Genomic DNA, 115,343 nt, shown 5'->3' on the forward strand with positions numbered 1-115,343 from the left:
CTTTTGGTAATAGGATTATATGCGCAAGAACGGCCTAATATTATCATCATATATGCCGATGATATGGGCTATGGCGACCTGGGTATCAATGGTCATCCCAATATCCGGACACCTCATTTGGATAGGATGACAATGGAAGGTGTGCGGTTTACGAATTATTATTCAGCATCCCCCGCATGCACGGCAAGCCGATATGCCCTTTTAACGGGTAAATATCCGTCGCGAGCGGGTTTTCGATGGGTACTAAGTCCCAAGGCTACTCGAGGTATACATGCTAAAGAACATCTGTTGCCCGAATACCTGAAAGAGGCCGGTTATCGAACAGCGATATTCGGAAAGTGGCATTTGGGATCGACAAAACAATCTTATTTTCCAACGGCAAATGGGTTTGACGAATACGTCGGTCTACCTTATAGTAACGATATGATACCGCCGAAATACCCTGATATTGCTTTATTACACGGTGTAGATACGTTGGAGACGAATCCGGATCAATCAAAATTAACGAAGCTTTATACCGATAAAGCAATAGCCTATATCAAATCGAACAAAAAACAGCCTTTTTTTGTGTATATACCCTATGCTATGCCGCACACACCCTTATTTCCGGGTGCTGCATTTGCCGGTAAATCCAAAAGAGGAACATATGGTGATGTCGTGGAAGAACTGGACCACTATGTAGGGCAATTGATGTCGTTTTTGAAGAAGGAAAAACTGGACAAGAAAACCTATGTTATTTTTACCTCCGATAATGGTCCATGGCTTACCCAAAATGTCCGGGGCGGATCTGCGGGCCTGTTCCGCGATGGTAAAGGTAGCACCTGGGAAGGTGGTATGCGTGAACCGTTTATCGTATGGGGGCATCGTTCTTTGCCGAAAGGATCCGTTGTCCATGAGGTTTTTACCGCATTAGATATCTTACCCACGATGTTAGAAAAAGCAGGAATAGATACATTTGTAAATCCAATTGATGGTCAGAATTTGGGGAACCTGCTTACAAACAGTGGGAAAGGGAGGGATGTGTTCTTCTATTTCGGCCTTAACCACGAGCTGTTTGCTGTTCGAAAGGGAAAATGGAAATTGCATGTAAAAACCTATAGCCAGCTGGGAAAAGATTATTTTCAAGGTACTTTGCCTCTTTTGTTTAATCTGGATGAAGACCCTTCTGAGAAGTATAATGTTGCTTCTGAACACACAACTATTGTAGAAGAACTAACGCAATTGATTCAGGAGAAGAAAGACGAAATAAAATCCACCGGCACGTTTTGGGATCAGTAACTATGTATATTAAAATTATTACTTTTTTTTGTTTATTCGCCTTTTTCTATTCATTCCCACAGGTACATGGTCAGGGAAAAGACAAGATGGAATGGTGGCATGATGCTAAATTTGGCATGTTTATCCATTTTGGTGTATACGCACAGTATGGTGGTGTCTATCAAGGCCATAGACAGGCAAATAAAAATGCTGAGTGGATATTGAACCGATGTAAAATTCCTATTCAAGAATATAAAGCCACGGCAGGCCAATTCAATCCTTCACATTTTGATGCCGATGCTTGGGTACGTATGGCAAAGGATGCGGGGATGAAATATCTCATTATCACGGCGAAACATCATGATGGCTTCGCACTATTCGACAGCCAATACAGTGATTGGGATATTATGGATGCTACACCTTATAAAAAGGATATTATTGCGGCTTTATCCCAAGCTTGTAAAGAACAGGGTTTGCGGTTTGGTGTTTATTATTCGCAGTCACAGGATTGGGTAAACCCAGGTGGGTTGGTTGCCCGCAAGCTGATGAAGGAAGGCTGGCCCAATCCTGATTCGACGGCTATCGACGCCTTCACCAGAGCGCATCAGGGGAAATGGGATTCTCTACAGCTCCAGAGTGATTTTGCTACGTATGCAAGGGAGATTGCAGCGCCTCAGGTCAAGGAATTGATCACAAAATACGATAATATTGATGTATTGTGGTGGGACACACACATGGGAATAAAAAGGGAACAAGCTGATCTCTTTCATCATATCATTGCGTCAAAGCCCCATATTATTACGAACGATCGGCTGAGCTCTTATCATAAGGGAGATACAAAGACACCTGAGCAACATATACCGGATCGTAAGCAATTGGATGGGACAAATTGGGAAGTGTGCATGACGATGAATGGCTCATGGGGTTATCATGCGCAAGATAACGATTGGAAAAGTTCAGCACAGATGCTGTATAATTTGGTCGATATTGTTTCAAAAGGAGGAAACTATCTCTTAAATGTTGGTCCTGATCCTACCGGGGTATTTCCATCGGAAAGCGTGACCCGTCTCCGTGAAATCGGCCAATGGATGGAGCAAAATGGCGAGGCAATCTACGGAGCTGAAGCTAACCCATTGGGCGAATTACCGTGGGAAGGGCGGATAACGTCGAAAGTCGAAAATGGTAAAACTATCCTTTACGTTCATATCCTAAAACCACAAGTTAACGACGTATATGACATTCCGGACGTACCATTTAAAGTGAGAAATGCCCGACTTTTAGGTAGAAATAAAAAAGTAAAAGTATCTCAGACGAATGATAATATCGTACTCCGTGTGGCTAAAATCGACTTAATACAACCGATCACAGTGGTAAAACTTGAATTAGAAGGCTATATAACACCGATATCTTACAAAGGGAAAGGGATGAATTCAGGTGCTTTGGATTAAGGTGTTTTTTTATTTTTATCCCAACAATTAGTATATTCGTCGGATAAGAATAGTTATGCAGGAAATACCAAAGAATGATAAAAAGCTGATTCGTTCATGGGCCATGTTTGATTGGGCGAATTCAGTATACAATCTCGTCATCACTTCCACTATTTTCCCCGCTTATTATCTGATTGTTACCTTTACCGAGGAGAAAGGGGATGTTGTCAGTTTTTTTGGACTGGACATTATCAACACCGTATTATCGAACTATGCTTTAGGATTTGCTTACCTTATCATGGCTGTGTGTCTTCCGTTCCTTTCTGCCTATGCGGATGCAAATGGTAAAAAGTTGTCCCTGATGAAGTTGTTTACTTATCTCGGCGCTTTTTCCTGTATGGGTCTGTTCTTTTTTAAATTGGATACGTTGGAGATAAGCATCTTGTTTTTTGCTTTAGCGGCCATGGGCTATATCGGTGGTGTGGCTATGAACAACTCGTATCTTCCCAGCATCGCTACGCCTGACCAACAAGATGAGGTCAGTGCGAAAGGCTTTGCCTACGGCTATGTAGGCTGCGTTCTCCTGCAATTGATCTGCTTTCTCGTAATTTTTAAAAAAGAATGGTTCGGCATCGAAGATGCATCACTCCCTGCTCGCATCTCGTTTCTTTTAGTTGGATTATGGTGGTTAGGCTTTTCGCAGATACCATTCCGGGCGTTGCCGGAAAACGACCCTTCCATTGGACAGGGGTTAACCTTGATGGGGCGTGTAAAAAAGGAATTCAATCATGTTCGCAACCGGATTAAGCATATTGAAAGTATCCAGAAGTTTCTTCCCGCTTTCTTTTTCAGTGCCGTAGGTGTACAGACCATCATGATTGTCGCATCGGCATTCGGCGAGAAAATTCTTCACTTGGGCACGACCAAATTGATAGCGACGATTATCTGTATTCAATTGGTGGCTATTGGAGGGGCCTATTTGATGTCTATTTTAACCCGTCAGTTGGGGAATATCGTCGTCTTGATGGCTGTAATTTTTCTATGGATATGTATCTGTATTTCGGCCTATTTCTTAAGTAATGAGATTCAGTTTTATATTCTGGCAGTGATGGTTGGTCTACTTATGGGAGGGATACAGTCGCTGTCACGCTCCACCTATTCCAAGCTGTTGCCTGAGGACCTCGAAGATACTACTTCATTTTTTAGTTTTTATGACGTGACGGAAAAGCTGGCTATTGTCCTGGGGCTGTTTAGCTTTGGTTTTATTGAACAGATTACACATAATATCAGGTTTTCAGCACTATCTTTATCTATTTTTTTTATATTGAGCCTGCTTTTGATGTTGCGTATGTTAAAATTCAATAGACATCTGAAATCGTGAGGTTGGAAATGAGTAAAGAAGTAGAGCTATTCGTCCCTTGTGCTGTGGATCAGCTTTGTCCCGAGACCGCCTTTAATACCATTAAATTATTGGAGAAAGCGGGCTGCAAAGTCATCTATAATCCGAAGCAAACCTGCTGTGGCCTTCCAGCTTATCATGCGGGGTTTTGGGACGAAGCAAAAAAAATAGGACTTCACTTCTTGAAATGTTTTGGTGAGGATAATTACATTGTCTCCCCCTCCGCGGCGTGCACGGGGATGATCCGAAATGGGTATAACGATTTGTTTACCAATTCTATTGAACATAATAGGTGCCGGAATATACAGCGCCATATATTCGAGTTGTCAGATTTCCTGGTGAATGTGCTGAAAAAAGAATATTTCGGAGCTGAATTAGTCGGAACAGCCGTCTATCATGACGCCTGCTCCGCGTCGCATGACTGTCATCTCAAAGAAGAACCGAGAAAATTGCTATCGCATGTCGGCGGTTTAGAAATCGTAGAAACAGCGGATCAGGAAACATGCTGTGGATTTGGTTATTCATTTTCTGTCCAGTTTGAGGGGCTCTCTGTAGCGATGGCGGCAGAAAAAGTTAAACAAGCACAAGCTGTACACGCAGACTACATCATTTCTACGGATACGACCTGCTTACTTCAATTACAGGCTTATATTAATAAACATCATATCCCTATTAAGACCATGCATCTTGCCGATGTACTGACAACTGGATGGGCTAATATTTAAACTAAACAAAAGAACATGAACACAAGAAGAGAATTTATCAAAACGTTGGGTCTGGTGACCGGAGGAGTTGTTTTAGCACCAAGCTTAGAAGCTTTTGCGGCGAAGAAGCCTTGGTTTGAAATCTCCTTAGCAGAATGGTCGTTGCACAGGACATTACGAAAAGGTGAGTTGGATAACCTGGATTTCCCGGCATTTGCGAAGAAAGAATTTGGTATCCATGCGGTGGAATACGTGAATCAGTTTTTTAAGGATAAAGCTCAGGACTTCACTTATTTGAAGGAATTGAAAAAACGTGCAAAAGACCAGGGGGTGAAGAATGTGTTGATTATGGTAGATGGAGAAGGACAGCTTGGGGATGCGAATACAGCGAATAGAACAAAAGCGGTAGAAAATCATTACAAATGGGTTGATGCAGCAAAATATTTAGGATGTCATGCTATCCGGGTCAATGCTGCAGGAAAAGGCGAGGCCGAAGAGGTGAAAAAGCGTGTCATAGACAGTATGGTTACATTAGCAGATTATGCGAAAAAAGCGAAGATCAATGTAATCATCGAAAATCATGGCGGCATGTCTTCCCACGGGGATTGGTTGGCAGATATATTAAAACAAGTGAACCGCAAGAATGCCGGAAGTTTGCCTGATTTTGGTAACTTCTACGAGTATGATCGCTACCAGGGTGTGACAGACTTGATGCCTTTCGCAAAAGGGGTAAGTGCAAAAACACATGATTTTGAGGCAAATGGTTTAGAGAAGAATATTGATTATGCGAAGATGCTGGATATTGTGAAATCTGCGGGGTATAAAGGCTATATCGGTATCGAGTATGAAGGGAAGAACCTAAGTGAGGTGGAAGGAATAAAAGCAACCAAGGCGTTATTAGAAAGATATAGATAGTTTGTATTGATGAGTCCCCGTGTCCTGTCGTTTATGCTTTTTGCTGTCGGTGTTTACCCGGTGAAGGCCCAGAATATTCAAAAGATGGATATATGGCAGGATAGCCTTTTTCGCGTGGGACAACAAATGTTTCAGCGTACGGCCGAAGCCGAGCGATTGGAGCGTAACTTTGTTTTTATCAAAACATTAGTGTCGGCATTGAAAGAACCGAATTCTTATCTTTACAACTTTGATAAGTTAGATATGATTTCCGTTCTTTCATCGCCTGATCATGATTTCCGTATATTTTCCTGGAATATACCATTACAAGATGGGTCATACCTGTATTATGGCACCATTCAATATCAGGTGTCTGGCGGCCAGCTTAAACTTACACCGCTCTTGGACCGGACGTTTGTCTTTGAAAAACCTACCGAGGAAATTACTTCATCAGAGCAATGGTATGGGGCACAGTATTACGAGATTATCCCTCTTTCAAAACGCCAATATGTATTACTCGGGTGGAAGGGGCATCAGGCGGAATATTCAAAAAAGGTCATTGAAATTCTAAGTGTTTCACCGACTGGCGATATCACACTGGGGGCACCTGTTTTTACGGATAATCCAAAGATGACGAGAAAGATATTCTCGTATGCCCGTACGGCAACCATGTATCTGCGTTATAATGAAAATTCAAGTCGTATTGAGTTTGATCATATCGTTGCTATTGCTCCGGAATATAAGGGAAAATTTCAATATTACGGACCTGATCTTACCCATGATGCATATCAAGTGAAGAGTGGGAAATTAGTTTTTAAAGAAAACATTACGTTACAGGCGGTAGAAGACGGAAAAGAAAACCTATATATCGATCCGTTGAAGCCTAAAAATAGCCAGAAGAGTGGCATTCGTTAATTGTATATTAAATAGTAAAACTTAAGTTATGGTAGAAGAAAAGGATGTTGCATTAGTCCAGCATTTAGCTAAACAAGGGGTAGATGATAAAATGGTCATGGGCCATCCTGCTAGCCTCTTTGTACTGTTTTTCACAGAAATGTGGGAACGTTTCAGTTATTACGGTATGCGCGCACTTTTAACGGTGTTTTTGATATCGGAACTGGCAAAAGGTGGATGGGGTTGGTCCAACGGCGATGCGATGCAGTTGTACGCCTGGTATACAGGATTGGTTTATCTTACACCTTTACTGGGGGGGATCCTGGCCGACAAACTTACGGGATATCGACAGGCGATTATCCTGGGCGCTCTTGTCATGACGTTGGGGCATTTATCGATGGCATTTGAAACCTTTCATGACAATTTCTTTTACCTCGGGTTAGTTTTGATGATTGCCGGGAATGGGTTGTTTAAGCCGAATATCTCATCGATGGTGGGCCAGCTGTACCCCGATACCAGCTCGAAAAAAGATGCCGGTTACACTATCTTTTACATGGGGATCAATGCCGGTGCTTTCTTAGGTATGTTGCTTTGCGGTTATATCGGCGAAAAAATAGGTTGGCACTACGGCTTTGGTTTAGCTGGTATTTTTATGTTTTTCGGTATGATGCAGTTTTATTTTGGTCAGCGCATTTTTGGTGTGATTGGTGAAAAGCCATCTGTTAAGCATACGCCTGAAGAACATATTGAGAAAGTAAATGACGAAGATACACCAGGTCATATTGTCCGGGACCGTTTGATTGTTGTCGCCGTATTGATGGTGGCAAGTTTGTTTTTCTTTTTTGCCTTTGAACAAGCTGGAGGATCAATGACAATCTTTGCCAAAAATTATACGCAACGGGTATTGGAGGGTAATGCAGGCGATATTTTCAAATGGGTAGACGCTGCATTAACGATATTTCCGATTGCAATTGTTACCTGGGTGTTATATAGCTTATCAAAAAAAATTGCAGCACGTTATCCATTGACCATCGTATTTACGGCTATTTCCTTTGCCATTATCTGGGCATTAGGTATTTGGAAAGTGTACAGAGAGTTTAATTTGGAACAAACTGAAGTAACCGTTTCCTGGTTTCAGATCTTGAATTCTTTCTTCATTATAACTTTGGCTTCCACCTTTTCTAAACTATGGGAAAAAGTATGGAATCCTTCCGGACCCATCAAATTTGCGATGGGCTTGCTGCTGGTGGGTGTCGGTTTCGTGGCTCTGGCTTATGGTGCAAATGAAATCCCTCAGGGAGCTGAAACGGCTTCTGTCAGCATGATCTGGCTAATTTTGGCTTACTTTTTTCATACAACAGGTGAGCTGTGCCTATCACCTGTGGGGTTATCATACGTTAGCAAGCTTTCTCCAAAGAAGTTAGCCGGGCTTTTGTTTGGCTTATGGTTTACTGCATCGGCTATCGCCAATTTTATAGCGGGTATGACTGGGTCTTATATCGATCAAATATCTGAAACGTATTCGATGTCTGTTTTCTTCTACATTATCGCATCCATTCCCATTGCTGCTGCCGTGTTACTGGTTTTATTTAATCCGATATTGAAGAAAATGATGCATGGAATAAACTAGTTTGGGCCATTTTATCTAAGTTTGAAAACTAAACAAATTGAAGGTGTCAGATAGTGTCGTAATTATTCCAACGTACAACGAGATCGAAAATATTGAGCGTATTCTGCATAAAGTGTTTTCCCTTCCCGTTGATTTTCATGTTCTCGTCGTCGACGATGGTTCACCGGATGGTACGGCGGATGCTGTAAAGCGGCTGGCGGATGATTTGTATGCGGGTAGATTGCATATCGAGGAAAGAAAGGGTAAGCTCGGTTTAGGAACGGCCTATATCCATGGTTTTAAATGGGCATTGGCAAAGTCTTATGACTATATCTTCGAGATGGATGCCGATTTTAGTCATAATCCAGAAGATTTGGTCAGACTGCGTGAAGCAGCAATCGGGGGTGGAGATATGGTCATCGGGTCACGGTATATTCAGGGTGTCAATGTCGTGAATTGGCCAATGAGTAGAGTATTGATGTCGTACTTCGCATCGGTATATGTACGTTCAATCATGCGAATAAACATACAGGATGCCACTGCTGGCTTTGTTTGTTTTCGCCGAAAGGTGCTGGAGGCGATAGCGTTAGAGAACGTGAGGTTTGTGGGCTATGCCTTCCAGATTGAAATGAAATTTAAAGCTATAGAATATGGCTTTCATGTTATCGAAATTCCTATTATATTTACGGACAGAACCTTGGGCGAGTCGAAAATGAGCCCAAAGATATTTAAAGAAGCTTTTTGGGGTGTGATACAGTTGAAGTTGGAGAGCTTATTTAAAAAACGTCGATAACATGAACGAAAACCTAGATCCGAATCCAGACCGTTTGAATCCAACCGACAAGGAATTGGAACGGGTGCTGCGGCCTCAGACTTTCGAAGATTTTACCGGACAGCAAAAGATATTGGAAAACTTATCCATATTTGTGAAAGCTGCTAGGTTGCGAAGAGAGGCCTTGGACCATGTCTTGTTACATGGACCTCCCGGACTTGGAAAGACAACATTATCCCATATTATTGCTAATGAAATGGGGGTGGGGATCAAAATCACGTCTGGTCCTGTATTGGATAAGCCAGGCGATCTGGCGGGCTTACTGACGAATCTGGAGGAGGGTGATATTTTGTTTATTGACGAGATACACCGTCTTTCGCCCGTTGTGGAAGAATACCTCTATTCGGCCATGGAAGATTTTAAAATCGATATCATGTTAGAGACAGGACCAAACGCCAGGTCTGTACAGATCACCTTAAATCCGTTTACCCTCGTCGGTGCTACGACCCGATCGGGTTTACTGACCGCTCCATTACGTGCTCGGTTTGGTATTAATGCACGACTTCAGTATTATGATTCGAAGCTGTTGACTACCATCGTATTACGTTCTGCTGATATTCTCCATACGACGATTACTGAAGAAGGTGCCTTTGAGATTGCACGCCGTAGTCGGGGAACGCCTCGGATTGCCAATGCTCTGTTGCGAAGGACACGTGATTTTGCACAGATCAAAGGGAATGGGCAGATAGACAAAGCTATCGCACAGTATGCGCTCCATGCTTTGAACGTCGATGAGCATGGTCTCGATGAAATGGATAATAAGATATTAAGCACCATCATTGATAAATTTAAAGGTGGACCTGTTGGTCTAAAGACTATTGCTACTGCCGTGGGAGAGGATGAAGGGACGATTGAAGAAGTTTACGAACCCTTTTTAATACAAGAAGGCTATATTATGCGGACTTCCAGGGGGCGTGAGTGCACAGAAAGTGCATTTAAACACTTGGGAAGAATTAATTATAATAAAGGAAATACATTATTCTAGCTTGATAAAATGATAAAGCTCTATTTTTCACTGTTATTTTTATTTTTGGTAACGGCCATGTCATACGGACAATTCAAGTGTCCCCCTATCTTTGGAAATAATACCGTCCGGGAGTTTCACCTTACCGGTGGTGGAGGGCTTACACATCTGTATGGGGATATTGATAAACCGGGTACGGTGGGTTTTGGCGTGTATGGTAGAGCTGATTTGACCATTATTAAAGGGCTAACTTTCGGAGGTGAGGGGCAGATCGGCTCGCTCGAGGCTGTGGCAAGTATTAAGGATCCCAGGCAATTGTATACGAACTATTTCAATATTGGTGCAGGTATTACCTTGTATCCCTTTGAAATGTTGGATCAACGGCGTTTGCACAAGCTTACTTTTAGCCAAAAAGTAGTGCGTGGATTGTACGCCGGAATTGGTGTTGGTTATATGCGGAATTACCATCGGGCAAACAATTATCGGGATTTAAATAATCCGGGAACTTTTGGGCCACCGGCGACCAACAATGTCCTCGTGGACAGGAAGTTTAAAGAGCGGACAAGTTCACTTCTTCTACCGGTGGTAAATGCTGGTCTAGCTTTGCCTTTTCGGAATAGCCAGTTCAAGAGAGGTGGCTATTGGAGTGCTATCCTGAATGCCCAATTAAATTTCTCGAATAACGATGATACGGACGGGTATGTGCCCTTGAAGCCAGATGGTACAAGCTTGGGTAAGTCAAATGACTATTACAGTTTTTATTCGTTGGGATTACGCTATTCCATTCCGTTTTAGTTGATTTAATATTTTGTAGCCACGGGCTTTGCTTGCAGGGGTAGGGTTTCTTTCCAGATGGAAAAGAATAAGTGTCTGTAGTTCGGTGTCCAATCCTTCATATTTTGGTGATAACAGGTATAAAATATCCCAACAGTTGACAAGCAAGGCTACAGGACAATCGTCCTTTTCGATCAGGAGATAGGTTGCGTTGATGATTCGCTCTTTCCTATCTTCCGTTAGTTGAATAGATGGCATTCTCAGAAGGTGCATGACCAATTTGCTTATACTTCGCAAGCTGCTTTCATTATCCGTTGAACAATAGAGGTCTATTACCTCGCTATGATGGATGCCTAACAATGCTGGGTTGTGTAACAGGATGTGCTCCAGTGTCCATGCTGCGCGGAAAGCTAACCGGTAATGCTCTTTTTGCTGACATAAGGCGAAGAGATCTTCGATAGCGTAGTCTTGTAAGATATGTTGATAGAGATCTAACGCACTGTTTTTCAGCAACAGCTGAACCAAAGCGTCATGATTCTTGGCTTTCATCTTTTTGTTCATAGAATTTGCTGTTGAAATTGACGAGAAACAGTTCTTTTGTAGCTCGTGTGATTGCTGTATATAACCACCTTAGAAACTCGGTGTTCAGCATTTCATCGGTCATATAGCCTTGATCGACAAACACCAATGGCCACTGCCCACCCTGCGCTTTGTGGCAGGTAATAGCATAAGCAAATTTTATTTGTAATGCATTATAATATGGATCTTTCTTTATAGCCTCCAACCTGTCTTTCTTTAACGGAATATCCTCGTAGTCCAACGCAATACTTTCGTAGAGTTTTGTTTGTTGTTCATAGGGGAGTTGTGGCGCATCGACATATAGGCTATCCAGCAATACCCTACAGGTAATTGTATGTTCTTCGTGATTATCCAGGAATTCAAGATCGATATCGCCAAAGCGAAAACCATGCATTTCATGGATATTACTCACTTTACGGACCCGTGCCATATCACCATTTGCAATAAAGCCCGTGTGCTTTTCATCGTGTCGCTGCAGCCAGTAATAATTATTCCGGACCACCATTAAAATATCGCCTCCTGTGATCTCTTCCTCTCGGAAGAGAATCTGGTTCCGGATGTGTCTATTATAAAGATTAGCTGATTTGTTGGAACGACAGATAACAATACATTGCTCTACGCCATATTTATCGTAAGCATAATGCAACCCCTCCAGTAACCGTTCGCCAGACATGTTATAAATATCTTTAAAACCGCTTGTTATGAATTTCGGATAAGCATAGGTTACGTTTTCGGTATCCAAACGGATCTCATTGCGTATTTTTGTTGCATTGAAAAGTATTCCCGACGATTTTGCTTGTCGGACAACTTCCGTGAGCTCATAGGCATAGGTGGATAACCCAAAGTCATGATGTAACACGTTGGTGTCCAGTGCAGGGCTGTTTGCTAAGCCTACCGGCGGGAGCTGCGCGGTGTCACCCACAAAAAGGAGGGCGCAATTTTCGCCCGATTGCACATAACGGATAAGGTCCTGCAGCAAGCCGTCCGAAAATAGATTAATCCCTTCATCGGAAATCATAGATGCCTCATCTACAATAAACAAGGTGTTGTCATGTAAATTCTCCGCTAATGTAAAATCCATCTGTAGACTAATTGCATTTTTTTTGCGATAGATTTTCTTATGGATGGTAAGTGCCTTTTTGGCCGAATAATTTCCCATCACTTTTGCAGCTCTTCCCGTCGGGGCCAGTAATACCGTATGTTTTTTGAGTAGCGGTAGCGTTTTCACTAGGGTGCTGATCAGCGTCGTCTTACCCGTTCCGGCATATCCTTTTAAAATGAAGCACGATTGCGGGTGAAAAGCATGCAGAAAGTCAGCCATCAAAGCCAAAGCTTCTTGTTGCTGCACCGTCGCTTGCCAGGGAAAATTAGATATTAACAGACTTTGTATGGACACGTGTAAAGTTATTCAAAAGGTTTGTCAATTCAATTGTAAAAGCTAATTTTGTTAACAGAAGACCCGCTTAATAATTAAATGTCGATGAACTATACCGCTAAAGAGTTTCGTATTCAATATGTGCCGACCTATACGTTGTATGTAAATACCGATCGTCGTGTAGACCAGCTGGTCATCGTGGATGAAGACAACCAGATCATGGCTTACATGTCCTACGATTCTGCCCACCCGTCGCAAGAAGCGGTGAAACTGCTCGGCTTGCCGTTTCGGACAGTATACATAACCTTATCCCATCAGCATTTGATATGGATCCCGAGCGAAATATTTGATCGGGAGGGCGTTGAAGCATTTACATCCTTTTTTGATGGTGTAGCAGCTGAGCACATCCGAGCTAAGTCTATGCCCAGTTTAGGAGTTACCGCACTGTATACGTATGATATTTTGCAGACTAAGCGATGGCGGAGTATATTTGAAGAAGCGAAGTTTATCCCTGTATTCGCGGGCTTATTGAATCAGGTATTCCCTCAAGTTCCCCTACAAGGCAAAATTTTAGGCGTTCATGTATATGATAACCGGGCCGATCTTCTTGTCTTTATCGACGGGCAGTTTAAGTTTTATAACAGCTTTGATATACATGCTATCGACGACCTGAACTATTATGTGCTACATGTGTTTAAAAGTTTCGGTATAGACAAACGCATGGATAAAATCGTGCTGAGTGGAGCAGACATCCCGTCCGATCAGGCGGAATGCTTAGCAGCCTACACCGATCATCTCGAAATACTTCATGCAAAAAACACATGGATATCTTCTTCGGCCGAGGTGAGTGCACAAACTGCTGGCTTAAATATATTAATAGATTCAGAGTTATGCGTATCATAGGGGGAAGATTGGGCGGTTTACGATTAAACCCTCCAAATAAACTACCGGTACGTCCAACCACAGATCTGGCCAAGGAAGCCCTATTTAATATCTTAGAGCATCAATTGGATTGGGAAGAGCTGGACTGTCTTGACCTGTGTTGTGGAACGGGGAATATTTCCTTCGAACTCGCATCCCGGGGTGTTCAGGCCGTCGATGCTATCGATATCCACATGAAATGCCTGCTGTATATCAAAGAGACCTGTCACAAGCATACGATAGAGAATATTCAGGTGAGAAAAGCTGATATATTTACCTATATTGGTTCGTGTAAAAAAAAATATGATTTCATTTTTGCCGACCCACCTTATGACCTGCCTAAGCTTCCGCAAATTCCACAGTTGATATCTGACAAGGGGCTTTTAAATGAAGGCGGATTACTGGTTGTGGAGCATCCTTCCACGCGGAAGATGGTGGTGCATCCCTCGTTTACCGATATCCGAAAATATGGTTATTCATCTTTTAGTTTTTATCAAAATTGATGGCTTATGAAAACAGCAGTTTTTCCCGGGTCTTTTGATCCATTTACGTTAGCCCATCAGGATCTGGTGGATCGGGCGTTGATATTATTTGATAAGATTATTGTTGCCATTGGTGTCAATACCACTAAAAAAGGTTTGATGGATTATGAGCAACGGCTGCAAGCTATCGCACAAATTTACGCGATCAATCCCAAGGTAGAAGTGCTAACGTTTACAGGCCTGACGGTCGATTTTTGTCGAAAAGTGGGCGCTAATTATATCCTTCGCGGATTGCGGAATGCGAAGGATCTGGACTATGAAAGCGCAATCGCACAAAATAATTTATTATTAGCCCCGCAGATCGAAACGTATTTTTTGCTAAGTCGAGGCGAAATGGCACATATATCCTCCACCATCGTTCGCGAAATATGGGCGAATAAAGGCAAGGTTGATCATTTAATTCCTATGGAGATACTTAAGGTGTTGAAGCAGATGGATTAAGTTCGGTAAAATTTTATTTTATTTCCCTTTATTTTACCGTCGCTATAAGTTTTTATGATTTTCGAGGCCACTTCCCGGCGTACCGCAATATAAGCCTCTTTATCCTTCACCTCGATCAATCCGATATCGTCTTTGTTGATATCCCCTGATCGTAAAAGGTATCCGACGATATCCACTTTGTTTACCTTATTTTTCCGTCCCACAGGGATATAGAGCGTCGAAAATGGTGTGTTCGGTGGTAATGCATACTCCTCTTCGAGAATAATTTCTGCTGTATTTTCCGGCAAATAAGGGAAGTTGTCATCTGGTTTAAGCAGTACGATGACCTCACCCGACTTGTTCATCCGGGCAGTACGGCCATTCCGGTGTACAAAAGATTCCTCTTTGGCAGGCAGTTGGTAATGAATGATCGTGTTTACCTCCGGAATATCCAATCCTCTTGCCGCCAGATCTGTTGTAATGAGTATACGGTTGCTATCGTTTCTAAACTTAAGCAAGGATAGCTCCCTGTCTCGTTGTTCCAATCCGCCATGGAAAATGTCATGTATCAGCCCCCTGTCGTCCAGAAGTTCGCTAATATGATCCACCGCCTCCCTATGGTTGCAAAAGATCAATATCTTCTTGCTTTCCAAGCTACATACCAACTTGAATAATGTCTTTAACTTATGCTGAGCTGGACAGATAACTTTTTTAAACGCGATATCCGGTTGACCGGTTCGGTTGTCTAGGAAATCGACCGTGACGGGTGTATTTAGCGAAAAGTAAGCCGGTATTTCTGCTAACTTTGTAGCGGAGGTCAGAATTTTTCGGTCAACTTGAGGCATAGCGTTGGTAATCAGCTCCAGTTGCTCCTGAAAACCCAATTCCAAACATTTGTCATATTCATCTAAAACCAAGGTATGAATGCCAGTGGTCTGTAGGTGCTTTTTTTCAATATGATAAATAATCCGTCCCGGTGTACCGATCAGAATATCAGGTATACCAGCCAATGATTTTTTTTCCGATCGGCTATCGTTTCCGCCATAACAGCAGACAATCTTTCGTCCTTTAGATACTTGCCGGACAACCGACTCGATCTGAAGCGCCAACTCCCGGGTCGGTATGACAATAAGGGCCTGGATTCCTTTCGTCTCATTTTCGTCGAGCAACTGTTCGATCAGTAGCGCAAAGGCAAGTGTTTTCCCCGATCCGGTGGGTGATAATAAAATAAAATCATTCTCCGGTTGAAAGGATGTAATGACGGCTTGCTGCATATCGTTCAGCTGCTCGATCTGTAACCGGGCTAAAATGGGCTGTATTGTCATGGAGCAAAGGTAGAAAATTTTAATAACTCAGGATCTTGTCGACAGTCCCATATTGTTACGATAATCACGGCTTGTTTCTCTTCGTCCACACGATAGATTACTTTGAAAAGCCTTCTTATTACCAAGGAACGATACGTGTTTGGAAACTCGTTCAACAGGGGTTCCGGAGAAGCAATAAAAGGTGTTTTTGAGAGGCGTAAAATGGAGTGGTAAATGTCTGCAATTATTTTATCAGCAGCGGTTTTGCTTTTTGGTAAATAAAAATTATAGATGGCATCCAATGATTTGGAAGCCTCTGATAACCATATTATCTTCACTTGCCATACTTTTTAAATACTTCCTCCATAGAGGAGAAAATCCCATCCTGGTAATCTTGTTCTGCCTTCAATACCGAAATTTTCAATTCCTCTTCCGTGTGCGGCAGGCTGGGGATATTTTCTGTTTCTTTTAAGCTATGGTAAAATGTTATCTGTTCTTTCACAATATTTTCATCCACCTCGTTTAGAAACGCTCTGATAAATTCCAGCTTTGTTGCGTTGAAATCCCTTGCGCCCTTCTTTATAGTTTCCATACTATTACTTTCTCTCAAATTTACATAAAATTACCTTTATATGCAATTGTAATTAGTCTCGCAGTAGGGTTAATTTTTTGTTTTTCCTTATAACGAGTTACGGATGATAACTTTTGCCGGATCCCTCAGCATAACCGGCGTACGATTCAATATGGCCCTTGCAGCCTCCTGACCCATTTTATAAAAATCTGTACTAATGACGGTGATTCCGTCCTCAAGGACTTCCTTGACGGCTGTATCGTTGTAAGAAAGCAAACCGATATCCTTCCCCAGCTTCCATTTCTTTTTCCGTGCTATTTTAATGATATCGACATCGTCCTGATCGTAGCGGCTAAAGGTGATGTAAGCATCTCCTTTTTTTGCAGAGGCCTCGTTTATAGTGTGGAGTACCTTATGCGGTTTTTCATATTGTTTAGCAAAAGTCGTAAATCCCTCAATCAGGTCTTGTGCATGAAAGGCTTCTAAAGGGGCTAGAAGAACCAAACGTTGGTACTTATCCAGGCGGGGAAGTAATTCTGTCAGCGATTCTATAATGTCGGACTTGTGATCCTGATAAATGCAGGTGTAGTCCCCATGAAGCCCCGGCTCACGATGATCGATAACAATCCTTTTATGAGACGGTATTTTATTGAGAATAGCCGAAGGATTTTCTTTGAAAAAGGTCACCACGACAAAATGCGTGTAATTATTCAAATTTTCCTCGATCAGCTTTTCAAATACTTTAAAATTATGGTGGTGAAAGAAAACCTCTACTTCCGCGTGATCTTTTATGGTTTCTAAAAAAGCCTGATAAACCGTATCACGCAATACATTCATTTTATCGAAGATCAAACATACGCGGTAGGACTGCAGTTGCCGGAGTCTTTTTACATAGTATCCTTTTCGGTATTCCGATTCAATAATTCCTTTTTCAGAGAGGTAAGTAAGCCCTTTGAGTGCTGTTTCCTTGCTGATTTTCAATTGGCTGGTCAATTGATTGAGTGTAGGTAAGCGGTCATTGATGCCCAGTTTGTCGTTTTCAATCTGCGAAATAATAAAATCGACCAATTGCATGTATTTCAAGCGCTGCGTCATACCGCCTGTAGGTGCTGTAGATTCTGGAGTCTCTTTCAATTTGGATAGCTGTTTATATACCAACAAGACAAAAGTAGAATGTTTATTCCTATAAAACAAGAAAATAGAGTAGACCAGACCGGACTTAAGGAATAAACGCCCTTGATTTGTTGCCAACAATTTGCAGAGTTAATGGGATGGTGCCGGACAAAAAATCGTCTCGGAAGCAATTGCTTCCGTTCCGGACAAATAGTAGTTTACGCTTGGCTAACGGTAGTTTACGAGAAACACGCAGGAGTTTATCACAAAAGCATTTGCATTTGTCCGAAAAGCATTATACATAGCGGCTAAGTGTAGTGTGGACGAGTCGAGTCAGTTGCATGGGAGACAAACACATTTTATTTTGCCACAAGCACACATGAGTTTGTGATAAACACACTATAGTTTACGACAAGGTATAAACACGCTACGGTTTGCTACAGTGCGTCTGGGTCAGACTATATTTTGTCCATGACAGAAGCAATTGTTTCTGGAACGGATTTTTTACCTATTCTGGTTTTGAAAAGTTTCCGTAAAAGGTTGTCCTCCTAATTTACAGTAACTACTTTTCTATGAGAAAATGATTTGATTTATGCTGATATATAGTGTATTGTGTTTGGAGTAGCCTCAATTGCATCTATTGTGGTGTTGTGCCAGATAGTCTCACTTTATCCTCCAGATCGGCCAGAGAGAATGGTGGAAAAATATTCGCAACGGATAAAAAGCGAACGTTTCGTAAACTTTTTTAAAAAATATTTGGTAATTCGATTGTATTCTTTTATGTTTGTTTCAATTATAGACCACACCAGACCAGACTAATTTGGTTTGATGGAAATTAAAAGAATCATGGTACAACAATTTTTAACATCAATCTCTTTCATCACAATTATTTCCGAGGATATCTTACCATCGCCGCGTGAAACACTTGGTCGCTGTCTGTTTATGTTATTACTATTCTTCAATTCAATCTGTTATGGTCAACATAGAACAAGCGATATTACAGGAATTGTAACAGATATAAATGATCAGCCATTATCAAATGTGTCCATAATCACGTCGCAGAGTAGGCTTTCTAGTATCACAAATGAAAAAGGAGTTTTTCATATCTCAAATGCAGTTTTAGGTGAATCAATAAGTTTTTCGATGATCGGATATGAACCTCAAACGATTATTGTTCGTGATACAGCGAGTATTAAAATCCAATTGGAACTTGGGCAAACAAAATTAGATGAGGTTGTGGTGATTGGATATGGTGAGGTAAATAAGGAGGATTTAACGGGAGCAGTAGGAGTGGTTGATGTCGAAGCTCTCCAAAAGGCACCCGTCGCCACTTTCGATGAAGCACTGGCGGGGCGCATTGCTGGGGTCCAAGTGTCTTCTAATGAGGGGCAACCCGGTTCAGATATTAATATCACTATACGAGGAGGTAACTCTTTGACACAAAGTAACTCACCTTTATATGTTATTGATGGCTTTCCAATAGAAGATTTTTCCAGTTCCGCAGTAAGTCCAGACGACATTAAGTCTATTAATGTATTGAAAGATGCATCTGCTACAGCTATATATGGATCCCGTGGTGCTAATGGGGTTATCATTATCGAAACGAAGACGGGAATACAAGGCGCTCCGGTGATTACATATAATGGGTTTTATGGGAAGCAATATACTACCAAGAAAATAGAGATGATGTCCGTTTATGATTTTTTAAATTATCAAATGGAAATTAATCCAGAACGTACGACTGAAACGTATTTTACACGACCAGGAAAAACTTTAGAAGATTATAGAAATGAAGATGGTGTTGATTGGCAGGGATTAATGTTTCGGCCCGCAACAATGCACAATCATAATCTTTCGGTTAGGGGTGGAAGTACAAATACCAAATATACTGTCTCGGGAAATGTTCTTGAACAGGATGGAATTATATTGAACTCCGGTTATCGGAGAAGACAGGTCAGAATTGGACTTGAACAAAGGTTGACCGATAAAATTAAAGGTGCAGTCAATTTTAATTATTCCGATAACAGAAACTATGGTTCTGTGTCGTCTAATCCACAGTCAGACTTAAATGCCTATGCATCGTATATGATGTATAGGGTATGGGGATATCGTCCGGTATCTTCTGGTTTCGATATTGTTGAAGAATTAGTGGATGAAGAGGATATTTCATCGGTGGTTCTGATAAATCCTGTAATTGCTGCGGAAAATGAAATTCGTCAGCATACAGAAACTAATTTTATGTTAAACGGTAAATTTGAATATTCCATTTTAAAAGGTTTGACGCTAAATATTAAAGGAGGTTATCGGGGAAGAATGGGAAAAAATGAATCATTCTTCAACTCGAAAACATATAGAGGCTTTCCTTCAACAATTAATTTCAGAGGAGTAAATGGCATTTATGATGAGCGAGGGACGTACAGTTGGGTAAACGAAAACACCTTGAACTACAAAAGGGTTTATAATAAAATACACCGTGTTGATGCTATAGTTGGTTTCACTATGCAGGAATCTTCAATCGCAAGATATGGTTTTGAAGCAATAAATATAGCTGACGAGACTGTAGGATTGCGAGCGCTTTCCTACGGCATACCGACCAATCCGATTTCGATGGCCTCAAAAAATGCTTTAGCGTCTTATTTGGGAAGGATAAATTATGGGCTAAAGTCGAAATATCTTTTTACAGCCTCCTTGCGAGCAGATGGATCATCAAAATTTTCCGCAAAAAATAGATGGGGGTGGTTTCCTTCAGGAGCTTTTGCTTGGCAATTGGGGAAAGAGGAGCTTTTAAAGGATGTTGACGCTGTCAGCGATGCAAAACTAAGATTGAGTTACGGTGTTACGGGTAACAACCGTATTGCAGATTTCGCTCGGTTTCAGAATATTGATATTAATGATTTCTATTCTTTTAATAATGAATTACCCGTATATGCTGCTATTATTGATAATATGGGAAATTCAGGCTTGAAATGGGAAAGGACTGCACAGCTGGATCTTGGTATAGATTTTTCCCTTTTCAATAATCGTATTAATTCTACAGTCGACTTATATAGGAAGACGACGGATGATTTGTTGTTGAATTCCAATCTGCCAGCGACTACTGGATTCACAACAGTGTTTAAAAACATTGGAAAAATTCGGAACGACGGACTGGAAATTACCGTAAATACGGTTAATCTAAAGAATAAAGACTTCGGATGGGAGAGTGGATTTAATATTGCTTTTAATAGAAACAAAGTACTGGCTTTGGCTGATAACCAAACTAGTATACCATCTCCTATACGCTTTACCGGCGACTTTAATAATACGTTTCTCTACTTAGCTCAGATTGGTGGGCCTGCTTCGGTATTTTATGGACTTGTTTGGGATGGAAATTATCAATATGAAGACTTTAATTTGATGCCGGATGGTACCCATGTTTTGAAGCCTTCTGTTCCAACCAATGGAAACGATGCGTCTACTATTCTTCCAGGAGATGTCAAATTTGTCGATCAAAATGGAGATGGTATCGTCAATGAGGAAGATATGGTTGTTTTAGGTCGAGCTATTCCTGTACACATTGGCGGGTTCAATAATAATTTCTTCTACAGGGGATTCAGTTTAAATGTATTCCTCCAATGGAGCTACGGGAATAAAATTATGAATGCCAATCGTATGTTGTTTGAGGGGGATTGGGTGGGAAGAGCAAATTTCAATCAGTTTGCGAGTTACAACAACCGATGGACTCCCGACAATCCAACCGAGGAATATCCGCGTGCCGGAGGATCCGGACCCAGAGGCGTTTATTCTGACAGAACGTTGGAGGACGGCTCCTATCTAAGATTAAAAACTGTTCAATTAAATTATGCCTTTCCACCGAAATCGATTAAAGGGATCAAAACCTTGGAAGTATATGCCGCTGGTCAGAACTTAATTACTTGGACAAATTATACAGGATATGATCCTGAAGTATCTGTAAGGAATACAGCGTTGACTCCTGGGTTTGATTTTTCAGCATATCCTAGGGCCTTGACCGTTACTGTTGGTGCTAAGGTTGGTTTTTGATTTTAAAATAAGATTCAATTTTGATTGACTCAGCTTTTGGCAAGCTGCAAACTTGGATCAATAGAGGTGACATTTATAATGAAAATAGATATGAAAAAGTTTAACTATATCTTGTTGTTTGTCTTGATTGCCGTGAGTACGGTTTCTTGTAATAAGCTACTTGAAATAAAACCTGAAGGTTATGTATTATCCACAGAATATTATTATAATAACGAAGACCAGCTGGACTTTGCTCTACGAGGTGTTTATGCAATTTTAGCGGAGGGATCACTCTATGGGAATAACTTAATTGCCAGAATGGGGCTTGGTGCAGACGAACAATATTGTGAGTATCCCAATGACATGGGAACGGTAACCTATTATTCGGTAAATGGCGCGGACTCCAAGGTATATGATTATTGGCGAATATTATATAATGGAATTAATAGAGCGAATGCTTTACTTTCTCATATAGATGATCCTGCAATAGAGATAGATACGGAAAAGAGAAACAGTATCAAAGGAGAAGCACTGTTTCTTCGTGGATACTTTTACTTTATGCTTGTCAATAGATTTGGTGGAGTGCCTTTAATTACTGCGCCAGTGGCGTCCCCCGAAAGTAAGGATACTCATGTGCCGAGATCTACAAGGCAGGGAACGTTTGAACTTATATTAAGTGATATGACCGAAGCGGCAGATTTGGTACGTAATGTGTCAGATGTTGAATCGGGTGGTAGAGTAAGTAAGTCGGTAGTTTGGGGTATGTTGGCACGGGTGTGCCTATATATGGCAGGGAATCCCCTGAATGATGAAACTAAATATAAGGAGGCAGAAAATTGGGCATATAAAGTAATTCAGACAGGGTATCACGCCCTCAATCCGTCCTACCAACAGGTTTTTATCAATTACGCTCAAGACCGATATGATGTCATGTACATCCCGGGAAGTGAGAAATTTGGAGAAAGTATTTGGGAAGTTGAATTTTACGGAAATGGCACAGGAGTATATACCAATACCGGGGGATATAATGGAATTCACAACGGTATAAAGTATCCATCCACAGGTACGGCCGGGTTTGGATATTCAAATGGTATCGCCCATCCATCAAAATGGTTATATGATCTTTACGATGAGGATGATGTACGGAGAGACTGGACTATAGCGCCTTATAGATATGTAGAGGACATTGAAACTGAATGGCCCTCTCACAGTAGCATCTTACAACGTTATTGTGGAAAGTTCAGAAGAGAAAATGAGATTATACTACCTAAAACTACTACAGCTACTCCTCAAAATTTTCCTTTGTTACGTTACGCGGATGTATTGCTCATATATGCGGAAGCTGTGAATGAATCGAATATGGCTCCCAATGAAGATGCGCTTAATGCGATAAATCAAGTGAGACGAAGAAGTCGAGGACTACCTATTGGTACACCAGCCCCTTCGGTTGACTTAAACCCTATGAGCCATAGCACGTTTAAAAATGAAGTTAAAAAGGAAAGAGCAAGAGAATTTGCATTTGAATTGCTGAGAAAAGATGATCTCATTAGATGGGGTGATTTTTTGGGAAATATGAAAATCGCACTTTTAGATGTTCCTGAGGGAAGCGGTGTTTTTGCTACTTCGGCAAGATCATACTTTTCCAACGCAAGTGAGCGTGATGTAATATGGCCTATCCCTACCTATGAACTGGGGGTGAATCCTAAGTTAGTACAAAATCAAGGCTGGTAATGCTATTAAACCAAGAAATTAGTCATGAATAAAAGATCGTTTTTAAAATTTTTTTTGATTCTTTCGGTTACTGTTGTGGCCTGTCAAAAATCAATCGAGGTACAATCACCAACCTTTCAGGTTGCTGCAAACTCAACCAATATCTCTGTGGGAGATACTGTGGTGTTTAATATAGAAGGTAATGCAGATATTATATCCTTTTATTCGGGCGAAATCGGAAACGATTTTGCATACAAAGACCAAGACCGAATTTTAACAGCCAGAGGTCTTGAGATGTCCTTTCAGTCTCAGGTGCGGAGACTAGGTACTCCGCTCAAATGTCAAGACAACCAATTGTCCATCCACATGACAAATGATCTTGATTTTACCGGAGCAACAACGATGACTGATTCTGCCGAAAGGGTGAATGCCGCAGAATGGTTTGAAATCACTGATCTTTTCGAACTTTGTCCTCTTGAATGTTCTAGTACAACACCTTATTATCCTTCTGGCAAATCTTATGTCAGCGGAGGGATAGATATGTCGAAGCCCTTTCAGATTGGATTCAAGTATGTGAACAAGCCCAATACCCCAGAAAATGGTAACCCGAACTTTTGGAGAATAACCTCTTTACAAATTGATGTTGTCACTGATGTAGGAACGACGTCTTTTGCAGATCAATCGGAAATAACATGGTTTCCAGTTTTTATTGAGGAGCCTTGGAGCAGAGGACACTATACGAATTCGGGAAGTATTATTTCCATGCGGGGGGCATTATCGACGACTATAGAAGAACAACAATTATGGTCTATCAGCGAGCCTCTTGCTGTGGAAGAAGCCAATCTTGGTCCCGAATATGCGATTGGAATCAAATCCGTAATTGATCCCCCACTAAAAACATTCACTCATGTATTTTCTGCACCTGGCACTTATAAAGCGATGTTTATAGCGACAAACGTAGTGGGAGGGCAGCGGTCGGAATTAATCAGAGAAATTGAAATTGTCGTAGCACCTGCTGAGTAAGAATATAGATGGAGAAGTGAAAATTGTTGTGAACGAAGCATGATTTTATAAAAATGAATAGAAATAATATATTATTTTATTTGCTTATTTTGCTGACTACTAATTTGTCGGCACAGACCGTGTCTTTAGATGGTGAGTGGCATTTTACCATAGATCCGCAACGTGTCGGAGAAAAAATAGGTTGGCATACTACGAATAGCCAATTTGATAAATGGGAGAAGGTAGAAGTTCCACATTGTTTTTCGGATGAACCAAGATACCAGTTTTATACGGGACATTGTTGGTACGGGAAGAAAATAAATATCCCACAGGCGGATCCTGATAATAAATTTTTCTTGCAATTTGGTGCTGTTTTTTATAAAGCGGATGTTTATTTCAACGGAAAGTTTGCGGGGCACCATGAAGGAGGGTATACCCCATTTGAAGTCGATATTTCGTCTTTGGTCGATGTCGGTAAGGAAAACAGTCTGGTTGTAAAAGTCGATAACAGCTATGACACCTTAAGTGTACCTGGTGCTAAAGTGCTGCCACCATCAGGTTCCGGGATGACTTATAATGCTCCGTTTCCCTGGATAAACTATGGAGGGATCATCCGTTCGGTGAAATTAATACAAAGAGAACCTGTATTTATCAAGAATGTAAAGATCGAAGCGGAACCTGATTTACAAAAAGGGAATGCTTGGCTTAATGTAAGAACATTTATAACGAACAAAACGAATCAAGAAGTCAGGCCTGATATTGCTGTAGCTCTTTACCTTGAAGGAAAACAAATAGATACAAAATTCGATGTCTCAAAAGGTATTATAGCAGCCAATGCAGAAGGGGAGTATTTGTTTTCCGCAAATATTCCAAAAGAAGACGTAAAGCTTTGGAATGTTGATCATCCGGTATTGTATGAATTAAGGCTGGTTTTAGGAAAGGATACTTTGCATAAGAACGTTGGTTTCAGAAAAATAGAAATCATAGGTAATAAATTTCTGCTCAATGGTAACGCGATAAGTCTTGGCGGAGCTAATCGCGTTTCGGACTATCCTGGCGAGGGCTCTAAGGATCCAGTTTATGTGTTAGAAAAGGACCTAAAACTCATGAAAGAGTCGGGAATGGTTTTTCAAAGGATCGCTCATTATGCCACCAGCGAATATCTGTTGGATTGGGCAGATAAATACGGCATGCTCATCATCGGAGAGGCCGGAAATTGGGGTATGGTAGAATCATTAATGGCTAATCCGGTGATCAGAGAAAAATATCGGCAACAAGCAAAAGAAATGATAGAACGGGATTGGAATCATCCGTCTATTGTAGGCTGGAGTGTCGGTAATGAATATCAGGCTCAGTTGCCAGAAGGGGTCAATTGGACAAAAGATATGTATGCGTTTACGCGGCAATTGGATGCGACACGGCCAGTTACGTTTGCTAGTAATACTATATTCAGAACAGAAAATCCAGCAGAAGAATCGTCAAAATATGTGGATTTCATTAGTGCTAACCTTTATGGGAATGATTCAGTAAAAATAGAGAAGATTGTAAAAGCATTCCCTGACAAACCCCTATTTATTAGTGAGTTTGGGATAAGGGCAGATAAATATGAAACAGAGGAAGAGCGGATCGAAGAAATGAAAAAAGTACTGGATTTGTACAGAAGATATCCAATCGTTGGTGCGTCGTTATGGTGCTTCAATGATTATCGAAGCCAATATGCAAATACGCCAAAAAACGGTTATCGTCCATGGGGAATAGTAATGGCAGATAGAACAAAGAGAAAACTTTACGATTTTTTGAGAAACGAATTCTCGCCGGTGATCTGTAAAATAGATAATGCCTCAAGTGAATTGAATATAGAGCTGGAAGTCAGAAATGTATTTCCCACGAAAATAATAGATGGATATTCTGTAAAATATCAAGATAATGTTTACCCATTGAAAAAAATGGTACCTGGTCAATCTACTGTACTAAAGTTAGGTAACTCTACGGATAAAAATGTATCTATCTATTTAATAGATCCGCTCGGGTTTGAGGTAGCTGAATGGAAGATCAATTAGGATAGTATAGAGCATCACCTTACTGCAATATGGATACATCAGATGTTAGGTCTATGAATTGTGAACTTAAAGATTTCTCTTGTCAATAAAACAAAATGCAATGAAAGCAAATCTATTGATACTTACTATATTGCTGTTTATTTCTTGTTCGCATAAGATATTTAACGAGCTAAATGATTTAGAAGAGTCGGAGCAAAAAAGTATATCGAAAGTACTCAACAATCAGTTTCCCGTCGTGCCCGGAACGGTAATTACACATTCTCCTAAATCGAGTAAAGCATATATCGGATCTCCATCCATAGAAATATTGCCCAATGGAAATTATGTCGCCAGCCACGACATATTTGGAACAAGCGGTAGGGCGCACAAAACTGCGGTTTTTATATCTGAAGATCGAGGCAATACGTGGGTATTTGCTGATAGTGTAAATCTAGTAGGCGGTCAGTTATTCTATCACCAAGATGCACTTTATCTTCATGGGTTTGGTCATGGGGACATGTTTATCACTAAATCGAACGATGGAGGACATACATGGGATCCGGTGGTGACCATCATGAACAAAACTTCGACAGTGAGATATCAACAGGCACCAACACCGTTTATCGTGCACAACGGGCGTATTTGGCATGCTACCGAGGGCCTAGCGCCACCGTGGGGGTATGGATCGCAGCAGAGCTGCATAATAAGTGCTGATGTAAATGCCGATCTCATGAATCCATCCAGTTGGCGGAGGTCTAACGTAGTTCCGTTCAATCCGAGTTGGACAGAGGGAACTTCATTTATGGAAGGAAATATTGTATTGGCCCCGGACGATAGTTTAAAAATAATTTTAAGAGTAAATCCGGATGATAATATAGCAGCCGTCATTCCAGTTGCTAATGATGGTTTTACAATAGACGGTTCTTCGGTAAGCTTTATCAATTTTCCGGGAGCGAGGAAGAAATTCACGATTAGGTATGACGCTGTAACGGGCAAATATTGGTCGCTAACCAACTACATTCTGCCAGACTATGTTGGAGGAGATGTTGGGAGAACTCGGAATTCACAGGTACTTATATCTTCAACCGATGCGGTCAATTGGAGTATAAACGCTTTGGTGCTTTTTGTGGACGATACGGCCTTTCACGGATTTCAGTACCTGGATTGGCAATTTGATGGGGCAGACATTGTTGCAGTGTCAAGAACATCGTATGATGACGGGATGGGCGGGGCAGCCAATCAGCATGATAGTAATTTTCTAACCTTTCATCGTTTCAGCAATTTCAGAACACGAACAACACCTACGGAATGGCAATATCTGCTTGATGATATTAGCGATTTTCCAATGGCCGATACTTCTTCTGCTTTTACACCTGGCAATTTGGTGGTTACCCGTTATGGCAACGGAACACACGATTATCCAACGACATCAAATGTTGCGGTAGAGGTATTTATAGACGAGTATACGCCCGAGGGAATACTGGACAGTAGCCGACCGTTGCCCACTGCGGCAAACGGATCTGTACAACCATATCGTTTTACAGGAAATAGTACGGCAAATACTGAAGCGTTATTGTCATTAAGTGCTAATAGGCAATATTTGGTGGCAGTTGGTTATAACGTGGCTCCTGGAGCTACGATTACGAGTAGCAATTCTCGTACAATTGCGGTAGTAACAGCAGACGGGAGCATCAATACCAGCACGATTACTAGTGGTAATATAGGTACTCCGAGGAGTGCCATTATTGCTAACAACGGTGTGAACATATGGTTCGCAGGTTCGTCAACGGCTGCATTACGGTATAAGCTGTTTGGTAGTGGCGCAACCGAACATATTGATCTTATTACCTCAACCACCAATGGGAGGAGTCTTGCAATATATGATGAACAATTATATATGTCCACTTCGGCTGTTTCCGGAGGAGAACCGGCTAAACTGGGGCCAGTAGTCGGAGGTATTCCTTTAGGTATGCCTACCTCAGGAACGCCAGTTATAAACAATTTTTCTGGGTTGCCCGCCAATTTTAATGCATCACAATTTATACTATTAGATAAAGATACCGATGGAGAATTTGATTTACTTTATTATGTCGATGAAACCAATCCCGGTAGCATTGTAAAATATGCATATGATGGAGGCACTTGGATGGTGAAAGGATCGGTGAATGCAACGGCGCCGGCGACAACTCAAGGTATACGCTCTATTACAGGAAAAATGGTAGGAAATACTGCAGTGTTATATGCTGTAACCACTACGTTGGGAACATCATCGTTAATTAAAATGACGGATGCCAATGCCAGTAGCTCTATCATTAGTGCAAGCAACAATGCACCGGAAAATCTGGTTAGCGCCCCGGCAAAAACGCGTTTTAGATCGGTGTCTTTTACGCCAGGCACTGTAGGTATATAATAGGGCCGTATGAGTAGAAAATATAAAAAACAAAAAAAGATGATTAGATTAATGAAAACCCTTCGCATAATTAGTTTGCTAACAATGACTTGCTTCTTAAACATTGGACAAGTTGAAGCACAATTACCAACTTTAAAAGGTATCAGGGGTGTGGCGATAGCACATATTCCCGCATCGGAAAACTTGTTTATTGGATCCCCTTCCATATGTATTTTACCTGATGGAACATATGTAGCTTCTCATGAAATATGTGGGCCAAAATCAAAAGCTACGACCTATGTTTTCCATTCTACGGACAAGGGCAAAAATTGGAAAAATGTGTCGGAAATAAGGGGGCAGGTCTGGTCTAATCTGTTTGTATATGAGCATGCATTATATATTGTAGGGACAAGTAGACCAAACGGGAGTCTTGTGATTAGGAAGTCCATCGATGGGGGTAAAACTTGGAGTACGCCTAAAGATCGATATCACGGTTTGATCAGGGAGGGGAAATACGGAGGAGCCCCCACACCTGTGGCTATCCATAATGGACGGTTGTGGAAGGCAATGGAATATGTGGAACCCGACATAAAAGCATGGGGGAAGCAATATAGTGCGCTTATGATGTCAGTACCATTGGATTCAGATTTTTTAAATGCGGACAATTGGATATTAAGTAACGCGCTCAGGTATAATTCCAGCTATCTAAACGGAGAATTTGGCGGATGGCTGGAAGGAAATGCGGTGATATCTCCTTCGGGAGAAATAGTAAATGTCATCAGAACACACATTGGTAAAAAGGGCGGCACAGATCGGGCAGCAATAATCCGGATTAGTGAAGATGGTAAAAAAGCGTCTTTTAATCCGGATGAAGGATTCGTGGAAATGCCAGGTGGATCCAAGAAATTTACCATTCGATACGATTCGGTTAGTAGTCTGTATTGGACTGTGTCCAATTATGTGCCTGAAAAGTATCGATCATTGGGGCGTCCATCGGAAATCAGAAATACATCTGCACTTTGTTTTTCAAAGGATCTTCGGACGTGGACCGTGGCCAAGGTGATTCTCCAACATACAGATACAAAAAAACATGGATTTCAATATGTTGATTGGCAGTTTGAAGGAAATGACATTATTATGGTAACTAGGACGGCATATGATGACGGTATAAGCGGAGCAAAAAGCTTTCATGATTCTAATTTTATGACTTTTCATAGGATCAAGAAATTTAGAAGAAATGTGAAGTAGATAGCAAGCGTAGGAAATTGTTAAAACAGTTACCATAGCTGTAGCAGAATAAAGAGATAAAAAAAATATAATTATGATAAGAGGTTTCAGTAGTAAAAAAAGCCCAAAAAAGTGTGGGATTATTATAAACAGGATAGATATTCTTCAGTATACTGTATTGTGTTTGGTATTGTTAAATAGCTATAAGGGTACATTGGCAAAAGAATTTAATGGTAATTGGCAACAACAAAAGGAAGTTGTTCAAGAGTTTTACCGACGTGGAGGAATGCCAAACCTTATCAGTAAGGCGCTTTCAGGGAAAGCAATTACAATAGGATATATAGGAGGAAGTATTACCCACTCTCCTGAACGTTATCAGGAGCAGACAACTAACTATATTAAGAATATCTTTCCTAAAAGCGAGGTGACAGCTATTGTTGCAGGTGTACCCGGTACCGATGCCGATTTGGGCGCCTGTAGAATAAATGACCAACTCTTGGTGCACAATCCGGATTTGATTTTCGTCGAATTTGCAGTGAATGGAGGTTTTGATGCAGGTGTAGAAGGTATCGTGAGGCAAATATGGAAAAACAACCCAAATACGGATATATGCTTTATATACTGTGTAACAGCATCACAATTAAAATTTTATCAAAACGGAACTGCTACGCCCGGAATAAAACGGATGGAACAAATTGCCGATCATTATCAAATCCCCTCAGTACATATGGGGCTTCGTCCCGCTAAATTAGTTTCAGAAGGTAAATTGATCAGAAAAGGAGATCCTGATAAGGAAGAAAAAAAAGTGTTTTCAAAAGACGGTACCCATCCATTGCGATATGGAGGAGATCTTTACGCAGAGAGCATAAACCGAGCAATGCAAATGATGGTTACATCTTTTGATCAATTCGAAGGAAAACCCCATGTTTTGTCTGCGCCGCTGATTAAGAATAATTGGGATAAGGCGAAAATGTTAGATCCTCATGAAGCGGCTCAGTTTAGTAATGCCTGGAAGAAAATAGTCCCATCCAATCATAAATTTTTTAAGACTCAGCCCTTTGCACAATGGTTTCCGTATATGTTACGAGCGGAAAACCCTGGAGATTCTTTTACGATAAAATTTAAAGGAAATATGATAGGCTTTTTTGACCTTGGAGGACCGGAAGTCGGTCAACTGGAGGTGTCGTTAAATGGAAAGCCAGTGCAATTGAAGTTTGAAAGAGGGGGTAGGTATAGTGTGTCAGATCACGGAGAAAATGTATTGAATAGGTTTAATAAATACTGTAATAATCGCTACAGAGCACAATATGTAGTTATTGAAACAGAAGAAGGAACACACACTGTAACATTTACAATTTCTAAGGATAAGGCAGATAAGAAAGATATTTTGAAAGATAACCCAGTACATATTGATAGAAACCCTGGGAAGTTTGACAGAACAGCAATCTATATAGGGAAAATATTGCTGAATGGAGAGTTGGTTAATTTTTGAGTGAAATGATAAAAAAAGAATACGAAACGAGCAGATCCTTAAAAGCAGTAAGTTTAGATACCGAACTCGCCATCATAGGCGGCGGTCTATCGGGAGTGTGTACAGCAATCACTGCTGCACGCAAGGGAGTAAAAGTCGTGCTGGTGCAAGATAGGCCCGTATTGGGAGGTAATTCATCCAGTGAGGTGCGCCTGTGGATACTGGGTGCGACCTCCCATATGGGCAACAACAATAGATGGAGTCGTGAAGGAGGAGTGATCGATGAGATCTTGGTAGAAAATACATACAAGAACAAAGAGGGAAATCCGCTGATATTTGATGTTATTCTATTGGATAAAGTGAAATCCGAACCCAATATCACGTTATTGTTGAATACCGCCGTATATGAAGTGCATAAATCGGAGGAAGATACCATTGATTCGATAAAAGGGTTTTGCAGCCAAAACTCCATCGAATATACTATTCACGCACCCCTGTTCTGCGATGCTTCAGGCGATGGTATCGTTGGGTTTCTATCCGGAGCAGCATTTCGCATGGGGGCGGAAAGTCAGGAAGAGTTTGGGGAGAAATTTGCGCCTAGCAAAGAGTACGGTGAACTCTTGGGACATAGTTTATATTTCTACACCAAAGATACCGGACGTCCGGTGAAATACACGGCACCGTCCTTCGCGACAGATGTAACCACGGAAATTCCACGTTTTCGAAGCTTCAATGCCAAGGAGTACGGATGTAAGCTCTGGTGGCTGGAGTATGGCGGTCGATTGGACACAGTACACGATACAGAAGAGATCAAATGGGAGTTGTGGAAAGTCGCCTATGGTGCCTGGGACTATATCAAGAACTCGGGGCAATTCCCGGAAGCGGAAAACCTCACCCTCGAATGGGTAGGGACAATCCCTGGCAAGCGGGAGAGTCGCCGTTTTGAAGGTGATTACATCATGCGTCAACAGGATGTCGTGGAGCAACGGATACACGAAGATGCTGTTGCTTACGGGGGATGGTCTTTGGATTTGCACCCGGCGGATGGTGTGTTCAGTGAGAAACCGGGCTGTAACCAGTGGCACGCTAAGGGTATTTATCAGATCCCTTTCCGTTCACTCTATAGCAAGAACATCAAAAATCTTTTCCTTGCGGGAAGAATTATTAGTGCAACACACGTGGCATTTGCTTCGACGCGTGTCATGGCGACATCTGCCCACGTCGGACAGGCTATCGGTATGGCGGCCTATATCGCGAAAACGAAGGGAGCCGATCGTGTAGAAGCGTTGGTAGAGGTAAGTGAGGAGTTTGCTGGTAATCATACGCTACAGATCTCAGATCGCAATACGCAGGTCGCAATACGCAGGTCGCAATACCTAAATCCAAGAGAAATACTGGAAGAAGGTTTTATCCCCGACTTACAACGCGAACTGCTGAAAAAGGGACAACATATCCCGGGTCTTGAACTGCAAGATGATACAGATCTGGTTCAGCAAGCGGATATCATACCGTCCAGCGTGTTTGAATTGGAAGAGTTGCGGGCAGATTTGTTGAAGCCATTAGCTATTTCTACAGCGCAGATGCTGCCGTTGGAGAAAGGAAAAATACCTGCGTTGCGTGTGAAGGCACAAGCGGATAGCGATACCGTGCTGCGTGTAGAATGGCGTGTCAGTGAGAAGATTGGCAACTACACACCGGATGTAGTCGTCGAGACACAAGCTATCCCGGTCAAAGCGGGGGAAAATGATATCCTTTTGGAGTGCTCTTCCCAGATGCCGGAACAGGCGTATGCCTTCGTAATGCTACACAAAAACGAGGCTATCAGTCTCTATCATTCCGAACAGCGGATTACAGGCATTCTGTCTGTTTATAATCTGGTGAATAAAGCGGTGTCTAATTTCGGAAAACAAACACCGCCGGAAGACATCGGTGTACATGAATTTGAATTTTGGTGCCCACAACGGCGGCCTGAAGGCCATAATCTGGCGTTGCAAATCGAATCTCCTTTAACACCTTTCGGTGCCGATCAACTCAAAACAGGTGTTTTCCGCCCCACGACTGCACCGAATGCTTGGGTAGCCAGTCCGGATGATGTACAACCGCATGTCACTCTTCATTGGACCGAGCCAAAGACTATTCGTCATATCGACTTATTCTTCGATACAGACTACGACCATCCGATGGAGAGCGTCCTCATGGGCCATCCGGAGGATGTGATGCCTTTTTGTGTCCGGAACTATAAGATAGTCGATGCGGATAATCGGGTGGTTTTCGAGAAGATAGATAATTACCAGACGATCAATCATATTACATTAGAAGAGTCTGTCACGACGAATACGCTGACGATTTTTGTTGAGCATCCTTCAGAAAATGTTCCCGCAGCTGTATTCGCTATCCGTTGTTATTCCTAAGTCCGATACGATATGACAGCATTAGATTATTGGGTAATTGCGATTTTTTCTATTGGAATATTGGTGGCAGGACTTTCCATGAGCGACAAAAAAGCCGACATGAAGTCTTATTTCGGAGCCAGTGGAGCTCTTCCCTGGTGGATGAGTGGCCTTTCCCTATATATGGGCTTCTTTTCGGCGGGTACTTTTGTCGTGTGGGGTGCCATCGCCTATGAGCAAGGTTGGGTAGCCGTGACCATTCAATGGACGATGGCTATTGCCGGTTTTTTGATCGGAAAATGGATTGCACCGCGATGGAGACAAACGGGAGTACTTACGGCAGCTGAGTTTTTGCAAGAGCGATTTGGTCCCAAGGTGCATAAGTTCTATACGTACGTATTCCTTTTCATGAGTTTCGCGTACAACGGTGCTTTTCTCTATCCGGTAGCGAAATTAGTGAATGTATCCACCGGCCTTTCCGCGGAATATGCCATCATATTGTTTGGCATTATGGCTGTATTGTATACGACGTCCGGCGGGTTGTGGGCAGTTATCGTCACCAATGTCTTGCAGTTTGTTGTGCTCACAGCGGCGGTACTGATCGTCGTACCCTTGGCTTTTGATCGGGTTGGAGGAGTAAGCACATTTGTTCAGGATGCTCCGGAAGGTTTTTTCAACTTTACAGGAGGGGAGTACAGTCTTTGGTTTATGGTAGCCTTTGGCTTATACAATATGATTTTTATTGGAGGAAACTGGGCGTATGTGCAACGTTATACGAGTGTGCCGACAAAAAAGGATGCGAAAAAGGTAGGTTATACCTTTGGTTGGCTGTATCTGATCAGTCCGGTCATCTGGATGCTGCCGCCTATGTTGTACCGCTTTCTGAATGTGGATTTGGCAGGGATGGAGAATGAAGGGGCGTACCTGATGATGTGTAAAGAGGTGTTGCCACAAGGTATTATGGGATTGATGATCACGGGAATGATCTTCGCGACTACAGACTCGGTTAATGCCTCCTTGAATGTGTCTTCGGCTGTTTTTACCAACGACGTCTATAAAAGATTATATCCTAATGCCAAGGAAAAGTCACTCATGTGGGTTGCTCGGCTGTCGACCCTGTTGTTTGGCGTGATTACGGTAGGTGTAGCCTTAATGGTACCGGCCATGGGCGGTATTGTCGAGGTGGTATTGAGTATAGGGGCGCTCACAGGTGTAGCCTTATACGGTCCGGGCATCTGGGCTTTGTTTTCTAAACGGCAGACAGCATTCTCTATATTATTTACCAGTATTGCCAGTTTGGCAATCAACCTGTTTTTTAAATTCCTTGCACCTTCGCTTTTGAATATAACATTGGGCCGTATGGCGGAAACCGTTCTTGGTGTTTTCTTGCCTTTGGCGCTCTTGCTCTTTTTTGAGCTGTTCCATCGGAAAAAAGTAGAGGTCCTTGTGACTACCGAGTCAGATGGTTCCGAAAGCGAAACAACTCCGGCTGATATCGAGCTGGAAGCAGAGGCCTTAGCGGCGACCAATCAACAAAGCAAGATGGCTATACGTACCGTAGGCTATGCTTTGCTGGGAGTAGGTAGTATGATTTTTATCCTGGGATTGGTTTCTTCTATCGGAAGGATTTCGGTACTTTCGGTTTCGGGTGTTATTATCATTTTAGGGCTGCTGGCCGTTTACCGCTCGCGGAAATGAGTGGAAACAAGGGTATATATAGCCCTGATAAAACGTCCCATATGGACGTTCGTCGCATAAATTTAGCAATATTGATTTCTTTATATGAAATCTGTATTGCTTATTTTGTTTTGTATATTTCCTTATTTTATATTTTCATTTGAGAGAACCGGCTTTTTAAAATGGGTTAGGCGTTTTAGTCAAACGGCTTAGGCCATTTGGTCGATTCGCCTAAGCGATTTTAAAAATGGCTTAGGCGATTTTTAAAACGACCGCGGTCACTTTTTGCTGCCAAAAAGGAAGACTTCGCAAATAAGGCTAAAAATAAGCTGCTGAGGACATTTTTTATTTTTATGGTGTCCAAGCACCACCGAGTGTATGTTTTTGGTTAACTTTTGGTTAATGCTATGTTTGTAAAATGGACGTAAGCTTTTACGTATAAAATCATGCACGCATAATTTTTTTAAATTTCTTTTGGGAGTTTTTCCTATCCCAATCGACTACTAAGTGAAGGGGAGTTATAAGCCATTAAACCTTATGCGTTAGAAGAATTTTTAGAGTTGTGAGTGTGGATAAACTTTTTTAAGTTTGTTAGAGCCGTTGTAAACCATAGGGGTGAGGTCTGTGATAAGCCAGGTAATACATAAACGTTTGGTTTTTTAAATGATGGAGTCGCAATATGCTTTATATACGTTAGAAGAACTTTGGCGCCGTATACAGGACGACGACAATAGGGCATTTGACGAACTCTACGCCAGAACCTGGAAAGATCTTTATATCCAAACCTATAGTAAGCTGAAAATAGAAGATCTGGCTAAGGACATTGTACAGGATGTGTTTATCGACATATGGAATAAACGATCGATCCGCGAATTACAAAATGTAAAGGCCTATCTTATGCAGGCCGTAAAATTCAAAGTGCTGGATGAATTCCGTAAGGCACGCCATGAATTTGTGGAGATAGATAAGTTTGTAGAAGAAATAAAGGCCAGCGATCTGGCCGATACAAGGGTGACCGATAATGAGTTTTTTGATGCATTGCACGATTGGATCGACACCTTACCCCGCAAAAGAAAAGAAATATTCCACCTGAAATATGAAGAAGGGTTATCTAATAAGGAGATTTCAATGCGATTGAATATTTCACAAAAAACCGTTCAAAATCAAGTTCTTAACTCATCCTCTGAGCTGCATAGGCTTCTTCGCCGGGCTCTTTTTATTTATTTATTATTTCAGATTGTTTTCTATCTGTGAATTAATTTCTATCGGATTGCTCAACATTTTATGTACCGGACAAGCGTTAGCTATAGCCAATAATCGTTTTTTTTGAGCATCGTCCAGATTACCGATAAATTCCAGTCTTCTATTAATGACAGTTTTATTCTCTTTTGGTAAAAAATATAGATCTATTTCGATTTTTACCTCCTGCAGATCCCACTCTTTGCGGTCGGCATACATTCGGAGGGTCGCGCTGGTACAAGCTGCTAATGAGGATGCCATCAGTTCTTTGGGCGAAAAACCCAAATCTTTTCCACCCATTTCTATCGGTTCGTCTGCAATAACAAGATTGCCGGTAGGAGAGGTTATCTCGATTTTATACTTTTCCTTTTTGATGATTGATGATATTTTTGCCATAGCAAGTTTTATTAATGTAACTACCTTCCGTTTCCTAAAATTACAAAATATATTGATGTGGTCTCTTGCCTGATCAAAACCCTTCAAACAGAAAACGATCAGTAATTCAAAGACAATCCCACGCCAAATCCCATATCACTGTCGTAATGTGCTCGGATACCTATATTTTTATTGATGACGTATTTTAGTCCACCCATGTATTCCCGATCGGTATTCACCATAAACCCCGCACGTAATCGCTTGGAAACCGGAATGTCTTCACGTATCAGCGACAAACGAACAAGGCCATCGTGATACACTTCTGCCTGAGCATTCACCAGCATGGGCAAGGTATACATAAACCCTAAACTTATCGCGGCTCTACTGTCTTTTTCATTCTTTTGTCCGAATAAATTAGTTTCATGTTCATCCATGCCCATTTTGCGGTAATGCCAGTCAAAACCGATAAACGGCATGAACCATTGCATTCTCCCGATGTATCTTCCCAAATGGGTTTCCACTTCATAGCCATGCATATCGTTATACCCCAAACGCCATTCGGTGCCTAAGCTCCAACGGGCATTCTGCAACATGGCTTTCCCATCATTACCATTGGTTGCAAAATCATTTTCAATCATAAAATGGGGCATATTGCTTTCCATTTGCAGCATTTTATAGGCCATTGCTTTATCAGGTAAATAGGGGTTCTGATAGTCGCCCACTGCAAAAACCCGGTTCATACCCGCCATCATGTGGTAAAGGATATGGCAGTGAAAAAACCAATCGCCCTCTTCGTTTGCCAGAAATTCAATGGTGTCTGTTTCCATCGGCATAATATCCAACACATTTTTTAATGGTGATTTTTCACCCTTGCCGTTGATTACCCTGAAATCAAAGCCATGTAAATGCATTGGATGCCGCATCATGGAATTGTTATATAGCGTGATACGTAAAACTTCCCCTTTCTTGACGAATATCTTATCCGTTTCCGACATAACTTTATTGTCCATGCTCCACACATAACGATTCATATTCCCGGTAAGGGTAAATTTTAATTCCTTCATAGGGGCTTCTTGGGGAAGTGACGTATTATAGGGCGATTCCAGCATAGCGTAGTTTAAGGTAACGATATCACCCATAGCATGGGCATCGTGCGAATTCGTGGTCGAACCGTGATCCATATTGTGGTGGCTGTGGTCCTGTTTTTCCTGATTTCCGTCACCGGTCATTTCTGGATACATCACCATGTTCATATCCATTTGTTGCAGGCTCATACGCATCCCCATATCGTTCAGGTCGCCATTCATCTTCATCATATCGTTCATCATCTGCATGCCTTCAAAATATTTCAGCTTGGGAAGCGGTGAAATCAATTGTTTGATACCATGACCCACAAAATAGCTGGCAGACTGTGTGCGATCTTCGGTGGTGGTTAATAACTCATAGGAAACACCGTCATTGGGAATAGTTACCACAATATCGTAAGTTTCCGACACGGCAATAAGCAATCTGTCTACTTCCACAGGTTTCACATCATTCCCATCACTTGCCACAACGGTCATTTTTCCGCCGGCATACCGAAGCCAGAAATAGGATGAAGCCCCACCGTTGGAAATTCGCAAACGAACCTTATCCCCGGCTTTTAACCTTTTTCCGTCAACAGCTTCCAAGACTGATGTATGAGCGCCGTTAATCAATATTTTATCATAATAAACATCACTGACATCCATGGCCAACATCCGCTTCCATTCATTGGTGAGCTTGGTTTTAAAGTGCCCTTCTTTAATGGCTTCTACATAAGATTGTGTTGCGTCTTTTTTGATGGCAGCCCAATCATTGGCATTGTGCAACATTCTGTTGATGTTGTCTGGATTCAGGTTCGTCCATTCGCTTATCATGAGCGGGACGGTAGGCAGGTCATCAATACCTTTTCTAAACGTTCCATCGTCGGTTCTTTTCTTCATAATGAAACTTCCATACATACCTATTTGCTCTTGCATACCCGAATGGCTATGATACCAATGTGTTCCGTGTTGGATAATCGGAAAACGGTAGGTATAGGTTGCACCCGGTTCAATAGGCTTTTGGGTTAGCCACGGTACGCCATCCTCTTTATTAGGCAGGAACACGCCGTGCCAATGCAACGAGGTGCTTTCTTTCAGTTGGTTATGCACCACAATTTCGGCGGTATCGCCTTGGGTGAAGGAAAGCGTAGGCATCGGTATCTGTCCGTTTACGGCGATGGCCCTTTTCTCTTTGCTCGCATAATTGACTATAGTGTCCTTTACATATAAATCGTATCGAACTACTTTTTGGGCAAATAAGGGGAAAGTTGCCAATAACAACAAGGCTATCGGCAACAGTTTCTTCTGAAAAATGACGAGTATATCCATTTTTAATTGATTTTCATATCCCTTTCCGGCTTTTCCTTTTTAGGAATGGGTTTCAATGCTCTTTCATATTGGCAGCATCCGGGGAGTTTTGCGTAAACATTATCCGGTGCTAAAAACTTTTCACTATCGTAACCCGCTAATGCAATGCGCTTTAGGATTTCATTCACGTTGGTTTTCTTATTGTCATAGCTAAGCGTGGCCATTTTGGTGTCTTTGTTCCACTCTACAGTCACTGCATTTTTCACATTTCCCGCTTTCTCTATTGTTTTTTTGCACATACCGCAATTGCCGTAAATTTTTATAGTTTCTGTTTTCGTGTTTTTGCTTTGTGCAAAGCTGTTTGCTGCTGATAGTAATACCGTGATTACCATTAATATTCTTGATATTGATTTCATCTGTTTATTTTTTGTTTTTCTTTAATACTACAAATTTAGCTCCAATATCTTTTGCTATTGTTGTGTTATTTCTTGTTTGTTTTATAATATTTACGGGTATGCGTTCAAGGATTTGGTTAAGGTATTCGTGAGAGATCATGAAATTTTATTTTTTTTTGGGACTTAACACGAGGCTGTACGACTTAGTAATAGAACACATTTATAAATCTGAAGTGTATGTCTAATAGATTTCTAAAAAATAGATTTCGGTCTATTATCGATAAATATCTGAAAGGAACATCTTCTGCCGAACAGCAGAATTTGGTGGACTACTTCTATGACTCCATTCCCGATGAAGATATTTCGGAGGTGAAACTCTCCGCGATCGAAAGAGATATGAAAGGCAGCATAGACCGAAGTATAAAAAAGGAGGACAGGCTAAAAAGACGGACGATGTATCTGAAAGTAGCATCCGCGGCTGTTGTTCTGATCGTTTCCTCTTTCTATATCTATAATAACCTTAATCAGAAATCAAACGTAGTCCCCCTTGAGGACATGCAGAGCAGTACAACGGAAATTAATACAGCACCGGAAACACCTGTTTTCGTATTGGAAGATGGACAAAGTTATACCTTATTAGACAGTGCATTCGAAAGACTGTCCTCTAAGCTGATCGATGGAGAGCGCGTATTTATACTCCCGGATGATCTTCCGATAACAGACGATAGCCGACAAAAATTAAGTCAGATCAAGAATCCGACGGATAAAGTATTTGCTTTCCGCTTGCAGGATGGCACGACAGCTTGGCTGAATCCGAATTCTACCTTAGATATTCTTCCTGAAACAGACGGAAAACGTCTGGTCCGCATTGAAGGGACAGTGTTGTTTGATGTACAAAAGATTAAAGAAGAACAGGGATACAAACCTTTTGTCGTGAAGACAGCCTTACAGACGATAGAAGTTTTAGGAACCAAGTTCATTGTCAATTCGGTGAATACATTGGAGGATGTTTTGTTATTGGAAGGAAAGGTACGGCTGACACACAATAAATATAAGACCGCTGTTGTCCTGAAACCGAATCAAAAGGCGTCGTTGAAAGAAGCCGAGGCGAACATATTAGTAACGAAATCTACCGATAACTATAAAATAGAAGCCTGGCATAAGGGACTCTTCCATTTTGAAAACGAAAAGATGGCAGACGTCATGGCCGAAATATCCCAGTGGTACGGGCAGACCGTTACGGTCGACCCGGCTATCAAAGATATACCTATTACCGGTATGATCAGTAGGTACAAACGTATCGAGGAAGTGTTAGAGCTCATCGAGCTAACCAATAACGTAAAATATCATAGGGAGGAAGGGAAGATATATGTGGAATAAAACAGTAACCATCATAAACAAAACGATCTAAAACGTAGTCAAATGCGAAAAGTACAATGCATAGGAACAGCTCTATCGGGAGCTGTAGGGAGAGTTTTTTGCCTCTCACTGCTGACATTTCTGCTTCATCTTCAGACGGTGTCAGCTCATCAACAAGTTATTTCAATATCATTTAATAACTTGACGATCAAGGAGGTATTCAAAGAGTTAAATCAGCGGACGGGACTTAAGTTTATCTACTCTCCGCTTGATCTGAACGACAGCAAAAAGGTGACCGGTACGTTTAAGAATGTGCCTTTGGAAAAGGTGATGGAGCGCGTCTTAGCCGACTTGAAGGTATCGTATACCATCCGTGATAATACCGTTATCATCAAAAAAGCACAACAGGAGCGGATTTTACAGGGGCGCGTCGTTGACGATAAGTCCATGCCCATCCAAGCCGTCGTTGTAAAAACAAACGCCTCCAATCAGACGGTAGCGACTGATGCAAACGGAAATTTTTCCATTCCGATTGATAATGGAGATACGGAGCTTGTATTCAGTATGTTGGGGTTTGGTAAGGAAACGGTAAAAATAGGTGTGAATACGGAATATACGGTACAGCTGATACCGTCTGTTGAATCGCTGAATGAAATTGTGGTAGTCGGTTATGGCGTGCAAAAGCGTAGCGATATCACAGGAGCCATATCGTCGGTAACCACGGAGCAGATTAATAAGATGCCCACGACCAGTATTAATGAGATGTTGCGAGGAGCCGCACCGGGTGTGCAGGTGACGATGGGAAGTGCAGCGCCTGGTGGCAGTTCGAATATCTTGATCCGGGGCCGCAGGTCGCTCTCGGCGGGGAACGATCCATTGTATGTAGTCGATGGGGTGCCCATGGCCAGTATAGATGACATCAATGCGAACGAAGTGGCGTCTATTGAGATCTTGAAAGATGCCTCGGCGCAGTCCATTTATGGAGCACGGGCAGCCAACGGTGTCATATTAGTGACGACGAAAAGAGGAATTTCGGGGGAAACGAAAGTAAGCGTCAACTCGTATGGTGGCGTGCAGAACCTCTATCGTAACTTTGAATTTTACGATGGGGAGCAATGGGCAGCTTATCGAAAAGAGGCTTTCTACAATGCATATGGTTATTATAATGAAAGTGAGGCTTTTCGGGGCCTTATGCAGAAGGTATACCATTCCAAGGATTATGTGAATTGGGAAGATGTGATGCTTAGCCCTTCTTGGCAGAATAAAAACGATGTACTCATTCAATCGGGAAATGAAAAGACAAAGTATGCCCTGTCTTTAGGACATTTCTACCAAGATGGTATAGTCCCCTCATCGGATTTTAAACGATTCACCGGAAGATTGAACATAGACCAGAAACTGTCTGAAAAAATTACGTTGGGTTCGAATATCGCCTATACAAAGTCGTTTCGGACGATTGCCGACGGGACGTTTAGTTCATTTATTACCATGCCGCCGCTGGCGGAGGTATATAAGGATGACGGTTCGTTGCGGGAGGATGTCACCGAGGCCGGTGAGTCACACTATAACCCGTTATGGAACAATAGCAATGCAAAAAACGATAATATCACAGACCGGCTGAACTTCAACTTTTTTGCCGATTGGAAGATAATAAACGGACTGTCCTATCGATTAAATACGAGTTTGAATACAAGGAAAGTGCAGGAAAACTCGTACTTGGGAATCAACCATTTCACTGGTCGAGACAATGGAGGGAGGGCTACTTTGGGAGAGAGTACGTATACCGATTATTTGGTGGAGAATATCTTGAATTATACCAAAGATTTTGGCGTACACCATATTGATGGAACGGCTATGGCGAGTTTAAACGGTATTCAATGGAAACGTATCGCAAATACCGGATTTGGATTTCCAAACGATGACCTGTATTATCATGCTATTGCTTCAGCGGATGAGTACGCCATTCCGGTATATGAATTTTCCGATCGGAAATTGTTGTCGTATTTGATGCGGGCACGCTACAACTACGACAGCCGCTACTTGCTTACGGCAGCGATACGTGTCGATGGTTCTTCGGTTTTCGGTGCGAATAATAAGTACGGTTATTTCCCGTCGGTAGCTTTTGCATGGCGTGCAAAACAAGAGGCGTTTCTGAAAGATGTCGGTTTTCTATCGGATCTGAAACTGCGATTGAGCTATGGTCAGGTGGGAAACCAGGCAATCAGTCCGTATACGACATTGGGTCTGGCGACCAGATATCTGACCGAATTTGGCGAAGAAAGTGCCATCGGCTATCTGCCGAATACAGAATTGACTAATCCGAACCTCAAATGGGAAACGTCAACTTCGACAAACATTGGTTTGGATTACGGCTTTTTCAAGGGCCGGGTTACCGGAGCATTGGAACTATACGATACGCAGACGACTGATCTTTTGGTCGAGCGCTCATTACCTACAACCTCCGGGTATGTCTCCCAGTTGATTAATCTGGGTCATGTGCAAAATCGGGGTGTCGAGCTTGCAATTAATACGATTGCAATTGATAGAAATGAGTTTACCTGGAATGTAGGGGTAAACTTTACGGCAAACAGGAACAAAGTCAAAAAAATCGATGGTAAATTGGATGAAGAAGGAAATCCAGCGAACGACTTGAACAACAACTGGTTTATCGGCGAGTCAATGAATGTGTATTATGATTATCATTTCGATGGCATCTGGCAGTTGGACGATGATATTGCTAATTCGCATATGCCTGCAGCTACGCCCGGTAGTATCCGCGTGCGGGACATCAGTGGGGATAATGTCATCTCGGTAGACGACCGGGAAATCATTCATAGAGACCCAAAGTTCATCACTTCTTTTATTACGAGTTTTGATTACAAAAATTTTAACCTTTCTCTAGATGTCTATTATTTAGCGGGAGGATATCTGTATAATTCTTATCTCACGTCATTTGGTAATGGTGGAGATTTGACAGGGAAAAGAAATGGGCTGCGTCGAAATTATTGGACGACTAATAATCCGTCCAATGAGGCACCAGCACCAAATTTTATACAGCCACCTGCGTATTTGAGTTCATTAGGCTATGAAAAGGCAGACTATGTCCGGTTGCGGAATATATCGTTAGGTTATACGTTTCCGGCAAACGCCGTGAAGGGGATCGGTGTGGAGAAGCTACGCTTGTTTACCACCATGAGTAATGTGTGGACATGGACGGAAGTACAGGGGTACGGGCCCGAACAAAATCCAGGTGCTTATCCTGAGCCTAGAACATGGTTATTCGGATTAAATTTTTCATTTTAATAGACGAACAATGAAAAGGAACATATTTTATATTTTATCAATACTACTGCTATTCACTTCCTGTACCAAATGGCTGGATGAAGAAAATAGAACGAAATATTCATCGGATTATATTTACAGTACAGAGGGCGGTCTAAAGTTGGCCGTAAATGCAGTCTACACTTTGCTTCGTAATTATGCGAGTGATACCGAAAATGCAACCATCTTTGCTTTGGAAAGGGGCACTGATTTGGCCGTGACCAATGGCGGAACGGGTAACTACTTCGGTACTTATGATCCCAATTTCCTGAAACCTTCTTCTTCTCAGGTTGCATTTATGTGGAAAACGATGTATGGTGTCATCGGAAAGGCGAATGAGATTATTCATGCCGGCGAGCAGCTTCCGGATACGGACGCTTTAAGGGCTACTATCGCAGAAGCCCGATGCTTTCGGGCGCATGCCTACTTTATACTATATCGGACTTACGACAGGATCTGGTTGAATACGGAACCTACGAGCTGGCAAAATGTCGACGATCCCAAAACATATCGGGCAGCGAGCACAGCGGAGGTGTTTGATCTGTTGTATCAGGACTTGGATTATGCGATCGAAAATTTGGACTGGCAATCGGAAGAGCCTGGACGGTTTAATCAGGCCACTGCTCGCCATATCAAAGCCATGGCTGCTTTATGGATAAAAGATTGGGATGAAGCATTGGAGCAGGTCGATGAGATCGATAAGTCCGGATATTATGGATTGGTGGATCTGGATGATGTGTTCCAAGGTGCAGACCTCAATCATAAGGAGGCTCTGATGGTGCAGCAATGGAGCAGAAATCCAAGTGGCAACTTATCGACGGGTACGCCTTTAGGTAATTATTTCGCGGCTTATTTCATAGCCCCTTATCGGCAGGAAATTGGAGGGACGGCAGAATATGCCTGTAGCTATGAAAATTGGGGATATACCTATGGACGATGTCTGCCAAGCCCCTATCTATTCTCTTTATATGACCAAAGCAAGGATAAGAGATATCATTCGTATTATATCCACCGGTATAAAAATACAACGGACCAAGCCATCCCATATGGATCAGTCACGGTTCAGCCTGGCGATTATTTCCCTCTGTATAAAAACGGGACGCTGAATCGATTAGTTTATCCGGGCAGCACGAAGCTGGGCGATATATGGACACGTAGTAATCCCGCAGAAACCAGAAGCTATAAAGACTTTATCTTATACAGGTTAGCGGAGACGTACATTATCGGTGCTGAAGCTGCATTGATGAATGGTGATCAGACTTTAGCGAAGAAATATTTCAACGAAACTTGGGAGAGGGCAGGGAACGATAAATTTACCGGTACGTTGACTATCAAAGATATCATTGATGAACAAGCGCGCGAATTGGCCTTTGAAGGGCACAATGAGCGGTGGTATTTCCTAAAGCGATTGGGTATTCTCATTCCACAGGTTAAAAATTATGCCGGCCATCCAGAGATAGCCAGTTCGCTGGGCGGAAGGACCAACCTTCCTGCTAATCCGCACTTTATACGCTGGCCAATCCCCGAAACGGAGATTATCAATATGGGACCGGAGAATTTTGCACAAAACCCAGGATATAATTAGTATTAAGTACTTAGTATTAAGTATTAAGTATTAAGATAGAGATAAAATCGTATTAAAGCGTATTTAAAAACTAAAATTGAGATAGAAAATGAGAAAAATAGCAACGGTATTGGTGTTGGTGTGGATAACGATATGTAGTAGTAATAGTCAGGTATTGGCGTCCAATAAGGAAAGCGTTTTTGATATCTGTGTTTATGGAGAAACTGCCTCGGGCGTTATTGCGGCCGTTCAGGCAGCACGTATGGGTAAAAGTGTCGTGTTGATTTCTAAAAACAAGCATGTTGGTGGATTGGCTACATCGGGTCTTACTGCAACCGATATGAATAGAAATGATATGGTCGGCGGTCTTGCCCGCGAGTTTTACCAACGGGTGTATGATTATTACCTTAATCCGTCGGTGTGGCGTAATGAAAACCGGGAGGTTTTTTTCGAAAGGGCTTTCAAGCGGACATACCGCGGTAAGAACGATGAAAGGCGTATGCAGTGGGTTTATGAATCGAAAGTGGCCGAACAGATTATGCTGGATATGCTTAAAGAAGCAGGAGCAGAGCTCTGGACAAACGAGCGCCTGGATCTGAATAAAGGGGTGAGGAAAAATGGAAGAGAAATCGCGCAGATATTTTTAGAGAGTGGGAAAACGGTGCGCGCTAGAGTATTTATCGATGCGTCTTATGAAGGAGATTTATTAGCGAAGGCCGGGATTTCTTATACAGTTGGCCGGGAGTCGAATGATACGTATGGTGAAACATTCAACGGATATCGGGTAAACTTTACCAATGGAACGGATTTAACAGCTATCGACCCTTACGTGATACCGGGCGATAAAAGTTCGGGCTTGCTGCCTTATATCGATACCAACCTCCCGATCAAACAAGGGCAGGCTGACAAAAGGGTACAGGCATACTGCTATAGGGTGACGTTGACCGATGATCCAACCAATCGAGTGAAAATACAAAAGCCGAAGAACTACAACCCATTATGGTATGAAGTACTAGTACGACGTATTCAGTCGAATCCGGATTTGACGCTGCAGAAGATTATTACGTTGACACCTATGCCTAACCGTAAGACGGACACCAATCATCTGGACTTCTTTGGTGCGAGTTATGATTATGCGGAAGCGGATTATAAGCAGCGGAAAGAAATTGAGCAATTGCATCGAGATTATGCGTTGGGTATGCTGTGGCTATTGGAGCATGATACCCGTATTCCGCAACATATGCGGGAAGAGATGAAAGATTGGGGCCTGGCGAAAGACGAGTTTAAGGAAACAGGTAATTTCCCACACCATATTTACGTTCGGGAAGCGAGACGAATGATTGGTGAGTATGTGATGGTAGAGAAGAACGTGACCAAGAAAAATAGAGAGGGTGTATCTCATCCGATAGGTGTAGGTTCTTATGCTCTGGATTGCCATTATGTGTCGAAGGTGTTGGATGAAAATGGAAAATTACGGTATGAGGGAACCATCTTTGAACCGATTACGCCCTATTCCATCAGTTATTATTCCCTTACACCGAAAAGAGAAGAGTGTACGAATCTGTTGGTGCCGGTCTGCTTGTCGGCTTCACACGTGGCGATCAGTTCGCTGCGGATGGAGCCGGTCTATATGGTGTTAGGCCAATCTGCAGCCGTAGCGGCCTCCATGGCGATCGATGCAAGACAGTCTGTTCAGGATATTTCCTATGATCTGCTTCAGCAAGAGTTGCTCGATTTGGATCAGATTATTATACCCGGTAATACTAAACCCCATTAGTGATGAAATATTTAGCAATACATCTAAGGACTACTGCATTTTCTGTATTGATTATGCTGTTGTGTAGTTGTACAGACCGCTACGACTACCCCATACCTCCGGCTTCTTTTGAAGAAACCGTGCTTCCGCCACCGGCGAAGGTAACGCTCTCGAAAGAGAGTGGCGAATGGAAAATGTTTGTGGACGGCGAAGAGTTTTATGTAAAAGGAGCCTGTACAAATGGTTTCTATGGTATGCCTGCTGAATTCGGTGCTACCGCGATAAGGACGTATGGCGTTAGTGATGATAGCCGCAGAATATTGGACGAAGCTTATGAAGCCGGTTTGTATGTCAATTTTGGATTGTATATGAAGCGGGAGGCAGACGGTTTTGATTATGATAATGAAGAAGCGGTTGCCCAGCAGCTGGAAGATATGAAAAATGCTGTGGTCAGATTTAAAGATCACCCGGCATTGTTGTGCTGGTCTATCGGTAATGAGGCCGAAGCGAGCTATACGAATACCAAGCTCTGGACTGCCATTAATGAGGTCGCGAAATTTATTCATGAGGTGGATCCCAATCACCCCACAACAGTCGCCCTGTCTAATTCCGATCCCGTCAAAATCCAGCATATCATGAATCTGGCGCCGGAGATCGATATTTTGTCTATCAATATGTATGCGCCTGCATTGCCCAATGTGCTATCGAATGTACAGTCAGCAGGGTGGGAGAAACCTTATATGATTACAGAATTCGGGCCGAGGGGTACTTGGCAGATGGCTCCGGAACCGGATAGAGTACTGGATTGGGGCGGATTGGTTGAACAGACCAGCACCGAAAAGGCAGCCATCTATTTGCAGTCTTATCAAGATCATATTCTGGGGAATAAGCCGAATGGTTGTATCGGTTCTTTTGTCTTCATATGGGGGTATCAGACCCATGGCGAAGTATTGATGTGGTATGGACTTCTTGACAAAAAAGGATATACCTTCCCGGCAGTCGATGCGATGCAATATGGATGGACGGGAGCATACCCGGCTAATCGGGCACCCGTTGTGGAAGATAGGGATGATATTTTAATGAATGGGAAGCGGGCTGAAGAAAACATCAAGGTGGAGAAGAATTCTGATAATACGGCTTCTGTTGTTGCCACCGACCCCGATGGTGACCCATTGACCTACGATTGGATGATTATGAAAGAAGGGACATCTAGTCCGGACGGAAGTCTCCCGCCTCCGATGGAGGGGTTGATAACCGATAATACATCGGCAACGATTTCTTTTAAAGCACCATCCGCTACGGGAGGGTATCGACTCATTGTGTTTGTGCGGGACGATGCCAATAAGAAAGTAGCAAGTGGTGTTATTCCGTTTTACGTCAATTAAATAAGTTATGAAGAGCGCATTAACAAAATTATATGTACTCATCTTCTTACTGGCTCTAGGCGCCTGTAAAAAAGATGAAGGAGAATTGCAACTTCCGAATGGATTTGCCGTGGATGTCACACAAAACGTCACGATCCCCTATGCGGTAACCTCAAAGGACGAGATCGTATTTGACCTGACGATAAGTGCTAAAGCTGAAGCACAGATTCAGGAAGCTATATTACGTCTTGACGAAGTAGACTTAGAGACGGCATCGGTCACGGCGAACGAGATAAATCTGAATTATACCTATGCGGTAACAGCAGCAGATGTCGGAAGGAGCTTAATATTCCGGTTGACCATAATAGATGCCGAAGGTACGGCGGTAGATAAGGATTTTACGATATATGTACAATCTGCTCCTGCTGATGTCCAGGTAAGCATTCCGGCAGAAGCACCGAATGAAGTGAAAGATAACGAAGAGGTCGCGTTTACAGTGTCGGTGACGTCCGAGAACGAAATCAGGTATATCAAAACATTGTTGGATCAAACGGAATTAACGGATTTAACAAAGGAGACCTTTGATGACCCTAACGCTGACGAATACGACTTTTTCTATCAGCCGACAGTAGCTGATGCAGACAAAACATTGTCTTTTACGATTGAAGTCATGGACGTTTTGGGTAATATTCATCGACAGCCGTATTCCTTGTTCGTCGAGCGATCCGTGGAAGCTGATTTTGTGGCATACTATGATGTGCACCTCGGAGCACAGAAGTCGACAGGTCCAGGACCATTTTTCAATGCTTCTACAGGTGAGGTATATGTGACAGCAGGTTCAGCTGCAAAATCGGCTGATATTGACTTAGCTACATTTTTCAGTGGGTCTACTACGGCTTATAATCTGACTTCTCCTACATTTGGCAACACCATCAATATTATTTATACCCCAGCAGCCATCGGAGAAGATGCGATGGAAAACTGGTCAGTACGCAATCAGACGTTAATTAAGAAAATAACGCTAACGCGTGGAGAATTTGATATGCTGGCTTCTGCGGCTGAAATAGAGGCTTTGTATACGGGTTCGAGTGTGGCAGAGAGCGAGACCTCGGGTGGACTGGCAAATGGACATGTTATCGTCTTTAAAACGGCAGCTGGAAAATACGGCGTATTGTATGTGGTTGATAGGTCGGCTAATGCCAATACCGGCTATCTCAAGGTAGATGTTAAGATGCAGAAATAATGAGACAGATTAAGATATTCCTTCTTTTATTAGGTGTGATACCCTCGCTCGTACTCGGGGGAACACAAGACGAAATGTCGGTAGATATCTGTATTTACGGTGGTTCTTCTGCAGGTATCGTAGTGGCATATACAGCCAGCAAAGCCGGAAAGACTGTTGTTGTCATTGAACCTGGTGCGCGCGTGGGAGGTTTGAGCTCGGGAGGTTTGGGAATGACCGATATCGGGAACAAATATGTCGTCACTGGCCTGGCATTGGATTTTTACCGTAAGCTGGGTACACATTATGGCAATTTGGAGAATTGGATTTTTGAACCGAAGGTAGCCTTATCTGTCTTCGAAGAATATATTCAAGACGCCAATATTCATGTGATATATAATAGACAGTTGGTCGATGTGAAAAAGGAGGGACGTCATATTCAGGAAATCACCGTGACTAACCTTGAGGAACAGCATAGCCCGAAGCTACGCGTGAAAGCTAAGATGTTCATGGACTGTACCTATGAAGGGGATCTTCTTGCGCAGGCAGGTGTGCGTTATACGGTGGGCCGGGAAGACAATAGTGTATATAATGAAACGCTGAGTGGTGTACAATTCCTAAAAGGACATCAGTTACCAGATGGGATCGATCCTTATAAAATTAAAGGAGATCCGTCGAGCGGTCTGCTTTGGGGTATCAGCAACGAAACGCTAAAGCCGAACGGTACAGGAGATAAAAAAGTACAGGCCTATAATTACCGAATCGCATTGACGAATAATCCGGCCAACAGGATACCTATTACGCAGCCGGACAACTACGATCGGGAGCGATACCAATTATTGGTGCGTCAGAAAGAAATCCAACCTTGGAAAGGTCTGAATGATGTTTTTATCTGGAGTCTAATGCCCAATAATAAAACGGATATCAACAATCGTAACGGCATGTCGACGGATATGATCGGTGCCAATTGGGAATACCCGGAAGCCGATTATCACAAAAGAAAACAGATTATAAAAGCACACGAGGATTACACGAAGGGATTATTGTATTTCGTCGGTAATGATCCGGCTGTGCCGGAGTTTATCCGAAAGCAGATGAAAGAATGGGGATATCCGAAGGACGAGTACCTGGACAATAATCACTGGTCGCCACAGCTTTATATCCGTGAAGCCAGAAGGATGGTAAGTGATGTCGTTATGACACAACATCATTGTCAGGGTCGGGAAGTTGTAGACGACGGAGTTGCCTATGCTGCCTACACCATGGACTCCCATAACTGCGATCGGTTGGTGGTGAATGGTAGGGTTAAAAATGAAGGGAATGTTGAAGTTGGTGGATTTCCACCATTTCCGATTTCCTATCGGGCTATCGTGCCTAAGCGGACGGAAGTAAGTAATCTCTTGGTGCCGGTGTGTCTTTCGGCATCACATATTGCCTTTGGTTCTATCCGGATGGAGCCTGTATTTATGGTACTGGCTCAATCTGCAGCGGTAGCTGCCTGTATTGCTATCGATCAGAATATTGCCGTACAGGATGTCCATGCGGAGGCTATAAAAGCAATTCTTAAGGCTAACCCGAAGGCTGATTTTCGTAAGCCTGATGTGCTGAGCATGGTTTCTAATACGGATGATGTCGAAATGGAGGGGGCGTGGAATAGTGTCAAGTTAAAGGGCTATGGTCCATATCATGTTGAAAATAAGTCCGCAGGAGGAGCGGAGTATGTGAAGTTCAAGTTGAATAAAGCGGCGCTGTCGGGAAAATATACGGCATATTACTATTATCCGCGTACAATTGATGGTGCAGAGACTGTGCAACTGACAGTTTTTGACGGAAAAGAAGCAAAACCGATAACGGTCAACTTAAAAGATGTGAAAATAATGGGACAAACATCGAGTACTTGGGTAGAAATTGGTACATTTATTTTTAACTTTGGCGCAGGCGCTCATGTAAAAGTAGCAGCGGATCCGGCGGGAAAGACTGTCGCAGCCAACGCTATATTGCTTGTGCCTCGTGACTAATCATCTTTTTTTAAACTTATATGGAATTTTTAAACGGTATTAATGCCCTTACTTTAGTTTTTGTAGCGCTCTTGGTTTTTGCCATTGCTTATCGGTTTTATGGCATATTTATGGCCAACAAGGTGTTGCGGTTAAACGCGAAACATGTTACACCTGCTATCGAATTTGCTGACGGCAAAGATTACGTAGCGACCAATAAAAATGTACTTTTTGGCCATCACTTTGCAGCTATAGCTGCGGCAGGGCCCTTAGTAGGACCTGTATTGGCGGCACAGTTTGGCTATCTTCCGGGTGCTTTGTGGATATTAATTGGCTGTGTGTTAGGTGGAGGAGTGCACGATATGGTCGTACTCTTTGCATCGGTAAGACATAAAGGGGAAAGTTTGGCAACTATAGCGCGTAAAGAGATCGGAAAAGGAACGGGTCTTATCGCAGGGTTAGCTATTTTGTTTATCCTTGTTCTGACCTTAGCCGGGCTTTCCTTAGCCTGTATCAGTGCGATGCACGAAGCGTCTTGGTCTTTATTTACGGTTATTGCCACCATGCCTATCGCTATTCTGATGGGCTTGATTATGCGTTATCGGAAAGATAGTGTGACTTTGGCAAGTATCATTGGCGGTATTCTCCTTATTGCGGCTATTGTTGGAGGCCATGGTTTGATGCAGGTCGAAGCCATCAGTAACTTGTTTCACTGGCGGATAGAAACGATCTCTGTAGCCATTGCAGCATATGGCTTTTTAGCATCTGTACTACCGGTTTGGTTTTTGTTGGTTCCGCGTGATTATCTGTCGACTTATCTTAAAATAGGTACGATATTGATGTTGGCAATAGGTGTTATTTTTGTGCATCCGACGTTGGAAATGCCGGCACTGACGTCATTTATACATGGTGGGGGACCCATCATCGGCGGCCCGGTCTTACCTTTCATCTTTATCGTCATTGCCTGTGGTGCGATTTCGGGCTTCCATGCGATAATTGCTACGGGTACCACACCTAAGATGCTGACCAATGAACGTGAGATACTTTTTGTAGGCTATGGTGCTATGTTGGTGGAAGGATTTGTTGCTCTGATGGCCCTTATTGCAGCATGTACGTTGGTTCCGGGCGATTATTTTGCGATCAATACGCCAAAGGAAATGTATGACTCCTTTATTGCGCAGCATCCTCATCTGTTGCCAGTGGATCTGGATCATTTTAGTGAAATGATCGGTGTGGACCTGCATGGCAGAACAGGAGGGGCAGTGTCGTTGGCTGTAGGTATGGCACATATTTTCAACAAGATACCTTTCATGGATGACGTGATGGCCTATTGGTACAATTTTGCGATCATGTTTGAAGCAGTTTTCATTTTGACCGCGATAGATGCCGGTACACGTGTTGGTCGGTTTTTCTTACAGGAAATGTTAGGCAGTGCTATTCCGAAGTTTAATGACAAAAATTGGATACCCGGTATTATTATCAGTAGCCTTATTTTTACCTTTTCCTGGGGATATTTAGTCTATACGGGAAATGTAAGCAGTATATGGCCTTTATTCGGTATTAGTAACCAGCTGCTTGCAGCCTGTGGCTTGATCGTTTGTACAACGATGCTGATCCGTATGAACCGAAGGAAATATGCCTTGTGTTCTGCTATTCCGGGCGTGTTTATGGCGATTATTACGTTTTGGGCGGGTTATGAGCAGGTGATGGATATCTATCTGCCACAGGAACAGTATCTGTTGGCCTTTTTAGCAGTTCTCGCTATGGTGTTGATGGCAGCGGTGTTCGTAAATACGTTTAGAAGATGGTATTATCTGCTCCAGATAAAAGCCGATAAAGTGGATGAGTATGGTGAGACAGTGAAAGAGCTGGTCGAACGATAAAAAAGGAAGGGCAAACTTACTTATGCATGTTTGCCCTTCTTTTTTATTGATGTATCTTTTTCTTATTCGTTTACGACACCCATTTTGCTGAACTTTTCGATGCGCTCACTGACTAAAGTGTTGACATCTTTGGCTCTTAGATAGGTTAGATCTTGTAAGATCTGACTTTTTACATTTTGCCCGGCGATGGCCGGATTTTGATGTGCACCACCCAATGGCTCAGGAATAATTCCGTCAATAAGACCATTGGAAAGCATATCATTGGCTGTAAGCTTGAGTGCTTCGGCAGCACGCTCTTTATGATCCCAGCTTCGCCATAGAATTGATGAACACGATTCTGGCGAAATGACGGAATACCAGGTATTCTCCATCATATACACCCGGTCACCGACACCTATTCCTAACGCACCACCTGAAGCACCTTCTCCGATAACGATACAGATGATCGGAACTTGGAGTACGGACATTTCCAGAAGATTACGGGCGATGGCTTCGCCCTGGCCTCTTTCTTCTGCTTCAAGCCCGGGGTATGCACCCATCGTATCGATTAACGTGACGACTGGTTTATTGAATTTTTCGGCCATTTTCATCAGGCGGAGTGCCTTGCGGTAGCCTTCTGGATTGGCCATTCCGAAATTCCGAAATTGGCGCTCTTTGGTATTTTTACCCTTTTGATGGCCGATGACCATGACCGATTGTCCACCAATCGATGCAAATCCACCCACAATAGCTTTATCGTCACGAACCGTACGGTCGCCGTGCAGCTCTACAAATTCATCACAGATCATCTCGATATAATCAAATGTCTGTGGTCTGTCCGGGTGTCGGGACATTTGTACTTTTTGCCAACCTGTGAGGTTCTGATACACCTCTACCTTCGTTTGCTCCAATTTCTTTTCCAGCTCGCGCAAAGTTGCACCCATATCCACCTTGGTTTTCTCAGCAACCTGATTGACCTTCTCTATCTGTGTTTGCAAATCTGCAATGGGTTTTTCAAAATCAAATGTTGTTTCCATATAAACAGGGCTCACTTTTGAGCCAGCTAAGTTAACGTATTTTTGGTGGAAAATATAACGACGTGTAATATTTTCTTTGCAAGAAGCCTGTTCTGATGAATGTTTAATATGCATTTGTTATCTTCATAATCTCGAATATGACGTGTTCCTTTATAACATATTTTATGAAATTTACGCTAACCCTTATTGTCCTCTTTGGGATGATTTCCGTGCCTTCTTACAGTTATAGCTTATCTCCTGAAATTTTTGATACGATATTGCGGCGGATACATCTGGAACAATTAGATCAAGTGACAGATGTGGCAGCACTGGATAAGGCGGTCAGCCAAAACTTGTCCGAGCTGGATACAGAAAATGGGCGATGGAAAGGGGTTGACTATTTCGATCATAAGCGTATTAATCCCAGTTGGCAACCGATACTTGAAAAAATGCGAAAGCTGACGGTGGCGTACTCGCATCCGCAGAGTCGGTATTATGGTGACCCCACGCTGTGGAAAGCCATCAACCAAAGTCTGTCCTATTTTTCGAATCACGATCCTATTCCTTATTGTGACAACTGGTTTCAACAAGGGATTACAAGACCCCAGAAACTGGCACTCAGTATGATTAATATGGAATTTGGACATCATCCCTTAGACGAGACCGTTCGAAAAAGTACCTTGGATGTTATTTGTAGGGACACTGCGGTAACCAGTAACGGGCGGAACAACCCGATGCACAAATATAATTTTGGTGCGAATAAAGCCGAGATTGCTATGGGATGGATTTATATAGGTGCGTTGACAAAAAATCGCACCATGCTTGAAATAGGTGTCCGTGAAGTGTTTGCACCGATTTCTTATACAACAGGTGAAGGTATACAGCATGACCTGTCCTACGACATGCACTACGGTTATTTGTATAATGGCGCATACGGTATTGTTTTTGTCAATAGTGTCGTCAAATCGGCCAATTACCTTTATGAGACACCTTATGCACTTCACGGGGCGCAGCTTGATTTATTTCGAAAGTTTGTTCTTGAATCTATATTCGGGGTTATGCGAGGCCCCTGGATGGATTGGAATGTGCTGGGTAGAGGCATATCCCGCACGAATGCCACACGAATGAACCTCAATAAACTCCTTCGTGCGTTACAACGTATTGATCCCAAAGCAGCGGGTTCGTATGAAATTATACGTCAACGTATGACCGGTGAGGTGCAGTTGTCGCATGCGGTACAACCTTTACATCGTGTCTATTGGAGTACCGATTTTACGGTTCATCGCCGACCGTCGTATTATTTGTCCATCCATGCCGTCTCCAGCAGAAACCATGCGCAGGAAATCGGAAATATGGAGAACCTACGCGGTTATTGGGGTGCGCAGGGAACGGTCAATCTGCTGTTAAAGGGTGATGAATATGATAATATCTTTCCGGTATGGGACTGGGCAAAGCTCCCCGGGAGTACGCTGCCTGACACGGTTCCTATGCTGGAGAATAAAGCGCCGGGCGAAGGGGACAGGTGGGGTACAGATGCTTTTTCCGGCGGCGTTTCGGATTCCTTGTATGGGGTGTCGGCGTATGTTGTCCATGAGGATTTAAATACCTCTTCGAAAAAATCGTGGTTTATGTTTGATGAGGAGACCGTCTGCCTCGGTGCAGGTATCCGCTCGACACTACCCTACAGGGTCAGTACGACGGTGAATCAGTGTATCTATGACGACGAGGGTATATTTATCGGAGGGTCAAAAAAACAGATGCATGTCCACAAAAATATGCACAAGGTTTATGACAACGATTTAAACTGGCTAATCCATGGGGGTGTAGCTTATCTGTTTCCGCATCAAGGTGTCGCCGAATTAAAAGTCGACGAGAGGAAAAGTGATTGGTCGACGATAAGGGGCGGAGATAAGTCTTACAAGAGGGTTGAAAATAAATCGGTCTTCCAATTAACGCTGGAGCACGGCGAGAAGCCGTTTGATGCATCCTATGCTTATATTATAGTGCCTGACATACATACAGCAGAGGCGTTGCAAAAATATCGTATTAAAAACAATATCTCGATTAGGATGAACACGGACAAGCTCCAGGCCGTCTTTCATCGTAACCTGAAGATATGGCAGATGGTGTTTTATGAAAAAGATATTCCTTATATCGACAAACAGTTGCACGTATCGACCGATATTCCTGCAATCGTCATGATTAAGAAATTATCCAAAGATAACTACCAACTGCACGTAGCCGATCCGACGCAGCAATACAACCGTATTCATATTACGGTAAGCATAGACAGAGGTCTATCCCAAGTATATGCGGTAGACCTTCCGGCAAAACCCTATGCTGGTCAAACTGTGGCTATCGATCTTAAATAGCTTGTTTTCAAGCGATAATTTGAAAATATGGATTCATCTTATCGGTTTTCCAATACAGATTCCCTTTATGAGCTAAAGCGATAGTTTGAGCCATTCGGGCTACTGCTTCCGCAGAACAATTTGCATTTACCAATATAATATCAGCCTCATCGCCTGCTTTAGGCCATTGCTGAACGCCCGTATCATCTAAAGGAACAAGGTTTTTTGTTGCAAACTTCAGTGTTCTTGACAACTCGAATTCGGTTTCCCAACCGTACAATTCGGCAATCAGGTTGGCTTTTTGAAGCATATTTCCCGTCCCGAAAGTACTCCAGTAATCCTGTATATTGTCATTTCCAATCAATACTTCAACACCGTGTTTTACCAGTGTAGGAATCGGCATGGCCATTTTATTTCTGAAAGGAATAGAGGATACGATTCCCACTTTGGCTTCGGCTAATTTCTCTGCAATTTCCTGTTCTTCTTTCGTTGAAAGCTGTGCCAATGCAAAAGCATGACTTACATAAGTTTTGCCTTGCAGTTGTGGGTTTTTTAAAGTTTGCCCGATTAAATATTCGATGGTGCGTATACCTTCTTTTCCACCATCATGCAGATGGATATCAATTCCTTTTTGGTTATCTATTGCCAGCTGAACCGTAAAATCAATGGTTTTTTCAATGTTTTTATCAATGCTGTAAGGATCCAATCCCCCCACAAAGGCTACACAGTCCAATTGAGCAGCATCTTTCATCAGGGGGGGCGAATCGGTATAATATAAGCCGTGTTGCGGGAATGCAACCAATTCTGCGCGGAACGTTTCCTTTTTGTTTTCCAATGCTTTTTCCAGGTTTTCTAGCGAGCGAAGTCCAGAAGTCGTATCGACATTAAAATGTGTTCGCGCAAAAGTCGTCCCATAATTTAACAATAGGTCAATCAATTGCTCTGCACGCTCTACCGAAGTTTTTAATAACTCAGGAATGATTTCTTGTTCATAGGCAATCATATCCTCCACAGTTCTGCGTTTTGGTGAAAGCGCCTGCCAAGGTAGGCCATACAAGGTTTTATCCAGATGCACATGCATATCCCTGAAAGCAGGTAACATCAACAAGCCTTTTGCGTCGATAGCATCGGCTGATTGCGGATTATTTGCACTTACCTTTGCGATTTTTCCGTCTTTGATTTCAACGCAAAACAAATCGGCTTTCGTTCCTGTAACTCCGGTTTCATCTTCGATAAAGCCTGTTTCCAGTCGCACGTTTTTTAAGGTGTAATGACCTTTTACAGGTGCTGAATAATTATTTTGCATCGGATTTTATAGTTTAATGATAGCTGCATTTTCTTTATCTATTCGTAACATTAATAAACCACTTTCCCTTTGTAAATCAACGAACGAACGGGTGACATTCTTGAAACCGCTTCTGCAGAACAACTTGCTTCAACCAATACGAAATTGGCATCGTCACCGTTTTTTGGCCATTGCTGAACACCTTTGTCATCCAAAGGAATGGGGCCTGCTGTTGCAAGTTTTAATAGTCTGGATAAGCCAAATTCAGAGGTATGTCCGTATAATTGTGCTGCCAGATTTGCTTTTTGCAAAACGCTTCCGGTTCCCATTGTACTCCAATAATCTACAATACTGTCATTTCCCGTCATCACATTTACACCATGTTGTAACAAAGTTGGAATCGGCATAATTAATCTACCAAACGGTATAGTGGAAACAATGCCGATTTGAGCAGCAGCCAGCCGTTCTGCAAAGGCTTCTTGTTGTGACTGGCTTAAAGTTGCCAGCGCAAATGAATGACTGACAAATGTTTTACCTTTTAATACAGGATTCTCGTTTACTTTTTTGATTAAATAATCAATGGTATCATGACCTGATTTTCCTGATTCATGCAGGTGGATATCGATCCCTTTATCGTGATCCAATGCCAGCTGAACAGTTGTATCCATTGTCCTTTCAATTGAGCCGTCCACATTGGTAGGATCCAGGGCACCGATGAAATCAATGTTCATTGTTGCCGCTTCTTTCATGTAGGGAAGCGAATCGGTGTAATATAAGCCATGTTGCGGAAAGGCAACGAGTTCGGCACCGAAGCTGTCTTTTTTATTGGCTAAAGCAATCTCTAAGTTTTTCAGCGAATCCAATTTAGATGTTGGTTCGATATTAACGTGGCTTCGAGCGAATCCTGTTCCATAGGATTGTAGCAATTCGATTAGTTTTTCGGCTTTGTACGTTGAGTTTTTCAGCATGTCCGGTAGCGTCCTTTGCTCCAGTTCAATCATGCCTTTGATTCCGCCCGAGCGACGTACAGCTCGCCACTTATCGGCGTACAAAGTCTTGTCCAAATGGATATGCATATCTCTAAACGATGGCAGCATCAATAATCCTTTGGCATCAATGGCATCTGATAGCGGTTGATTGGGACGTATCTGTTTGATTTTTCCATCAGCTACCTCAATGGTAAATAGCTCTGTTTTTGTACCGATAATTTCCTCTCCGTCATATTCAAATCCTGTTTCCAAACGGACATTTTTCAGCGTGTAGGATATGGAACTTTCTATTTTCTTCATTTCGTTTTCAAGTGCTGGCTTCTGCCTGCTGTCCATGGAAGAGAGCATTCCGGGCGATAGTGAAAATCCGGCTACACCCCATGCAGATTTCTTTAGAAATTTTTTTCTTGATAGGTGATGATTACTCATATGCTTTTGTTCTATAAATACTTATAGATACAAAGTACGTGATAAAAAAACGGACATGCTGTTGTAAAAACAACTAATGCTTGTAAGATTTATCTTTTTTACGAAATTCGGTAGGCGTTATACCAGTCTGTGCTTTAAAAAAGTTGGAAAAATAAGCGTGGTCGGAAAAGCCCAGCTCATAGGCGGTTTCCTTTATAGTCAGATTACCGCTTTGCAGCAATCTCTTGGCTTCAATAGTTACTCTTTGATGAATAAGTTGATTGGCAGATACTTTTAGATCTTTTTTACATAATACATTGAGATAATTGGCAGAGATATGTAGTTTTTCCGCATAAAATGAAACCGATTTCTGCTCTTTATAAAATTCATCGATCAGCATATTAAACCTTGCCAGTCTTGGGTTAGACTGATATACCTTAAATTCATTGAAAAGATTTGCAGCCTGTTTACTGACTGTAGCAGCAATAACAGCTGCGCGTGCATGGATTAGATCGATCAGGGAATCAGGTGCTTTCAGTTCTTCCTTAATCGCTGTAAATTCATGTTTGAGCATTGAAAAAGCATGATCTGTCAGTTTGATGACCGGATTGTTTTGATAATTGGTAAAGGAGAATCGAAAGTATGGAGCAAATTGCTCAAAAAAAGTCCGCTCGACCATGAGTTGATAGCCGATGGTTCCTGCATGGATATTCCATTTGTGCATTTGTCCCGGAAACAGAACATGTACTTCACGGTCTCTTATGATATAATCTTGCGAATCAATATTATGTGCGCCCGAAGCCCGGTCAAAGAGAATGATTACAAAAAAATCGTGCTTGTGGGATTCATCGATATGTCTTTCTCCATCCAATTTGTTGAACAAGATTTCTGTACGACCTTCCAACTGTCCTTTTCGGAACTCCTGGATACTCATAATGGGGACGGAATCATATGATAGAGGTATCTGCATCATAATATTTATAATACAAATGTATGGTTTAAACTATTTGTATTATATTTTTTTTAGTTTTTCCCAACTCTTTCGTGCTAATAGAAAATACGGTTGGCCAAACGGTAACTATTGATCTTAAATAGCTTGTTTTCAGGTTATAACTTGGAAATACGGATTTAAAAGAGTATATTTGGGAATACCCCCTTAAAAGAGCTCCAATTTCTTTACGGAAGTGATATATACGCTTATTTTAAGGCGCGTCTTTTGGATTTATTATGGAAAAATTTGTTATTGTTAATTATCCCGCAAGCCGGGCGACGTCGTTGAAAGTAAATTATAGTATTCAGCTTAGTGGAAAACTACAGACGATAGAGTGTCATGTAGATGACAAACAGCCGCTCCCAAAGTGGTTGCAGCTCCACAGGTTTAATTTTGTATCACTCAAAAGTCAAAATACGTATAGCCTCTTGTTTGAGGAAAGTAAATACAACAAGAATTTGGATACCCTTTTGTTTATGGACGAGGTCTATGCATCGATTATGGAGCAGCGGAATTTTCAGGTTGCTTAATGCTATGTCGTTGCTCAAACTATTTTATCCGTCCTTTGTTGTTGCCATAAATATAAATTATGGTGAACACGGCCGAAATTATAGCGGATAGTCATTTAGTCTATGTGAGTCCCGAAAAAGGCGGGATTTATCGGAAGGGTACGCCTGGAAAATTTAATTACGAGGATGACAAGGGAAATAACATAACCGCTGAATCCGAACTCGAACGTATCCAATCACTTGTATTACCTCCAGCTTGGAAAAATGTGTGGATTTCTCCCAAAAGAAATGGCTATTTACAGGCTGTCGGAATTGATGCAGCAGGCCGAAAGCAGTACCGTTATCACCCCGATTGGGTAAAACGACGTTCTCAAGAAAAATATTTTAGGTTACTGGAGTTTGGCCAAGCATTGCCGAGTGCGCGAAAACAAGTGGAAAAGGATTTGCGGCGAAGAGAACTAGATGAAAGAAAGGTGCTTGCTATCTGTGTCAAGGTCTTGCAGGAGACATTAATTCGAATTGGAAGTTCAGCTTATGAAAAAATCTACAATAGCTATGGACTCAGCACATTAAAAGACAAACACTTTAAAGAGAAAGACAAGGCAGCTTACCTATGCTTTGTAGGGAAGAAAGGCGTAAAACAGGAGGTAAAGTTAACCGATAAACGACTAACCAGACTCGTTAAAAAATGCAAGGATATCCCCGGTCAGGAACTGTTCCAGTTCTATACCGAGGAAAACGAAAGAAGAGCGATAGAATCAGGCATGATTAATCAATACATTCGTGAAATTACCAACGATGATTTTACGGCAAAAGACTTTCGGACTTGGGGTGGAACTTTAGAAGCTATGCGGCAATTAGCAATCTGCACGAAAGAAAATCCGGAAATGTCGGCAAAGAAATTGGTTGTTGAGGCCTTAGATTGTGTAGCCGCTAAATTGGGGAACACACGCGCGGTTTGTAAGAGCGCTTATGTATACCCGATTTTACTGGAAGCTTTTGAGGATGGCAATTTACAGCGTTATTTAAAGCGGATTGCGATTACAGAGAAAGATGAAAAGAAAGCGCTGAGAAATGATGAGGCGGTATTAATTCAATTCTTAAAGGCGGTGAAAAGAAAAAAGTAAAGCCCAATCTTCCGATTGAGCTTTTGTTTTGTGATCCCGCTGGGATTGGTTCAGCCCCGCAGTCCCGCATTCAACCTTAAACCTTCTTCGATTCGAACCCTTGGGTTCTCATCCCAGCCAACAAAAAAAGCAACCCTTTTGGAAGTTGCTTTTATTTGTGATCCCGCTGGGATTCGAACCCAGGACCCATACATTAAAAGTGTATTGCTCTACCAGCTGAGCTACGGAATCTTAATTCTTAAACGAATTACCTTCGTCGTTTGAAGTGCTGCAAAGGTAGAAAAAACAGGCATTCATGCCAAATCTTTCTACATATATTTTTATCCCTTGGCAATAACTCTTTGTCTTTCAGTTTAGAAAACTAATAATTTTGTTTGGCCGCTATCATACGATCCGCACCGGAGATATCTTTGAATAAAGTAACTTGATGAAATCCTTTCTTTTTCAACAGCTCTACCGTCTCCCGACCGAGATATTGGTTGATCTCAAAATATAGGCATCCATCCGGTTTGAGATGAGTTAATGCGAAATCGGCAATATAATCGTAGAAAAGGAGAGGAGCCTCTTCGGGGACAAATAAAGCCTGTGCCGGTTCAAAATCGAGGACATTCGAATGCATGCCGGACTTTTCTTGGGGGGTGATATAAGGCGGATTACTGACGATGATGTCAAACAGTTGGTTCGGATCAAATATTACATCCCACTCCAAGATGTCACCGAGAATGAAGTGAATATGCTGTTGGAATTCTTTTGCATTGATTTTGGCGACGGCTAACGCTTCGGGTGAAACATCCATCGCCCAAACATGTGCCTGGTGCATTTTTTTAGCAAGCGTCAATGCGATACATCCACTACCCGTACCGATGTCTATCACATGCATGTCGCTTCTCCCTTGATGGTTTTCCAAAATAAGGTGCACCAGCTCTTCTGTTTCAGATCGCGGAATTAAAGTGTATTCAGAGACGCGAAAGGTCAAGCCATAAAAATGAGCTTCTCCCAAAATCTGCTGAATAGGCTGGCCGGTCGTCAGTTTTTCCAAAATATGGAGCATTCTCGTAGCAATAGCGTCGTCGGCCGCTTCATTTTTGAAAAGACTGTAGTTCGTAAAAGACAGCGCCGCAATTTTTTCTAAGGCGATATGAAATAATGCTTTTGCTTCTTCCGCCGGATACAAATTCGCAAGCCCTTTTTGATAATGTTCTGCGATATCAGCAAATGTCATCATGTCCACAAACTTACAATATTCTCGCGGCTGTTTAACTATTTATTTCTTAAGTTTTCCTCTACAAATTAAGCTTTCAAAGGTAGAGGAGAGAACGATCAATTCTTTTTATATGAATTGAACCACATTGCATATAAAAATAATTACTCATAGACTGTTTATGCTAAAAGGCATTCGTGAATGCAAAGCATTTTCTCTAAGTTTGTCGAGTGAATCACGATCAATATATGCAACGGTGCCTCGATCTTGCCCTGTTAGGTCAAAGTACAGTGAGCCCCAATCCTATGGTTGGTGCAGTGATCGTTTTGGACGATGAGGTGCTCGGAGAGGGGCTTACTTCTCCCTATGGAGGTCCTCACGCAGAGGTAAATGCCATACAGGATGTATTGCGTCGTTATGGTGAAATGGAAGGAAAGGCATTGTTAACGAAAGCTACGGTGTATGTGTCATTAGAGCCCTGTGCCCATTACGGGAAAACCCCTCCCTGTGCCGATATGCTGGTATCTATGGGGGTGCAGAAAGTTGTGATAGGCTGTCTGGATACCTTTGCCAAAGTAAATGGTCTCGGGATTCAGAAATTAAAAGAAGGGAGTGTCGATGTCGTCGTCGGCATATTGGAAGAAGCGTGCCGTGATATAAACCGCAGGTTTTTTACCCGAATCAAGCAGCAAAGACCTTACGTGATCTTGAAATGGGCGGAAACGGGCGATGGTTATTTTGCTTCCAGCCAACCCGAGCAAAGATGGATTACCAACAAAGCAAGTAAGCAATTGGTCCACAAGTGGAGAAGTGAAGAAGATGCAATCCTGATCGGAAAGAATACGGCGATAATAGATAATCCGGCATTGACGACCCGCATGTGGAATGGAAAGTCACCGAAGCGCATATTGATTGATAAAAACCTCGAAGTGTCTGCCGATCATGCCATTTTTGCACAGGATGGTGTAGATGTATTCGTATTCAATGCGTTAAAAGACGAAGGACAAAATCATATCCGATATATTGCATTGGAAAATTTTGATCTCTACCTCCCGCAGACTATTCTCTATCAACTTTACCTGATGGACATCCAATCACTTATTGTGGAGGGAGGTGCGAAGACGTTACAATTATTTATCGATGCAGGCTTATGGGACGAAGCCCGGGTCTTTACTACACAAGCAGAATGGGGTGTCGGATTACGCGCACCTGTTTTGACCTCGAGAAAGTTGAAAAAAAAGGAAAAGGTATCTTCTGATATTTTACATACATATACCAAAATATAACCTTGTTAGTTAATTTTGTTTCTCTATTTTATTAACTTATGATTTAATTCATATCTTTGTGATGTGATTATTCCAGAAGTATTATTGCATTTCATCTGGCAATACCGATTATTTAATCAGTTCGATATAACGACTGTATGCGGCACTCCTGTGCGTATCATCGATCCTGGGCAATATAATAACAATGCTGGCCCAGACTTCGAATTTGCGAAGGTGCAGATCGGCGATACATTATGGTCGGGACATGTGGAAATCCATACCCGGGCAAAGGCATGGAGGCAACATAAACATCATCTGGATAATCGATATAATAGTACGATTTTACATGTTGTTTGGGAATACGATGCCGAAGCGATACGTCGTGACGGCACTATTCTTCCCACAGTAGAGCTTCGAGGCCGTGTACAGGAAGCAGTGATAGTGAGGTACGCCAATCTCATGAACAATATGGCGCAGATACCTTGTGAAAATCAAGCATGGGGTAAGGTAAGCGATATTTCGTTGGCATTGTGGAGGGAGAGAATGCTTATTGAGCGTTTGGAACGTAAAGGTGAGCGCGTAAAGAAATTGCTTTCGACGGGAGCAGGGCACTGGCAAAGTACGCTGATAACGTTACTTGGCCGCGCATTTGGTATGCAGGTAAATGCTCATGCATTTGAAACATTGACAAAGCAGCTCGATCTGACCCTGCTTTTGAAATATCGAGCAGAACCCACAAAGTTGGCGGCGCTGCTGTTCGGTGTTTCGGGATTATTACCGTCTACTTCGGAAGTGTCTGATTCGTATACCGCATTATTGAACAAGGAGTTTCGTTATTTGCGGCAGCTTCACCACCTGACAAGTATGTCAGAGGTATCTTGGAAATTTCATCGGATGCGCCCATATAACTTCCCGACTTTTCGATTAGCGCAGTTTGCCGCGTTGTGTGCACATGAAATGTATTGGTTTGATAAAATCCGAGAGATTGAAAATGTGAAAGATATCATGCATCTGTTGAAAGGAGTCCAACCGGATAGCTATTGGCAAAATCATTTTCGATTTGGCGCGATGACGGCACCCCATCCGGTACGTTTCAGTGATAGGTTCATAGCTCATCTTTTTGTCAACTGTTTTGCTCCTGCATTATTCCATTATGGTGTGGTGTTAGATGATGAATCGTGTAGACACAAAGCTATAAGTTGGCTATTGCAGCTGCCTGAAGAAAGAAATGCCATAACAAAGACCTTTGAAAGATTAGGATGGCAGAATGAAAATGCTGCGGACTCACAAGCTCTTCTTCATCTCAAAAAGGAGTATTGTGACCGGCGTGAATGTTTATCGTGTGCGGTGGGACATGCGATCTTGAAAAGAGGCTAGCCTACTTTTAATATCTCGGCAATTTCGTGAAAGCCTTTTTCTGCTGCTAGGTCTGAAGCACTGGCACCGAACTCGGTAATAGCCGAAACATCTGCTCCTTGCTCAAGCAGTAGAATAATCATATCTATATTGCCATGCTGCGCCGCCAGATGTAGCGGTGTGATGCGACCATTTTGTACAACATTGACCTGAGCACCACCCTCCAGAAGCATTTTGCTGATGTTACTATTATTATTACTTAATGCTGCGTGCAAAGGAAAAGAATTATAGCCGTTTTGGGAGCTGATGTTTGGGTCGGCATGATGCAGGAGCAGAAGTCGTACAATATCCTCCCGATTAAAATGTGCAGCTATACCAAGTGGTGTGAACCCATGCGGGGATACCTCATTGACGATGTCAGGCTGTTGTTCAATCATGTTCTGCACCTGCTGGGTAAGACCCGTCGCACAAGCTTCATGGATCGTGATCGTCTTGATATATTTAAGTAAGACTTGAATAATCTGCTGTTTGTGGTAATAACATGCCAGTAATAAAGGGGAAATATCATGGCTGGTATTCTGGTGTACTAAATCGGGATCCTTACACAATAGCAATTCCAGGTCTTGAAAATTGCCCGTCTCGATATATTCCTCTAAAACCGTCAAGCTCATGGATGTGTATTCTTAAATTTGTATGTTCGAATTAAAGAAAAATTTGTCTAATGCGTGTGAAATGTTAGTAAATATGCCTGTTGTTAATTATTTTACGCGCCGTACGGCGGATTAAATGTTTAACAAAATGTTTAACCGATAGCGAGGGAGTTAATTGTTTTGTAGTATTTCTACTACAAAAATTACTTATTAGGCACAGCTAATTTGACAATCCCTTGAAAACCAAAATATTGTTTGTACATTTGTAAAAGCCCTCCCCAAGGGCATGTTTTTCATAGGTAGATGTAGGGTCGAATAAGTCTTATTCGGCCCTTTTTTATTATTTTTGCTGTATGAGGAAGAAAATTGTCATTGCGATCACGGGGGCTTCGGGTTCTATTTATGCCAAAGTGCTATTGGATAAACTGGCAAACTTAAGTGAACAAATAGAGGAGGTGGGCGTGGTGATGTCGGACAACGCCAAAGATGTCTGGCGGTTCGAACTTCAGGATGATAGTTATCAAACTTATCCTTTTACATTTTATGCGAAGAATGATTTTATGGCGCCTTTCGCTTCCGGTTCGGCAAACTTTGATACGATGATCGTATGTCCGTGTTCCATGGGCACGTTGGCGCGTATTGCCCAAGGTATATCTTCTGATTTGACAACCCGCGCGGCTGATGTCATGTTGAAAGAACGACGAAGGTTGATTTTGGTCACACGCGAAACACCGTTAAACCTCATTCATATCCAGAATATGTCGACAGCAACCCAAGCAGGGGCAGTGATATGCCCCGCGAGTCCTTCATTTTATAGTCAGCCGGCTAGTATGGAAGAAATGGCAGCGACGGTGGTCGACCGTATACTGGATTTGGCTGGCCTTCATGTAAAATCCTACAGATGGGGTGGGACAACAAATTAAGCATATTTAATATATAACAAATTTGCAAGCTTTTCGTACATTTGTTTCTTAATGAAGCTATCAACATACTTTATGTTATACAAAGAAATTACAGTAGGGCTATACTAACGTATGCCCTTTTTGTTTATATGACGATCAATCAGTTAATGACAATATTATTCTTTATAATCTGACACATGAGCTCAATCTTAATTACTTCCGCCACGCTAATACATGCTTCTCATAAGCTCCATCGGCAAGCTGTTGACATTTTGATAAAAAATGGGGTAATTGCAGATATAAGTAAGAAAATAAAAAATGGGGATAAGGGTGCACAAGTAATTGATGCTAAAGGTGCAGTTGTATGTCCAGGATTTTTCGATCTGAATGTGAATATCGGTGAACCCGGTTATGAGACGAAAGAAGATCTACAAACGGGTACTGCAGCAGCACAAGCTGGGGGATTTACAGGTATTGCCGTCCATCCCAATACAAACCCACCTTTGCACAGCCGATCGGAAGTGTCCTTATTAGTCAATGCGGCTAAAGGAAATTTAGTGGATGTATATCCCGTTGGTACCATAAGCAAAAAACGGGAAGGGAAAGAATTGGCCGAATTGTATGATATGAAACAGAGTGGTGCTATTGCTTTTTCAGATGGCACCCACAGCATGCAGCAAGCCGGGCTGATGGGAAGAGCATTGCGGTATGCGAAAGGTTTTGATGGGTTGATCATCTCTTTCGCCCAGGATGAATCAATTGCCGAGGGTAATCAGATTAATGAAGGGATCGTGAGTACCTATTTGGGTATGAAAGGTATACCTAATCTGGCGGAATCTTTGATGGTTTCAAGAGATTTGTACCTGGCCGAATATAATGAAGCATCCATACACTTTACAACTATTTCTACAGCGGAGTCATTAGAACTGATAAAAAGGGCCAAAGTAAAGGGGTTGAAAGTGACCTGCGATGTAGCGGCACACCATTTGTTGTTCTCGGATGAGGATTTAGAAGGTTTTGATTCCAACTATAAGGTAAGTCCGCCGCTGCGGACAAAGCGTGATAGCAAAGCGTTGTTGAAAGGAATCCGGGATGGTGTTGTGGATGCCGTAGTATCACAACATACACCTCACGAGATAGAATTTAAAAATGTAGAGTTTCATATCGCTAAACCGGGTATAACAGGTTTGCAGACTGTTTTGCCGATGTTGTTAAAAGCTGGTCTTTCCGAAGAACAAATCGTCGATAAATTGGCTATACATCCAAGGGAGATTGTCGGATTACAGGTGCCGACTTTCGAAATCGGCGAGAAGGCTAATTTGGTCGTCTTTAATACTGAGGAGAAATGGACATTGAATAAACAGTCCAATAAATCTAAAGGTCAAAATAACCCCTTGTTTAATCAAGAGTTGACTGGCAAGGTAGTTTTGGTTTATAATAATAACAGGCTTAATATCAATCAATAATATTATGGATGTTAAAGTAAAAAATGCAATATATGCGGCAGTAAGCACATATGCAGCTTTCGAGGGGCAAGAAAAAGAAGACTTTTTATCTGAGCTATATGCGGTATTTGATAGTGAAGTTTCTTTTTTGGATAAGGTCGCACAGTTTGATCGTATATTTGATGACTATCCTCGATTTGAAGAATTGAGAGAAATCAGTTTCGACTTACTCATGATAAACTTCTTCGCGGAAGATGTACAGAAACTCGAAGAGGACTATTTGGAGTCGGAAGAATGGGAAAGTATCGAAGAGGAGACGTTAGATAGAGGTACAGAGCTACTGAATGTGTTTTTGTATCTTAAAGAATGCCGCGATGAAGATGTGCAACCGTCTTTGGATGATTATCTAAAAGAATTCTTACTGGTGGAAGAGGATGAATTTCAGGATGAGTATACAATTTATGAAAAAGTCATTTCCAATCAGATATTGGTAGAAAGTGATTTTTCGGAAATAGCGAAGGTGGCGAAATCTCTTCCGGCTGATGATGAGCTTTATGAGCTATTCTATCCTTTGATTAGTTTTTTCTACGAACCCCATCCTCAAGATGCTCAGATCGATGAATATGCAAGTTTTGCTACAAATAAATCTTTTCAAACTGCTGTATACAAGCTGATTGTAAATTTTAATGCATAATAACTTATGACGACTGAATTAAGCAAAAGCGAAAAAAGAGACGGATTGATTTACGGAGCCGTCGCTGGAGTCCTATCTGTCGCATTGTCTATTGTAGCACTATATTACACCCGTTCGGCCGATAGCTATTCGAGTCTTTTTATGGTAAGTACGCTATTGAAAATAGTCGGATCGATCGTTATTCCGGTTCTGTTTGTTTATCTTCTTAGTCGAAAGTACGGTGTGTTATGGAGCTTCAGCCATGCCTTAAAAAGTATCTATATATTTTTGGCTTGTAGTATTATCGTGGGTTCTTTGGGGATTACTATATTCCAGAAAAATGTGGATAAGATGGTGGTGGAGGAAAGCTATCACAACCTGATGAATTTGAAGATTATCGATATGGAAGGTAAAGGTGCATCGGAAGAGGAGATAGACGAACAGTTGGAAGTTATCGAATTGGATAAAGAGTTTGCACTGAGCGATTTCTCCTTCCGAAATACGGTTGCACCGATTTTCATCAGTCTATTAATGAACTTTCTGTTTGCTTTAATTTTAGCGTTGTTGTTTCGTACCTCGGCTTCTCCAAAAGCCGTCAATAATTAATATTTTTACACCACATGGATATTTCGGTTGTCATACCTTTATATAATGAAGAAGAATCTCTGCCGGAGTTGACTTCTTGGATTCGTCGTGTCATGGACCAACATAACTTCACGTATGAAATTATATTGGTGGATGACGGGAGTAACGATCGTTCGTGGCCGGTGATACAACAACTGAAGAAGGAACAGGAGCAACTGTCGGCTATTAAATTTAGACGCAATTATGGGAAATCCGCCGCACTGAATGTCGGATTTGTTGCGGCGCAGGGAGATGTGGTCATTACGATGGATGCGGATCTTCAGGACAGCCCTGATGAAATTCCGGAGTTATACAATCGGATAAAAAATCAAGGAGCCGATCTGGTGTCGGGATGGAAACAAAAGCGTTACGACCCTTTAACGAAAACGGTCCCTACAAAACTATTTAATGCCGTAACCCGTAAAATGTCGGGCATACACAATTTACACGATTTCAATTGCGGACTAAAGGCCTATAGAAAAGAGGTTGTCAAGAGTATAGAGGTCTATGGTGAAATGCATCGTTATATTCCGGTACTTGCAAAATGGGCAGGTTTTAGGAATATTCAAGAGCAGGTTGTTCAACATTATCCACGAAAATATGGAACAACTAAGTTTGGCGCTGGGCGGTTCATTAAAGGCTTTTTGGATTTGCTTTCGATCTTTTTCGTGGGGAAATTTGGTAAGCGACCCATGCATTTTTTTGGCACCATAGGCGTTATCAGTTTTTTGATCGGTCTCTTTATCACGATATATCTAATTGGCGATAAACTGGTAAGTATCGCTGCAGGTACAGATTATCGCAATGTAACCGATCAGCCTATGTTTTATCTTGCCCTTGTCGCTGTTATCATCGGTACACAGCTTTTTCTGACCGGGTTTATTGCGGAATTGGTCTCCAGAAACGGCACAGAAAGAAATAACTATCAGATAGAACAAGTTATATAGCTTTATGCGAATAGTTATCCTTGGTTCAGCTCATCCTCTTCGTGGTGGTGGAATTGCATCATTTAACGAACGGTTGGCTTATGCACTGCAAGAGCAAGGCCATCAAGTCGATATCTATTCCTTTTCGTTACAGTATCCCCATGTTTTATTTCCCGGTAAATCGCAGTATACCGAAGAACCGGCTCCGGTAGGATTGTCTATTTTTTCGAAGGTCAATTCGATTAACCCATTCAATTGGATAAAAGTTGGACGAGAGTTGAAAAAGGCGGAATATGATCTCTTGATCGTACGGTACTGGATGCCGTTCTTTGCGTTGTGTTTGGGAACTATCCAGCGCATTGTACATAAAAATAAAAAGACAAAGATTGTCTGTATTGCGGATAATATCGTTCCGCACGAGAGGAGGTGGGGAGATATAAATCTGACCCGATACTTCCTTCACGCAGTAGATGGATGTATAACCATGAGCAAAGCGGTATTGGAGAACTTAAAGCAGATTGCTCCGGGTATGCCGGCACGGTGTACACCACATCCATTGTATGATAATTATGGAGAAAAACTGGAAAAATCTGAAGCCAGGACATTATTAAACCTCTCGCCGGATGAAAAAATAATCTTATTTTTTGGGTTTATCCGTCGATATAAAGGGCTCGATCTTTTGTTGGAGGCTATGCACGATCCTCGGCTCAGGGATATGAGGGTTAGACTTTTAGTGGTAGGGGAGTATTATGACCGCGCAGCCCACTATCAAGCCATAATCGATAAGTACGAATTGCAATCCCAGATAATTCTGCAAACTGATTTTGTTCCCAATGATAAGGTAGCGCAGTATTTTAGTGCGTCGGATTGTGTTGTCTTGCCGTACCGATCTGCAACCCAGTCGGGTATCACACAGGTGGCCTATCATTTTTCTTTACCGATGATTGCCACTAATGTAGGCGGATTGCCAGAAATTGTAAAAGACGGTGTTGTGGGCTTTGTGGTTGAACCCGACCCGCGAATGATAGCAGATGCGTTAGTTCGTTTCTACGATGAGAAGCGGGAGCAGGATTTTGTCCGTCATATCGAAGCTGAAAAGCGGAAATACAATTGGACGACGTTTGTCAACGAAATTTTTAGTATTGTTAACGATAAAAATAGTGGAGGTTAATATTGATATCAATTTCACAATATAACTTAGACAAAATAGAAGCCCTGGTGGAAAATATAGGTTACAAGATTCGTTATGAAAAAGGTAACTTTAGAACCGGAGCATGCGTATTGCAGCATACAAAGGTGATTGTTGTGAATAAATTTTCCACCTTGGAGATCAAGATCAATTCACTGATCCAGTTGATTCGGGAGTTTGAAATCAACATAAAGGATTTGGACGAAAAACAAGGACAATTTTATAAATCGTTATTGAAAGAGGAAAGGTAATGTTTTGAGAATTCGATTTTTAGGAACGGGAACATCACAGGGCGTACCGGTGATCGCATGTTCATGCGAAGTCTGTCTATCGAAAGACAAGCACGACAAGCGTTTGCGGGCGTCCATCATGATTGAGTTGGAGAATAAAAATATTGTGATTGATACCGGCCCCGATTTTCGTTACCAGATGTTGCGGGAAGGGATAGATCATCTTGATGCTATTCTGATGACCCACTCCCATAAAGATCATATCGCGGGACTAGATGATGTACGGGCATTTAATTACGCCCAGCAACAGCCGCTTCCAATTTTTGCCAATGCAGATACTTTGGAAGCTTTAGAACGTGAATTTTATTATGCTTTCTCAGCCGTAAAATATCCCGGAGTACCGCAACTTGATCTTATTGAAATACAGGCATTACATTCCTTTCAATTGTTCGACGAGGAAATTGTACCATTCGACGTGCTCCACTATAAGATGCCCGTTCTGGGCTTTAGGATCGGGAAATTTGCTTATATTACCGATGCCAAGACCGTGCCTCAAGATTCCTTGGAAGCATTGGAAGGTGTTGAAGTACTGGTCGTGAACGCTTTACAGGAAGCACCTCATATCTCTCATTTTACCTTAGAAGAAGCTTTGCGGTTTATCGAACGTGTCGGTCCAAGGACTGCTTATTTGACACACATCAGTCATCGATTCGGTACACACGAATATATTCAATCCAAGTTGCCGGAAGGCGTTTTTGTAGCATATGACCAGCTACAGATAGGAATTACTTAAAGTCGTTGCTTTTTTTTAAAAACCTTTTCCCGTTCTTTTTGTTCTATTTAACAAAGGATGTATAAAACAAATAGTATAAACTAAAAATTAAAGGTTATGGGAAACATACTTTATTTAATTGCAGTCATTTTAGTAATTATATGGGCAATTAGTTTCTTGGGAGGATATGCTACAGGAGGTATTATCCATATTCTTTTGGTTATTGCCGTTATTGTGGTGCTATTGCGCATCATACGTGGCAATGCCTAACAGGGGCTGTTCAGATACATTTGGGCTATAATAAAATCTTCGGGATAAGTAATCTTAAGGTTTCTGTGATTACTTTCCAGAATGTAGATATTATAGCCCATTTGTTCGACTACACTGGCTTCATCCGTAAAATGAGGCTGCTGTTCCTGCTCAAAAGCACGCATTAAGATCTCCGCAGGAAATGTCTGCGGTGTCTGTATCAGCCAAACATCATTTCTGTCTACCGTCTGAGAAGAAAGAGGTGTACCTATCCGTACCGAGTTGACACTTTTCACACCTAACACATTTCCCTCTCCCTGATGACAGCGATCAAAAGATTGTTGGATCAGACGTGGCTCGACTAAAGGGCGTGCTGCATCATGTACTGCAATCGCGGTATGGTCGGTCAATAGATTCGCATATTGCTCCTTGATATAATTTAATCCATTTTTTACACTCTCAAATCGTGTTGGGCCACCAGCTACGAGCTCATGTGCGATATGAAAATCGTATTCCTTACATTGCTCTTCCCACAGGGATATCATTTCTGGATGTATGACGACGATGATTTTGTCTGCACTTTCCCCAAAAGCTGTTATCGTATGCATCAATACCGGACGATCGTTTAATACATGGTATTGTTTGGGTAAGGATGACTCGATTCGATGACCTCGACCACCCGCCGCTATAACCACGATATTATGAAGCATATTCATGTGCGTTGAATAGTTGGCCTTACCGTCATTTCGAACGATCCCGAGTATCGGGAAAGGAGAAATCTAAAGACATGAATGCGTTAATTTGAAAAACGCAGATTATCACGTCGCTAAGGCTCCTCATAATGACGCGTTTTTCAGATTAAATAATCAACATCGCATCGCCGTAGCTGTAGAAGCGGTATTTTTCTTTAACAGCTACTTCGTAGGCATTCATGACATTTTCATAGCCCGCGAAAGCAGCAATCATCACCAACAGTGTCGATTCAGGTGTGTGAAAATTCGTAATCATCGAATTTGCAATACTGAATTCATAAGGCGGATAGATAAATTTACTGGTCCAATCCGATGCAGCCTTCAGATGTCTATCTGCTGATACGGCAGATTCTATCGCCCGCATAGAAGTTGTTCCTACAGCACAGACACGTCTTTTTTCATCGATCGCCTTGTTCACTGTGCGAGCAGCTTCTTCCGGAATCACGAATTGCTCCGAATCCATTTTATGCTTTGTCAAATCCTCTACTTCGACCGTCCGAAAAGTTCCTAAGCCTACATGTAAAGTAACCTCCGCAAAATCCACCCCTTTTAATTCCAACCGCTTCATCAGTTCTCTCGAAAAGTGCAATCCCGCTGTCGGAGCAGCTACAGCCCCTTCATTTTTTGCATATATCGTTTGGTAACGGAATTTATCTTCGGGTGTAGCTTTACGCTTAATATACTTCGGCAACGGTGTTTCTCCCAAGATTTCGATATTGCGACGAAACTCTTCGTCCGTGCCGTCGAATAAGAAACGGATGGTACGCCCACGTGACGTGGTATTGTCGACCACTTCGGCCACTAGCAAATCATCATCCCCAAAATATAACTTATTACCTACGCGTATCTTACGTGCAGGATCCACCAATACATCCCACAGACGCAATTCTCTATTCAATTCACGCAGTAAAAATACCTCAATCGTCGCTCCGGTTTTTTCTTTATTGCCGTACATGCGGGCAGGAAATACCTTGGTATTATTCAGGATCATGACATCCTTTTCATCAAAATAATCCAAGACATCCTTAAAAATCTTATGTTCTATTTTACCCGAATCGCGATGCAGTACCATTAAGCGAGACTCGTCGCGGTGTTCTGAAGGTTCAGATGCTAATAGTGATTCGGGTAAGTTGAATTTGAATTGTGATAATTTCATTTTGCTGTCCGTATTAAATTTGCTCCATCAAGCATGATTCCTGCTAAAAAAGAATACAAAGGTACATATTTTTCTGAAAAATATGCCTATTCTTCAAGACTTATTCACTACCCATCTGTATGGAGGTGACTTTATAAAAAACCGAGATAGCGAGGGGTATATCTTGGAGACTATATATACTATTGGAAAAAGTTTTAAATGAATTTTAAACAGGCTGTAATTTTTAACAAAATTAATCGTATTTTAAAACCAGCTAAACTTGCTAAGTTATTTTTATGCATAAAATGTTGTTATGGGGGATACAAAAAAAGAAGAATTTGCGATAGACCTGATCGACCAGGAATCGTTGGAGGAGATGCATCATGTCAATAATCCTGTATTGGATTTGCCAAAAATTGAGAAAAAATACCTTCGTGCAGTATCGGGATATGTAAAGGAAGCCAACAGCTACATCTTTACCGATGGAAAAGCCCGTGTAGAAGTCAAGGTTGTCACGGATGAGATTATTCGGGTAAGGCTGGCCCCCCAGGGCGCCTTCTTAGAAGATTTTTCTTATGCGGTAGTGGATATCGAGGAACATGCAAACGCACATCATATCGTTGAAGATGAATTGAGCTATCATGTTGTGACTGCTGCTGTGACTTGTAGTATCCGAAAAAAGAATTTTATCGTTTCATTTGGAGATCACGAAGGTAAAACGGTGAATGCCGATTATGCGCCTATGCATTGGGAGGAGAATCCGGATTTTGGGGGCTACTATGTCTACTGTACAAAGCATGCTCCCGAAGACGAAGTGTTTTTTGGAGGTGGTGACAAGGCCTCAAATCTAAATTTAAGGGGTAGAAGAATAACGAATTGGAATTCGGACACCTATTCCTTTGCGTTCAATCAGGATCCGCTCTACAAAACGGTACCTTTTTATCTGGGAGTCACACAGGGCGAAGCTTATGGTATTTTCTTTGACAATACCTTCAAGACGTTTTTTGATTTTGCGGCTGAGTATCCCGATCAGACTAGTTTTTGGTCGGAGGGAGGAGAACTGCAATATTACTACATACAAGGGCCGAAGTTGATGGATGTGGTTAAGCGATACCATACCTTGACCGGAACCCATTACATGCCGCCATTATGGGCCTTAGGTTATCACCAATGCCGCTGGAGCTACTATCCCGAAAATAAAGTCCGGCAGGTGGCAGCAGAATTCAGAAAGCGGGATATCCCTTGTGATGCCATCTATTTAGATATTGACTATATGGACGGCTATCGCTGTTTTACCTGGAATAAACACTATTTTCCGGATCCCAAGAAGATGATAAGCGATCTGACAGCCAATGGGTTCAAAACGGTTGTGATGATTGATCCGGGAATCAAGGTGGATGAAGATTATTGGGTATTTAAAGAGGGACATGACAACCGCTATTTTTGTAGAAGGGGGGACGACTACTTTATGGAGGGGTTTGTCTGGCCGGGAAGATGTCAGTTTCCGGATTACACCAATCCGAAAGTGCGCGAGTGGTGGGGAACCTTATATAAGGGGCTAGTGGAAGATGGCGTCGCCGGCTTTTGGAACGATATGAATGAGCCCGCCGTATTCGGACGGGGCACATTTCCCGATGATGTACGTCACCACTTTGATGGTTACCGAGGTTCACATCGTAAGGCACACAACATCTATGGGATGCAGATGGTCCGCGCGACATATGATGGTTTGCGCAAACTCTACCAGAATAAACGTCCGTTTACGATCACACGGGCAGCATATGCGGGGACACAACGTTACTCGTCGGTATGGACAGGCGATAATGTGGCCACCTGGGAGCATCTGCGCATAGGGCTATTGCAGCTTCAACGGCTTTCGGTATCGGGACTATCGTTTTGCGGCACGGATATCGGTGGCTTTACCGGAAATCCGGACGGCGAGCTGTATACCCGATGGATGCAGTTTGGTGTATTTTCACCCTTTATGCGTGTACATTCTGCAGGCGATACGCGCGATCGTGAACCCTGGTCTTTTGGCCCCGAGTGGGAAGCGATATGTAAGAAATTCATCGAGATACGGTACAAACTTCTGCCTTATATATATGCGGTATTCTGGCAACAACACAAATATGGGCTGCCGATCTTAAGACCGGTGTCCTTGTTAGAGCAACATATTTATAAAAACCTACTGCGCGAGGAAGAGTTTGCTTTTGGCGACAACCTGTTGGTGTCTCCGGTTATTAATCCGGGGGAGACCTCCAAGATTGTCTATCTCCCGGAAGGGAAGTGGTACTATTATTTTTCGAATCAGGTATTTTCGGGAGGTCAGGAGATCAGTATACCGACGCCCTTGGATGAGATGCCATTGTTTGTAAAAGGTGGAACAGTCCTGCCTGAGTATCCGGTCATGCAATATACCAACGAAAAGAAAATTGAAGCTTTGAAGTTGCTGGTGTATTTCGACGAGGGAGAACATCACAGTTATGGCTATACCGATCACGGTGATACCTTTGCCTTTGAGCAGAATATCTATCTGGAAAGACATTTCATCCAGATCGGAACGTCCACTTCCCTGACGGTGTTACAGCAAAGAGAGGGGCTGTTTACCGAACGGTACGATGATTATAAACTGTATTTTGTCGGACTACCTTTTCAGCCCGACCGTGTTATCGTAGACGGTATTCAGGTGCCGCTGCTTGATGATGCGGCGACCAACGAAAAGTACGTTGTCGTGGACAATGATTTTAAGAAACTTGTGCTGCAATAAACTATAGAAGGTAATTATGGAAAAGACCGTTGAAGCATTTTCGTTATGGACAGATTTTGATGTTAATCTGTTCCGCGCAGGGCAGCATTTTCGTCTGTACCAAAAATTGGGGTCGCAGACTGTCTCTATTGAGGGGCGAGAAGGCGTTTATTTCGCCGTCTGGGCGCCCAATGCACAGTCGGTGTCGGTCATCGGGAACTTCAACGGTTGGAATCCCTATAATCATCAGCTTCTTGTGCGCTGGGATGAAAGCGGTATCTGGGAAGGGGTCATATTTGATATCGGGATAGGTGAGGTCTATAAATACCACATCGTCACGCAACGTGGCGAAAGGCTGGAAAAAAGTGATCCCTTTGCGACGCTCGTAGAGTTACCACCCAAAACCGCTTCCATCGTTAGCACGACCTGGTATGAATGGAAGGATGAGCAGTGGATGTCAGACAGGGAGGAGCGGAACCGACTGGACAGGCCTTTTGCCGTGTATGAACTGCATATCGGCTCCTGGATGCGTGATCCGGCTCATCCCAATCGGTTTTTAAGCTATCGCGAAATAGCAGATAGGCTGGTGCCTTATGTGCGGGAGATGGGCTTTACACATGTGGAATTTATGCCCTTGATGGAGCATCCTTATTATCCGTCGTGGGGCTATCAGGTAACCGGTTTTTTTGCGGCGAGTTCCCGCTATGGTGCGCCGCAGGACTTGATGTATCTGATCGATCAGCTGCATGAAAGTGGGATAGGTGTAATTATGGATTGGGTGCCGGCACATTTTCCCGGCGACGCGCACGGTCTATGGCAATTTGATGGGACCGCGTTGTATGAACATGAAGATCCGAAGAAAGGATTTCATCCGGATTGGAAATCGTATATATTTAATTACGGACGAAATGAAGTGCGTTCTTTTTTAATCAGTAACGCTTTATTCTGGCTGGATAGGTATCATATTGATGGCCTGCGGGTTGACGCTGTGGCCTCCATGCTTTATTTAGATTATTCCCGAAAAGAGGGTGAATGGGTGCCGAATGCTTTTGGCGGACGTGAAAATCTGGAAGCGGTACATTTTATTAAAGAATTTAACGAAGCGGTCTATCATCATTTTCCAGATGTACAGACCATTGCTGAAGAATCGACTTCATGGCCGGGAGTAAGCAAGCCCACGTACGATAATGGGCTTGGATTTGGGATGAAATGGATGATGGGCTGGATGCACGATACACTTGCCTATTTTGCCGAGGATCCCATTAACCGGACCTATCATCACGACAAACTGACGTTTGCTACCGTGTATGCCTATCACGAACATTTTATGCTCCCGCTGTCGCATGATGAGGTGGTATACGGCAAACGGCCATTGATTTACAAAATGCCGGGCGACGAATGGCAACAGTTTGCCAATCTTAGAGCATTATACCTGTACATGTATACGTTCTCCGGTACCAAATTGCTGTTTATGGGGGGCGAATTTGCACAGACAACCGAATGGAATGTCAACCAGTCTTTGGATTGGCACCTGTTGGAATATGCGCCCCACCGCGGTATGCAAGAATGTGTGAAACGGTTAAATGCAATGTATCGAAGCGAACCGGCGCTGTACGAAAAGAGCTTTAGTCCATCGGGATTTGAGTGGGTGGAATATGGCGATCGGCAAAATTCGGTGTTTGCCTATCTCCGAAAAGGGCACGATCGGGATAATGATCTCGTGGTGATCTTGAATTTGACCCCCGTGATCCGTAGAAATTATAGGATAGGTGTGCCTGCGGTTGGAGAATGGAAAATCCTGTTTAATTCCGATGACCTGGATTTATATGGCTCTGGAATGATTGTTGAACAGCCTACAACGAATCCCGTCCCTTGGATGGGCATGCCTTGTTCGATCGCAGTAGATTTACCGCCGTTAGGTGGTTTAGTGTTTAAGTTAGCCAAATAGTTTATGCAAGTATTACATCTTAGTGTCGAGTGTTTTCCGGTAGCCAAGGTGGGTGGCCTGGCCGATGTAGTGGGTTCCTTGCCCAAATACCAACGCCACTTGGGTATAGATGCCGCCGTTGTGATGCCTTGGTATGATACACCCTTTGTGCGTGAAAATGAATGGGATAAAGTGGCGGAGGGTTCATTCTACCAAGGGTCGGAACCGCTGAACTATATTGTTTTTAAAGAACGTGTAGATAAGTTGGGGTTCCCCTTGTACCTGATTAAGATACCTGGCAAACTGGATCGTCCGGAAGTCTATTGTTATGCCGATGAGGCCGAGCAGTGGATTGCTTTTCAGCATGCGTTTTTGCGGTGGATAAAATATGATCGCACAGCACCGGATATTATCCACTGTCACGATCATCACGTAGGACTTATTCCATTCCTAATCCGATATGCAAATGAATTTAACAGTCTGAAAGACATAAAAACGGTGTTTACCGTGCATAACGGGCAATATCAAGGTTGGATGGGATGGAACAAATCGATTATACTTCCCGCATTTGACACCTGGAGATGGGGATTGCTGGATTGGGACGGTATGATTAATCCCTTGGCGACAGCTATTAAATGTTGTGACGCCTATACGACGGTATCCGAAGGTTATTTGGAGGAGTTGTATGTGGAAGCCAATGGCCTTCAGCATTTATTCCGCGATGAATCGGCGAAATCAAGAGGTATCGTCAATGGAATAGACGTTAGCTATTGGAATCCGGCTACGGATCCGCTGATCCCGGCTACCTATTCTTTGCCGACAGCTGCACAAGGGAAGCAGGAAAATAAGAAAAAGCTATGTGCACAATATGGATTGAGTGAGCAGCTGCCTCTACTTTCCTTTATCGGTCGGTTTGCACTGGAAAAAGGAGCCGATTGTCTCAGTAAAATAATACGCAATTTGCTTTCGCAAAATATGGCTGAAATTACTATATTTATATTGGGCTCGGGTGATCCGCAGATCGAGGACGAGTTAGCGGATTTAAAAGCGGAATTTCCGAAGCATATGGGGCTCTTTGTCGGATATAATGAAGCACTGGCCCATCAGGTATATGCCGCATCGGATATGTTGCTGATGCCTTCCCGGGTAGAGCCTTGCGGATTAAATCAGCTGTATGCCTTAAAGTATGGTACGATACCTATTGTAAGGGGTATCGGTGGATTGCAAGATACCGTCAAGGATGTTTCGGAGGATGGTGGATATGGTTTTGTATTTGCGCAGTTAGGAGGGAATGATGCCGAGGAGGCTGTAGAACGTGCTTTAGAGCAGTATAAGACGGAGAAGGATTGGGAAGTCCTTCGATCACGTGCCATGTCACTGGATTTTTCTTGGGATAAATCAGCACAGAAGTATAAAGATTTGTATGACCAATTAATAAATTGATTATGTTGCATAAAGTTGTTTCTATCGTATTAGGAGGAGGAAGGGGAACCAGATTATATCCGTTGACCGATCAGCGTTCAAAGCCGGCTGTTCCCATCGCAGGAAAGTACAGGTTGGTGGATATTCCGATATCGAACTGTCTGAACTCGAATTACAATAAGATTTTTGTACTGACGCAGTACAATTCAGCGTCGCTGAACAAACATATTAAAAACACCTACAACTTCAGTATTTTTAGTAAGGGGTTTGTCGATATCCTTGCCGCCGAACAGACCAATGAGGGGGATAGATGGTTTGAGGGAACGGCAGATGCCGTACGGAGGACGCAAAAAAACATGATCAGTGTAGATTATGATTATGTGTTGGTATTATCTGGAGATCAGCTTTATCAGATGGATTATTCCGCTCTTGTCGATTTCCATGTAAAGCATGGAGGTGAGATTACGATTGGGACCATCCCGGTCACGGCGAAGGAGGCCGGAGGGTTTGGGATATTGAAGTCCGACGAGCACAATGAGATCACATCTTTTATAGAGAAACCTAAGGCTGATGTATTGCCAGAATGGACTTCCAATGTATCCGAAGATCTGGAAAAGCAGGGAAGAAATTATTTGGCTTCTATGGGAATATATGTGTTTTCCAAGAATGTGTTGCGAAGACTGCTGACGGAGGATCCGGGAATGGATTTTGGAAAGGAAATTATTCCTAATGCGATTGGTAAGCTTAAGGTACTCAGTTACCCCTTTGACGGTTACTGGACCGATATTGGTACAATCAGTTCTTTTTTTGACGCGAATATACAACTAACCGATAATATACCTTCTTTTAACTTGTTTGGTGATCCTGTCTTTACGCGACCGCGCATGCTTCCGCCATCCAAAATATCGGGCACGACTCTCAACAATGCGATTGTAGCCGATGGATGTATTGTTCTGGCGGATAAAATAGAGCGGTCGGTGATTGGAGTCCGTTCTCGGATTGGCCGTGGTACAGTGATCAAGATGACGTATATGATGGGTTCTGATTATTACGAAGACTTGAATGAGGTCGTGGAATTGATTAATACCCAGCAACCGCCACCGATAGGCGTCGGCGAACGCTGTTATATTGAAAAGGCTATTCTGGATAAGGATTGTCGTATTGGAAATGATGTCCGTATAACCGGGGGAGATCATCTGGAAGATGGAGATCATAAGGAGTATACGGTGCGTGATGGAATAGTGGTCATCAAGAAGAATGCGGTTATTCCAAATGGAATGACTATCGGATGTTAATTTTTTTTGCCGTTACTTTGCAATTATGCTTAAAATTTTAAATATCATTTTGGTGACTGTCTTGTTTGTATCCTGTAATAAGGCAACAATTGATTTAAGGGGCTTTGAGCCTTCGGAAAATAGTAACAGTAATAATAGCGGTAATACGGGTAATAATAGCGCTTTATTGGGAAAGTGGAAGCTTGATAAAGTGACGGAGGAAGGTAAAACAGAAGAACCTGAAGAAGATTCGGACGGTACTGAGATCTTTATTGAATTTTTCTCGAATGGGAAGGTGAGAAAGACATTCATCTTTATGGACGAAGATAACAAGCCGATGGAACCTATGATCGGTGAAGGTACTTACAAACTTTCTGGTGATAAAAAGACATTAACTATTGACGATGAAGATGGTGAGGAGGTTGTTGAGATTACTTCGCTAACATCAACATCGTTAATTTATCGATCGTGGGTTTCCATTTCAGTTGTAGGTGGGGATAGTAATGGATATTGGACTTCTATGCATTATGTAAGAGTGTAATAATTCGGCGTCGAGAGCAATTTGTAAAAAGATATTATGATGAATTTTTGAGACTAAATGAGGAAATACATTGTGCCTTTACAGCCATCTTTGTAAAGACCCATTAATTTACTCTTAATTAGCTGTATGAACCGAAAGACTCTTTTTTGTAAAGCAATTGTACTTATAACGCTATTTTTTGTTTCGATTTCAGGTTTGTTCTCTCAAGAACAATGGCACATTGTACCGGGTAAGATCACGTCGCCCTGGGCGGAGAAAGTTAATCCGAAGAATCCCTTGCCCGAATATCCAAGACCGCAGTTAGTCCGTGAAAACTGGCAGAACCTGAACGGCATTTGGCAATATGCGATCCGTCCGGGAAAACTGGGTACCATACCGGCATCCGTGGATGGCGATATATTAGTGCCTTATCCGGTTGAATCTGCCTTATCCGGTGTGGGTAAAGCCGTCGGTAAAGAAAATACATTGTGGTATAAGAAAAACATTACCGTTGATAAAGCTTTGCAGGGTAAAGAAGTCCTTTTACATTTCGGAGCGGTAGATTGGCTGACGGAGGTCTATGTAAATGGTACGAAGGTAGGATCCCATGCAGGTGGTTTTGATCCATTTTCGTTTAATATCACCCCATTTCTCAAAAAAGGTGCGCTCCAAGAAATCGTTATTGGTGTTTGGGATCCCACGAACGAAGGACCACAACCCAATGGAAAGCAGGTGGTCAGCCCCGAGGGAATTTGGTATACACCGGTTACCGGCATTTGGCAGACCGTTTGGTTAGAAGGGGTAGCAAAAACACATATCGTATCGACGAAACATACCCCGGATCTGGATCATAATTCCTTGACAATAGACACAAAGGTTTCCAATGTCCAGGAAGGAGACCAAGTGCGTATCGCGGCTTATAAACGTGGCGAATTGGTCGGTGAAGTATGGGCTATTCCTAACAAAAAGTCGCTATTGGAGATTGATAATCCGATACATTGGTCGCCCGAAAATCCCTTTTTGTACGATCTGACATTCGAAATCTTGCGAAAAGGAAAGGTGATCGATAAAGTTTCCTCGTATTTTGCATTTCGGAAGATTTCTATGGAAAAGGACGGCAATGGTATTCAGCGTATGCTGTTAAACAATACCTTTGTTTTCCAATATGGACCGCTGGATCAAGGCTGGTGGCCTGACGGGTTATACACCGCACCTACAGACGAAGCGTTGTTATTTGATATCCAGAAGACCAAAGAGATGGGCTTCAATATGATACGTAAACATATCAAAGTAGAGCCAGCACGTTGGTATTACCACTGCGATCGATTGGGGCTTTTGGTTTGGCAGGATATGCCGAGCGGTGATCTCGGAGGAAACAAATGGGATATGCGTCCCGGACTTACCCGAGGTCAGATGCACGATAAGGAGCGTTCCGCCGAGTCCGAAGCGATCTTTCGCAAGGAATGGAAAGCGATAATTGACGCCTTATATAACTTTCCATCTATTGTGATATGGGTGCCTTTTAATGAAGCCTGGGGACAATTCAAAACGGTAGAAATTACCGAATGGACGGAGCAGTATGATCCTACACGATTGGTCAACAGTGCCAGTGGCGGTAATTTCTTCCCAACGGGGCATATCCTCGATATTCACAACTATCCGGATGCGATCATGCCCCGACCGGAGTTGTTCGGTGCCAAACAGATACTGGCATTGGGTGAATTTGGTGGATTAGGATTGCCGATCGAAGGACATACCTGGCAGGAGAAAGATAACTGGGGATACCAGAGTTTTAAAAATAAAGAGGAACTGAAAGAACGCTATGACCGGTTGATGTCCGATTTGAACCGGCTTATTCCACTAGGGCTCTCTGCGGCGGTGTACACGCAAACTACCGATGTGGAAATCGAGACAAACGGATTGATGACCTATGATCGAAAGGTCATAAAAATCCCGGAGAATGAATTGCATGAGATGCATCAAAAGTTGTATCAACATAAGATAAAATAATAATGGGGGGCTGGAAAGCCCCCTTCTTATTTATTTTTACTCTTTTGCTGTTCTATATATTCACTCGGCGTTATTCCAAATTGCTTTTGAAAGTTTCGGCCAAAGTGCGTCTGCGAATTATACCCGACCATATAAGCAATTTCGAAAATTTTGTACTGTCCTAAAGATAAAAGTTCTGCCGCCTTCTTTAACCTCGAAATATTAATCAGGTCATTGGGTGTGAGGTCTGAAATGGCTTTTATCTTTCGGTATAAAGTTGGTCGGCTCATATACATCATCTGGGCCAGTTTTTCGACATCCAATTCGGGATCGGCGATATGTTCTTGTATCAATTGATTCAACTTTTCAAGAAAGATCTCATCCGCTTTGTTGTGTGCCATCGTATTGATATGCGCCAGCGGTGAGCTGACGAAAAACTCCCGGACTTTATTTCTATTTGCCAGTAAACTATGTATCTGCGCTTGCAGGTGAGCGACGGAAAAAGGTTTCTCTATATAGGCATCAGCACCCTCTTCGAGCCCTTTTATTTTGGATTGTAACGTATTCTTCGCCGTGAGCAGAATGATTGGAATATGACTGAATTCGACATCAGATTTAATAATCCGACAAAGCTCAAAACCGTCCATGATCGGCATCATGACATCACTGATTATGAGTTGTACCGTATGTTGAGCTAGTAGATCCAGTATTTCCTGGCCATTAATAGCCTTTAAGGTCGTGTAGCTTTCGCTCAGATCATCGGCAATAAAATCCAATATCTCCAGGTGGTCATCCGCAATGATCAAGGTCGGTTTGCCTGTCTCGTTTTCTTTATCATTTTTCACGTTCATTATCGGTCTGCATTTGTGGTAATATAAGAATAAATGTGTTCAGATTATCGTCGGTAAACTGTAATTCAAGAGAACCGTTCAACAGTTCAGCCATCGATCGGGATAGTGCCAGCCCTATACCTGTTCCTTGTTTATGGATGCCTTCTTTCATGCGATAGAAGGGTTCAAAAATTTTCTCACGCATTTCCTTGGGGATAAGAGGGCCATCATTTACCACCCTAATCTTAATCTGTGCCGATGTGGCAAGGCTGTCGTATTCCAGATATACGCGGACAAAGCTATGGCAATATTTAATTGCATTGTCCATCAAATTGGTGATAATCTTCACAAATGCTTCGCTATCCATATCGGCATAGATATGTTCTTGCGGTACATGAAGTGATAATTGTACTTTTTTCTTCTCTGCCGATAGACGGAAGCTGCTGTACGTCTCGCTTAACAAATCGGTAATGTCAACTTTTTTGAACGATAAGCTAAAGCCATTTGCTTCTACTTTTCGAAAATCCAATAACTGTCCTGAAAGTGTGATCAGTCGTTCGGTATTCCGTTCAATCAGCTCCAGGTTTCGCTTCACCGCCGGGGTAGCATTGATCATTTGGATAACTTTTTCCAACGGTGCTTTGATGAGCGTAAGTGGCGTGCGTATCTCATGGACAATGAGCGTAAAAAAATCAATCTTCGCTTGGTAGAGCGTCTTTTCACGTTGGTGTTTTATCGTATCCAGACGCCGTCTGTTGCGTTCCTTGATCTTTCTATCATAGCTGTTTATGCTATAGTAAATTATCGCGACAACCAGCGCGAAGTAAAATAAATAAGCGGCAGTACTCGCCCAGAAAGGCGGAGAAATCTCGATATATAATTTTGTTTCTTTACCTTTAAACGATCCCTTCGAGTCCACGACATTGACTATAAAGGTGTATTTACCCGGTGCCATATTCGTAAAATAAACCTTTCGGTTCTTTTTTAGGCGTACCCATTCCTTATCAAGGCCCTCCATTTTATACGCGTACTCCGTCATGGTAGGCGAGGTAAAGCTCAACGCCGCAAAGTCTATACTGAAAGTCGATTGGTTGTATTTCAACTTGATCGTTTTCGTAAAGATGATGGAAGAGCGAAGCGGCGAATCCTCGGTTCCGATACGAAGTTCCTGATTGTGCACCTGAAATCCTGTGATATAGACTGGTGCCTGATAATCCGTCTCCCTATAATTTCTTGGATCAAAGCGTATCAGCCCTTTGACACTCCCGAAGTACAAGTTGCCCGACTCATCTTTGTAAGACGAATTGTAATTAAACTGATCGCTTAGTAACCCGTTCGCTCTCGTAAATACCTTCATGTCGTTGCTCTCCGGATCCAGGCGGACAAGTCCTTTCGATGTCGATATCCATAGGATACCGGCATTATCTTCCATGAAGGAAAGGATAAGATTACTGGGAAGACCATTATGCTTGTCAAAACGGGTAAAACTTGTACTTTTCGTATTGAATTTACATAGTCCACCTTCAGTCGCAATCCATATTTGATTTTTGCTATCTTGAAATATACGGTTGACACGATTACTGCTGATACTATTGAAATTTGTTGGGTCGTGCGTGAGGCGTCCTTTCTTTTTTGTAGAAGGGTTGAAGTAAAACAGCCCATCCCGCCACGTTCCCACCCAGATCGTACCTTCGTTATCTTCAAATAATGTCGTATAAAAAATGTAATTAGGTACATCCGACGATCGACTGAAAGATCTGGTGACTGGATTATAGCTATATAAACCCCGCCCCGTTGCCAAGAGTATATTGCCTCTTTTCGTTTTTAAAATGTTGAAAATGAAATTATTGCCCAGAGCCCCTCTTGTGTCGTCCGCATTGTAATGCTGAAACACTTTCCCCGTTGGAATATCCAATAAATCCAACCCATGCTCAAATGTACCGATCCAAAGTGTATCCCCTGTGGCGAGTAGTCCATGAATATTGCTATGTGCGATCGAACCGGCTTGTCTACTAGGTTTGAAGTTGGTAAACGAAGTTGTTTTCGGATCGAATCGATTCAGTCCGCCGTCTTCTGTACCTACCCATATCTTACCATATTTATCGGCGACAATTTCTCTTACCGCATACCCCGATATCGCATTTGGAATGTCCTTCGGAAAGAATTTTTCAAAAAATGTATTGGTTTTCGAATAATAATTGATTCCACCAAAATAGGTGCCAACCCAAATTGCGCCCTCCTGATCCTTACAGAAGGTATATACAGCGTTATCTGCCAAGGACCAAGGGTCATCTTTTTCCCGGGTAAGGAAGGTATGTATGTCGGTCTGCATATCGTAGACGACAATTCCAGATTCCGTCGCAAACCAATATTCCTGATCCTTATGATGAATGATGTCCCTGACAAATATGGCTTCGTTTTTATTATCCCGGGATAATAGGCTTTTACAGCTATGACTTATAAGATCGAAGAGCTTTATACCATGTTTTCTCGTTCCGAGAATAAATTGGTTACCTGATGTATAGTATATTTTCTCGATCCAGTGGTCGACGCTGGGAAGTGCATCTTCAAAAATCGGATAGCTCGTGAATTTTTCCGTATGGCGATTGTACTGCAACAGTTGGCCATGGGTTGTACTTAGCCATACTTCCTGTGCATTGTTGGTAAAACAAAACGCGCTGACATTGATTTTATGGCTTACCTGTACGATACTGTCTGTTTTCGTCTTATATTGATAGAGAACAAGGTCGCTGATAAACCAGATATCACCCGTATGATCTTCCCGGATATCCAATATTTCATCAACAATGGAAGCATGCAGCAAACGAAATTGTTCGAAAGCCGGATCGAAAATATAGATACCCTGATCTGTACCTACCCATATTTTGCCGTCCCGGCTTTCATGGAGTGCCCGGATATAATTACTGCCCAATAAGGAACCGGCAGATGGATCATTTTGGAAAACCTTGAATGTATAACCGTCAAAACGATTCAACCCATCCTTGGTACCAAACCACATAAAACCTTTGCTGTCTTGGAGACTACAGAGTACGGCATTATTGGAGAGGCCCTGTTCGACCTGATAGTGGGTGAAATAATATGGCTGGCTTTTGAGGGCGACTGCCCACAAGGCGTACAAAGTGAATATGTATACTGTTTTTAGCAAGCCGGTGTTTGGATAAGGTCCTTTTTAATTAAACGTAGATAAATATACAGGAAAAAAAACGATATAGTAGCGTCAATGAGACGATATGTAATAAGTTTGAAACAAATGGGAGATAAGACTTCCCCGATAAAGGAGAACTTCGTAATGAAGCAATTATAAACTATCTCATGCAGAAACCAATATATTTCATTCTTTACATTTTTATACTGTTGACGATAAGTTTTAAGCACGGTATCTGTAAAGCTGACGATGGGTATAATCTATGGCTTCGGTATGAACAAATACAAGATGAACAGTATAGAAATACATGTAAGGGTGCTTTAAACACAATATGTGTATTAGGTCATTCCCCCGCAATAGAAGTTGCTCGTCGGGAGTTGGAGCGTGGGCTTTCTGGACTACTGGGCACGCCTATAAAGACGTTGTCATCTCTTCTTGAAACACCCGCTGGGGTCATCGTCACAACGTTAAAGGACTTACCGAATGAAGTCGCATCACAGCTGCCAGAACTCATGCAATTGCAAAAGGAAAGTTTCCTGATAAAACAGGTAAAGCGTGGGAAAGTAACGACATTATATATTGTAGGTAAAGATGATGCCGGTGTTCTCTATGGTGTATTCCATTTGTTGAGAACAATTCAGACAGGCGGAGATCTCGACGATATCGACCAATTACATTTTCCCAAATTACAGTGGCGGATGTTAAATCATTGGGATAACCTGAATGGTACCGTAGAACGGGGCTACGCCGGACTGTCTATATGGAAATGGGATGAGCTGCCCGAAAAAATAGACGTGCGTTATATCGATTATGCCCGTGCCAATGCTTCGATCGGTATAAACGGTGTTGTTCTGAATAACGTCAATGCATCTCCTCAAATTTTAACCCCTGAATATATAGAAAAAGTGAAGGCGTTGGCCGATGTCTTCCGTGTATATAATATTCGAGTTTTTCTAGCGGTCAATTTTGCCTCACCAAAGGTTTTAAGTGCTCTTCAAACCGCCGATCCACTGAATCCGGATGTCAAGATGTGGTGGAAGGATCGAATAGCAGCGATATATCAACGGATACCGGATTTTGGTGGTTTTTTGGTCAAAGCCAACTCAGAAGGACAGCCCGGGCCACAGGATTACGGACGTACACATGCGGATGGAGCGAATATGTTGGCTACTCTTTTAAAACCTTATAACGGCATATTGATCTGGCGGGCTTTTGTGTATAAGGCCCATAATCCAGATCGGGTGAAGGATGCGTACGATGAATTTAAGCCGTTCGATGGGAAATTTCTTCCAAATGTAATGCTTCAAACAAAAAATGGACCTTTAGATTTTCAACCCAAAGAGCCTTTTTCACCCTTGTTTGGCGCGATGCCACACACATCCCAGATAATGGAGTTTCAGATTACACAGGAATACCTCGGTTTCAGCACGCATTTGGTCTATTTGGCTTCTTTATATAAGGAAGTGCTGGAATCGGATACCTATGCAAACGGCGAAGGCTCTACAGTTGCTCGTGTAATTGACGGCTCGCTACAGGGGCAGCGACTGACTGGCATGGCGGGGGTAGCCAATATTGGGACGGCAAGAAACTGGACGGGACATCCGTTTGGTCAGGCCAATTGGTACGCGTATGGTCGCTTGGCATGGAATCACCAATTATCTGCCGAGCAATTAGCGGAGGAATGGATTCGGATGACTTTAACGACGGATACTTTTGCTATTGTCCGTATTAAGGCGATGATGCTCAATTCGTATGGATATATAGTAAACTATCAAACGCCATTGGGACTTACTGTGCTTAGTAGCGTAGGGCATCACTACGGCCCGCAGCCTTGGGCAAGAAAGAGTTTTCATAAAGCCGATGCTAACGGATTGGGTTTCGATAGGAGTCTAAGAGGAAGTGCAGCTGTTGCACAATATTTTCCGCCAATACGCGATTCATTCGACAATATAGCCACTTGTCCCGAAAAATATATCGCTTGGTTTCATCATGTTCCCTGGGATCATGTTATGAAATCCGGACGGACATTTTGGGAAGAACTGTGCTTTTCCTATTATAATGGGGTAGAAGGTGTGCGTCGTATGCAAAAAAACTGGGAGCAGGTACGTCATGCTGTAGCTCCTGCAGTCTACAGCCGGGTAGAGAAACTATTGGAGATTCAAGAAGATGAAGCCGTATGGTGGCGTGATGCATGTCTGTCGTATTTTAACGAGTTTTCAAAAAAAACTATTCCAGAAATGTACGAAAAGCCGCGATATAACCAAAAAGACTTTAAACGTAAGGAGTCAGAAAGCAAAAGTCTAAGGCATTACGGTACAGGATATCCATAAAAAGACAAAATAAGGAGGTATTGAAACAAATAAACGAATCAATCCGTTTTGTTTTCATGAACTTAGCTTCTGCTAACAGGAAGTAAAAACCATATTATAAATTGTAAAAATAGCATGAATAATTTTTACTATGCGTCCGATGCACAGAAGATTCAAAAAAGATAGCTGATAAACATGTTGTTGGGGATAAAGAGGGAATGAAATATGAATAGTAAAAGCAATAACAATTTTAAACACATAAATTATGAGTAAACGATTATACCATTTGTGTATCCTCTGTTGTCTGCTCTTGTTAGGAGCTTTACCTCCGGTGAATGCACGGTCATTTTCGCTGAGTTTAGATCCGAAGTTTGCCAACGAAGATCTGCAAACCAAAGAAGTAAGAGGTACTGTAAGGGATTCGACGGGAGTTTTGGCGGGTGTATCCATTACGGTTAAGAATCAAAGTAGTATAGGTACGACGACAGATTTAAACGGAAAATATATCCTTGATGTTCCAGGTGAAGATGCTGTACTGGTCCTTACTATCGTAGGGTATGAAACACAGGAAATCCCAGTCAGAGGGCGGGAGGTCATCGATGTACAGCTGGTCGCATCGGCCGCGCAGTTGGAGGAAGCTGTCGTGGTGGCTTTTGGAAAGCAAAAGCGGACCGATCTGATCGGTTCAGTCACTTCCATTAATCCCAGTGAATTAAAGGTACCGTCGAGCAACTTAACAACGGCTCTGGCAGGACGTTTGGCCGGTATTATTGCCTATCAGCGCAGTGGTGAGCCGGGAGCTGATAACGCCGAATTTTTTATTCGTGGAGTTACCACGTTTGGTTATAAAAAAGATCCGTTGATCTTAATCGATAATATTGAGTTGACCAGCACGGATCTGGCTCGTCTTAATCCAGATGATATCGCCAGTTTCTCCATCATGAAAGACGCGACGGCGACGGCTCTATATGGTGCAAGGGGAGCGAATGGAGTAATATTGGTTACAACGAAAGAAGGTAAAGAGGGTAAGGCACGGATTAATTTCCGTGTGGAGAACTCTATATCTATGCCGACCCGAAATGTCGAGTTGGCAGATCCTGTGACCTATATGAAACTTAATAACGAAGCTGTGTTGACGCGGGATCCACTGGGCGAGTTGCTTTATACCGATGAAGAGATTAATAATACTGTACCTGGATCAGGTTCTTATCTTTTCCCCGCGGTCGATTGGCGGAAAGAGTTATTTAAGGATTATGCCATGAATCAACGAGCAAACCTAAGTGTGAGCGGTGGAGGAAAAGTAGCCCGTTATTACGTTGCGGGCTCCTTTACAAAGGATAATGGAGTATTGAAGGTAGATCCACGTAATAATTTCAACAACAATATTGACCTTAGAACTTCTTCGTTACGGGCTAATGTCAATATCAATCTGACATCGACGACGGAATTGATTACACGTTTGGGTGCTACATTTGATGATTATACGGGACCTATTTATTCCGGAGGTGGATTTTATACCCGTGTCATGCGTGCCAATCCGGCCAAGTTTCCGGCCTACTATCCGATAGACAACGATCACAGCTATGTCAAGCATATCATGTTTGGGAATACGGCGGAAGGGAATTATCTAAATCCTTATGCGGATATGGTCCGAGGTTATAAAGATTCCGAGCGCTCCAATATGAATGCTCAAATTCAGGTAACGCAGAAATTTGACTTCATTACACAAGGATTAAGCGCAAGGGCGCTGATTAATACAGCTCGTGTTTCATATTTTGATATGATACGTCAGTATTCGCCATTCTATTATGCGCGTGGGGGTTATAGCATACGGGATAATACCTATCAGGTCTTTATCGTCAACGAAGACAAAGGTACAGATTACCTGGATTACAATTCTGCGAATGGAACTCAACTGATTAACTCGAATGTCTACCTGGAAACAGCCGTAAATTACAACCGCACGTTTGCCGATCGCCACAATATAAGTGGTATGTTGGTTTATATCATGCGTGGTGCATTGGATGCAAATAGAGGTACATTACAAGCGTCACTTCCTTACCGAAATGTTGGGTTATCAGGCCGGACCACCTATGCGTATGATAACCGTTATTATGCAGAGTTTAACTTTGGATACAATGGTTCGGAACGGTTTTACAAAGCACAACGCTTTGGTTTCTTTCCTTCGGCGGGTGTAGCTTGGACTGTCTCCAATGAGAAGTTTTGGGAACCGTTTAAACAGATCGTCACTAATTTCAGACTGCGAGGCACGTATGGTTTAGTGGGTAATGATGCTATCGGAGAAGGACGTTTTTTATACTTGTCTGAGGTGAACCCTGATGATGGTGGTATGAGAGCCGTCTTTGGTCGAAACAATGGTGAGGGTAGAAATGGCGTATCTGTAAAGCGGTATTCGGACACCAATATTACTTGGGAAACCGCCGCCAAAACTAATTTGGCTATAGAATTAGGTCTGTGGAATAGGTGGAATTTTGTAGGTGAATATTTTCGGGAGCACCGTACCAATATCTTGCAGGAGCGTGTTTCCACGCCGGCCTCTATGGGGTTGTGGGCCACACCGGCAGCCAATATTGGTGAAGCTACCGGACAGGGGGTAGATATGTCCTTGGATTATAATCAACATTTTTCGAGTGGTGCGTGGGTACAGGCTAGAGCCAACTTTACCTATGCGACCAGCGCCTATAAAGTGTTTGAAGAATACGACTACGATACCGAATGGTGGAAATCCAAGATTGGATATCCCATGAGTCAACAGTGGGGTTATATTGCCGAAAGTTTATTTGTTGACGACGCAGAGGTAGCTAACTCACCCCGACAAAATTTTGGGGAGTATATGGCCGGTGATATCAAGTATAGGGACATTAACAATGATGGGCAGATCACCTCATTGGATCAGGTGCCGATAGGGTATCCGACCATGCCGGAGATCGTCTATGGTTTCGGTTTTTCCTTTGGTTATAAGAATTTCGATATATCTTCTTTCTTTCAGGGAGCGTCAAGAGAATCTTTTTGGATTGATCCGGCAGCTACAGCGCCCTTTGTAGCCTATCACTACAGCGATGCGGAGCGTAATTCAGGAACTGTATTCACGAATCAATTGCTTCAAGCTTATGCCGATAGCCATTGGTCAGAAGATAATCGAGATTTGTATGCTCTTTTTCCGCGGCTTAGTACCTATTCCATCGATAACAATACCCAAAGAAGTACTTGGTTTATGCGAAATGGTGCATTCCTGAGAGTAAAACAGGTCGAATTGGGATATACTTTTCCTAAGGCTTGGACCAATAGAATAAAAACAGATAATATCCGGATATATGCGAATGGTACAAACCTATTCACTTTTAGTAAATTCAAGTTATGGGATGTGGAGATGGCAGGTAATGGACTACGCTATCCTGTACAGCGGGTATTTAACATTGGATTACAAGTATCCCTATAAATTAGATGATCATGAAAAAAACGCTAATATACATATACAGTTCGGCACTTGTCTTTCTTGGAGCTTGTCAACGTTATTTGGACATTGTACCGGATAATATTGCGACGATTGAAAATTCGTTCAATATGCGTGTTTCGGCCGAACGATTTCTATACAGCTGTTATAGCTATCTACCCAAGCTAAGTAATATTGAGTTAAACCCGGCTCTTACGGCTGGTGATGAATTTTGGCTGCACCAGTTTTACAATATGCCTCCTTGGCAGATTGCCCGGGGATTCCAGAATGTGAACAACCCTTATATGAATTTTTGGCAGGGTACAACAGGTGTAGGGGCGAACGGTATGACTGACTTGTATCAGGCGATTCGGGATTGTAATATCTTTTTAGAAAATGTGGAGACAGTACCGGATCTTAGTCTTGGCGAAATGCAACGTTGGCGAGCCGAGGTGAAGTTTTTAAAAGCGTACTATCATCTTTATCTCATCCGCATGTATGGACCTATACCGTTGAAAAAAGTGAATCTACCCATCAATGCCAGCGTAGAAGAGGCGAAAGTTCCTCGAGATCCAGTAGATGATTGTTTTGACTATGTTGTTCAATTATTGGATGAGGCGACTCCTGATTTACCACCTTATATTTCACAAGAGGCCTCCGAACTGGGACGTATTACACAGCCTATCGCTTTGTCCATCAAAGCATATGCATTGGTATTAGCTGCCAGTCCACTTTTTAATGGTAATCCGGACTATGCTACCTTTCGGGACAAGCAGGGAAGATTGCTGTTCAATCCGGTTTTCTCCATGGAGAAATGGGAGAAAGCCAAAGCAGCCTCTTGGGAGGCCATCCAAGCCTGTGAATTAGCCGGACATCGCTTATATTACTATAATCAAAGTGGATCCCAGTATAGTGTGTCACCGGAAATACGTATCCAAATGGACATCCGCAATGCGGTGACTGAAAAATGGAATGATGAGATAGTATGGGGTCACACCAATAGTATGACGGGCAATATGCAACGGCAATCCACTCCACGGGGTGTCGATCCAGCAACACGGGCCAACTCGAATGTGCAAGGTAATGCCGCAATCCCAATAAAAATAGCCGCTCAATTTTATACCAAGCATGGTGTACCTATTGAAGAGGATACAGACTGGGATTATAGTGGACGATTCGATCTAAAGACAGGTACTGCAGGTGAAAAGTATTATATCAAAGAAGGTTATACGACAGCGAAGTTTAATTTCGATCGGGAACCGAGATATTATGCAAATCTGGGCTTTGATGGCGGCATCTGGTACGGTATGGGGAAATTTGATGACAATGACACCTGGTTTGTATCAGCAAAGAAAGGTGACCCGGCCTCTAATGTTGCCCGGGATAAATTTAATGTTACCGGAATATGGGGTAAAAAATTGGTAAACTATCAGAACTCCATCGGGGAGACCAGTTATACTGTCGAGCAGTATCCATGGCCGATTATCCGTTTGGCCAATGTGTACCTGTTGTATGCGGAAGCAGCTAACGAAGTAGATGGACCTTCACCTGAAGTATTCGAGTTTTTGGATCTCATTCGTGAACGCGCTGGGTTGCTTGGGGTAGAGGAGTCATGGGAACTATACTCCAGGAACCCGGACAAACCGAAGGAAAAAGAAACATTACGGGAGATCATCCATCAGGAACGTTTGATTGAGTTAGCTTTGGAAGGACAGCGTTTTTGGGATTTAAGACGTTGGAAGAAAGCCGTTGAGGTACTCAATGCACCGATTACCGGCTGGGACATTGAACAGAAGACACCGGAAGGTTATTACCGGGAAAGGGTATTGTACAACCAGACTTTCACAACTCGGGATTATCTATGGCCTATTCGCGAAGTGGAAATTTTGGCGAATAAAAATACAGTACAAAATCCGGGTTGGTAATTTAAATAATTCGTATTATGAAAAGTGTTTATATATTAAATCTCCTATTGGGTGCTTTGCTGATTGTTAGCTGCTCCCCAGAGAAATTTACATCAACCATTAATGATGACACCGCTCCCGGACCGGTGAAATCTGTCCAGGTGGAAAATTTGCCCGGTGCGGCCAAAATATCTTATGTTCTACCGAATGACGAAAGCCTTCGCTACGTCAAAGCGGTGTATGCTATCCGCCCGGGTGTAGAGCGGGAAGCGAAGGCTTCACTATATGCGGATAACTTGATTGTGGATGGTTTTCCCGAGGAAAAGGAATACGAGGTAACCTTGTATGCCGTGAGCAAGGGTGAGAAAGAATCGGAGCCGGTGAAAGTTAAAATCAATCCACTGACCTCACCTCTATCGGAAGCTTATAACTCATTGACCTTTGAAGAGACTTTTGGTGGGGCAACTGTGGCTTTTAGCAATTCGGGAGGAGCAAGCCTTTCTGTTAAAATACTGACGCAGGATAATGGTACCATGAGTGAGATAGAAACTTATTATACAAAAAGTATTGAAGGTAAGCATTCGGTACGAGGGTTTGCGGCAGAGCCCCGTGTGTTTGCGGCTATTATCCGTGACCGTTGGGGCAATCTGTCAGATACCATTTCTACGGAGCTGACACCAATCTTCGAAGAGCAGATTCCTAAAGATAAATTTGTAGAGCTTCACTTGCCGACAGATACCTACGAAAAGCATATTCCGCAAGGGGATATGTTTGAAATGTGGAACGACCGTATAGCACCAAACGGTGGAATCGGTGTATTTCATACAAAGCCGGGATCGGGTATGCCACAATGGTTTACTTTTGATATGGGTCGGATGGCTATTTTCAGCCGCTATAAACTATGGCATAGAGGGCCTGGTCAACAGTGGGCCTATCAGGCAGCAGCTCCGAAACGTTGGGAGGTCTATGGAACGGCAGAAACTCCAGATCCAGAAGGAAGCTGGGATGGATGGACGTTATTAATGGAATGTGAATCGTATAAGCCGTCAGGAGACGGACCTATCACGCAGGAGGACGCTTTATATGCAACGTCGGCGGGGGAAGACTTTATTTTTCCGGATGACATGCCTCCTGTTCGTTACCTCCGTTTTAAGATATTAGAGACCTGGGGTTTTCTGGATTACATCTATATTCAGGAGCTAACATTTTGGGGACAGTTGCAATGATGATTACATCATGATGAAGACACTTAAACATATCGTTTTTGTTGGGCTGGCGGGCTTATTCCTGTTTGCTGGTTGTGCCAAGGACATCGACACCGGTCAAGATACCTCTGACTTGGAGGGAAAGGCTTGGGTACCACAAGCGCGCACCGCAAAGGTATATTCAGGCAATCATCGATTGTTGTTTGTATGGCCGGAACCGGATGCGAAGGTTAGCGTAGTGAAAGTGTATTGGAATGAAAGAACAGATTCTCTCGTACAGACATTGACGGCGCCCATGGATACGCTAAAAGTCTCGATAGACGGCTTGGCCGAAGGCGATTACGTATTGGAAGTGCTGACTTTTAATAATGCCGGTGTAAGCTCAGGCAAGGTGTTGCTGCGGGGTACCGTATATGGGGAAGAATATGTGGGAGATTGGGATAAACGTACACTATATGATATGAATTTTCAATCCGGTTCCGCTTCTCTTGCATTGGTTTGGGAAGAAACTACAGACCTTCGGATTGCCGGTTCAGAAGTATGGTATACCGATGCCGAAGGCGAGGACCAACAGCAATTTTTCGAGCATTCCGCATTAACTAGCGTACTCGAAAATATGCCGGCGACGGAAACGGGACAAATCCGCTACAGGACGGCTTATCTGCCCGATGCCCAAAGTATCGATACACTCTACGGAACATTTACAGCGGTCACCTACACCAACCGAGCTGTTGCTTTTAACAATCTCCCCGGCTGGAAGTTTCGTTGTAAGGTTATGGCGGAAACCCAGACGATTGCCGATCACGGTGGACCGTTGGCTTTTAAGGCCAAAATGGATGAGGGCTTGATACGCGCCAGCAGTAAATTTCAGGTTCCGGGACTAAACGACGCAGGAGGGAACCAGATTCATTTTTACATGACCGAGATGATTCCTTTCGAAGGAACTTCCGGACAGTTTAGATACCTCCGTGGTGTAGATGATCCGGATATGGATATTCTGTTGATTGTCAATAGTCATGCAGCTTCTGGGGATTTATCTTGGGGCTGGTTGAGAGCACCCTATCTGACCTTAGGACATGATTATGCAGGATTGTTTGGCAATAGTGCGATTGACGCTTTACTCCATGAGTTCGGTCACGCCCGGGGGATGTATGACCTTTATTTGGGGGAAGTGCCTAATGCGGCCAATAACCCGATCAGCGGTCAAGCGTTTGAATCAAAAAGATGTATTATGAATTATCCCTACGGTGAAACCGTATGGTCGGAGTTTTCCCGCTTTATCATTAATGCCTCAGGACCTGATAAAGTGGCAAAGCCCTACTGGAACTATTTTCCGACGTCATTTCATGTAGATGTCAAACAAAAGAGTGGAGCCGTAGCTGTAGGAGCAAAGTTGAATTTTTATCCCGTTTTCGCCAACAGCAATGCTGTACGAGCCACTGATGTTGTGAAGTATAGAGCGACTACAGGAGGCGATGGACGGTATACCTTCCTGGATAATCCCTATGCGATAAATCAGGTCCTAAGTGACAATGTCTATAACTACTTGGTAAAGATTGAATATAACAGTAAAATAGAATACCGATGGATGCCCATGGATGATGCGTTGATCGCTGGAAGTAAAGGGCAGCCTTTTATTTTGAATGTTGAATTGAGTAATTAAAAAAATACAATTATGAAATTAGTAACACACATAAGTCGTATAGGATTCATCCTTCTCGCATTAGCCGGTATCTTTGGAGGATGCTCCAAGATGGACGATACCTATAAGCAATTTCTGGAAGACGGCATGAAAGTATATATCGGAATGGTCGACTCCGTATTTGTCTATCCCGGTAATAACCGTCTTCAGTTAGGATGGCTGCCGCCATCTGATTCGAAAGCTATACGTGCCCGGGTATATTGGAACAATCGGCAGGATTCAATAGACGTGCCGATTGAAAGAACAGAAATAGGAAATGATACCGTCAAAGTGATGTTCGATGAGCTTGCTGAAGGTACTTATGTTTTTGAAATCTTTACTTTCGATGACCAAGGGCGAAGGTCATTAAAAAAGGAACTCGTCACGAGAGTCTACGGAGATATGTGGAAAAATACGCTATTGAGTCGACCTATCGATACCTACATTGCAGATGAGGAGGACGTCATGAAGATTACATGGGGTGCGGTGCCGTACCCTACCGTTCACGGTACGGAGATAACCTATGAAGATTTGGGTGGCGAGAATCATACGTTATTTGTCCCAGCGGATGAGACAATAACGTATGTTCCAGATTTTTTAACGCCGCAGTTTGTAGATCTTCGAACAGTATACTTACCGGGACCACTGGCTTTGGATACATTTTACACGGAGTTTACTACACAGAGACTCAAAGGACGACCGATAGAATTGTCCAAAACGGGGTGGACAGCGGAAGGTTCTTCAGAAGATCCGAAAGGAGCCGGTAGACCGGCATCTAATGCGATTGATGGTGATCCAGAAAGTTTATGGGTTAACAACACGACTACGCACAAAGAGTACCCACATACGATTACGGTAGATATGAAGACGATATATGATGTGGAGGGGTTTGCTATTATCACTAGGCTCCGGGATGCTTCTGCTCGGCCGAAAACCATTGAGCTATATACCAGCATTGATGGGGAGGAGTGGACTTATCATCTTGTTACCGATTTAGAGAACACGGGAGACAAACAGTTCATTTCATTGGATGAACCGGTGCAAGCACGATACTTCAGGATGAAAGCAACAGCTTCATTCAATGGAGGCAATATCGCATTAGCGGAAATCGGTATGTTCTATCGATAATGAAAAAAGTACAAATAAAACTAAACATGATAAAAAAGACATTCCTTATCACGTTGATTATTCCTTTTTTGGGGATAGGTTGGACCAGCTGTAGCAAAGAGAATGGCGGTGTAGATAAAACCCCACCCCCTCCAGAGACTGAGCAACCGGATGATTCCGATACCTTTACCAATCCGCTTCTGACCCGAGGTGCGGACCCTTGGATAACGCAAAAGAACGGAACATATTACTACACGTATACCCAAGGAAGTAAGTTGGTGCTGTACGTGACCAAGAAAATCAGTGAACTGGCTAAGGTGACCCCCATAGATGTCTGGGTGCCACCCCCGGGAGAAATGTATTCCAAGAACATCTGGGCGCCTGAATTGCATGAGATCGATGGAAAGTGGTACATGTATTTTGCTGCCGACAACGGTAGTAATGCCAATCACCGCATGTATGTAATTGAGAACAAATCTTCCAGCCCGATCCGAGGGTCGTGGGAACTGAAAGAGAAAATAACGGTTCCGGGCGATGAGTGGGCCATTGATGGCACGGTGCTGGAGTATCAGGATGAATTGTACTTCTTGTGGTCGGGATCGAACAAAGGTGCTTCGCCACAGAAAATTTATATTGCCAAGATGAGTAATCCTTGGACATTAGATGGAGGACGGGTAGAGATTGCAGCACCAATACACGATTGGGAAAAACATAACGGTGCAATTAATGAAGGACCGCAGGTCTTGATCAATCCAGAGGGAAAAGTTTTTATCGTCTACTCGGCCAGTAGCTTTTCTTCGGATAACTATGCCTTAGGGTTATTAACGTTGAAGGAGGGTGGCGATCCATTGAAGGCTGACGACTGGACAAAGGACGATGAGCCTGTTTTTACTATGAATGCAGAAAGCGGTGCTTTCGGACCGGGACATAACGGTTTTTTTAAGTCGCCAGATGGAACAGAGGATTGGATTATCTATCATGCCCGCAATCTGCCGGATGGAGGAAGTACAAATTATCGCAATCCGCGCATTCAAAAATTTACCTGGAATAGTGACGGAACGCCTAACTTTGGTACTCCTGTAAAAATAGGGGATGAGGTCAAGAAACCGTCAGGAGAATAGCGATAGAGAAAAAGCAAATACGACATGAGGAATCGACGTCATATCGGAGCAACAATATTTTTATCCTTAGCGACCTTTTTGGCAATAGCACAAAAAGAGAGGCCGCCGAATGTGTTGATGATCTGTGTCGATGATCTGTTGCCCGCTTTAGGATGCTATGGTAATGAAGAAGTATATACGCCGCATATTAATTTATTAGCGGCTTCTTCTGCATTATTTACCCGGCAATATGTGACGGTACCGACTTGTGGTGCGTCCCGATATAGTTTGTTACGGAGCAAGTTGCCACGCTCCAGGGCAGAACTGGGAAACAATATCGCCAATGTATTATCCAACGGTAAAAAGGAGCAATCGGCAAACCCGGAGACTTTTATCGAGCAATTTCGCCGTAACGGGTATCATACCGTCGGTATTGGAAAGATCAGTCACTCGCCCGATGGCTATATTTATCCGTATGCTGGACCGAAAAGCAGTCGGAAGGAACTGCCCAACAGTTGGGACGAGTTTGTATTCAATCCGGGAAAATGGGGACAAGGATGGAATGCTTTTTTTGCTTATGCCGATGGGGAAAGCCGTACAACCAAAAATGGTCAGGTGCGCCCTTATGAAGCGGCTGATGTGACAGACGAAGGATATCCGGACGGGCTCACAGCTGCTTTGGCTGTGGGTAAATTAAAAGAACTGGCAGAGCGAAATCAGCCTTTCTTTTTAGGCGTGGGCTTTTTTAAGCCCCATCTGCCATTTAATGCCCCACAGAAATATTGGGATATGTATCAGGAAGAACAACTTTCACTTACCCCGGTTCCAGATTTGCCTTTGCATGTACATCGAGCAAGTTTGCATCAAAGTGCAGAGTTCAATCAGTATAAATTGGGTGAGGAGAAGGCTTCCCTCGATCGCCCGTTATCTGATGCCTATTCGCGCAGGTTGATACACGGGTATTACGCCTGTATAAGTTATATCGACCAGCAGATCGGTAAGCTTCTTCAGGCGCTAAAGACCAACGGTTTGGATAAAAATACCATAGTGATTCTTTGGAGCGATCACGGTTGGCATCTGGGAGATTACCACGTCTGGGGCAAACATACCTTGTTTGACCGTTCGCTACGTAGTGTGCTGATGATTAAAACACCTGCCATGAAAAGGGGTAAAAAAATAGACCGGGTTGTTAGTTCGATCGATATTGCACCTACGTTGCTGGATCTGTGTCATCTGCCGGAGCTACCTCAGGCGGATGGTCGGAGTATGGTTTCCTTATTGAAAGATAAAAACACGAAGGAATGGCAAGATGTGGCCTACAGCTATTTTAGGAATGGTGTTACGATGGTGACACCGCGCTACAGACTTACACATTATTTTAGAACGGAGACCCCTGTCACCGAGTTGTACGATCACGATAAAGATCCGTTGGAAACAACGAATATAGCGCCCAGCAATCCTGATCTTATTCGGCAGCTCGATCAACTGTGGCAAAAAGGAAATACCGGTTTATTTGAATAACTTAATTCGCATTACGTATTTATATAGAAGAAAAAAAGATGAATGTACAAAAAGCCCTTACCCTTATTTATGTAGCAGTTGCCTGTTTGTTGTTGCCTGTAAATCGCTTGGCAGCGCAGGTCATGTTATCGGAAAGCAACAAATTGTCCAAGAATAGTTTTCCTTTGGCGGATCGTAATCTTTCGGTCGCAATTTACTACGACGCCGGTGAGCAAACTGCCGTGAAAACGAGCGCTCAGCTTTTTGCAGATGACGTAAAACGGGTCACAGGTCGAGCGATTTCAGTACGTACCGTTGATGATAAACGGACGAAGAATATGGTGCTCGTGGGTACGTTGGGCCAAAATAAGTTAATTGAACAATTGATTAAGAATAAAAAGATTGCTGTCAACGGTTTAGAAGGGGGCTGGGAGCAATATACGATACAAGTGGTGGAGAAACCGTTTCCTCAGGTGGAGAAAGCGTTGGTTGTTGTCGGTAGCGATCGTAGAGGTGCCTCTTACGGCCTGTTTTCGATATCTGAGGTTATAGGTGTTTCGCCCTGGTATTGGTGGGCCGATGTACCGGTCAAAAAGAGGGATAGGCTGCAATTGGAGGTTAATACATTTACATCTTCCAAGCCCACGGTAAAATACCGTGGCATCTTCATCAATGATGAAGATTGGGGTCTATTGCGTTGGGCGAAGCATACCTTCGATCCTGAATTAAAGGACATAGGACCAAAGACCTACGCTAAAGTTTTTGAGCTATTGTTGCGGTTGAAGGCAAATTATCTATGCCCGGCCATGCATGAGGCCAGTGGGGCTTTTAATAAATATCCCGACAACAAAGTGGTTGCTGACTCCTTCGGTATTGTGATGGGATCGGTACATCCCGAACCTTTACTTTTCAACAATGCCAGTGAGTGGGATAAGAAAACGATGGGCGAATGGAACTACATGACGAATAAAGATGGTATTTTGAAGGTTTTGGATCAACGCGTCAAGGAAAATTCACCGTATGAAAATGTATATACATTGGCGCTGCGCGGCTTGCATGATAAGGCCATGACAGGAAATTATTCACTGGAGCAACGTGTAGCCTTAGTCAGCGAAGCCTTGAAGGATCAACGTGCCCTTCTCCAAAAGCACATCGATAAGCCTATTGAACAGATACCTCAGGCATTTACACCCTACAAAGAGGTGCTTGATCTTTACCTCGCCGGAATGGAACTTCCGGATGACGTGATCTTGGTATGGCCGGACGATAATTATGGCTATATGAAGCAATTGAGTAACGAAAAGGAAAGGAAACGTTCAGGGGGATCGGGTGTATATTACCATGCTTCTTATCTCGGGATACCGCATGATTACCTATGGTTGTCATCCACGTCGCCCGCATTGATGTATGAAGAATTGCACAAAGCGTATGATACAGGTGCGGACAGGCTATGGTTGCTGAATGCAGGTGATATCAAATCCTGTGAATTTCCGGTGACACTATTTTTGGATATGGCCTTTGATATCGATAAGTTTACTTTTGAAAACGTGCCGGATTATCAAGCGGAATGGCTAAGCTCCATCTATGGTGCGAAGTACTTGGATGACTTTAAGAAGATAACGCGAGAATATAATCGGTTGGCTTTTACCCGTAAGCCGGAGTTTATGGGCTGGGGCTATGAGTGGAATACCTTTAGTCATGGGCGGGAGCGGCCGACAGATACTGATTTCTCTTTTGTCAATTATAAAGAGGCAGAAAAGCGGATTGCAGATTATGATCGAATAGGAAATGCGGTAGAACGTATACGTAAAGAGCTGCCGAAAATGGAAGAGGCTTCATTTTTTCAGCTGCTGTATTACTCCGTGAAAGGGGCGGAGCTCATGAACAAAAAATGGCTTACGGCACAGAAAAACAAAATGTATATTGAACAGGGACGGTCGAAAGCGAATATACTACGTCATCAGGTGAAGCACTATTACGATACCTTGTATAAAATATCTTATGAATATAATGATCTCCTCAATGGGAAATGGAAGCATGTCTTATCATTGAAACAAGGGGTGACAGCTTCCTATTTTGAATTACCGAAACTGGATTCGGTACGCGTACCAGTTGATGCCGCTATGCTATTGTTTATCGAAGGTCAGCAGCCGTTAAAGGGTGTCAGTAGTTTTTATACCCTGCCGGCTTTTAATCCCTACAGTGACAAGACATACTATATTGATATCGTCAATGCCGGCCAGAAAACGCTCGACTGGAGTCTGAAGCCCTCAAACGACTGGATTAAGGTGAGTAAGCAAAACGGTCGTGTCACACATGAAGACCGGGTGTGGATATCGATCGATTGGAATAAGGTGCCTCAGGGTGAACGGGTTTCTGGGGATATCGAAATTATCGGTGCAGGTACGCAGGAGAAAGTTGGGGTGTCGGTATTTAATCCTTTGTCGCCCCGTATAGAAGAAGTGCGCGGATTATTTGTAGAAGACAATGGCGTGGTGTCGATTGCTGCCGCAGACTTTCATCGCAAGCGGGAAACCGAAGAAATTAAAATGCAGATTATTGACAATCTGGGTATTGAAGATCGAAGTGTGATGATCGGTGATCCGACGGCAAAGGTGCTTAATCCGAGAAATCCAAAATCGCCAGGTGTGGAATACGATTTTTATACGTTTCATCGCGGTCCTGTCGATGTGTATACTTATGTGTTACCGATTTTTCCCTTAAGCTCCGATCGGGACTTTGGTTTTCACGAACAGGGTACAGGGCAAACACGATATGCGGTATGTATCGACGATGGTCCAGTGGCGCTACCTTCATCATCTGCACCCGAGTATACGCAAACTTGGTATGATAATGTGCTGCGCAATGCTGCGGTCAATAAATCGACGTTTTATATCGACAAACCGGGCAAACACACCCTTCATATCAAATGTGGCGATCCGGGTATGGTCATCCAAAAGATTGTGTTGGATTTCGGTGGTATGAAGAAGTCTTATACGGGACCAGTAACGACCCTGGTGAAATAGAGTGAAAAACCTTTTGCCTATTAGAGACAATTTGATTACATATTGATACAATAGCATACGATAGAATGCGGAGAAAAACAGCAGTTTTGTAATGCAGGAACAGCAATTTTTTATTCATGAACGCTTTACATTTCATTTATATATTCGTTTTATTGGGTTTATGCCCACAGGATGTAAAAGACAGACCAACGTCTAAGAGTACCTATAATAACCCTGTCTTTGAACCCGTATTGGCAGATCCTACGGTTTTTCAAGACCCCAAAAGCAAATTGTTTTATGCCTATGGTACGGAAGACCATTGGGGGGATAAAAAAGGGAGTAGACTGGTACCGGTATTGGAATCGGAAGATCTGATCCAGTGGAAGTATGTAGGAGAGGCGTTTCAGAAGAAACCGTCCTGGAAGAAGGCCGGGGGAATATGGGCTCCGGACATCAATTATATCAATGGACAGTACTATTTATATTACTCGTACTCCACATGGGGCGATAAAGATCCGGGCATAGGACTTGCTATAGCCGATAGCCCTAAAGGACCTTTTCAGGATCAAGGTAAACTGTTTAGCAGTAGTGATATAGATGTTCCCAATTCTATCGATCCTTTTTATTATATGGAAGGTGAAAAAGGCTATCTGTTTTGGGGAAGTTTTAGTCAGCTTCCGACACAAGGCACCTATGCTATCGAGTTGGCCAAAGACGGTAGGAGCATAAAGCGTAACGCTACCAAGGTAAAAATAGCAGCAGGGGATTTTGAAGCCGTCATGATTCATAAAAGGAACGGCTACTATTACTTTTTTGGTTCAAAAGGGTCCTGTTGTAACGGCTCAGGTAGTACCTACCATGTGTTAGTCGCCCGTTCGAAAAATCTTTTGGGCCCTTATATAGACCGGCAGGGGAGGTCTATCCTGGAGCGCGGCAACGGTACGCTCGTATTAAAAGGCAATGGTACACATGTCGGCCCGGGTCACAACTCAGGCGTTATTACCGATAAAAACGGCAACGATTGGATTTTATATCATGCGATCGATTCGCATAGAGGCAAATTAAATAATGGAACATCCAGACGGGTATTGATGTTGGATAATCTGACATGGGAGGAAGGATGGCCGTCCATTAAAAACTTTATGCCTTCTGTAGTGAATGCTAGTCGACCTATTTTTTAAATAATAAATCTAAAATTATGCGGTATTTAATTCTGTTTCTCAGTTTTTGTTTGCATACACTTTTGTATGCTCAATCCACGCCAATAGCAAATCCCTTGGATATTAAATTGGGGGATCCTTACATCATCTATGATGACAAGACCAGTCGCTATTATATGTACGGTACAGGCGGTGTTGAAAACGGGTTCATGGCCTATTCCTCATCCGATTTGAAGGCTTGGCAGAATGAAGGTCAGGTCTATTCGGCTAATCAGGAAAAAAGTTGGGGAACAAAGGATTTTTGGGCGCCTGAAGTATATAAAATGCATGGAAAATTCTATATGTTTTATAGTGCGCACTGGAAAGAAAATCCCAACAACGAATTAGAAAACTATAAGATTGGCGTCGCCGTTGCGGACAAAGCTACGGGACCATTTCTCGATATGACGGGTCGGCCGCTTTTTGACCCAGGTTATCCGATTATTGACGCGAACGTATATTTTGCAGAAGATGGTAAATTATATCTCTACTACTCCCGATGCTGTTATAAACATCCGGTAGAATCAGAGATATCGAAGTGGGCCAAAGCGCAAGGCTTGTATCCGGAAATTGAGGAGAGCTGGGTCTACGGCATAGAGCTGGCTGCTGATTTTTCGGGTGTAGTCGGAACACCTACACTGCTTTTACGTCCACCCGTAAAAATGGACGATGCACAAGCCGAATGGGAAAGCCGATCGGTAACCAGCAAAGAGATCAATAGACGCTGGACGGAAGGATCTTATATTTTCAAACACGGGGATTTGTATTATATGATGTATTCGGCCAATCATTTTGCCGGAGAAAATTATGCCGTGGGATATGCCACATCTACGCATCCTTTAGGACCTTTCGTGAAGTCCTCGAATAACCCGATTCTGGAAAAAAATACAGCCAAAGGAGGAGATGTTACAGGAACTGGACATAATAGTGTACTCTTTACTAAAGATGGAAAAATGCTGTGTGTATACCATGGAAGGACGACAAAAACGGGCAAAGAGCGTGTGGTTTTTATCGATGAAATGGTCATTGATCAAGCCGGCACCCTAAAAGTGTTGGGGCCTACAACGCAGTTTGGCCAATAAGCATTGGAAAAATAATTGTATTTTAAACGTTTATTTTTTTATTACATTTGTTGAATAGTAATCGATTAAAACAAATTAATAGCGTATACCAATATGAACAAACAATCAAAGTTGTCTATCTTCATTCTTATGGCCATGCTTGTTGGCAGCTGCCAGCAGGGTACCAATAAAAATAAAGAAGAGATTCAGGAAGCGATTTCGTTGCCCGATGCTGTAGAATTTAGAGATACAATAAAGGGCGAAGAGATATCCCTTTTTACGCTAAAAAATAAAAGAGGTATGGAGGTCGCGCTAACCAATTTTGGAGCACGGATTGTCTCTTTAATTGTATCGGATAAAGATGGCGTTAATCGAGACGTAGTGCTTGGTTTTAACAAGGCTGAGGATTACAATAACCCGGAGGAACCCTATTTCGGTCCTATTGTCGGTCCTTTTGGGAATAGAATAGCCAACGGAAAGTTCAGTTTGGATGGAGTGGAATACACCTTGCCCCAAAACAATGGACCCAACACATTGCATGGCGGTTTGGAAGGGCTTCACTTTGTTGTTTGGCAAGCAAAGCAGCTATCGGATGAAGCTGTGGAATTCACGTGTGTGTTGCCGGATGGCAAAGAAGGCTTCCCGGGGGATAGAGCGTTTAAGGTTATGTATTCGGTAAATGATAATAATGAATTGACGATCGCTTATGAGGCTAAGACCGACAAAAGGACGGTGCTGAACTTGACCAATCATGCTTACTTTAATTTGAATGGAGAGGGTAGCGGTACGATTTTGAATCATCAGCTTCAAATCTTTGCTGACCAAATTACGCCGGTAAATGAGACGCTTATTCCTACAGGTGAGCTGAAAGGTGTAAAGGAAACTGCTTTTGACTTCACAGCATTGAAAGCGATTGGAAAGGATATTGAACAGGATGATGAACAATTGACGTTCGGAAAAGGGTATGATCATAATTTCGTGTTGAATGAAACAAAACACGATGGGTACAACTATGCCTGTCGGTTGATCGGCGATCAGTCGGGGATCGTTATGGATATTTATACCGCAGAACCGGGAATTCAGTTTTACAGCGGCAACTTTATGGCGGATAAGGTAACGTTAAAAAATGGTGCAACGGATAGTTTTAGAACCGGCTTGTGTTTGGAACCGCAGCATTTTCCGGATTCACCGAATCAACCTTCGTTTCCTTCGACTGAAGTAAATCCGGGTGAGGTATATAAAACGACTTCTGTCTATAAGTTTTCTGTGCAATAGAAAAACTCTATATCATAGAAAAGCCCTCTTTATTTCAAATAGAGAGGGCTTTTTTCGTACTCGGAGCGGGAATCGAACCCGCACTCCTTTAACGGGAACAGGATTTTAAGTCCTGCGTGTCTACCAGTTCCACCATCCGAGCAACTGAGCGAAAGACGAGATTCGAACTCGCGACCCCAACCTTGGCAAGGTTGTGCTCTACCAACTGAGCTACTTTCGCTTGAAGTGTTGCAAATATATGTAGAAAAATCAAAAAATGAAATTTTTGATTCCCTTTATGTTTCGATTCTGTGTAATAGGCTCAAATTGTGTAAATTAATTTTTACGTAAGGCACTAATTTGCTTAATATAATGCCTATGGCACCGATTTTGACTATTTTTGTACTTTGGTTATAATTATGAAATTCATGAAGCAGCTTATCCTTGCATTCTTGTTCTTACCACTATGGGTGGTTGGCGATACGTATCCGGAGGTAGTTTTTGATAATAGCTTAGTTTCCGGAAGTTATGCCAAAAGCTATGTCCGTTATACCGGGAACAGCTGGGTTGAAAACGTGAACAAACATCTGCTTGTTTCGGATACCCTCTTTTTTACACCAGGGAATGCCTTGTCCTTAAAATATATTTCAGCTCCCGAGGGCAACTGGACTGTAGATGTCCGTTACAGCCGGCAGAAGTTTTTATATCGTGTTCTCGACTCGGATTTTCTCACTTTCCGACTGCTCGTGAAGTCTCCGGGAACGACTCAGAAAGATTTGCCACAGATATATATTACCCAGCGGCATATTAAAACGGATACGTTAGATCTTGCGAAATACATTACAGATTTCAAACAGGGTACCTGGCTGAAAGTTCGGATCCCCTGTCGGGATTTTAAGGGATTGGACAATGATAAACCCATCAGCGGGATAGCTCTTGTTCAACATGGCAGTTCTGCCGGTACACACCACCTCTTTTTAGATCAGGTGGAATTTTTGCCCAAAGCATATTCTGAAGTCAAGCTCTCATCGCCCGCTGTCTTAACAGCGGTGAACGCATACGATAAAATGGTCCATTTGAAATGGCAGCTCCCCCTTACACCCAGCATTCGATATATTAAAATATACCGTTCCCTCGATGGAAAAGAATATGATCCAGTTGCGATCAAACCCATCTATATGCAATCTTGCTTGGATGATGCACCGACGATTGGTCAAAAATATTTTTATAAAATCACCTGGCTGGACTACAATTATAAGGAGTCTCCGTTTTCCGAAACCAAGGAGGTGCAGACGATGCGCATGGATAACGCAAAGCTATTTGACTTTATCCAGCTTGCACATATCAACTATTTCGTCGAAAACTATGATATCAACAGCGGCATGTATATGCCGTATAGGTTGAAGGAGAAAGCTGTGGTATCGACCAAAGAAACGGGCGGGGCCATCTTGTCACTTCTTATCGCCGCGGAGCGGGAACAACTTTCCAGACAAGCTGTATTTAACCGTATTTCTCGTATCGTCAATTTTTTGTCGAAAGCTCAAAATTACCACGGAGTATTTCCTGCTTATTTTGATGGGCGGAAAGGTGTTCCGGAATATGCCTTTGGCCGGGAAGAATATGATGTTATGGCCACTTCATCCATTATCGAAGCTTTACTTGTCGCAAAACAGTATTTTTCGAAGGATAATGATGAGGAGTATGGTTTGCGAAATAGAATATCGGGCTTATATGATCGTATCAACTGGCAGATGTTGACCATGAAGGACTCGTCCGATATTTTATGTAAGTACATAGCGTTAGACAAGGCTGCTTTTGAAGGCCGGGAGGAACCTGTTGCGGGGCCAAACTATGCGATGAACACATATATGTTGGCTCTGGGATCTTCAACGCATGCTTTGCCGGTGTCGGCTTATACACATTCGGTATATCACTCTTATGATTCAGTGCGGTTTTCCAAGATTGAAGATATCGATATTGATGTATTCGCTGACAGTCTCTCGGTGGACTCTGTCGTTCAAAGCAGGGTGCAGGTTCTTCGACAAATCGATACACTATTACAGGTGTCTATTGTGGACAGTCTGTCTGCTTATGGTGAGAATTTGCTACTGGGGAGTATGAAAGGTAGCTTGTTAGATCTTTATAAACCTTTTTTAACTGTGAAGCCGGAAATCGTTTCCGATTCGGTGTTTCAATGGAAAGATATCCTGACATCCTATGTGCAATTCGTCAAGCGACGGGACAATGAATTGGGCGTAGGTGTAAATCACAGTGATATATGGGGTTTTCACCAATACGGCCGATATGGCGGAGGATATCGAATTAATCCGGTTATTGGCCCTGGGGCTATTATTGTGGATAAACAGGTAGGAGAGCATGCGTTGTTAGCGCTTTATCATAAATTTGGGTCTAACTTGTTTACCGAATACGGCTTCCGGTCGTGGCTCGACCTGCGAAATGACGACGTATCGGATGAATATTTAGCGGTAAACCAAGCTACGCTTGCGGTGCTGATGGAAAATGCGAAAACTGGTTTTATCTGGGATCTTTATGCACAGATACCCGAATTACAATTGGTAAGAAGCAAATTGTTTGCGCAGAAAACAGCAAATAAAGAATAATATGTATATCTTTAAACCTTATTCCATTATCATAAAAATGAACAAAAATATACTGATAGGTGCTATTGCGTTGAGTTTTAATATCGTTGCGTGTAAACAACCTCTTTTGACCGTCAACCCGGGGGCCGTGGTGACGAAAGATGGGACAGATGATGGTTTAAAGAATGTGAAGAGTGAATTCAAGGATGCTTCCAGGACCGATGAGGGGATCAAGTTTACGTTATCGTCTGATTTGCTATTTCCGACGAACTCTTCTTATCTGACAGATGCAGCAAAGGCGCAACTGAGTAAGCTGGCAAAAATTCTAAAAGAGGACAATGGTAAAAAAATACGGGTCGAAGGGCATACAGATGCAACGGGTACCGAGCAATATAACCAATGGTTGTCCGAAAAACGCGCGGCTTCGGTCAAAGTCTATTTAGAAGAGGCTGGTGTCTCGGGTAGTCGTATTACGACGGTAGGTCTCGGCCAAACGAAACCTGTCGCGAGCAATAAGACGCCGGAAGGACGCGAGAAAAACAGAAGGGTAGAAGTGATTATCTTGAATTGAGTTTATAGCTTACCCACAGTATAGCAAGCCAGATCGGGATTAATTCGACGGAAACTTTCAAACCGGTATACCACATCATAACCAATACGCCGAGCAGAAATAACAGGCAGATATAATTGCTCCACGGATATAAAAAGCTGGGGAATAAGGTTTTCGTATGCTTAATCGTTTCATGTTTCTTAAAATAAAGGTGCGTCCAGCTGATCATGATCCAGTTGATAATCAGCGAGGATACAACAAGAGACATCAATATTTCCAAGGCTTTATCGGGGATAATCCGATTGATGATAATGCAGATACCTACGAGCGCTGCAGATACCAGAATAGCGTTGACGGGAGAATAGTTCTTGTTTAATCGCTTTAGAAATTGAGGAGCATTGCCTTGCTCCGCTAAGCCATATAACATCCGAGAGTTGCTGTAGACACAACTGTTATAGACCGACAAGGCCGCTGTAAGGACAATCACATTCAATATATTGGCAATAAGTGCCGTGAAGTAAAATGTTTTGCCCAATAAGGTGAACTGATAACTGTTTAATGTATTGAATACTTCGACAAAAGGGCTGGTCTCTGCGGTAATCGATCGCCATGGCATCAGTGAAAATAAAATAAACAATGCACCTACGTAGAAAATCAATATACGTATCAATACCTGGTTGGTCGCCCTCGGTATGTTTTTTTGTGGGTTTTCCGCTTCTGCCGCGGTAATACCTACTAACTCTAAGCCACCAAAAGAAAACATAATCATCACTAAGGCCGCCAGTAAGCCTTGATATCCACCCTCCTCATTAGTGGATAGCCATCCTTTTGGAAAGAAACCACCATCGTTATAGAGGTTGTCAATACTTGCACGCTCACCTCCTGCACCACTTATCAATAAATACGAGCCGAATAGAATCATCGCAATGATGGCGACAACTTTAATAATGGAAAACCAAAACTCGGTCTCGCCATAGATTTTGACGGACGCCAGATTGATGGCATTAATGACAATAAAGAAGAAGAGGCTGGACACCCAGAGCGGAATCTCCGGCCACCAAAACTGTACATATACACCGATAGCCGTCAATTCTGCCATACTGACGAGCACATACAGTATCCAGTAATTCCATCCAGATGCAAATCCTGCGAAGGAACCCCAATA

Annotated in this window: 85 protein-coding genes and 3 tRNA genes (2 of these 88 cut by a window edge); 65 read left to right on the plus strand and 23 right to left on the minus strand. The window is 42.7% G+C overall.

Annotation, left to right across the window (positions count from 1 at the left end):
- The 10 genes from G5B30_RS05965 to G5B30_RS06010 all read left to right on the plus strand — a co-directional run.
- Nucleotides 1-1,278: the 3' portion of a sulfatase gene (locus G5B30_RS05965; protein WP_165319052.1), read on the plus strand. It extends 33 nt beyond the left edge of the window; the window shows 1,278 of its 1,311 coding nt (coding positions 34-1,311); its start codon lies beyond the left edge, outside the window; the stop codon is at nt 1,276-1,278.
- 86 nt (nt 1,279-1,364) lie between these two features.
- A complete protein-coding gene (locus G5B30_RS05970) occupies nt 1,365-2,705 on the plus strand; it encodes an alpha-L-fucosidase (RefSeq protein WP_240903114.1) in 1,341 nt (446 codons plus the stop codon).
- 55 nt (nt 2,706-2,760) lie between these two features.
- Nucleotides 2,761-4,065, plus strand: coding sequence for an MFS transporter (locus tag G5B30_RS05975; protein ID WP_165319054.1), 1,305 nt, complete (start codon nt 2,761-2,763; stop codon nt 4,063-4,065).
- Nucleotides 4,066-4,073: 8 nt separating this feature from the next.
- The gene (locus G5B30_RS05980; protein ID WP_165319055.1) at nt 4,074-4,808 is read left to right on the plus strand and encodes a (Fe-S)-binding protein; all 735 of its coding nucleotides are present in this window, start codon (nt 4,074-4,076) and stop codon (nt 4,806-4,808) included.
- 15 nt (nt 4,809-4,823) lie between these two features.
- Entirely contained in the window at nt 4,824-5,702 is an 879-nt protein-coding gene (locus G5B30_RS05985; RefSeq protein WP_165319056.1) for a sugar phosphate isomerase/epimerase family protein, read from the plus strand.
- 9 nt (nt 5,703-5,711) lie between these two features.
- Nucleotides 5,712-6,596 (plus strand): hypothetical protein, encoded by an 885-nt coding sequence (locus G5B30_RS05990; RefSeq protein ID WP_240903115.1) that lies wholly within the window; start codon nt 5,712-5,714, stop codon nt 6,594-6,596.
- Nucleotides 6,597-6,624: 28 nt separating this feature from the next.
- On the plus strand, nt 6,625-8,205 hold the full coding sequence (locus G5B30_RS05995) for a peptide MFS transporter (protein ID WP_165319057.1): 1,581 nt from the start codon (nt 6,625-6,627) through the stop codon (nt 8,203-8,205).
- A 43-nt stretch (nt 8,206-8,248) separates the two neighbouring features.
- On the plus strand, nt 8,249-8,977 hold the full coding sequence (locus G5B30_RS06000; protein ID WP_165319058.1) for a polyprenol monophosphomannose synthase: 729 nt from the start codon (nt 8,249-8,251) through the stop codon (nt 8,975-8,977).
- Nucleotide 8,978: 1 nt separating this feature from the next.
- Nucleotides 8,979-10,001 (plus strand): Holliday junction branch migration DNA helicase RuvB, encoded by a 1,023-nt coding sequence (gene ruvB / locus G5B30_RS06005; protein WP_165319059.1) that lies wholly within the window; start codon nt 8,979-8,981, stop codon nt 9,999-10,001.
- A gap of 9 nt (nt 10,002-10,010) precedes the next feature.
- Nucleotides 10,011-10,775, plus strand: coding sequence for a hypothetical protein (locus G5B30_RS06010; protein WP_165319060.1), 765 nt, complete (start codon nt 10,011-10,013; stop codon nt 10,773-10,775).
- Here the strand turns inward: G5B30_RS06010 and G5B30_RS06015 are convergent.
- Nucleotides 10,752-11,303, minus strand: coding sequence for a hypothetical protein (locus G5B30_RS06015; RefSeq protein WP_165319061.1), 552 nt, complete (start codon nt 11,301-11,303; stop codon nt 10,752-10,754). The two genes, G5B30_RS06010 and G5B30_RS06015, sit on opposite strands and share 24 nt — an antisense overlap.
- Nucleotides 11,284-12,729 carry an ATP-dependent RecD-like DNA helicase gene (locus tag G5B30_RS06020; RefSeq protein ID WP_165319062.1) on the minus strand — a complete coding sequence of 482 codons (1,446 nt, stop codon included), beginning with the start codon at nt 12,727-12,729 and terminating at the stop codon, nt 11,284-11,286. The genes G5B30_RS06015 and G5B30_RS06020 overlap by 20 nt, the downstream gene beginning before the upstream one ends.
- Nucleotides 12,730-12,813: 84 nt before the next feature.
- Here G5B30_RS06020 and G5B30_RS06025 point away from each other — a divergent pair, with 84 nt between their 5' ends.
- The 3 genes from G5B30_RS06025 to coaD are packed head-to-tail and all read left to right on the plus strand — an operon-like array spanning nt 12,814 to nt 14,612.
- The gene (locus G5B30_RS06025; protein WP_165319063.1) at nt 12,814-13,611 is read left to right on the plus strand and encodes a DUF3822 family protein; all 798 of its coding nucleotides are present in this window, start codon (nt 12,814-12,816) and stop codon (nt 13,609-13,611) included.
- On the plus strand, nt 13,599-14,132 hold the full coding sequence (locus G5B30_RS06030; RefSeq protein ID WP_165319064.1) for an RsmD family RNA methyltransferase: 534 nt from the start codon (nt 13,599-13,601) through the stop codon (nt 14,130-14,132). The genes G5B30_RS06025 and G5B30_RS06030 overlap by 13 nt, the downstream gene beginning before the upstream one ends.
- 6 nt (nt 14,133-14,138) lie before the next feature.
- Complete coding sequence (gene coaD, locus G5B30_RS06035; protein WP_165319065.1) at nt 14,139-14,612, plus strand: pantetheine-phosphate adenylyltransferase; 474 nt, start codon at nt 14,139-14,141, stop codon at nt 14,610-14,612.
- Here the strand turns inward: coaD and G5B30_RS06040 are convergent.
- From G5B30_RS06040 to G5B30_RS06055, 4 genes are all read right to left on the minus strand, one after another.
- Entirely contained in the window at nt 14,609-15,916 is a 1,308-nt protein-coding gene (locus G5B30_RS06040; protein ID WP_165319066.1) for a DEAD/DEAH box helicase, read from the minus strand. The two genes, coaD and G5B30_RS06040, sit on opposite strands and share 4 nt — an antisense overlap.
- Nucleotides 15,913-16,233: a type II toxin-antitoxin system RelE/ParE family toxin gene (locus tag G5B30_RS06045; protein ID WP_165319067.1), complete on the minus strand. Its 321-nt coding sequence runs from the start codon at nt 16,231-16,233 to the stop codon at nt 15,913-15,915. The genes G5B30_RS06040 and G5B30_RS06045 overlap by 4 nt, the downstream gene beginning before the upstream one ends.
- Nucleotides 16,230-16,487 (minus strand): hypothetical protein, encoded by a 258-nt coding sequence (locus G5B30_RS06050; protein ID WP_165319068.1) that lies wholly within the window; start codon nt 16,485-16,487, stop codon nt 16,230-16,232. The genes G5B30_RS06045 and G5B30_RS06050 overlap by 4 nt, the downstream gene beginning before the upstream one ends.
- 87 nt (nt 16,488-16,574) lie before the next feature.
- Nucleotides 16,575-17,600 carry a GntR family transcriptional regulator gene (locus G5B30_RS06055; protein ID WP_240903116.1) on the minus strand — a complete coding sequence of 342 codons (1,026 nt, stop codon included), beginning with the start codon at nt 17,598-17,600 and terminating at the stop codon, nt 16,575-16,577.
- 921 nt (nt 17,601-18,521) lie between these two features.
- On the opposite strand from G5B30_RS06055, the gene G5B30_RS06060 reads away from it, so the two are divergent.
- From G5B30_RS06060 to G5B30_RS06105, 10 genes are all read left to right on the plus strand, one after another.
- The gene (locus G5B30_RS06060; RefSeq protein ID WP_165319169.1) at nt 18,522-21,620 is read left to right on the plus strand and encodes a SusC/RagA family TonB-linked outer membrane protein; all 3,099 of its coding nucleotides are present in this window, start codon (nt 18,522-18,524) and stop codon (nt 21,618-21,620) included.
- A gap of 90 nt (nt 21,621-21,710) precedes the next feature.
- Complete coding sequence (locus G5B30_RS06065; protein WP_165319069.1) at nt 21,711-23,330, plus strand: RagB/SusD family nutrient uptake outer membrane protein; 1,620 nt, start codon at nt 21,711-21,713, stop codon at nt 23,328-23,330.
- Nucleotides 23,331-23,354: 24 nt separating this feature from the next.
- On the plus strand, nt 23,355-24,332 hold the full coding sequence (locus tag G5B30_RS06070) for a DUF5017 domain-containing protein (RefSeq protein ID WP_165319070.1): 978 nt from the start codon (nt 23,355-23,357) through the stop codon (nt 24,330-24,332).
- Nucleotides 24,333-24,385: 53 nt separating this feature from the next.
- Nucleotides 24,386-26,371: a glycoside hydrolase family 2 protein gene (locus G5B30_RS06075; protein ID WP_165319071.1), complete on the plus strand. Its 1,986-nt coding sequence runs from the start codon at nt 24,386-24,388 to the stop codon at nt 26,369-26,371.
- Nucleotides 26,372-26,471: 100 nt separating this feature from the next.
- Nucleotides 26,472-28,760, plus strand: coding sequence for a sialidase family protein (locus tag G5B30_RS06080; RefSeq protein WP_165319072.1), 2,289 nt, complete (start codon nt 26,472-26,474; stop codon nt 28,758-28,760).
- Nucleotides 28,761-28,844: 84 nt separating this feature from the next.
- Nucleotides 28,845-29,987 carry a sialidase family protein gene (locus G5B30_RS06085; RefSeq protein WP_206367027.1) on the plus strand — a complete coding sequence of 381 codons (1,143 nt, stop codon included), beginning with the start codon at nt 28,845-28,847 and terminating at the stop codon, nt 29,985-29,987.
- 73 nt (nt 29,988-30,060) lie between these two features.
- Nucleotides 30,061-31,458, plus strand: coding sequence for an SGNH/GDSL hydrolase family protein (locus tag G5B30_RS06090; protein WP_165319074.1), 1,398 nt, complete (start codon nt 30,061-30,063; stop codon nt 31,456-31,458).
- A 5-nt stretch (nt 31,459-31,463) separates the two neighbouring features.
- Nucleotides 31,464-33,848 carry an FAD-dependent oxidoreductase gene (locus G5B30_RS17360; protein WP_165319075.1) on the plus strand — a complete coding sequence of 795 codons (2,385 nt, stop codon included), beginning with the start codon at nt 31,464-31,466 and terminating at the stop codon, nt 33,846-33,848.
- A 12-nt stretch (nt 33,849-33,860) separates the two neighbouring features.
- Entirely contained in the window at nt 33,861-35,525 is a 1,665-nt protein-coding gene (locus tag G5B30_RS06100; RefSeq protein ID WP_165319076.1) for a sodium:solute symporter family protein, read from the plus strand.
- A gap of 642 nt (nt 35,526-36,167) precedes the next feature.
- Nucleotides 36,168-36,758: an RNA polymerase sigma factor gene (locus G5B30_RS06105; RefSeq protein WP_165319077.1), complete on the plus strand. Its 591-nt coding sequence runs from the start codon at nt 36,168-36,170 to the stop codon at nt 36,756-36,758.
- Here G5B30_RS06105 and G5B30_RS06110 read toward each other — a convergent pair.
- The 3 genes from G5B30_RS06110 to G5B30_RS06120 all read right to left on the minus strand — a co-directional run bounded on the left by G5B30_RS06110 (nt 36,732) and on the right by G5B30_RS06120 (nt 39,906).
- Complete coding sequence (locus G5B30_RS06110) at nt 36,732-37,139, minus strand: OsmC family protein (RefSeq protein WP_165319078.1); 408 nt, start codon at nt 37,137-37,139, stop codon at nt 36,732-36,734. The genes G5B30_RS06105 and G5B30_RS06110 overlap by 27 nt on opposite strands.
- Before the next feature lie 98 nt (nt 37,140-37,237).
- On the minus strand, nt 37,238-39,511 hold the full coding sequence (locus G5B30_RS06115; protein WP_165319079.1) for a multicopper oxidase family protein: 2,274 nt from the start codon (nt 39,509-39,511) through the stop codon (nt 37,238-37,240).
- A 2-nt stretch (nt 39,512-39,513) separates the two neighbouring features.
- The gene (locus G5B30_RS06120; RefSeq protein ID WP_206367028.1) at nt 39,514-39,906 is read right to left on the minus strand and encodes a heavy-metal-associated domain-containing protein; all 393 of its coding nucleotides are present in this window, start codon (nt 39,904-39,906) and stop codon (nt 39,514-39,516) included.
- Between the two features lie 216 nt (nt 39,907-40,122).
- On the opposite strand from G5B30_RS06120, the gene G5B30_RS06125 reads away from it, so the two are divergent.
- From G5B30_RS06125 to G5B30_RS06160, 8 genes are all read left to right on the plus strand, one after another.
- A complete protein-coding gene (locus G5B30_RS06125) occupies nt 40,123-41,265 on the plus strand; it encodes a FecR family protein (protein WP_165319080.1) in 1,143 nt (380 codons plus the stop codon).
- A 42-nt stretch (nt 41,266-41,307) separates the two neighbouring features.
- On the plus strand, nt 41,308-44,547 hold the full coding sequence (locus G5B30_RS06130) for a SusC/RagA family TonB-linked outer membrane protein (RefSeq protein ID WP_165319081.1): 3,240 nt from the start codon (nt 41,308-41,310) through the stop codon (nt 44,545-44,547).
- 10 nt (nt 44,548-44,557) lie between these two features.
- A complete protein-coding gene (locus G5B30_RS06135) occupies nt 44,558-46,150 on the plus strand; it encodes a RagB/SusD family nutrient uptake outer membrane protein (RefSeq protein ID WP_165319082.1) in 1,593 nt (530 codons plus the stop codon).
- Nucleotides 46,151-46,238: 88 nt separating this feature from the next.
- Nucleotides 46,239-47,906, plus strand: coding sequence for an FAD-dependent oxidoreductase (locus G5B30_RS06140; protein WP_165319083.1), 1,668 nt, complete (start codon nt 46,239-46,241; stop codon nt 47,904-47,906).
- 2 nt (nt 47,907-47,908) lie between these two features.
- Nucleotides 47,909-49,270, plus strand: coding sequence for a glycoside hydrolase family 2 TIM barrel-domain containing protein (locus G5B30_RS06145; RefSeq protein WP_206367029.1), 1,362 nt, complete (start codon nt 47,909-47,911; stop codon nt 49,268-49,270).
- A 7-nt stretch (nt 49,271-49,277) separates the two neighbouring features.
- Nucleotides 49,278-50,492, plus strand: coding sequence for a hypothetical protein (locus G5B30_RS06150; RefSeq protein WP_165319084.1), 1,215 nt, complete (start codon nt 49,278-49,280; stop codon nt 50,490-50,492).
- Nucleotides 50,492-52,489 (plus strand): FAD-dependent oxidoreductase, encoded by a 1,998-nt coding sequence (locus G5B30_RS06155; RefSeq protein ID WP_165319085.1) that lies wholly within the window; start codon nt 50,492-50,494, stop codon nt 52,487-52,489. The genes G5B30_RS06150 and G5B30_RS06155 overlap by 1 nt, the downstream gene beginning before the upstream one ends.
- 20 nt (nt 52,490-52,509) lie before the next feature.
- Nucleotides 52,510-54,351, plus strand: a complete 1,842-nt coding sequence (locus G5B30_RS06160; RefSeq protein WP_206367030.1) for a carbon starvation protein A — start codon at nt 52,510-52,512, stop codon at nt 54,349-54,351.
- 62 nt (nt 54,352-54,413) lie between these two features.
- On the opposite strand, the gene G5B30_RS06165 is transcribed toward G5B30_RS06160, so the two are convergent.
- Nucleotides 54,414-55,367, minus strand: coding sequence for an acetyl-CoA carboxylase carboxyltransferase subunit alpha (locus G5B30_RS06165; protein ID WP_165319086.1), 954 nt, complete (start codon nt 55,365-55,367; stop codon nt 54,414-54,416).
- Nucleotides 55,368-55,531: 164 nt separating this feature from the next.
- Here G5B30_RS06165 and G5B30_RS06170 point away from each other — a divergent pair, with 164 nt between their 5' ends.
- Nucleotides 55,532-57,718 (plus strand): polysaccharide lyase family 8 super-sandwich domain-containing protein, encoded by a 2,187-nt coding sequence (locus G5B30_RS06170; protein WP_165319087.1) that lies wholly within the window; start codon nt 55,532-55,534, stop codon nt 57,716-57,718.
- A gap of 7 nt (nt 57,719-57,725) precedes the next feature.
- Here G5B30_RS06170 and G5B30_RS06175 read toward each other — a convergent pair whose 3' ends face one another.
- The 3 genes from G5B30_RS06175 to G5B30_RS06185 all read right to left on the minus strand — a co-directional run bounded on the left by G5B30_RS06175 (nt 57,726) and on the right by G5B30_RS06185 (nt 61,352).
- A complete protein-coding gene (locus G5B30_RS06175) occupies nt 57,726-59,003 on the minus strand; it encodes an amidohydrolase (protein WP_165319088.1) in 1,278 nt (425 codons plus the stop codon).
- A gap of 50 nt (nt 59,004-59,053) precedes the next feature.
- Nucleotides 59,054-60,400 carry an amidohydrolase gene (locus G5B30_RS06180; RefSeq protein WP_165319089.1) on the minus strand — a complete coding sequence of 449 codons (1,347 nt, stop codon included), beginning with the start codon at nt 60,398-60,400 and terminating at the stop codon, nt 59,054-59,056.
- A gap of 73 nt (nt 60,401-60,473) precedes the next feature.
- Complete coding sequence (locus G5B30_RS06185; protein ID WP_206367031.1) at nt 60,474-61,352, minus strand: helix-turn-helix domain-containing protein; 879 nt, start codon at nt 61,350-61,352, stop codon at nt 60,474-60,476.
- Nucleotides 61,353-61,606: 254 nt separating this feature from the next.
- On the opposite strand from G5B30_RS06185, the gene G5B30_RS06190 reads away from it, so the two are divergent.
- On the plus strand, nt 61,607-61,900 hold the full coding sequence (locus tag G5B30_RS06190) for a hypothetical protein (RefSeq protein WP_165319090.1): 294 nt from the start codon (nt 61,607-61,609) through the stop codon (nt 61,898-61,900).
- Between the two features lie 59 nt (nt 61,901-61,959).
- Nucleotides 61,960-63,006: a DNA topoisomerase IB gene (locus G5B30_RS06195; RefSeq protein WP_165319091.1), complete on the plus strand. Its 1,047-nt coding sequence runs from the start codon at nt 61,960-61,962 to the stop codon at nt 63,004-63,006.
- Between the two features lie 158 nt (nt 63,007-63,164).
- Here G5B30_RS06195 and G5B30_RS06200 read toward each other — a convergent pair.
- Both G5B30_RS06200 and prmC read right to left on the minus strand, forming a co-directional pair.
- A tRNA-Lys gene (locus G5B30_RS06200) sits at nt 63,165-63,237 on the minus strand.
- A gap of 130 nt (nt 63,238-63,367) precedes the next feature.
- On the minus strand, nt 63,368-64,231 hold the full coding sequence (prmC, locus tag G5B30_RS06205) for a peptide chain release factor N(5)-glutamine methyltransferase (RefSeq protein WP_165319092.1): 864 nt from the start codon (nt 64,229-64,231) through the stop codon (nt 63,368-63,370).
- Between the two features lie 206 nt (nt 64,232-64,437).
- Between prmC and ribD the strand changes: the two genes are divergently transcribed.
- Together ribD and G5B30_RS06215 are read left to right on the plus strand one after the other, a co-directional pair.
- Nucleotides 64,438-65,493: a bifunctional diaminohydroxyphosphoribosylaminopyrimidine deaminase/5-amino-6-(5-phosphoribosylamino)uracil reductase RibD gene (gene ribD / locus G5B30_RS06210; protein ID WP_165319093.1), complete on the plus strand. Its 1,056-nt coding sequence runs from the start codon at nt 64,438-64,440 to the stop codon at nt 65,491-65,493.
- Nucleotides 65,494-65,556: 63 nt separating this feature from the next.
- Entirely contained in the window at nt 65,557-66,849 is a 1,293-nt protein-coding gene (locus G5B30_RS06215; protein ID WP_165319094.1) for a DUF2851 family protein, read from the plus strand.
- Here the strand turns inward: G5B30_RS06215 and G5B30_RS06220 are convergent.
- Nucleotides 66,846-67,499, minus strand: coding sequence for an ankyrin repeat domain-containing protein (locus G5B30_RS06220; protein ID WP_165319095.1), 654 nt, complete (start codon nt 67,497-67,499; stop codon nt 66,846-66,848). The two genes, G5B30_RS06215 and G5B30_RS06220, sit on opposite strands and share 4 nt — an antisense overlap.
- Nucleotides 67,500-67,831: 332 nt before the next feature.
- Between G5B30_RS06220 and G5B30_RS06225 the strand changes: the two genes are divergently transcribed.
- The 9 genes from G5B30_RS06225 to G5B30_RS06265 all read left to right on the plus strand — a co-directional run bounded on the left by G5B30_RS06225 (nt 67,832) and on the right by G5B30_RS06265 (nt 74,509).
- Nucleotides 67,832-68,401, plus strand: coding sequence for a UbiX family flavin prenyltransferase (locus G5B30_RS06225; RefSeq protein WP_165319096.1), 570 nt, complete (start codon nt 67,832-67,834; stop codon nt 68,399-68,401).
- Between the two features lie 176 nt (nt 68,402-68,577).
- Complete coding sequence (locus G5B30_RS06230; RefSeq protein ID WP_165319097.1) at nt 68,578-69,846, plus strand: dihydroorotase; 1,269 nt, start codon at nt 68,578-68,580, stop codon at nt 69,844-69,846.
- Between the two features lie 4 nt (nt 69,847-69,850).
- On the plus strand, nt 69,851-70,519 hold the full coding sequence (locus G5B30_RS06235; RefSeq protein WP_165319098.1) for a hypothetical protein: 669 nt from the start codon (nt 69,851-69,853) through the stop codon (nt 70,517-70,519).
- A gap of 6 nt (nt 70,520-70,525) precedes the next feature.
- Nucleotides 70,526-71,104 carry a DUF4199 family protein gene (locus tag G5B30_RS06240; protein ID WP_165319099.1) on the plus strand — a complete coding sequence of 193 codons (579 nt, stop codon included), beginning with the start codon at nt 70,526-70,528 and terminating at the stop codon, nt 71,102-71,104.
- A gap of 14 nt (nt 71,105-71,118) precedes the next feature.
- A complete protein-coding gene (locus tag G5B30_RS06245; RefSeq protein ID WP_165319100.1) occupies nt 71,119-72,069 on the plus strand; it encodes a glycosyltransferase family 2 protein in 951 nt (316 codons plus the stop codon).
- Between the two features lie 4 nt (nt 72,070-72,073).
- Complete coding sequence (locus tag G5B30_RS06250) at nt 72,074-73,219, plus strand: glycosyltransferase (protein WP_165319101.1); 1,146 nt, start codon at nt 72,074-72,076, stop codon at nt 73,217-73,219.
- A 47-nt stretch (nt 73,220-73,266) separates the two neighbouring features.
- On the plus strand, nt 73,267-73,488 hold the full coding sequence (locus tag G5B30_RS06255) for a hypothetical protein (protein WP_317164327.1): 222 nt from the start codon (nt 73,267-73,269) through the stop codon (nt 73,486-73,488).
- Between the two features lie 4 nt (nt 73,489-73,492).
- Nucleotides 73,493-74,260 (plus strand): MBL fold metallo-hydrolase, encoded by a 768-nt coding sequence (locus tag G5B30_RS06260; protein ID WP_165319103.1) that lies wholly within the window; start codon nt 73,493-73,495, stop codon nt 74,258-74,260.
- 96 nt (nt 74,261-74,356) lie between these two features.
- Nucleotides 74,357-74,509 (plus strand): lmo0937 family membrane protein, encoded by a 153-nt coding sequence (locus G5B30_RS06265; protein ID WP_165319104.1) that lies wholly within the window; start codon nt 74,357-74,359, stop codon nt 74,507-74,509.
- Here the strand turns inward: G5B30_RS06265 and ispD are convergent.
- Nucleotides 74,506-75,198 (minus strand): 2-C-methyl-D-erythritol 4-phosphate cytidylyltransferase, encoded by a 693-nt coding sequence (ispD, locus tag G5B30_RS06270; RefSeq protein WP_206367033.1) that lies wholly within the window; start codon nt 75,196-75,198, stop codon nt 74,506-74,508. The two genes, G5B30_RS06265 and ispD, sit on opposite strands and share 4 nt — an antisense overlap.
- A 148-nt stretch (nt 75,199-75,346) precedes the next feature.
- Nucleotides 75,347-76,396 carry a tRNA preQ1(34) S-adenosylmethionine ribosyltransferase-isomerase QueA gene (gene queA / locus G5B30_RS06275; protein WP_165319106.1) on the minus strand — a complete coding sequence of 350 codons (1,050 nt, stop codon included), beginning with the start codon at nt 76,394-76,396 and terminating at the stop codon, nt 75,347-75,349.
- Between the two features lie 292 nt (nt 76,397-76,688).
- Here queA and G5B30_RS06280 point away from each other — a divergent pair, with 292 nt between their 5' ends.
- From G5B30_RS06280 to G5B30_RS06305, 6 genes are all read left to right on the plus strand, one after another.
- Nucleotides 76,689-79,142 (plus strand): glycoside hydrolase family 31 protein, encoded by a 2,454-nt coding sequence (locus tag G5B30_RS06280; RefSeq protein ID WP_165319107.1) that lies wholly within the window; start codon nt 76,689-76,691, stop codon nt 79,140-79,142.
- A 16-nt stretch (nt 79,143-79,158) separates the two neighbouring features.
- Nucleotides 79,159-81,069, plus strand: coding sequence for a 1,4-alpha-glucan branching protein GlgB (gene glgB, locus G5B30_RS06285; protein WP_165319108.1), 1,911 nt, complete (start codon nt 79,159-79,161; stop codon nt 81,067-81,069).
- A gap of 3 nt (nt 81,070-81,072) precedes the next feature.
- Nucleotides 81,073-82,491 (plus strand): glycogen synthase, encoded by a 1,419-nt coding sequence (locus tag G5B30_RS06290; RefSeq protein ID WP_165319109.1) that lies wholly within the window; start codon nt 81,073-81,075, stop codon nt 82,489-82,491.
- A 2-nt stretch (nt 82,492-82,493) separates the two neighbouring features.
- Entirely contained in the window at nt 82,494-83,765 is a 1,272-nt protein-coding gene (locus G5B30_RS06295; RefSeq protein ID WP_165319110.1) for a glucose-1-phosphate adenylyltransferase, read from the plus strand.
- Nucleotides 83,766-83,817: 52 nt separating this feature from the next.
- Nucleotides 83,818-84,285, plus strand: coding sequence for a lipocalin family protein (locus G5B30_RS06300; RefSeq protein WP_165319111.1), 468 nt, complete (start codon nt 83,818-83,820; stop codon nt 84,283-84,285).
- 126 nt (nt 84,286-84,411) lie between these two features.
- On the plus strand, nt 84,412-86,274 hold the full coding sequence (locus tag G5B30_RS06305) for a glycoside hydrolase family 2 protein (RefSeq protein ID WP_165319112.1): 1,863 nt from the start codon (nt 84,412-84,414) through the stop codon (nt 86,272-86,274).
- 26 nt (nt 86,275-86,300) lie between these two features.
- Here the strand turns inward: G5B30_RS06305 and G5B30_RS06310 are convergent, their stop codons facing one another.
- Together G5B30_RS06310 and G5B30_RS06315 are read right to left on the minus strand one after the other, a co-directional pair.
- Entirely contained in the window at nt 86,301-87,104 is an 804-nt protein-coding gene (locus tag G5B30_RS06310) for a DNA-binding response regulator (RefSeq protein ID WP_165319113.1), read from the minus strand.
- Nucleotides 87,088-90,222, minus strand: a complete 3,135-nt coding sequence (locus tag G5B30_RS06315) for a two-component regulator propeller domain-containing protein (RefSeq protein WP_165319114.1) — start codon at nt 90,220-90,222, stop codon at nt 87,088-87,090. The genes G5B30_RS06310 and G5B30_RS06315 overlap by 17 nt, the downstream gene beginning before the upstream one ends.
- Nucleotides 90,223-90,416: 194 nt before the next feature.
- Here G5B30_RS06315 and G5B30_RS06320 point away from each other — a divergent pair, with 194 nt between their 5' ends.
- From G5B30_RS06320 to G5B30_RS06375, 12 genes are all read left to right on the plus strand, one after another.
- On the plus strand, nt 90,417-92,579 hold the full coding sequence (locus G5B30_RS06320) for an alpha-glucuronidase family glycosyl hydrolase (RefSeq protein WP_165319115.1): 2,163 nt from the start codon (nt 90,417-90,419) through the stop codon (nt 92,577-92,579).
- A gap of 244 nt (nt 92,580-92,823) precedes the next feature.
- Nucleotides 92,824-96,018 (plus strand): SusC/RagA family TonB-linked outer membrane protein, encoded by a 3,195-nt coding sequence (locus G5B30_RS06325; protein WP_165319116.1) that lies wholly within the window; start codon nt 92,824-92,826, stop codon nt 96,016-96,018.
- Between the two features lie 11 nt (nt 96,019-96,029).
- Complete coding sequence (locus G5B30_RS06330; protein WP_165319117.1) at nt 96,030-97,937, plus strand: RagB/SusD family nutrient uptake outer membrane protein; 1,908 nt, start codon at nt 96,030-96,032, stop codon at nt 97,935-97,937.
- Between the two features lie 17 nt (nt 97,938-97,954).
- A complete protein-coding gene (locus tag G5B30_RS06335; RefSeq protein ID WP_165319118.1) occupies nt 97,955-99,142 on the plus strand; it encodes a DUF5000 domain-containing lipoprotein in 1,188 nt (395 codons plus the stop codon).
- Nucleotides 99,143-99,152: 10 nt separating this feature from the next.
- Nucleotides 99,153-100,784: a DUF4998 domain-containing protein gene (locus G5B30_RS06340; RefSeq protein WP_165319119.1), complete on the plus strand. Its 1,632-nt coding sequence runs from the start codon at nt 99,153-99,155 to the stop codon at nt 100,782-100,784.
- A 12-nt stretch (nt 100,785-100,796) separates the two neighbouring features.
- Nucleotides 100,797-101,930 carry a DUF4998 domain-containing protein gene (locus G5B30_RS06345; protein WP_165319120.1) on the plus strand — a complete coding sequence of 378 codons (1,134 nt, stop codon included), beginning with the start codon at nt 100,797-100,799 and terminating at the stop codon, nt 101,928-101,930.
- Nucleotides 101,931-101,956: 26 nt separating this feature from the next.
- Complete coding sequence (locus G5B30_RS06350) at nt 101,957-103,030, plus strand: family 43 glycosylhydrolase (protein ID WP_165319121.1); 1,074 nt, start codon at nt 101,957-101,959, stop codon at nt 103,028-103,030.
- A 24-nt stretch (nt 103,031-103,054) separates the two neighbouring features.
- Nucleotides 103,055-104,530, plus strand: coding sequence for a sulfatase (locus tag G5B30_RS06355; RefSeq protein WP_165319122.1), 1,476 nt, complete (start codon nt 103,055-103,057; stop codon nt 104,528-104,530).
- 38 nt (nt 104,531-104,568) lie between these two features.
- Entirely contained in the window at nt 104,569-107,535 is a 2,967-nt protein-coding gene (locus G5B30_RS06360; RefSeq protein ID WP_165319123.1) for a glycosyl hydrolase 115 family protein, read from the plus strand.
- A 116-nt stretch (nt 107,536-107,651) separates the two neighbouring features.
- Nucleotides 107,652-108,695, plus strand: coding sequence for a family 43 glycosylhydrolase (locus G5B30_RS06365; RefSeq protein WP_165319124.1), 1,044 nt, complete (start codon nt 107,652-107,654; stop codon nt 108,693-108,695).
- A 17-nt stretch (nt 108,696-108,712) separates the two neighbouring features.
- Complete coding sequence (locus G5B30_RS06370; RefSeq protein ID WP_165319125.1) at nt 108,713-109,795, plus strand: glycoside hydrolase family 43 protein; 1,083 nt, start codon at nt 108,713-108,715, stop codon at nt 109,793-109,795.
- A gap of 93 nt (nt 109,796-109,888) precedes the next feature.
- Complete coding sequence (locus G5B30_RS06375; protein WP_165319126.1) at nt 109,889-111,049, plus strand: aldose epimerase family protein; 1,161 nt, start codon at nt 109,889-109,891, stop codon at nt 111,047-111,049.
- Nucleotides 111,050-111,106: 57 nt separating this feature from the next.
- Here G5B30_RS06375 and G5B30_RS06380 read toward each other — a convergent pair.
- Together G5B30_RS06380 and G5B30_RS06385 are read right to left on the minus strand one after the other, a co-directional pair.
- A tRNA-Leu gene (locus G5B30_RS06380) sits at nt 111,107-111,191 on the minus strand.
- Nucleotides 111,192-111,196: 5 nt separating this feature from the next.
- Nucleotides 111,197-111,269: transfer RNA gene (locus G5B30_RS06385), tRNA-Gly, on the minus strand.
- Nucleotides 111,270-111,456: 187 nt separating this feature from the next.
- Between G5B30_RS06385 and G5B30_RS06390 the strand changes: the two genes are divergently transcribed.
- A complete protein-coding gene (locus G5B30_RS06390) occupies nt 111,457-113,649 on the plus strand; it encodes a glucoamylase family protein (protein ID WP_165319127.1) in 2,193 nt (730 codons plus the stop codon).
- Between the two features lie 37 nt (nt 113,650-113,686).
- Nucleotides 113,687-114,199 (plus strand): OmpA family protein, encoded by a 513-nt coding sequence (locus G5B30_RS06395; RefSeq protein WP_165319128.1) that lies wholly within the window; start codon nt 113,687-113,689, stop codon nt 114,197-114,199.
- Here G5B30_RS06395 and G5B30_RS06400 read toward each other — a convergent pair.
- Nucleotides 114,186-115,343, minus strand: the 3' portion of a protein-coding gene (locus G5B30_RS06400) for an amino acid permease (protein ID WP_240903117.1). Its footprint extends 252 nt past the window's final position; 1,158 of the gene's 1,410 nt are visible here — the last part of the coding sequence; its start codon lies beyond the right edge, outside the window; its stop codon occupies nt 114,186-114,188. The two genes, G5B30_RS06395 and G5B30_RS06400, sit on opposite strands and share 14 nt — an antisense overlap.

It is taken from the genome of Sphingobacterium sp. SGG-5 (genome assembly GCF_011043525.1).
GTDB lineage: Bacteria > Bacteroidota > Bacteroidia > Sphingobacteriales > Sphingobacteriaceae > Sphingobacterium.

Excerpts from the sequence above, each read along its gene's own strand:
- G5B30_RS05970 (WP_240903114.1), top strand. The coding sequence starts at position 1,365 with ATGGAATGGTGGCATGATGCTAAATTTGGCATGTTTATCCATTTTGGT.
- G5B30_RS05975 (WP_165319054.1), top strand. The coding sequence starts at position 2,761 with ATGCAGGAAATACCAAAGAATGATAAAAAGCTGATTCGTTCATGGGCC.
- G5B30_RS05980 (WP_165319055.1), top strand. The coding sequence starts at position 4,074 with ATGAGTAAAGAAGTAGAGCTATTCGTCCCTTGTGCTGTGGATCAGCTT.
- G5B30_RS05985 (WP_165319056.1), top strand. The coding sequence starts at position 4,824 with ATGAACACAAGAAGAGAATTTATCAAAACGTTGGGTCTGGTGACCGGA.
- G5B30_RS05990 (WP_240903115.1), top strand. The coding sequence starts at position 5,712 with ATGAGTCCCCGTGTCCTGTCGTTTATGCTTTTTGCTGTCGGTGTTTAC.
- G5B30_RS05995 (WP_165319057.1), top strand. The coding sequence starts at position 6,625 with ATGGTAGAAGAAAAGGATGTTGCATTAGTCCAGCATTTAGCTAAACAA.
- ruvB (WP_165319059.1), top strand. The coding sequence starts at position 8,979 with ATGAACGAAAACCTAGATCCGAATCCAGACCGTTTGAATCCAACCGAC.
- G5B30_RS06010 (WP_165319060.1), top strand. The coding sequence starts at position 10,011 with ATGATAAAGCTCTATTTTTCACTGTTATTTTTATTTTTGGTAACGGCC.
- G5B30_RS06015 (WP_165319061.1), bottom strand. The coding sequence starts at position 11,303 with ATGAAAGCCAAGAATCATGACGCTTTGGTTCAGCTGTTGCTGAAAAAC.
- G5B30_RS06025 (WP_165319063.1), top strand. The coding sequence starts at position 12,814 with ATGAACTATACCGCTAAAGAGTTTCGTATTCAATATGTGCCGACCTAT.
- G5B30_RS06030 (WP_165319064.1), top strand. The coding sequence starts at position 13,599 with ATGCGTATCATAGGGGGAAGATTGGGCGGTTTACGATTAAACCCTCCA.
- coaD (WP_165319065.1), top strand. The coding sequence starts at position 14,139 with ATGAAAACAGCAGTTTTTCCCGGGTCTTTTGATCCATTTACGTTAGCC.
- G5B30_RS06040 (WP_165319066.1), bottom strand. The coding sequence starts at position 15,916 with ATGACAATACAGCCCATTTTAGCCCGGTTACAGATCGAGCAGCTGAAC.
- G5B30_RS06050 (WP_165319068.1), bottom strand. The coding sequence starts at position 16,487 with ATGGAAACTATAAAGAAGGGCGCAAGGGATTTCAACGCAACAAAGCTG.
- G5B30_RS06060 (WP_165319169.1), top strand. The coding sequence starts at position 18,522 with ATGTTATTACTATTCTTCAATTCAATCTGTTATGGTCAACATAGAACA.
- G5B30_RS06065 (WP_165319069.1), top strand. The coding sequence starts at position 21,711 with ATGAAAAAGTTTAACTATATCTTGTTGTTTGTCTTGATTGCCGTGAGT.
- G5B30_RS06070 (WP_165319070.1), top strand. The coding sequence starts at position 23,355 with ATGAATAAAAGATCGTTTTTAAAATTTTTTTTGATTCTTTCGGTTACT.
- G5B30_RS06075 (WP_165319071.1), top strand. The coding sequence starts at position 24,386 with ATGAATAGAAATAATATATTATTTTATTTGCTTATTTTGCTGACTACT.
- G5B30_RS06080 (WP_165319072.1), top strand. The coding sequence starts at position 26,472 with ATGAAAGCAAATCTATTGATACTTACTATATTGCTGTTTATTTCTTGT.
- G5B30_RS06085 (WP_206367027.1), top strand. The coding sequence starts at position 28,845 with ATGACTTGCTTCTTAAACATTGGACAAGTTGAAGCACAATTACCAACT.
- G5B30_RS06090 (WP_165319074.1), top strand. The coding sequence starts at position 30,061 with ATGATAAGAGGTTTCAGTAGTAAAAAAAGCCCAAAAAAGTGTGGGATT.
- G5B30_RS17360 (WP_165319075.1), top strand. The coding sequence starts at position 31,464 with ATGATAAAAAAAGAATACGAAACGAGCAGATCCTTAAAAGCAGTAAGT.
- G5B30_RS06100 (WP_165319076.1), top strand. The coding sequence starts at position 33,861 with ATGACAGCATTAGATTATTGGGTAATTGCGATTTTTTCTATTGGAATA.
- G5B30_RS06105 (WP_165319077.1), top strand. The coding sequence starts at position 36,168 with ATGATGGAGTCGCAATATGCTTTATATACGTTAGAAGAACTTTGGCGC.
- G5B30_RS06110 (WP_165319078.1), bottom strand. The coding sequence starts at position 37,139 with ATGGCAAAAATATCATCAATCATCAAAAAGGAAAAGTATAAAATCGAG.
- G5B30_RS06115 (WP_165319079.1), bottom strand. The coding sequence starts at position 39,511 with ATGGATATACTCGTCATTTTTCAGAAGAAACTGTTGCCGATAGCCTTG.
- G5B30_RS06120 (WP_206367028.1), bottom strand. The coding sequence starts at position 39,906 with ATGAAATCAATATCAAGAATATTAATGGTAATCACGGTATTACTATCA.
- G5B30_RS06125 (WP_165319080.1), top strand. The coding sequence starts at position 40,123 with ATGTCTAATAGATTTCTAAAAAATAGATTTCGGTCTATTATCGATAAA.
- G5B30_RS06130 (WP_165319081.1), top strand. The coding sequence starts at position 41,308 with ATGCGAAAAGTACAATGCATAGGAACAGCTCTATCGGGAGCTGTAGGG.
- G5B30_RS06135 (WP_165319082.1), top strand. The coding sequence starts at position 44,558 with ATGAAAAGGAACATATTTTATATTTTATCAATACTACTGCTATTCACT.
- G5B30_RS06140 (WP_165319083.1), top strand. The coding sequence starts at position 46,239 with ATGAGAAAAATAGCAACGGTATTGGTGTTGGTGTGGATAACGATATGT.
- G5B30_RS06145 (WP_206367029.1), top strand. The coding sequence starts at position 47,909 with ATGAAATATTTAGCAATACATCTAAGGACTACTGCATTTTCTGTATTG.
- G5B30_RS06150 (WP_165319084.1), top strand. The coding sequence starts at position 49,278 with ATGAAGAGCGCATTAACAAAATTATATGTACTCATCTTCTTACTGGCT.
- G5B30_RS06155 (WP_165319085.1), top strand. The coding sequence starts at position 50,492 with ATGAGACAGATTAAGATATTCCTTCTTTTATTAGGTGTGATACCCTCG.
- G5B30_RS06160 (WP_206367030.1), top strand. The coding sequence starts at position 52,510 with ATGGAATTTTTAAACGGTATTAATGCCCTTACTTTAGTTTTTGTAGCG.
- G5B30_RS06165 (WP_165319086.1), bottom strand. The coding sequence starts at position 55,367 with ATGGAAACAACATTTGATTTTGAAAAACCCATTGCAGATTTGCAAACA.
- G5B30_RS06170 (WP_165319087.1), top strand. The coding sequence starts at position 55,532 with ATGAAATTTACGCTAACCCTTATTGTCCTCTTTGGGATGATTTCCGTG.
- G5B30_RS06175 (WP_165319088.1), bottom strand. The coding sequence starts at position 59,003 with ATGCAAAATAATTATTCAGCACCTGTAAAAGGTCATTACACCTTAAAA.
- G5B30_RS06180 (WP_165319089.1), bottom strand. The coding sequence starts at position 60,400 with ATGAGTAATCATCACCTATCAAGAAAAAAATTTCTAAAGAAATCTGCA.
- G5B30_RS06185 (WP_206367031.1), bottom strand. The coding sequence starts at position 61,352 with ATGATGCAGATACCTCTATCATATGATTCCGTCCCCATTATGAGTATC.
- G5B30_RS06190 (WP_165319090.1), top strand. The coding sequence starts at position 61,607 with ATGGAAAAATTTGTTATTGTTAATTATCCCGCAAGCCGGGCGACGTCG.
- G5B30_RS06195 (WP_165319091.1), top strand. The coding sequence starts at position 61,960 with ATGGTGAACACGGCCGAAATTATAGCGGATAGTCATTTAGTCTATGTG.
- prmC (WP_165319092.1), bottom strand. The coding sequence starts at position 64,231 with ATGATGACATTTGCTGATATCGCAGAACATTATCAAAAAGGGCTTGCG.
- G5B30_RS06220 (WP_165319095.1), bottom strand. The coding sequence starts at position 67,499 with ATGAGCTTGACGGTTTTAGAGGAATATATCGAGACGGGCAATTTTCAA.
- G5B30_RS06225 (WP_165319096.1), top strand. The coding sequence starts at position 67,832 with ATGAGGAAGAAAATTGTCATTGCGATCACGGGGGCTTCGGGTTCTATT.
- G5B30_RS06230 (WP_165319097.1), top strand. The coding sequence starts at position 68,578 with ATGAGCTCAATCTTAATTACTTCCGCCACGCTAATACATGCTTCTCAT.
- G5B30_RS06235 (WP_165319098.1), top strand. The coding sequence starts at position 69,851 with ATGGATGTTAAAGTAAAAAATGCAATATATGCGGCAGTAAGCACATAT.
- G5B30_RS06240 (WP_165319099.1), top strand. The coding sequence starts at position 70,526 with ATGACGACTGAATTAAGCAAAAGCGAAAAAAGAGACGGATTGATTTAC.
- G5B30_RS06245 (WP_165319100.1), top strand. The coding sequence starts at position 71,119 with ATGGATATTTCGGTTGTCATACCTTTATATAATGAAGAAGAATCTCTG.
- G5B30_RS06250 (WP_165319101.1), top strand. The coding sequence starts at position 72,074 with ATGCGAATAGTTATCCTTGGTTCAGCTCATCCTCTTCGTGGTGGTGGA.
- G5B30_RS06265 (WP_165319104.1), top strand. The coding sequence starts at position 74,357 with ATGGGAAACATACTTTATTTAATTGCAGTCATTTTAGTAATTATATGG.
- ispD (WP_206367033.1), bottom strand. The coding sequence starts at position 75,198 with ATGCTTCATAATATCGTGGTTATAGCGGCGGGTGGTCGAGGTCATCGA.
- queA (WP_165319106.1), bottom strand. The coding sequence starts at position 76,396 with ATGAAATTATCACAATTCAAATTCAACTTACCCGAATCACTATTAGCA.
- G5B30_RS06280 (WP_165319107.1), top strand. The coding sequence starts at position 76,689 with ATGGGGGATACAAAAAAAGAAGAATTTGCGATAGACCTGATCGACCAG.
- glgB (WP_165319108.1), top strand. The coding sequence starts at position 79,159 with ATGGAAAAGACCGTTGAAGCATTTTCGTTATGGACAGATTTTGATGTT.
- G5B30_RS06290 (WP_165319109.1), top strand. The coding sequence starts at position 81,073 with ATGCAAGTATTACATCTTAGTGTCGAGTGTTTTCCGGTAGCCAAGGTG.
- G5B30_RS06295 (WP_165319110.1), top strand. The coding sequence starts at position 82,494 with ATGTTGCATAAAGTTGTTTCTATCGTATTAGGAGGAGGAAGGGGAACC.
- G5B30_RS06305 (WP_165319112.1), top strand. The coding sequence starts at position 84,412 with ATGAACCGAAAGACTCTTTTTTGTAAAGCAATTGTACTTATAACGCTA.
- G5B30_RS06310 (WP_165319113.1), bottom strand. The coding sequence starts at position 87,104 with ATGAACGTGAAAAATGATAAAGAAAACGAGACAGGCAAACCGACCTTG.
- G5B30_RS06320 (WP_165319115.1), top strand. The coding sequence starts at position 90,417 with ATGCAGAAACCAATATATTTCATTCTTTACATTTTTATACTGTTGACG.
- G5B30_RS06325 (WP_165319116.1), top strand. The coding sequence starts at position 92,824 with ATGAGTAAACGATTATACCATTTGTGTATCCTCTGTTGTCTGCTCTTG.
- G5B30_RS06330 (WP_165319117.1), top strand. The coding sequence starts at position 96,030 with ATGAAAAAAACGCTAATATACATATACAGTTCGGCACTTGTCTTTCTT.
- G5B30_RS06335 (WP_165319118.1), top strand. The coding sequence starts at position 97,955 with ATGAAAAGTGTTTATATATTAAATCTCCTATTGGGTGCTTTGCTGATT.
- G5B30_RS06340 (WP_165319119.1), top strand. The coding sequence starts at position 99,153 with ATGATGAAGACACTTAAACATATCGTTTTTGTTGGGCTGGCGGGCTTA.
- G5B30_RS06345 (WP_165319120.1), top strand. The coding sequence starts at position 100,797 with ATGAAATTAGTAACACACATAAGTCGTATAGGATTCATCCTTCTCGCA.
- G5B30_RS06350 (WP_165319121.1), top strand. The coding sequence starts at position 101,957 with ATGATAAAAAAGACATTCCTTATCACGTTGATTATTCCTTTTTTGGGG.
- G5B30_RS06355 (WP_165319122.1), top strand. The coding sequence starts at position 103,055 with ATGAGGAATCGACGTCATATCGGAGCAACAATATTTTTATCCTTAGCG.
- G5B30_RS06360 (WP_165319123.1), top strand. The coding sequence starts at position 104,569 with ATGAATGTACAAAAAGCCCTTACCCTTATTTATGTAGCAGTTGCCTGT.
- G5B30_RS06365 (WP_165319124.1), top strand. The coding sequence starts at position 107,652 with ATGAACGCTTTACATTTCATTTATATATTCGTTTTATTGGGTTTATGC.
- G5B30_RS06370 (WP_165319125.1), top strand. The coding sequence starts at position 108,713 with ATGCGGTATTTAATTCTGTTTCTCAGTTTTTGTTTGCATACACTTTTG.
- G5B30_RS06375 (WP_165319126.1), top strand. The coding sequence starts at position 109,889 with ATGAACAAACAATCAAAGTTGTCTATCTTCATTCTTATGGCCATGCTT.
- G5B30_RS06390 (WP_165319127.1), top strand. The coding sequence starts at position 111,457 with ATGAAGCAGCTTATCCTTGCATTCTTGTTCTTACCACTATGGGTGGTT.
- G5B30_RS06395 (WP_165319128.1), top strand. The coding sequence starts at position 113,687 with ATGAACAAAAATATACTGATAGGTGCTATTGCGTTGAGTTTTAATATC.